Genomic DNA, 114,147 nt, shown 5'->3' with positions numbered 1-114,147 from the left:
ACCACGTGGGCGATGGGCTGCTCGGGGTCGTCCTGATAGGCGAAACCGCGAGCAAAGATCACATCTGTGGTCACCCGGTAGCACTGGGCAAAACCGTAGACATCTTTATGCGGCTCGGCGGCGTGCATGTAGTCGATGCGCAGGTCGAGTGTCGGGCAAACTTCGAACTCGGGCAGCACGCAGAGGGTGGACATGCCGCAGGCCGTATCCATCAGCGAGGTCAGCGCCCCGCCATGAATCACGCCGGTTTGCGGGTTGCCAACAATTTGAGGACTGTACGGCAGGATGACCGTTAGTCCATCAGCGCTGGCGCTGTGAACCCGCAGCCCAAGTACCTGACAATGTCGCAGCGCCGATAGAAATCGTGTAGCGCGCTCAAAAACGGGGTTTTCGGCCATTTTTATAAAACTCTTTTTAGTGTTCAGGCAACGCACTAGGCGTTTTTAGTGGTCCCGTCGAAATATTCTTATATATCTGTATGAACTGAGGAACTTAACGCTATGGGCTGTGCTCTTAAGGCCAAGTAGATATTTTCCATAAGGAGAAACACCCCATGCGTAAGACTTTAGCTGTTGCCTTGATGTTGACCGCTTCCCTCGGTCTCGCAGCCTGCGATAAAAAATCCGAGGACAAAGCTCAAGATGCTGCCAAACATGCTGAGCAAGCTCAGCAAGACATGAGCAAAGCTCAGGATAAAGTGAACGACGCTGCGAAAGAAAACGCCGAAGCCGCCAAAGCTCAGGCTGAATCGGATGCAGCAGCAGCAAAAGAAGCACCTAAAAACTAAAACGGTTTTTAGCGTGATAAAGAAAACCCGCCAAGTGCGGGTTTTCTTTTGCCTATTTTTTTGTTTGCAACGCAGGCGTTACAGCAAAATAGTTTTAAAAGTCGGACTAATCATCAGCAGCAACGAACACACTAGCCCGACGAACCATACCAGGCTCCGCTGCCAGGCCAGATCAACCCAATAGCACAGCAAATAAATGATTCGCGTAATCACGAAGATGATTGCCAGCAAGTCGATCAGCCACCCCGCCGTCTGCGTGGTGTGAGCCATCAACACCCCCACCGCGAACAGAATGAACGCCTCAAAACAGTTTTGATGAGCCGCCAACGCACGAGCACCAAAGCCTGTCAGTTGCGCCTGTTGCTGACGTGGCAAGTGGTTGTCGTAACCACCCTGGTCATTCATCGCCTTGGCCACGGGAATTTTTGCCACAAAAATCAGCAAGGCACTGATAAACACACACCAGAACGGAATACTCATCAAACAGCCTCTTTAATCGCCTCGGGCAATGGCGCCTCTGTAGGTGTATAGACCATCACGTCGAGAACGTCGGAATGAAACTCCCGGCGATACAACACCAGCACCACGCCGGCACTCATCAACATGAACAACCACGGGCTGACGAACCAGGCCAGCATGGTCATGCCGAAGTAGTAGGAGCGCAGTCCGAAGTTGAACTGGTTGGCGGCCAGGGAAATGACGCGGGCCGCCCGGGCAGCAAAGGCTTTGCGCTCTTGTTCGGAAACGTGACGCTCACCGACCATAGGCGCCGAGCCCACCAGAATGGCCGCAAAGTTGTATTGACGCATGCACCAGCTGAACGTAAAGAACGCATAGACAAACACCAGCGCCAGGCACAGCAACTTGATTTCCGACATCCCCTGGGATGCCTGTTGCACCATCGGGATATCCGCCAACAACGACACCGCCCGTTCGGAGGCTCCGAGCACCGTGAGAATGCCCGCCAGGATAATCAGTGTGCTGGAGGCGAAGAACGAGGCGTTGCGCTCCAGGTTTCCGATCACGCTGGCGTCAGCGATGCGGTTGTCGCGCAACAGCATGCGGCGCATCCAGTCTTCGCGATAAAGGTGCAGCACGCTGGCCAGGCACGCGGTGTCGCGGCCCTTCCACGTCGCATAACGGGTGTAACCGCCCCAGCAGATGGCGAACCAGAGCGCGGCGAGGATGTGGATCATGTTGGCGTGGATGAACGACATGCAGGTCCTTGTGATGTAGATGCGGAGTACATAATTCCTGTGGGAGCGAGCCTGCTCGCGATGACGGATTTACATTCAACACATATGTTGACTGATCTACCGCTATCGCGAGCAGGCTCGCTCCCACATTAGGTCTTGGCACTGCTTCGACGTTAGCTCAAGGAAAAAGACACTGCACCACCTCCAAAAAAAATGCCCCGTATCGATTGATACGGGGCATTTCCATGTGTGCTCACAGCCCGCTTGTGGCGGGCCATGAAGCGGCTTAAGCCAGCGCTTCTTCGCGCTTGCCCAGCATGCGATCGCAAACTACCGCGACGACCAGGGTCATGACCGACGGCACCAGCCAGGCCAGGCCTTGCTCGCTCAGCGGCAGGTGGGACAACTGAGTCGGCATCCAGTCTGCCAGACCCGCGCCCTTGAGAGCGTCGATCAAACCGAAGATGAACGACACCAGCATCACCGGACCGACAATTCGGCCCTGCTCATGCCAGAAGTCCTTGCAGAAGCTCAGGGCGACCAGGGCAATGCACGGCGGGTAGATCGCGGTCAGCACCGGGATCGAGAACGCAATCAGCTTGGTGAGGCCCAGGTTGGACACCAGCAGGGAGAACGCGGCCAGGATGATGACCAATGTCTTGTAGGACAGCTGCAGCACACGACTGAAGTATTCGGCGCAGGCGCAGGTCAGACCCACCGCCGTCACCAGGCAGGCCAGGGAGATCAGCACCGCCAGAAAACCGCTGCCCAGAGAGCCGAAGGTGTGTTGCACGTAAGCGTGCAACACCGCCGCACCGTTGGTGGCACCGGCGGCCACTTCATGGCTGCCCGAACCGAGTCGGAACAGGCTGACGTAAACCAGCGCCAGGCCCACGCCGGCAATCAGCCCGGCGATGATCGCGTAACGGGTAATCAACACCGGCGACTCGACGCCACGGGAGCGGATAGCATTGACAATGACGATGCCAAATACCAGCGCGCCCAAGGTATCCATGGTCAGGTAGCCATTGATGAAGCCTTGGGAGAACGGTGCCGCCACGTATTCCGGGGTGGCCACGCCGATATCCCCGGCCGGCAATGCAAACGCGGCGATGCCGAGCGCGGCCAGGGCGATAATCTTCAGCGGTGCGAGGAAACGTCCGACGGTATCCAGCAGCCGGCCCGGGTACAGCGAGATGAAAAACACCACCAGGAAGTACACCGAGCTATAGAGGAACAGCGCCAGCGGGCTCTCGCCAGTGAGCGGCGCCAGGCCGACTTCGAATGACACCGTGGCAGTGCGCGGTGTCGCGAACAGCGGGCCGACAGCGAGGTAGCACGCGGCCGCCAGCAGGCCACCGGCGACTTTGCCGATCGGGCTGCTCAAGGCATCCATGGCGCCACCGACCTTGGCCAAGGCGACGACGGTGATCACCGGCAGACCGACCGCAGTGATCAGAAAGCCCAGCGCCGCCATCCAGACATTTGGACCGGACTGCAGACCGACGATAGGCGGGAAGATGATGTTGCCAGCCCCGACAAACAGGGCAAACGTCATAAAACCAAGTGCCAGGATGTCCTGGCCTTTCAACACTTTCATTAAGGAAATACCACACTACTGAATCGGAATTTAGAGAGGGATTTCCCTGAGGGGTGAGGGAAATGCTGTCGGTCCGTATAGGACTGACCCGTTTAGCGCGTAGCAACCTTGTGGGCCGCGGACGCAAAAATGGCTGCTAGCCTAACGAATTTGCCCGACAAACGCACTGTTAGGGTGCGATCTATCCGATACGCGACGTTTCCATGTCGCGTTTACATATCTAATTTACCTGCACAGCCCCTGTGGCGAGGGGATTTATCCCCGTTGGGTCGCGAAGCGCCCCCAAAATCACATGCAGTACATCAGGCTCACCGCATTGCTTGACTTGACGACTGCTGCGCAGCCGAACGGGGATAAATCCCCTCGCCACAAAGGCCCAGTACAAACTCCAGAAACGACAAAGGCCACCCGAAGGTGGCCTTTGTCTGGTGAAGCGTCAGATAAGCGCGAGGCTTACTTGATCGCCCAACCGGTCAGCTCGGACAAAGCCTTGCCGATGTCTGCCAGCGAACGCACGGTTTTAACGCCTGCGTCTTCCAGGGCAGCAAACTTCTCGTCTGCAGTGCCTTTGCCGCCAGAGATGATTGCGCCAGCATGGCCCATGCGCTTGCCCGCAGGGGCAGTCACACCAGCGATGTAGGAAACAACCGGCTTGGTCACGTGTGCCTTGATGTAGGCAGCCGCTTCTTCTTCAGCCGAACCGCCGATCTCACCGATCATCACGATCGCTTCGGTCTTCGGGTCTTCCTGGAACAGCTTCAGGATGTCGATGAAGTTCGAACCCGGGATCGGGTCACCGCCGATGCCGACGCAAGTCGACTGACCGAAACCGGCGTCAGTAGTCTGCTTGACAGCTTCGTAGGTCAGGGTGCCGGAACGGGAAACGATACCGACCTTGCCTGGCAAGTGAATGTGACCTGGCATGATGCCGATCTTGCATTCGCCTGGAGTGATCACGCCTGGGCAGTTAGGACCGATCAGGACTACGCCCAGTTCGTCGCACTTGACCTTGGCATCCAGCATGTCCAGGGTAGGAATGCCTTCAGTGATGCAAACGATCAGCTTGATGCCGCCGAAGGCTGCTTCCAGGATGGAGTCCTTGCAGAAAGGAGCTGGAACGTAGATCACGCTGGCGGTGGCGCCAGTGGCAGCTACAGCGTCTTTCACGGTGTTGAACACTGGCAGACCCAGGTGTTCGGTGCCGCCTTTGCCCGGAGTTACACCACCCACCATCTTGGTGCCGTACTCGATGGCTTGCTGGGTGTGGAAACTACCTTGCGAACCGGTAATACCCTGGCAGATAACTTTGGTGTCTTTATTGATCAGGACGCTCATTATTTGCCCTCCGCAGCTTTAACGACTTGTTGAGCAGCGTCGGTCAGGCTGGTAGCAGCGATGATGTTCAAACCGCTTTCTGCCAGTACTTTAGCGCCCAGCTCAGCGTTGTTGCCTTCAAGGCGCACAACAACCGGGATTTTCACGCCGACTTCTTTCACAGCGCCGATGATGCCTTCGGCAATCATGTCGCAACGAACGATGCCGCCGAAGATGTTGACCAATACTGCAGCGACGTTAGTGTCGGACAGGATGATCTTGAACGCTTCGGTAACGCGTTCTTTGGTAGCACCGCCGCCCACGTCGAGGAAGTTGGCTGGTTTGCCGCCATGCAGGTTGACGATGTCCATGGTACCCATGGCCAGGCCAGCACCGTTGACCATGCAACCGATGTTGCCTTCCAGCGCTACGTAGTTCAGTTCGAACTTGGCAGCGTGCGCTTCGCGCGGATCGTCTTGCGACGGATCGTGGAAAGTCTTCAGCTTAGGCTGACGGTACATGGCGTTGGCGTCGATGTTGATCTTGGCATCGAGGCAATGCAGATCGCCGTCAGCCTTGATCACCAGCGGGTTCACTTCCAGCAGAGCCAGGTCGTGATCCTTGAACAGCTTGGCCAGGCCTACGAAGATCTTGGCGAACTGAGCAACTTGCTTGCCTTCCAGACCCAGCTGGAATGCCAGCTCGCGACCCTGGAATGGCTGAGCGCCAACCAGTGGATCGATAGTGGCCTTGAGGATTTTCTCAGGGGTGTCGTGAGCGATTTTCTCGATGTCCACGCCACCTTCGGTGGAAGCCATGAACACGATGCGACGGCTCGAACGGTCAACGACAGCGCCCAGGTACAGCTCTTTAGCGATATCAGTGCACGACTCAACCAGGATCTTGGTGACTGGCTGACCATTGGCATCAGTCTGGTAAGTCACCAGACGCTTGCCCAACCACTGTTGAGCGAATGCTTTGGCGTCTTCTTTGCTGCGAACCAGCTTAACGCCGCCCGCTTTACCGCGACCACCTGCGTGAACCTGGGCTTTGACAACCCATTCGGTCCCGCCGATCTTGTCGCACGCTTCTGCTGCTGCTTCCGGGGTGTCTACGGCGAAACCCTGGGATACTGGCAGGCCGTATTCAGCGAACAGCTGCTTACCCTGATACTCGTGAAGATTCATGCTTATTACCGTCTTCGTTAGGTACTGCGCATTCGGTGCTGCACTTGTTCAAGTGCCGCACCACCTGTGACTGCTGCTTGCGTAGGTGTTCCGGATAACCGGTGAGACTACGCAAGGCTGCGTCCGGCGGACATTCCGCGGTGAGTCTTGCACGCAAGGCTCACGACGGGCCTTCCGCCGTGGTTTCTTATTGTCTTGTCTTAACGCTTCTTGCGGTTGGCAATGTGGATGGCGCCGCCATTCACAGCCAAAGCTGCTTCGTGCAAGGCTTCGGACAGGGTCGGATGGGAGAAAACCATCATGCCCAGGTCTTCAGCGCTGGTGCCGAATTCCATACCGATCGCGCCCTGCTGAACCAGTTCTGCAGCGCTCGGGCCAATCACGTGGACGCCCAATACGCGATCAGTCTTGGCATCAGCGATGACTTTCACGAAACCGCCGGTATCGTTGGCTGCCATGGCACGGCCACTGGCTGCGAACGGGAAGGTGCCAACGTTAACTTCAACGCCTTCAGCCTTCAAGGCCTGCTCGGTTTTGCCCACCCACGCGATTTCCGGGTGAGTATAAATAACAGACGGGATCAGGTCATAGTTGATTTGGGCTTTGTGGCCCTTGATGCGTTCAACCACCATGATGCCTTCTTCGGACGCCTTGTGCGCCAGCATCATGCCGCGAACCACGTCGCCGATCGCGTAAACGCCCGGCACGCTGGTAGCGCACTGGTCGTCAACGAAAACGAAGCCACGTTCGTCGATGTTCACACCGCTGTCAGCTGCCAGCAGCTCGGTGGTCACCGGACGGCGACCAACGGCAACGATCAGCTTGTCGAAGGTGATGTTCTGTTCGCCATTGGCATCGGTGTAGTTCACGACAACTTCGTTGCCGTTGACTTTGGAACCGGTGACGCGAGCGCCCAGCTTGATGTCCAGACCTTGTTTGGTCAGGGTCTTGTAGGCTTCTTTGGAAACGGCGTCGTCAGCCGCTGGCAGGAACTTCTCCAGCGCTTCCAGAACAACCACTTCGGAACCCAGACGCGACCACACCGAACCCAGTTCCAGACCGATCACGCCAGCGCCGATCACGCCCAGACGCTTAGGTACGGTTTGGAATTCCAGAGCGCCGGTCGAATCGACGATTACGTTCTGATCAACCGGAGCCGGTGGAATGTCGATCGGACGCGAGCCCGAAGCCAGAATCACGTTCTCGGCTTCGATGATTTCGACGCTGCCGTCTGGCTTAGTCAGCTCGACTTTCTTGCCGGCCAGCAGTTTGCCGTGGCCTTGCAGGGAAGTGACGCCGTTCGCCTTGAACAGGGTGGCAACGCCAGAGGTCAGGCCTTTGACGATGTTGGCTTTACGGCCAACCATTGCCGCCACGTCCATGGTCACGCCAGCGTGATTGATACCGTGGATCGCGAAGCCTTCTTTGGCTTCCTTGTACTTCCAGGAACTGTCCAGCAGCGCCTTGGATGGAATGCAGCCGACGTTCAGGCAAGTACCGCCGAGGGCCAGTTTGCCTTCCTTGTCGGTGTATTTCTCGATGCAGGCAGTGGAGAGGCCCAGTTGCGCTGCTTTGATGGCAGCCACGTAGCCGCCAGGGCCCGCGCCAATCACTACCACGTCGAATTTCTGAGTCATGTGTCATTCCTTCTCGAATCAAACCGGACGGCCCCTTTTGAGGACCGTCGTGGGACGAAGCTGGTCATTACAGGTAGGCCGCCCATCACTGGACGGCCCGTGCAACGAAATCAGATATCCAGCAGCAAACGAGCCGGGTCTTCCAGCAGGTTCTTGATGGTAACCAGGAAGGTCACAGCTTCTTTGCCATCGATCAGACGGTGATCGTAGGACAGAGCGAGGTACATCATCGGACGGATAACCACCTGACCGTTGATCGCCATAGGACGCTGCAGAATGTTGTGCATGCCCAGGATGGCCGCTTGCGGCGGGTTGACGATCGGAGTCGACATCATCGAACCGAAAGTACCACCGTTAGTGATGGTGAACGTACCGCCGGTCATCTCGTCCATCGACAGTTTGCCGTCACGAGCCTTCTTGCCGAAGGTGGCGATGCCGCCTTCGATTTCAGCCAGGCTCATCAGTTCGGCGTTACGCAGAACCGGAACAACCAGACCGCGGTCGCTGGAAACAGCAACACCGACGTCAGCGTAGCCGTGGTAAACGATGTCAGCACCGTCGATCGACGCGTTGACAGCCGGGAAGCGTTTCAGCGCTTCGGTGGCAGCCTTGACGAAGAACGACATGAAGCCCAGGCGCACGCCGTTGTGGGACTTCTCGAACAGGTCCTTGTACTTCGAACGCAGGGCCATGACTTCGGTCATGTCGACTTCGTTGAAAGTGGTCAGCATCGCCATGTTCGATTGAGCTTCAACCAGACGCTTGGCAACGGTGGCACGCACGCGGGTCATCGGTACGCGCTTCTCGATGCGATCGCCGGCAGCGAACACTGGAGCAGCAGCGGCAGGAGCAGCAGCCTTGGCAGGCGCGGCAGCCGGAGCGGCTTTCTTGGCAGCTACAGCGGCAACAACGTCTTCCTTGGTCACACGACCGCCTTTGCCAGTGCCGGCAACGGAAGCGATGTTGATACCGTTTTCTTCAGCCAGCTTGCGAGCAGCCGGTGCAGCAACAGGATCATCTTCGCCTTCAGCGGCTGGAGCAGCAGCTTGTGCAGCGGCCGGAGCGGCGGCAGCAGCTGGAGCGGCAGCAGCGCCGCCCGCTTCGATGGAACCCAGGACTTCGTCGGACAGAACGGTGTCGCCTTCGTTCTTGACGATAGCGCCCAGCACGCCATCAGCGGTGGCCAACACTTCCAATACGACTTTGTCAGTTTCGATGTCGACGATCAGGTCGTCGCGCTTGACGGCGTCGCCCGGCTTTTTGTGCCAGGTGGCAACGGTGCCATCGGCAACCGATTCCGGGAAAGTGGGGGCTTTGATTTCGATAGCCATTATCTGTGGGTCCTTAAATTCGGTTTCAGGTGCGCGAAGGCGTTAAACAGTAAAGGCGTCTTGCAGCAGTTTTTCCTGCTGCTCAGCGTGCATCGATGCATAACCACAAGCAGGTGCAGCAGAAGCATCACGACCGGCGTACTCGAGAAAGAGTGCTTTGTTGTGATTGCCAACGATGCGGCGCATGTGGTGTTGGCTGCAGTACCAGGCACCCTGGTTCATCGGCTCTTCCTGACACCAAACGATATGTTTGAGGTTGGTGTAAGGAGCCAGGACTTCGTTCAAGTCGTCCTCAGGGAATGGGTACAGCTGCTCGATACGCACGATGGCGATGTCATCACGACCTTCGGCACGGCGTTTTTCCAGCAGGTCGTAGTAGACCTTGCCGCTACACAGAACAACGCGCTCGACCTTTTTCGGGTCCAGGGTATCGATTTCCGGGATAACGGTCTGGAACGAACCTTCGGCCAGATCTTCCAGGGTCGAGATGGCCAGTTTGTGACGCAACAGCGACTTCGGAGTCAGAACGATCAACGGCTTGCGCAGCGGGCGAATCACCTGACGACGCAGCAAGTGGTAGATCTGAGCCGGCGTAGTCGGTACGGCAACCTGAATGTTGTGCTCGGCGCACAGTTGCAGGTAACGCTCCAGACGAGCCGAAGAGTGCTCCGGCCCCTGGCCTTCATAACCGTGCGGCAGCAGCATGGTCAGTCCGCAGAGACGGCCCCACTTGTGCTCGCCACTGGTGATGAACTGGTCGATAACCACTTGGGCACCGTTGGCGAAGTCGCCGAACTGGGCTTCCCAGATCACCAGCGCCTCAGGCGTGGTGGTCGAGTAACCGTATTCGAACGCCAGCACGGCTTCTTCGGACAGGAACGAATCGTACAGGTCGAAACGTGGCTGGCCCTTGTACAGGTTTTGCAGCGGGATGTAGGTACCCGCGTCTTTCTGATTGTGCAAGACAGCGTGACGGTGCGAGAACGTACCGCGACCGATGTCCTGACCCGTCATGCGAATCGGGTGACCTTCGAACGCCAGGGTCGCGTACGCCATGGTTTCGGCGTAACCCCAGTTGATCGGCAGGCCGCCGGCTTGCATTTTCTGACGGTCTTCGTAGATTTTCGAGACCTGGCGCTGAACCACGAAGCCTTCCGGAATCTCCAGCAGCTTGGCGGACAGTTCCTGCAAGGTTTTCAGATCGAAGCGAGTGTCGTGACGCGCGGTCCAGGCATGGCCCAGATACGGACGCCAGTCCACGAACAACTCTTTGTTCGGCTCTTTGACCAGGCTTTTTACAACATGCAGACCGTTGTCCAGCGCATTGCGGTATTCGTCGACTTTCGCCTGAACACGCTCCGCATCCAGCACACCGCCCTGAGTCAGACGATCGGCATACAGCTCACGGGTGGTGCGCTGTTTGGTGATCTGCTGATACATGATCGGTTGGGTGCCGCTTGGCTCGTCGGCCTCGTTGTGGCCACGACGACGGTAGCAGACCAGGTCGATCACCACGTCACGCTTGAACTGCATGCGGTAGTCGATGGCCAGCTGGGTCACGAACAACACAGCTTCCGGATCATCACCATTCACATGGAGGATCGGCGCCTGGATCATTTTCGCAACGTCGGTCGCGTACTCGGTGGAACGCGAGTCCAGCGGGTTGCTGATGGTGAAACCGACCTGGTTGTTGATCACGATGTGCACGGTGCCGCCGGTCTTGAAACCGCGGGTCTGCGACATCTGGAAGGTTTCCATGACCACACCCTGACCGGCGAATGCCGCGTCACCGTGGATGGAAATCGGCAGAACCTTCTCGCCGGTAGGGTCGTTACGACGATCCTGACGGGCGCGAACCGAACCTTCGACCACCGGGGAAACGATTTCCAGGTGGGACGGGTTGAACGCCATGGCCAGGTGAACTTCACCGCCAGTGGTCATCACGTTGGACGAGAAGCCCTGGTGATACTTGACGTCACCGGAACCCAGCTCGACCTTCTTCTTGCCTTCGAACTCGTCGAACAGCTCGCGCGGGTTCTTGCCGAAGGTGTTGACCAGCACGTTCAGACGACCACGGTGGGCCATGCCGATGACGATTTCCTTGGTGCCGTAGGAACCGGAACGCTGGATCAGCTCGTCGAGCATCGGAATCAGGCTTTCGCCGCCTTCCAGACCGAAACGCTTGGTACCCGGGTATTTGGTACCCAGGTATTTTTCCAGACCTTCGCCGGCGGTGACGCGCTCGAGCAGGTGGCTCTTGATGTCGGCAGAGTACGTCGGACGGCCGCGCACGCTTTCCAGACGCTGCTGGAACCACTGGCGCTGCTCGGAATCGGTGATGTGCGTAAATTCAGCGCCGATGGTGCGGCAATATGTCTGCTGCAACGCTTCGTGAATTTCGCGTAGGCTCGCCTCCTCTTTGCCGATGAACAGGTCGCCGGCACGGAAGGTCGTATCAAGATCGGCATTGGTCAAGCCGTAATGATTGATCGACAGGTCTGCAGGTGCAGGACGCTGCCACAGCCCCAGCGGGTCAAGCTGGGCTGCCTGGTGGCCACGCATACGGTAGGCCTGGATCAATCGCAGCACTTCAACTTGCTTCTTCTCGTGCTCACTGCTCACGCTGCCGGCGGAAACCGGTTGGGCGCGGCGCTGGTTCTTTGCCAGCAAGACGAAATGATCGCGAATTGTGGAGTGCGAAACATCGGTGGCAGTGTTGCCGTCAGCAGGCAACTTCTGGAAGTAGGTGCGCCACTCTTCTGGCACAGCGTTAGGGTCGTGCAGGTAGAGCTCGTAGAGCTCTTCCACATAGGCAGCGTTACTACCGGATAGGTAGGCGCTGTTCCACATGCGCTGCATCACGCTTTCTTGCATGCTTGGTCACCCTCGGTTAGGGGAACACCACCGGCGTCGACACCGAGCACGCTTGCAGAAGTCCGAATGCAGCGACTAAAACAAGCCACCTAGGATCACGCTGATAGTCCGGGTACCAGCCCGGATGCCCCTGCTTGTCTCATTTCTTCAAAATAAGAGCCGCAGCCTTATAAGCTGCTGCTCAGGTTAAGACTACGGCGCCGGTTGAAGCCTGCGCCGTAGCATTTACGGGTACAGCGGTCCTACGGGTACTGCTGAATCACACGCCGCTTTGCAGCAACATGTGACGTACGTGACCGATGGCCTTAGTCGGGTTCAGGCCTTTCGGGCAAACGTTGACGCAGTTCATGATCCCGCGGCAGCGGAATACGCTGAACGGGTCATCCAGCGAAGCCAGACGCTCGGCAGTCTTGGTGTCGCGGCTGTCTGCCAGGAAGCGATACGCTTGCAGCAGTGCAGCTGGACCCAGGAACTTGTCCGGGTTCCACCAGAAGGACGGGCAAGAGGTCGAGCAGCAAGCGCACAGGATGCACTCGTACAGACCGTCGAGCTTTTCACGCTCTTCAGGGGACTGCAGACGTTCGATGGCCGGAGCCGGCGTGTCGTTCTGCAGGTATGGCTTAACCTTCTCGTATTGCTTGTAGAAGATGCTCATATCGACTACCAGGTCACGGATTACCGGCAAACCTGGCAGAGGACGAACAATCAGCTTGTTACCTTTTACGACAGCGGACAGCGGCGTGACGCACGCCAGAGCGTTTTTGCCGTTGATGTTCATGCCGTCGGAACCGCAAACACCTTCACGGCAAGAGCGACGATAGGAGAAACCTTCGTCCTGCTCTTTGATCAGGGCCAGCACGTCCAGCACCATCAGGTCTTTACCACCGGTATCGACCGAAAATTCCTGCATGAACGGCGCAGCGTCCTGATCAGGGTTGTAGCGATAAACACTGACTTTCAACATGGCGGCCACCCTTAATAAGTCCGAATCTTAGGTTCAAAAGTCGGAACAGTCTTCGGCGAGAAGTTCACAGCACGCTTGGTTACGCGCTTGTCACCCGGGAAGTACAGGGTGTGGCACAGCCAGTTTTCGTCGTCGCGATCTTCGTAGTCTTCACGGGCGTGAGCGCCGCGGGACTCTTTGCGGATCTCTGCGGCGATGGCGGTAGCTTCGGCCACTTCCAGCAGGTTCTGCAATTCCAGTGCTTCGATACGAGCGGTGTTGAACGCCTGGCTCTTGTCGTTGATCTTGACGTTGGCGATACGGCCACGCAGATCAGCCAGCTGAGCAATACCCTTCTGCATGTATTCGCCGGTACGGAATACACCGAAGTAGTTCTGCATGCAGCTTTGCAGCTCTTTACGCAGGGTGGCGACGTCTTCGCCTTCGGTACGCGAGTTCAGGCCATCGAGACGTGCCAGGGCAGCGTCGATGTCGGACTGGCGAGCGCGGGTATAGTCGACGCCTTCTTTCAGGGTCTGTTCCAGGAACAGGCCGGCTGCACGACCGAATACCACCAGGTCGAGCAACGAGTTGCCACCCAGACGGTTGGCACCGTGAACCGATACGCAGGCCACTTCGCCTACTGCGAACAGGCCCGGGATGATCTGGTCAACGCCGTTTTCATCCTGAGTGATTGCCTGACCGTGAATGTTGGTCGGCACACCGCCCATCATATAGTGGCAGGTTGGAACGACCGGAATCGGCGACACGGCTGGATCGACGTGGGCGAAGGTCTTGGACAGTTCCATGATGCCTGGCAGACGGCTGTGCAGAACTTCTTCACCGAGGTGATCAAGTTTCAGCATTACGTGGTCGCCATCCGGACCGCAACCGTTGCCGGCGATGATTTCTTTAACCATCGAGCGAGCAACAACGTCACGACCAGCAAGGTCTTTGGCGTTCGGAGCATAACGCTCCATGAAACGCTCGCCGTGCTTGTTGATCAGGTAACCGCCTTCACCGCGGCAACCTTCAGTCACCAGTACACCGGCGCCGGCGATGCCGGTCGGGTGGAACTGCCACATTTCAATGTCTTGTACCGGCACGCCAGCACGCAGAGCCATGCCGACGCCGTCACCGGTATTGATCAGGGCATTGGTGGTGGACGAGTAGATACGACCTGCACCGCCAGTCGCCAGTACAGTGGCGTTAGCGCGAACGTAAGAAGTTTCGCCGGTTTCGATGCAGATGACGATCATGCCGACAAAGGCACCATCTTCGTTCTTTACCAGGTCGACACCGTAGTATTCGTTGAGGAATACAGTGCCGGCCTTCAGGTTGGCCTGGTACAGGGTGTGCAGCAGTGCGTGACCGGTACGGTCGGCAGCGGCGCACGTACGTGCAGCCTGGCCACCTTTACCGAAGTCTTTCGACTGACCGCCGAACGGACGCTGATAGATGCGACCTTGTTCGGTACGGGAGAACGGCAAGCCCATGTGCTCGAGTTCGAAGACCGCTTCCGGGCCTACGGAACACATGTATTCGATAGCGTCCTGGTCACCGATATAATCGGAACCCTTGACGGTGTCGTACATGTGCCAGCGCCAGTCATCATTCGGATCTGCCGAAGCGATGGCGCAGGTGATGCCACCCTGAGCGGATACAGTGTGCGAACGAGTCGGGAAAACCTTGGTAACTACGGCAGTCTTGTGACCGCCCTGTGCCAGCTGTAGAGCAGCACGCATACCAGCGCCGCCGCCGCCAATGATGATGGCGTCGAACGAAAGCGTATTAACTGTATTAGACATGAATCAGATACCCCAAAGAATCTGCACACCCCAGACGAAGAACGCGAACATCGCGACGCCGCATACCGCCTGGAAGAGGAAACGTACTGCAGTCGCGGACTTGCCCAGCGCCATTGGCGTCAGGTAGTCGGTCGCGATGGTCCACATGCCGACCCAGGCGTGAGCGCCGAGGGCAACGAGGGCCAGGAGACTGAAAATACGCATCCAGTTGCTTGCGAACAGTTCATGCCATTGGGCGTAGCCGATGCCAGGGTTGGCGACGACGTATCCGATCAGGAAGATGAAGTAAGCCGCGAGAACGACCGCCGACACACGCTGTGCCATCCAGTCATAGAGGCCCGAACGCGACAGGTTCGTGACGTTAGTTACCATATCCAAACTCCTGCCAGAACGATTACCACCACGGAAACGGCGATAACGATTTTCGAGCCCAGTTTGCCGCCCTCAAGCGACTCGCCGATGCCCATGTCCATCATCAAGTGGCGCACACCGGCAACCAGGTGATACAGCAAGGCGGACAGGATGCCCCATGTCACTAGCTTGGCTAGCGGACTGGTCAGACACGCTTTCACCTGACCGAAGCCTTCTTCCGAGTCGAGCGACTTGTCCAATGCATAAAGCATGATGGCCAGGCTGACAAAGAGGATGATTCCGGAGATTCGGTGAAGAATGGACGTGTAAGCAGTGACTGGGAGTTTGATGGTCCTTAGGTCTAGGTTTACAGGTCGTTGGCTATTCACGGCTTTTTTTCACACTGAAGAGCCCCTAACAATCAGGGCAAAGTTGTTGGGGAGTGCACTGGTCAGGTACCCACCACCCAGGGAGTGCGACCCCCAGTAAAGCAGGCCCAAAAGCCCCTGGCGGTCGGAGGCCGAGTATAGACAGTTAGGCTACTAATGACAACGCAATCGCCTTCCCCTAATAGCTCATTGCACAAGTCGTATAAAAGGCGTAAATGGCAGTCAATTTCGAGGAAAAAGTCCGGTTAAAGCCTTCTGGAGCAAGACTTTAGGCAAATTGACATTCGAATTTATCTCACTATAGTGGTGCGGGCCCTGCGTGGGGGGTCTGTCTGATGATTTCAAGCATAAATAGGAGGCCACATGGCTGACAAAAAAGCGCAGTTGATCATCGAGGGCGCAGCCCCCGTCGAGCTGCCCATTTTAACCGGCACCGTTGGTCCCGATGTTATCGATGTTCGGGGCCTGACGGCCACGGGCCGTTTCACCTTTGACCCTGGTTTCATGTCGACAGCTTCCTGCGAGTCGAAGATCACCTATATCGACGGCGACAACGGCATCCTGCTGCACCGCGGCTACCCGATCGAACAGCTGGCTGAAAAGTCGGACTACCTGGAAACCTGCTATCTGCTGCTCAACGGCGAATTGCCGACCGCAGAACAGAAGGCCCAGTTCGTCAGCACCGTGAAGAACCACACCATGGTTCACGAGCAGCTGAAGACGTTCTTCAACGGTTTCCGTCGCGACGCCCACCCGATGGCCGTCATGTGCGGTGTAGTCGGCGCCCTCTCGGCCTTCTACCACGACTCCCTGGACATCAATAACCCGCAGCATCGCGAAATCTCCGCGATCCGCCTGGTTGCCAAGATGCCGACCCTGGCAGCGATGGTTTACAAGTACTCGATGGGGCAACCCATGATGTACCCGCGCAACGACCTGACGTACGCGGAAAACTTCCTGCACATGATGTTCAACACCCCGTGCGAGATCAAACCGATCAGCCCGGTACTCGCCAACGCCATGGACAAGATCTTCATCCTCCATGCCGACCACGAGCAGAACGCATCGACTTCCACCGTACGCCTGGCCGGTTCTTCGGGTGCCAACCCGTTCGCCTGTATCGCCGCCGGCATCGCTGCACTGTGGGGCCCTGCCCACGGCGGCGCGAACGAAGCTGTTCTGACCATGCTCGATGAAATTGGCGATGTGTCGAACATCGACAAGTACATCGCCAAGGCCAAGGACAAGAATGATCCGTTCAAACTGATGGGCTTCGGTCACCGGGTTTACAAAAACCGCGACCCACGCGCAACCGTCATGAAGCAGACCTGCGACGAAGTGCTGAAAGAACTGGGCATCACCAACGATCCGCAACTCGAACTGGCCATGCGCCTGGAAGAGATCGCCCTGACCGACCCGTACTTCATCGAACGCTCGCTGTACCCGAACGTCGACTTCTACTCGGGGATCATCCTCAAGGCGATCGGCATTCCAACCAGCATGTTCACCGTGATCTTCGCTTTGGCGCGGACTGTCGGCTGGATCTCCCACTGGAAAGAAATGCTCTCCAGCCCGTACAAGATTGGCCGTCCGCGCCAGCTGTACACCGGCTACGAGTCGCGTGATATCACCAAGCTGGAAGACCGCAAATAAGACCTGTCTTGCGATAACGTCTTGAGTTGCACCGGGAACGGCCTCTATTTATATAGAGGCCGTTTTTGTTTGTGTGATGAACCTGTTCATTCCCACGCTCTGCGTGGGAATGCATCCCGTGACGCTCTGCGCCCCCCCCCCTGCGCAGGGCTCGAGCCTTGCGTCGACAGCGGAACGCGGAGCGTCCCCGGCGGCATTCCCACGCAAAGCGTGGGAACGATCAGTGCGTGAGCGCTTGAGGGCTGTTGATCTTTCTTTGGCTTTAGCTTTAGCTTTAGCTTTTGACTTTGATCTACCCGCCCCTTCACGCCCTGAGCCTCTCCGTAAACCCGCAGCTTCCTCCATCGGCGCCTCTATCAACGTTGATCCGCGCCGCGAAACAGCCTTCGCGAGTAAGCCAGCCACAGCCCCCACAGAGCCCGATCACCGCCCAACAAAAAAAGCCCCGATCTCTCGACCGGGGCATTTCTGTTTAACGCAGCTTATATAGGCAAACCTGAAGCCTTAGTGAGCAACCGCCCCACTCGCCCCCAAGCCCGTCTGCGAACGAACAAACTGCGGGTAGAACAGCGCCCGCTCATTGTCAGCCGCCTTGGACTTGTCAGTGATCGAGAAGAACCAGATCCCTACAAAGGCAATGATCATCGAGAACAGCGCCGGGTACTCATACGGGAAGATAGCCTTCTCGTGATGCAGGATCTGCACCCAGATGGTTGGCCCAAGGACCATCAAACCAACGGCACTGATCAGACCCAACCAGCCACCGATCATCGCACCGCGAGTGGTCAGCTTCTTCCAGTACATGGAAAGCAGCAGCACCGGGAAGTTACAGCTCGCCGCGATGGAGAACGCAAGGCCTACCATGAACGCGATGTTCTGGCTTTCGAACAGAATGCCCAGACCGATCGCCAGCACCGCCAAAGCGATAGTGGTGATTTTCGAGACTCGGATCTCGTCCTTCTCGTTAGCCTTGCCTTTCTTGATCACGCTGGCATACAGGTCGTGAGACACCGCCGAAGCACCGGCCAGGGTCAGACCGGCTACTACCGCCAGAATGGTTGCGAACGCTACCGCCGAGATGAAGCCCAGGAAAATACTGCCACCCACCGCGTTGGCCAGGTGCACCGCCGCCATGTTGTTGCCGCCCAACAGCGCGCCAGCCGCATCTTTAAAGGCCGGGTTGGTGCTGACCAGCAGGATCGCGCCGAAGCCGATGATGAAGGTCAGGATATAGAAGTAGCCAATGAAGCCGGTTGCATACAGCACGCTCTTGCGAGCTTCTTTTGCGTCGCTCACGGTGAAGAAGCGCATCAGGATGTGCGGCAGGCCAGCGGTACCGAACATCAGTGCCAGGCCAAGGGAGAACGCCGAGACCGGGTCTTTCACCAGACCGCCGGGGCTCATGATCGCTTCGCCTTTGGCGTGAACCTTGATCGCCTCGGAGAACAGCGTGTTGAAGTCGAAGTTGACGTGCTTCATCACCATCAGCGCCATGAACGAAGCGCCGGACAGCAACAGCACCGCCTTGATGATTTGCACCCAAGTGGTCGCCAGCATGCCGCCGAACAGCACGTACAGGCACATCAGGACACCGACCAGGATCACCGCTATGTGGTAATCCAGACCGAACAGCAACTGGATCAGCTTGCCGGCACCCACCATTTGCGCAATCAGGTAGAACGCCACCACCACCAGCGAACCGCAAGCGGACAGCGAGCGAATCTGGGTTTGCCCAAGGCGGTAGGACGCTACGTCGGCAAAGGTGTATTTACCCAGGTTACGCAGGCGCTCGGCGATCAGGAACAGAATGATCGGCCAGCCCACCAGGAAGCCGATCGAGTAGATCAGGCCGTCGTAGCCGGAGGTGAACACCAGAGCGGAAATACCCAGGAAGGACGCCGCGGACATGTAGTCACCGGCAATCGCCAGACCGTTCTGGAAACCGGTGATCTTGCCGCCGGCCGCATAGTAGTCGGCCGCCGAGTTGTTTTTCTTGGAGGCCCAGTAAGTGATATACAAAGTCGCGCCGACGAACGCCACAAACATCAGGATCGCGGCGACGTTAAGCGGTTGTTTTTGGACGGCGCCAGTCAGGGCGTCAGCCGCCCAGGCACCCGGTGCGAATGCTGCAACACTCAATAGAGCCAATAGACGCCGGATCATTGCTGAGCCTCCTTGAGAATCAGATTGTTCAGGTCGTCGAATTCGCCGTTGGCGCGTCGCACGTAGATCCCGGTCAGGACGAAGGCTGAGAGAATCAGCCCGACGCCGATCGGTATGCCCCACGTAATCGATGATTCAGGGCTGATTTTCGCGCCCAGAATGTGCGGCCCGTAAGCAATCAAAAGGATGAATCCGGAGTAAAGCCCAAGCATGATCGCCGAAAGAATCCAGGCGAACTTTTCTCGCTTACTAACCAGCTCCTTGAAGCGCGGGCTGTTTTGAATCGAGAGGTAAATGCTGTCGTTCATTGTTTTTATCCTCGCAGCACAGATGAAGTTGGAACGTTATCCACTCTATGCGGCTACGGAACTGATTCCAGACGACCTTAGTATTAGAACGACATGACGGTTTTTTTGCCCCTGTAGGAGCACGGCTTGCCGGCGATGGCAATCTTGAGCGCGCCATCGCCGGCAAGCCGTACTCCTACGGATATGCAAAGGGCCGCTTGGCAGTGATACCAAGCGGCCCTGTAAGGTGCTGACTAGACGCTTCAGCTCAAATCATTTGGTCCAATCTGCAACACGTTCCGGGTGTTTGGCTATCCAATCCTTGGCGGCGGCTTCAGGTTTGGCACCATCCTGAATCGCCAACATGACTTCGCCGATCTCGTCTTTCGACGCCCACTGGAAGTTCTTCAGGAACTTGGCAACTTCCGGAGCCTTGGTTGCCAGTTCTTTGCTGCCGATGTTGTTTACTGTTTCAGCCGCGCCATAAACGCCTTTCGGGTCATCCAGGAAGCGCAGTTTCCACTTGGCGAACATCCAGTGCGGCACCCAACCGGTGACGGCAATGGATTCGTTCTTCTTCTCGGCACGGGTCAGCTCGGCAATCATGCCGGCGCCGGAACTGGCCTTGAGGGTGTAGTTGTCCAGACCGTAATCCTTGATGGCCTGATCGGTTTTGAGCATCACGCCTGAACCGGCATCGATACCGACGATACGATTTTTGAAGCTGTCGTCGGTTTTCAGATCGGCAATAGACTTGGCCTTGACGTACTCTGGCACGATCAGGCCAATTCTCGCGTCCTTGAAGTTCGGACCGTAATCGACGACTTGATCTTTATTCTTGGTCCAGTATTCACCATGAGTCACCGGCAGCCACGCAGACATCATGGCATCGAGTTTGCCAGTGGCCACACCCTGCCACATGATCCCGGTGGCAACTGCTTGCAGTTTCACGTCATAACCGAGTTTCTGCCTGATCACTTCAGCGGCCACGTTGGTCGTGGCGACACTGTCCGACCAGCCGTCGACATAACCGATAGTCACTGCCTTGCCTTCGGCGCTGGCAACAGTAGAACTGATCGCCAGCACCAAAGCGGCACCTGCGCCCAAGAGTCGTCGCATCTTCATCGTTACTTCCCCGAAAGTGCTGCGCTCGACGGATGCCGAGTCGCGTCAACGTATTGTTATGGTGCACAGCGCCCCCATCACGCCCACCGCAAACTCGTCCGAACATCAGCGCGATTGATCTATGAGAGCACTGATGCGTCGATAATCAACCTCAAGACAATGGCGACCTTCTCTGCCAGCGACCTCAAGGCATCGAGAAACGACATCAGAACGCCATTAATCTAGACCACCGGAAGCCCGCCGGCCAATCCGTCCAAACTTTGCATGTCAAAAGTATGCAGGCCACCAAGCACGCGGCAAATGAAGGTAACATGCGCGGCTTTGCTCCCAGACGGCCTGACCATGCCCGCGACATCCCGCTTTCCTTTTTTTGCTTATCTATTCGCCTGCCTGTTGGGGCTTTTTGCCTTGGGTGGTTTCTGGTACGGCCTCGGCAAACCGGTGCTGCTGCCGGACGTGGCCAGCGCGACGCACAAGCTGCAATGCGCCTCCTATACCCCGTTCGACAAGGACCAATCGCCGTTCGATCAGCCGTTCAAGCTGCGCCCCGAGCGCATGGACGCCGACCTCGCGCTGCTGGCCAAAAGCTTCGAATGCATCCGTACCTATTCCATGACCGGCCTCGAGGCCGTGCCCGACCTGGCGCGCAAGCACGGGCTGAAACTGATGATCGGCGCCTGGGTCAACAGCAACCCGATTGACACCGTCAAGGAAGTCGATCTGCTGATCGCCTCGGCCAACGCCAACGCGGACGTGGTGACCTCGGTGATCGTCGGCAACGAAACCCTGTTGCGCAAGGAAATCACCGGCGCGCAGTTGGCCAAGCTCATTAACAAAGTCAAAAGCCAGGTCAAACAGCCTGTCACTTACGCCGACGTCTGGGAGTTCTGGCTCAAGCACCCGGAAATTGCCCCGGCGGTGGATTTCCTGACCATCCATTTGTTGCCTTACTGGGAAGATGACCCGTCGAATATCGACGCCGCCCTGCAGCATGTGGCCGAAGTACGTCAGGTGTTCGGCAACAAGTTCGCACCCAAGGACGTGATGATTGGCGAAACCGGCTGGCCCAGTGAAGGCCGTCAGCGTGAAACCGCCCTGCCAAGCCGGGTCAATGAAGCCAAGTTCATTCGCGCTTTTGTCATCATGGCCGAGCAGCAAGGCTGGCATTACAACCTGATCGAAGCCTTCGACCAGCCGTGGAAACGCGCCAGCGAAGGTGCCGTCGGTGGTTACTGGGGGCTGTTCGATGCCGATCGCCAGGACAAGGGCGTGCTGGCAGGTCCAGTGTCGAACGTACCGTACTGGACGCAGTGGCTGGCGGTCGGTGGCTTGATCTTCCTCGGCACGCTGATCCTCGGCGGCCGTGTGCGCAGCACTCGCGCAGCATTGGTTCTACCGCTGCTGGGTGCGCTGGCCGCTTGCTCGATCGGCGCCTGGGGCGACCTGGCCCGTGTCACCACGCGGTTTACCAGTGAATGGTTGTGGGTCGCTTTGCTGACGGCGTTGAATGTGTTGGTGCTGGCCCATGCGGCACTGACCCTGAGCGCTCGCACTGGCTGGCGTGAACGGGCATTCAATGCGCTGGAACGTCGGGCGGGCTGGTTGCTCGCTGTGGCCGGGTTTGCCGCTGCGGTGACGATGCTGGAACTGGTGTTCGATCCGCGTTATCGCAGCTTCCCGAGTGTCGCATTCATCCTGCCGGCACTGGTCTATCTGTGCCGACCGGTGAGCGTCCCGCGTCGGGAGATAGCCCTGCTGACCTTCATCATCGGTGCTGGCATTGCGCCGCAGCTGTATCGTGAAGGTTTGCAGAATCAGCAGGCCTGGGGTTGGGCACTGGTGAGTGTGTTGATGGTTGCAGCGTTGTGGCGCAGCTTGCGGGTTCGCAAAGGATAAATTTTCAGCGCCCGCCACGGCCTCATCGCGGGCAAGTCGGGTCGCCGCATCGCTCGCTCCTACAGATTTATGTCGGTCACAGCATTGATGAACGGCGAAATACTGTAGGAGCGAGCGATGCGGCGACCCGACTTGCCCGCGAAGACTGACTGTCAGGCGCTACGAGACGCTCGAACCAACCGCAACCCGGCAATCACCACCGCAAAAACAGCCAAAGTCGTGTTGTACAACGCCAACGCCGGAAACCCGAACACCAACGCCAGCACGGCCAACCACCACCCTGCCCGGCCCGGGAGCACAAAACCGATAACCGCTGCCGCCAATGCCACGAAGCCCAAGACGTTGAAGTGAATCATCAGGCCCAGGCTCGAACGAACCTGGCATTCCCAGCGGCTCGCTTCATCCACGCAGATGCCGACCCATTGAGCATCCTCCATAAAGCCATAACGCGCGCCATAACTGGCGGCCAGCCATAACGGCAGGAGAACGAGCAGAAGAATCACAGGCAGACGGCGGGACATGTAGCACTCCAGTAATCGAAAACGGCGGCCAGCTTAATCCTCCGCCAGCGGTAAGCAAACGCGTGCAAGAGATAATTAGTCACGAAATAGCTGCAAAGTGTATCGTCCAGCTACCATTACTCCGAATTTAGGCCTGATTGGTGCCGATCCATGGCACTTTGGCGCACACCCCGCGGTCATAGCCTGCGAACTTCATTCGGCACCTTTCTCTAAGGGATCTAGTCATGCTCCGTTCCTTGCGCTTCGCCGCCCTGTTTGGCGGCCTTATTTTGAGTGCGTCCGCACTGGCCGTCGATATCGACGCTGCCAGCTATGGCTACCCCTTGACCAACCCGTTCGAGGCGACCATCGCCACGACACCGCCGCACTTGCGTCCGGAGTTACCGCTGGACGATGACATCGATCAGGAAACCCGCAGCGTCACGTTACGCCCGGAGCGTGAATTCGATTTGCCGGACAACTTCTGGCCGGTGAAGAAACTCACCTACCGCATCGCCACACAAGATAAAGCTGCACCGCTGATCTTCCTGATCGCCGGCACCGGCGCGCGCTATGACAGTACCCATAACGAATACCTGAAGAAGCTCTACTACAAGGCCGGCTACCACGTGGTGCAACTGTCATCGCCCACCAGCTTCGACTTCATGAGTGCCGCCTCACGCTTCGCCACACCCGGCATCACCAAGGAAGACGCCGAAGACATGTACCGGGTGATGCAGGCCGTGCGCGCACAAAACCCGAATGTGAACGTTACCGATTACTACCTGACCGGCTACAGCCTGGGTGCATTGGACGCGGCATTTGTCGCACACCTGGATGAAACCCGCCGCAGCTTCAATTTCAAGAAAGTCTTGCTGCTCAACCCGCCGGTCAACCTCTACACCTCGATTACCAACCTGGACAAGCTGGTCCAGACCGAGGTCAAGGGCATCAACAACAGCACCACGTTCTATGAGCTGGTGCTGGACAAACTGACCCGCTACTTCCAGCAGAAAGGCTACATCGACCTCAACGATGCGCTGCTCTACGACTTCCAGCAGTCCAAGCAGCACCTGAGCAACGAACAGATGGCCATGCTGATCGGCACCTCGTTCCGCTTCTCGGCAGCCGACATTGCCTTCACCTCGGACCTGATCAACCGTCGCGGCCTGATCATTCCACAGAAATACCCGATCACCGAAGGCACCACCCTCACGCCGTTCCTCAAACGCGCGCTGCAGTGCGACTTCGACTGCTACATCACCGAACAGGTCATCCCGATGTGGCGCGCCCGCACCGACGGCGGCAGCCTGCTGCAACTGATCGACCAGGTCAGTTTGTATGCACTCAAGGACTACCTGCACGACAGCCCGAAAATCGCCGTCATGCACAACGCCGACGACGTGATTCTCGGCCCTGGCGACCTCGGCTTCCTGCGCAAGACCTTTGGCGATCGCTTGACCGTTTATCCACTGGGCGGCCATTGCGGCAACCTTAATTACCGCGTCAACAGCGACGCCATGCTGGAGTTCTTCCGTGGCTAAATATCTCCTGCTTATCGCAGCGCTACTCTGCGCAGGCGTCGCCAATGCCGACAACAGCAAAGCCAACGTACCGGTCGTGATTGACAGTGATGGCTTCAAGGAGCCGCTGAGCAAACTCAAATTCAACCCGGGGCTGGATCAGCGCGAGTTCGAACGCTCGACGCTCAACGCGCTGAACATCTATGACCCGCTGGAAGTGTGGAACCGCCGCGTCTACCACTTCAACTACCGCTTCGACCAATGGGTGTTCCTGCCAGTGGTCGATGGCTATCGCTACATCACACCGAGTTTCCTGCGCACCGGTGTCAGCAACTTCTTCAACAACCTCGGTGACGTGCCGAACCTGTTGAACAGCCTGCTGCAGTTCAAGGGTCAGCGCTCGATGGAAACCACTGCGCGCCTGCTCCTCAACACCACCGTCGGCATCGCCGGCCTGTGGGACCCGGCCACCGCCATGGGGCTGCCGCGCCAGAGCGAAGACTTCGGCCAGACGCTGGGCTTCTACGGTGTACCCAGCGGCGCCTACTTCGTGTTGCCGATCCTCGGCCCTTCGAACATCCGCGACACCGGCGGTCTGGTGGTGGACTTCAGTGCGGAATCGGCGATCAACTTCCTGAACGTCTCCGAGGTCAGCTCCAACCATCCTGAGGTCTTGCTACTGCGTAGCGTCGACAAGCGCTACCAGACCGGCTTCCGCTATGGCCAGCTGAACTCGCCGTTCGAGTACGAGAAAGTGCGCTACGTGTACACCGAGTCGCGCAAGTTGCAGATCGCCGAGTAACTCCATCGGCGACAAAAAAGGCCGTTCGATGCGAATCGAACGGCCTTTTTCATGCCCGATGGATCAGACACCACCCTCTCCTGTAGGAGCCGAGCTTGCTCGCGATGGCGGCGTAACAGCCGACATAGATGTCGAATGTTATGGCCTCATCGCGAGCAAGCTCAGCTCCTACAGGTTCAGCTTTTGACTACACGCCAGATTTTGCTCGCAGCCATGACGCCGGCCAACACCACCGCCCCCGCCACAATCCCCGCCACCGCATTCAGCAACGTCGGCACGACAAACCCGGCGCCGCCCGCCCCTGCGCTGACGCTTTCAATCCAGTGATGAACCACCGGCACGCCGTGGGTGAGAATTCCGCCACCCACCAGGAACATCGCCGCCGTGCCGATCACCGATAGACTTTTCATCATGTACGGAGCTGCACGCAGGATTCCGCCACCGATGCTTTTGGCGATCTGCCCAGGCTTCTGGGTCATCCACAAGCCGAGGTCGTCGAGTTTGACGATGCCGGCCACCAGGCCATACACGCCGACGGTCATGACGATGGCAATGCCCGAGAGGACGATGACTTGCTGGGTCAGCGGAGCATCTGCCACGGTGCCGAGGGTGATGGCGATGATTTCTGCCGAGAGAATGAAGTCGGTACGGATGGCGCCCTTGATCTTGTCTTTCTCGAACGCCACCAGATCGACCGCCGGATCAGCCACGGCCTCGACCAGTTCTGCATGCTCGGCCTGGTCTTCAGCCTTGCTGTGCAGGAATTTATGCGCCAGTTTTTCGAACCCTTCGAAACACAGGTAAGCGCCGCCGATCATCAATAATGGCGTGACCAGCCAGGGAATGAACGCGCTGATGGCCAACGCCGAGGGCACCAGGATCAGCTTGTTGAGAAACGAGCCCTTGGCCACCGCCCACACCACCGGGATTTCCCGCTCGGCACGCACGCCGGAAACCTGTTGGGCATTGAGCGCCAGATCGTCGCCGAGCACGCCGGCAGTCTTCTTGGCGGCCATTTTGGTCATCAACGCCACATCGTCGAGTACCGCGGCGATGTCGTCGATCAGCAACAGCAAACTGCTTCCTGCCATGAATCAGGTTTCCTTCTTGAATGGATGCCGCGCAGCATAACGCGGCCGGGTGCCCCACGGGGCATTCTTGAGCGCCGCGCGAGGCCGGTGCTACCATGCGCAACCGCCAGAACAGGCAAGGAACCCCCTGGTTTATGAGCACTATCCGCGAGCGCAACAAAGAACTGATCCTGCGTGCCGCCAGTGAAGAATTTGCCGACAAGGGCTTCGCTGCGACCAAAACCAGTGACATCGCAGCCAAGGCGGGATTGCCCAAGCCCAACGTCTACTACTACTTCAAATCCAAGGAAAACCTCTACCGCGAGGTCCTGGAAAGCATCATCGAACCGATTCTGCAGGCCTCGACACCGTTCAACGCCGATGGCGTGCCGAGTGAAGTGCTGAGCGGCTACATCCGCTCGAAAATCCGCATCTCCCGCGACCTGCCCTTCGCCTCCAAGGTGTTCGCCAGCGAAATCATGCACGGCGCGCCGCACCTGAGCGCTGATCTGGTTGAACGGCTCAACGGCCAGGCCAAGCACAACATCGACTGCATCCAGACCTGGATCGACCGCGGCCAGATCGCCCCGATCGACCCCAACCACCTGATGTTCAGCATCTGGGCCGCGACCCAGACCTATGCCGACTTCGACTGGCAGATTTCCGCAGTGACCGGAAAGGCCAAGCTCGACGAGGCCGACTATGAAGCGGCGGCGCAGACGATTATCCGGTTGGTGCTCAAGGGGTGTGAGCCTGATCGGTAGACCGCGGCGCCCCCATCGCCAGCAGGCTGGCTCCCACAGTGGATCTCTGACACTCAGATGATCCACTGTGGGAGCCAGCCTGCTGGCGATGGGGACGACTCGGTTTTTGGATCAAACCCAGATCGCATCCCACAGAGGATAGTCGCCAAGCCGCTCGACCAACCCGGCCCGCAACGGGTTAGCCACAACATACCGGGCAACCTTTACCAAGTCCTCTTCACGACGCAGCGCTCGATCATGAAAACCTCGCTGCCAAAGACTCACGCCACGACCGGTAGACAGATTCACTGCCTTGGTACTCAACGATTTGGTCCTTTGCATCAGTCCAGCCAGCGAGCCCTCCTGCAACTCAATCAGCCAATGAAAGTGATCGGGCATGACAACCCAGGCAAGTGAATGCGCCAATCCAAGATTCTGTGCATTTCGAAATTGATCGACGACCAGCCTGCCCAAGGTGAAATCCTTGAAAACGGGGGTCCGGTGAAGTGTGTTGGTGGTTAACAGATAGATTCGATTGGCTTCGGCATAGCGCCCGACTCGCAATCGGTATGCTGCAGGTAAATACGGCATTCCTTTGCCTCCCATGATCAGATCAGGAGAAGGCTAGCTCTATGGACTCAAGTGGATGGGGCAGACTGTTGGCTGGATGTGTCTGGTAGACAGCGATCGCGAGCAGGCTCACTCCTACAGGGGATTTGTTGTGTTCAGACATTTTGTGTCCAACCCCGATCCATGTAGGAGTGAGCCTGCTCGCGATAGCGGTTAATCAGTCACCGCAAATCAAGCAGTAACCCCAGCATCCGCCTGCAACCCCAACGCCTCAATCGCGTTGATCGCACATTGCTCATCAACATCAGAAAGATCACCGCTGATACCCACAGCCCCCAGCACATTCCCGTCCTGATCCCGAATCAATACACCGCCCGGTGCCGGCACAACGCTGCCCTGCCCCAGACTGTTCAAAGCGGCGATAAACGCCGGTCGTTGTTGCGCGTCCAGCGCCAGCAGGCGTGAGCCTTTGCCCAGGGCGATGGCGCCCCAGGCTTTGCCGATGGCGATCTGCGGGCGCAGCAGACTGGCGCCGTCTTCGCGCTGCAGGGTGACCAAATGCCCACCTGCATCCAGTACTGCGATGGTTAATGGAGCCGCCGAGATTGCACGCCCTGCGGAGATAGCCTGATTGGTCAGGTTGACTGCGACTTTCAAGGTTAAAGCGCTCATGGTGCCGTCCTCATTTTGTTATAGGGAAAGCTGCTGGACTGCGTTTTGTTCAGAAGTCCTATGCAACAAATAGAACACAATGAATTATTTTTTTGTATACAATAATTTTCGAAAAGCGCCACATGCGACGAAAAGCCACAGTAGAACGGGCTTCCGACGAATGAAACGGCCGCTTGAGAAAATGGATTGACCTGCGCCGTCCGCCGTGAATACACTCTGCGCAAAGCCACTTGTATACAATTACAAAACGTAAGAGGCACAAAACCATGAGCAAAATGAGAGCAATCGAAGCCGCCGTTCTGGTGATGCGCCGTGAAGGGGTTGATACCGCTTTTGGCATCCCCGGCGCCGCGATCAACCCGCTGTACTCCGCCTTGCAGAAGGTCGGTGGCATCGATCACGTCCTTGCTCGCCACGTTGAAGGCGCCTCGCACATGGCCGAGGGCTACACCCGCACGAAGGCCGGCAACATCGGCGTGTGCATCGGCACTTCGGGACCTGCCGGTACCGACATGGTCACCGGGCTCTACAGCGCCTCGGCCGACTCGATCCCGATTCTTTGCATTACCGGCCAGGCACCCCGCGCCCGTATGCACAAGGAAGACTTCCAGGCTGTCGACATCACCTCGATCGTCAAGCCAGTGACCAAGTGGGCAACCACCGTCATGGAACCGGGCCAGGTGCCTTACGCGTTCCAGAAAGCCTTCTACGAAATGCGCTCCGGCCGTCCAGGCCCGGTGCTGATCGACCTTCCGTTCGACGTGCAGATGGCTGAAATCGAATTCGACATCGACGCCTACGAACCACTGCCGCTGGCCAAGCCAACCGCTAACCGCGTGCAAATCGAGAAGGCGCTGGCCATGCTCGATCAGGCCGAGCGTCCGTTGCTGGTGGCCGGTGGCGGCATTATCAATGCCGACGCCAGCGAGTTGCTGGTGGAATTCGCCGAGCTGACCGGTATTCCGGTGATCCCGACCCTGATGGGCTGGGGCACCATTCCGGACGATCACCCGTTGATGGTCGGCATGGTTGGCTTGCAAACCTCGCACCGTTACGGCAACGCCACCCTGTTGAAATCCGACGTGGTGCTCGGCATCGGTAACCGTTGGGCCAACCGTCACACTGGTTCCGTGGACGTGTACACCGAAGGCCGCAAGTTCATTCACGTTGATATCGAAGGCACTCAGATCGGCCGCGTGTTCACCCCGGACCTGGGCATCGTTTCCGACGCCGCTGCCGCACTGACCGTGTTCATCGAAGTCGCTCGCGAATGGCAAGCCGCCGGCAAGCTGAAAAACCGCAGCGCCTGGCTGCAAGACTGCCAGCAGCGCAAATCCAGCCTGCAGCGCAAGACTCACTTCGACAACGTGCCGGTCAAGCCGCAACGCGTTTACGAAGAAATGAACCAGGTGTTTGGCAAAGACACGTGCTACGTCAGCACCATCGGTCTGTCGCAGATTGCCGGCGCGCAGTTCCTGCACGTCTACAAACCGCGTCACTGGATCAACTGCGGTCAGGCCGGTCCTCTGGGCTGGACCATTCCTGCAGCGCTGGGCGTGGTCAAGGCTGATCCGACCCGTAAAGTTGTGGCGCTGTCGGGCGACTATGACTTCCAGTTCATGATCGAAGAATTGGCGGTGGGCGCGCAGTTCAAGCTGCCGTACATCCACGTGGTGGTGAACAACTCGTACCTGGGGCTGATTCGTCAGGCTCAGCGCGGTTTCGACATGGACTACTGCGTGCAGCTGTCCTTCGACAACCTGAACGCTCCGGAACTCAACGGTTACGGTGTCGACCACGTCGCGGTCGCCGAAGGCCTGGGCTGCAAGGCGCTGCGTGTGTTCGAACCGAGCGAGATCCAACCTGCCCTGCGCCGGGCTCAGGAGCTGATCGAAGAGTTCAAGGTGCCGGTGATCGTCGAGATTATTCTGGAGCGTGTGACTAACATTTCCATGGGCACCGAGATCAACGCGGTCAACGAATTCGAAGACCTGGCGCTGGTCGGCAACGATGCGCCAACCGCGATTTCGTTGCTCGATTAACTGCTGATCGTTCCCAGTGTGGGAGCGAGCCTGCTCGCGAAGGCGGCTTCACATCCAACAAAGATGTTGGCTGACACACCGCTTTCGCGAGCAGGCTCGCTCCCACAAGGGACCTCACACTCATACGGGAGACCACCATGCCGCGTTTCGCAGCCAACCTGTCCATGCTGTTCACCGAGCAGGATTTTCTTGCCCGTTTTGAAGCTGCCGCCAAGGCCGGCTTCAGTGGTGTCGAATACCTGTTCCCTTACGACTTCAGCTCCGCCGAGATCAAAGCCAAGCTCGATGCCAATGGCTTGACCCAAGTGCTGTTCAACCTGCCAGCCGGTGATTGGGCCAAGGGCGAGCGCGGTATCGCGTGCCTGCCGGACCGGGTTGAAGAGTTCCGCGCCGGTGTCGACCTGGCGATTGCCTACGCGAAAGTGTTGGGCAACACCCAGGTCAATTGCCTGGCCGGTATTCGTCCACAAGGCATCGACGACGCCTCCGTGGAAAAAACCTTCGTCGCCAACCTCAAATACGCCGCCGACAAGCTGCAAGCGGCGGGCATCAAACTGGTGATGGAAGCGATCAACACCCGCGATATCCCGGGTTTCTACCTGAACAACACGGCGCAAGCCCTGTCGATTCGCGAACAGGTCGGCAGCGCCAACCTGTTCCTGCAATACGACATCTACCACATGCAAATCATGGAGGGTGACCTGGCCCGCACCATGGCCGCGCACCTGGGCGAGATCAACCACATCCAGTTGGCCGATAACCCGGGGCGTAACGAACCGGGCACCGGTGAAATCAACTACCGCTTCCTGTTCGAACACCTGGACCGTATCGGTTATCAGGGTTGGGTCGGTTGCGAATACAAGCCGCTGACCACCACCGAAGCAGGTTTGGGCTGGCTCAAAACCCATAACGCGATCTGACGCAGATCCCCTGTAGGAGCGAGCCTGCTCCGGGCGGCGTTCCGACGATGAGGCCAGCACATTCGACATTGATGTTGCCTGACATACCGCTATCGCGAGCAGGCTCACTCCTACAAAAAGCAACGCTCCCCTATTTGCTTGAAGCAGCAATAAAAACAAGAGGATTTTCTCATGGCTAAAATCGGATTTATCGGCACCGGCATCATGGGCCACCCAATGGCGTTGAACCTGCAGAAAGCCGGTCACAACCTGTTCCTGTCGGCGCACCACGACCCTGCGCCTGCTGACCTGATTGCCGGTGGCGCCGTCGCCCTGGCGAACCCGAAAGAAGTCGCGCAAGAAGCCGAATTCATCATCGTCATGGTCCCGGATACTCCGCAGGTCGAAGACGTGCTGTTCCGCGCCGACGGTGTTGCGGCCGGTGTCGGCAAAGGCAAAGTCGTGATCGACATGAGCTCGATCTCGCCAACCGCCACCAAAGCCTTCGCTGCCAAAATCAACGAAAAAGGCGCTCAGTACCTCGACGCGCCAGTGTCCGGTGGTGAAGTCGGCGCCAAGGCTGCGACCCTGAGCATCATGGTTGGCGGCGATGCCGATGCCTTCGAACGCGTTCTGCCGCTGTTCCAGGCGATGGGCAAGAACATCACCCTGGTGGGCGGCAACGGCGACGGTCAAACCGCCAAAGTGGCTAACCAGATCATCGTGGCGCTGAACATTCAGGCCGTGGCCGAAGCCCTGCTGTTTGCTTCGAAAAACGGTGCCGATCCAGCCAAGGTCCGTGAAGCGCTGATGGGCGGTTTCGCCTCCTCGAAGATCCTTGAAGTACACGGCGAGCGCATGATCAAAGGCACCTTCGACCCAGGTTTCCGCATCAGCCTGCACCAGAAGGACCTGAACCTGGCCCTGGCCGGCGCACGCGAACTGGGCATCAACCTGCCGAACACCGCCAACACCCAGCAAGTGTTCAGCACCTGCGCGGCCATCGGTGGCAGCAACTGGGACCACTCGGCGCTGATCAAGGGCCTGGAACACATGGCGAATTTCTCGATTCGCGATAAATAAGACCCGCACTACCGAGGGCCTGCCTGGCCCTCTGTAGGAGCAAGGCTTGCCCGCGATGGAATCGCCTCGGTGCAGCAGAAACACCACAGTGTCTGCATCGCGGGCAAGCCTTGCTCCTACAGGGGCCGTGCATGGCTCGATATCCCTAATAACAAGAAATCCGGGAGCCCGCCATGTCGGTCAATCCGCAACAATTCCTGCGCGAGCTGTTTGCCACAGCCATCGACGCGGCCCATCCGCAGCAAGTCCTCGAAGCCCATTTGCCCAAAGACCGCAGCGGTCGGGTGATCGTCATCGGTGCTGGCAAAGCCGCCGCGGCCATGGCCCAAGTGGTGGAGCGTTGCTGGCAGGGTGAAGTATCAGGTCTAGTGGTGACACGTTACGGTCACGGCGCCCCGTGTGAAAAAATCGAAGTGGTCGAAGCCGCTCACCCGGTGCCCGACGCTGCCGGTCTGGCGGTCGCCAAACGCGTGCTGGAACTGGTCAGCAATCTGACCGAAGACGACCGCGTGATCTTCCTGCTCTCGGGCGGTGGCTCTGCCCTGCTGGCGTTGCCCGCGGCCGGCATCACCCTGGCCGACAAGCAGTCGATCAACAAAGCCCTGCTCAAATCCGGCGCCACCATTGGCGAAATGAACTGCGTGCGCAAGCACCTCTCGGCGATCAAGGGCGGCCGTCTCGGCAAAGCCTGCTGGCCTGCCACTGTTTATACCTATGCGATTTCCGATGTGCCGGGCGACCTCGCCACGGTCATCGCCTCCGGCCCCACCGTGGCCGACCCGAGCACCTCGGCCGAAGCCCTGGCGATCCTCAAGCGCTACAACATCGAAGTCCCGCTCTCGGTGCGCAACTGGCTGCAGAGCCCGGAATCAGAGACGGTCAAACCCGGCGATCCGAGCCTGGCGCGCAGTCACTTCCAGCTGATCGCCCGCCCGCAGCAGTCGCTTGAAGCTGCTGCGGTGAAATGCCGTCAGGCCGGGTTCAGTCCACTGATCCTCGGCGACCTGGAAGGCGAATCCCGCGAAGTGGCCAAGGTTCATGCCGGTATCGCCCGTCAGGTCGTGCTGCACGGTCAGCCATTGGCGGCGCCTTGCGTGATCCTCTCGGGCGGCGAAACCACGGTCACCGTACGCGGCAACGGCCGTGGCGGACGCAACGCCGAATTCCTGCTGAGTCTGACCGACAGCCTCAAAGGTCTGCCCGGCGTCTACGCGCTGGCCGGCGACACCGATGGCATCGATGGCTCCGAAGACAACGCCGGCGCAATCATGACCCCGGACAGCTACGCCCGCGCCGCCGCCCTCGGCCTGAGCGCCAGCGACGAGTTGGACAACAACAATGGCTACGGCTATTTCGAAGCGCTGGACGCACTGATCGTCACTGAGCCGACCCGCACCAACGTCAACGACTTCCGTGCCATCCTGATTCTCGAGAGCCCTAAAAATGACGCCTGACAAGAAGGTTAAAATCCTCGCCACCCTCGGTCCTGCCACTAAAGGGATCGACGACATCCGTGAGCTGGTGCAGGCCGGGGTCAACATCTTTCGCCTGAACTTCAGCCATGGCGATCACGCCGACCACGCCCAGCGTTATCAGTGGATTCGCGAAGTCGAGCGCCAGCTGAATTATCCGCTGGGCATTCTGATGGACCTGCAAGGCCCGAAACTGCGGGTCGGCAAGTTCGCCGAAGGCAAGGTGCAACTGCATCGCGGTCAGGCTTTGCGCCTGGACCTTGACCCGACACCGGGTGATGAACGCCGGGTCAACCTGCCTCACCCGGAAATCATTGCCGCACTCGAACCGGGCATGGACCTGTTGCTGGACGACGGCAAGCTGCGTCTTCGCGTGGTCACCAAGTACTCCGACGCCATCGACACCACCGTGCTCAATGGCGGCGAGCTGTCGGATCGCAAAGGTGTGAACGTGCCGCAAGCGGTGCTGGAACTGAGCCCGCTGACCGCCAAGGACCGTCGCGATTTGAGCTTCGGTCTGGAGCTGGGTGTGGACTGGGTCGCGCTGTCGTTTGTGCAGCGTCCGGAAGACATTCGCGAGGCGCGCGAACTGATCGGCGACAAAGCGTTTTTGATGGCCAAGATCGAGAAGCCTTCGGCCGTGACGCAACTGCGCGAGATCGCCGAATTGAGTGACGCGATCATGGTTGCTCGCGGTGACTTGGGCGTGGAAGTGCCGGCCGAAAGCGTGCCGCAGATTCAGAAAAACATCATCACCATCTGCCGTCAGCTCGGCAAACCGGTGGTGGTGGCGACCCAGATGCTCGAGTCGATGCGCTTCTCCCCTGCCCCGACCCGTGCCGAGGTGACCGACGTGGCCAACGCCGTGGCCGAAGGCGCGGATGCGGTGATGTTGTCGGCGGAAACCGCGTCCGGCGAGTACCCGCTGGAAGCCGTGCAGATGATGAGCAAGATCATTCGTCAGGTGGAAAACGGCCCGGACTATCAGGCGCAACTCGACGTGAGCCGGCCGAAGGCTGAGGCGACTGTTTCTGATGCGATCAGCTGCGCGATTCGTCGCATCAGCAATGTGCTGCCGGTGGCGGTGCTGGTGAATTACAGCGAGTCCGGCACCTCGAGTTTGCGTGCGGCGCGGGAACGGCCGACGGTACCGATCCTCAACCTGACGCCGAACCTGCAAACCGCTCGCCGGTTGACGGTGGCGTGGGGCGTGCACTCGGTGGTCAATGATCGGCTGCGGCAGGTGGATGAAGTGTGCTCAACGGCGCTGGAGATTGCCCAGGCGCAGGGCATGGCCAAGCGTGGCGACACGTTATTGATCACGGCGGGTGTGCCGTTTGGGCAGCCGGGGTCGACTAACTCTCTGCGCATAGAGACGCTGATTTAGCGCCCATACCGGCCCCATCGCGAGCAAGCTCGGCTCCTACGGTTCGTGGAGGACCTGTAGGAGCCGAGCTTGCTCGCGATGCAGGCAACTCGGTCCCTTTGACACACAGATAAAAAATGCCTGCCAACCACTTCAACACCCACTGCCCCGACTGGGCCACTGCCCTGCTCAATGGCTTCAGCCAGATCTTTCTTCAGCGCCATCCGCTGTGCGGTCTGCTGTGCCTGTTGGCCATTCTTTTCACCGCGCCTGCCCTGCTCGGCGGTGCACTGCTGGGCGGTGTCGCCGGGTTGCTCACCGCGCAACGACGCGGCTACGCCAAGGCCGATCGGCAGGCCGGGCTCTTCAGTTACAACGGTGTTTTGCTCGGTTTGCTGCTGAGCCTTTATTTCCCGTGGTCAGCGATGTTGCCGCCGCTGATCATCGCCGCTGGCGGCCTGAGCGCGATGTTCACTCAACAGTGGCTCAAACGCGTCCGGGTCAGCCAATACCTGCCTGCCTACACCGCGCCCTTCGTGGGGCTGGGCTGGTTGCTGCTGTGCTTCGCCACGCCCTCGACAAATGCGCACTTGATCGAAATCAACACGCTGAACATGCTCGCCGCACCACTGAAAGGCCTCGGCCAGGTGATGTTCCTCGATCATCCGCTGGCCGGTGCGCTGATTGCCGTGGGTTTGCTGATCGCTGATCGCCGCGCATTCTGCTGGGCGTTGTTGGCGTCTGGGGCGGGCATGGGCTGGAGCATGCTGCATCACGACTTCTATACCGCATTGATCGGCCTCGGTGGCTATAACGCCGTACTCGCCGCCCTCGCCTTCAGCTCGCAGCGCCAGAAACCTTGGCTGCCGCTGCTCGGTATTGCATCAGCGCTGTTGCTGACGCCGGTGTTTGCCGCCATCGGTCTGCCAACGCTGACCGCGCCGTTCATCCTTTCCTGCTGGCTGATCCGCACGGTTGTTCAAATGCTCGGCAAGACCGCTGTCGCCCGTACGCCTTGCACTCTGGAGGAGAATCAACCTAGGCTTCGCTGATCATTGGTTCAGGCGTTTTCCATGGACAGCAGCAAAAACTGGCGTGAAGAGCTTTACGTCATGGTTTTCCAAAGCGACACCAAGGCCGGCCGGCGCTTCGACGGCATCCTGCTGTTGATCATCCTCGCCAGCATTGTGATCGTGATGCTCGACAGCATCGATTCCATTCACCAGAACTACGCCAACGTGCTGGCGTACATCGAGTGGGGCTTCACGGTCATCTTCGCCATCGAATACGGCCTGCGGCTGTACTGCTCACCCAAGCCGTTGCGCTATGCGTTCAGCTTTTATGGACTGGTGGATTTGCTGGCGATCGTGCCCGGTATCCTTGCGCTGTATTACGCCGATGCGCAGTACCTGCTGATCATCCGGATCATTCGGATGCTGCGAATTTTCCGCGTGCTCAAGCTGAGTCCGTATCTAAAGCAAGCCAACTATCTGATGTCCGCATTGCGCGGCAGCAAGCAGAAGATCGTGGTGTTTCTGGTCAGCGTCTGCACCCTGGTGACGGTGTTCGGTACGCTGATGTACGTGATCGAAGGCCCGGAGCACGGCTTCACCAGCATTCCCAAAGGGATCTATTGGGCTATCGTCACGCTGACCACCGTGGGCTTCGGCGACATCGTGCCTAAAACGCCGCTGGGTCAGGTGATTTCGTCACTGGTGATGATCACCGGTTACTCGATCATCGCCGTGCCGACGGGGATTTTTACCGCCGAACTGGCCAACGCGATGCGCGGCGAACAACTGCAACATGACTGCCCGGTGTGCAAGAAAAACAACCACGAGCATGGGGCGGCGTTCTGCTCACGGTGCGGGAATGCGTTGTTTAAGAAAATGGAATAAGCAAAGTACTTTTTAATCTTTAAAGGACTATGCGAGCCCCGTTATAGTCGCTGGCAAATTGCCTCACTTTTAAATAAAAACTTTACGAACAAGGAATGCGCAGTGAAAAAACTCTTTGGCGCCTCACTTCTGGCCGCTGGCCTGGCTCTGGCCAGCGTGGCTCAGGCCGCACCGACCCTGCTTAACGTTTCCTACGACGTGATGCGCGATTTCTACAAGGACTACAACACTGCCTTCCAGAAACACTGGCAAGCCGAGCACAACGAAAACATCACCCTGCAGATGTCCTTCGGCGGCTCCAGCAAACAGGCGCGTTCGGTGATCGATGGCCTGCCGGCTGACGTCATCACCATGAACATGGCCACCGACATCAACGCCCTGGCGGACAACGGCAAACTGGTCCCGGACAACTGGGTCACCCGCCTGCCGAACAACAGCGCGCCGTTCACCTCCGCCACCGTGTTCATCGTCCGCAAAGGCAACCCGAAAGCCCTGAAAGACTGGCCCGACCTGCTCAAGGACGGCGTGCAGGTGATCGTGCCAAACCCGAAAACGTCGGGTAACGGCCGCTACACCTACCTCTCGGCCTGGGGTTATGTGCTGAAAAACGGTGGCGACGAAAGCAAAGCCAAAGACTTCGTCGGCAAGCTGTTCAAACAAGCGCCGGTGCTGGATACCGGTGGCCGCGCCGCCACTACGACCTTCATGACCAACCAGATTGGTGATGTGCTGGTGACCTTCGAAAACGAAGCGGAAATGATTGCCCGTGAGTTTGGTCGTGATCAGTTCGAAGTCATTTACCCTAGCGTCTCCGCCGAAGCCGAGCCGCCAGTGTCGGTGGTCGACAAAACAGTCGACAAGAAAGGCACCCGCGCTGCTGCCGAGGAATACCTGAAGTACCTGTGGTCGCCGGAAGGTCAGGAAATTGCGGCGGCGAACTACCTGCGTCCGCGTGATCCGGCGGTGCTGGCCAAATACACCGACCGCTTCCCGAAAGTGGATTTCCTGTCGGTAGAGAAGACCTTTGGTGACTGGCGGACTGTGCAGAAGACCCACTTCAATGATGGTGGGGTTTTTGATCAGATCTACAGCGGTCAGTAATTCCTGAGCCCCACGAAAAAGGCGACCTGAGAAGGTCGCCTTTTTTGTGGTCGAACACAAAACTCGTGTTCGCTGAAGATCCCCTGTGGGAGTGAGCCCGCTCGCGATGACATTTATCCATTCGATAAATGTGTTGCCTGACACGCCGCTATCGCGAGCAGGCTCGCTCCCACAGGGTTTGCGCCAAGCAGTTACATCGGCGGTGTCACGCTGTCCTTGCGCGCCGAAATCGACTGAGCCATCAGCATCTCAACGGCACTTTTACACGTGAAGAGAGAACATAAGCACGCTATCGAACAGGATGTAGGTGAATGTATCATCGGACCTCAATATTTTGACGCAAGGTTTCTCGATGGACATCACACGCGTCCGTCACTCATTCCGCAACGGAATGATTGCTATCACTCCAAACCCTCTTCTGCCCATCCGATAGCCCTTTAGCCTGCGCGCATTCTCTTTTGCTCAGCGAGACCCGTTATGAACCCAGCGACCCAGGTGCCCCACGGCACCGCAACAATGACCCGAGGCATGGTGTTGCTATTCGCCTTCTGCTGCGGTGCCATCGTTGCCAACATTTACTACGCCCAACCGATCATCGGCCTGATCGCACCTGACATCGGCCTGACCAGCACCATGGCCAGCCTGATCGTTTCACTGACCCAGATCGGTTACGCGCTGGGTCTGTTCTTCCTGGTGCCACTGGGTGATCTGCTGGAAAACCGCCGCTTGATGATCATCACCACGGTGGTGGCGATTGCCAGTCTGTTGGGCGCTGCGTTCACCGACCAGCCAAACGTGTTTTTGCTGATCTCGTTGCTGGTGGGATTCAGTTCGGTGTCGGTGCAGATCCTGATCCCACTGGCCGCGCATCTGGCACCGGAAGAGTCTCGCGGGCGTGTGGTCGGCGGCATCATGGGCGGTTTGCTGCTGGGGATTCTGTTGGCGCGGCCGGTGTCCAGCGTGGTGGCTGACCACTTCGGCTGGCGCGCGATGTTTGTGATTGCGGCGGTGTTGATGGCGGCGATCAGCGTCGTGCTAGCGCTGACGATTCCCAAGCGCCAACCTGATCACAGTGCGTCTTACGGTCAATTGTTGGGTTCCCTGTGGACTCTGTTACTTCAACAACCGGTATTGCGTCAGCGCGCGTTTTATCAGGGGTGCATGTTCGCCACCTTCAGCCTGTTCTGGACCGCCGTGCCGCTGGAACTGGCGCGCAATCATGGCTTGTCGCAAACCCAGATCGCAATCTTCGCTCTGGTTGGGGCCATCGGCGCCATCGCCGCACCCATCGCCGGTCGACTGGCCGATGCCGGCCACACTCGCATTGCTTCACTGCTGGCCCTTTTGTTCGCCAGCCTGAGCTTCCTGCCGGCGTTCATCCATCCGGTCTACAGCGTCATCGGCCTCGCGGTCACCGGCGTGGTACTCGACTTCTGCGTGCAGATGAACATGGTGCTCGGCCAACGCGCGGTCTACGCCCTCGACGCCAAAAGCCGCAGCCGCCTGAATGCGTTGTACATGACCAGCATTTTTATCGGCGGCGCGTTTGGCTCCTCGGTGGCCAGTGCGGTGTATGAACACGGTGGCTGGTTGTGGATCGTGATTGTGGGTAGCGCATTTCCGCTGTTGGCGTTGTTGCGGTTCTTGAGTGTTTCAGAAAAGCGTTCGTTGGCGACGGCATAGTCCACCAATAGCTTCGCGGGCAAGGGTCAGGCGCCCGCGAAGGCGATGGTCTCGATTTCACTCAGTGCCGCACCAATTTCTCCATCGCCGCATCTGCCAGAAATGAAGAGCGGCTTTTGACATTGTGCTCACGCACATAACGATCGATACGCTGGATCACGTAGCCGGGCAGCGTCACATTGACCTTCTCGGTTTTGCCCATGTACGGCGCGATGTCCAGCTCAAGCATTCCCCAGCCCATGTCGGCAAAGTCCGGATTGCCACGGTGGGCGGCAGCAGACGTAGGCATGGGAATCGACTCCCCGTCAGCCGCAATCTCCTGAAGCATGATGTGGGCAATCTCGACCGCCGCGTTGTAGGCGTCTTCAAACGTATCCCCGGCCGTTACGGCGCCTGGAATATCGGGGATCTGAATACCGATGGCGGTGCTCTCGTCGCCCCACTCGATACAGATTGGATATTGCATTATGGATCTCCTGCGTAACTGGCTCCCGGGCAATGCAACCCGGCTCGCCTCCTGATGCTTTTGACCGTCCCGATCGGCAAATCCTTTTTCGGATGAGGGACGGGTATCGTGTACGGGTTGTATCGGTGTTTGAAGAGGTGATGGCTGCCGGTAATCCGATCCAGTATCCAGCCGGCCTCCTCCAACTCCTTGATCAATAGCCTGCTCTGCACCACTCGCCTCCTTGCTCAGGCCCAAACAAAAGTAACCCTAGAGTTATCTTTACTCAAGCACAAAAATCCGGAACGCGACGCTCGGTTGTTTTACAGAGTGTGATTGCGGGCCGCAGCATTCTTCCCAAGAATGGATGCTTTCGCTCAGCCTGATCCGTTACGCCGAGGTCAACCCGGATTACACTCTGCGTCCTGAGCCTGACGCGATGCTGGATGCGATTCGCGGCTGAACCGATCAAATGTCGCCTGAGCCGCGGCATGTTCTTTCAAGGAGTGAGCAATGACCCGACGTACGTTTCTCATCACCGGCGCCAGCAAAGGCATTGGCCGCGCGGTAGCCGAACACCTGGACCGCATGGGTCATCGGGTGGTCGGCATTGCCCGATCGCCCGACCTGAGCTTTCCCGGCATTCTGTTTCCGCTGGATCTGAGCGACAGGGCACTGACTCAGGAAGTGCTGGCGGAGCTGGCCAGGACTTATGAGTTCGACGGACTGGTGAACAACGTCGGGCTGGTTCGCCCCCAGGTGCTGGGGGAAATCGACCTCGACACGTTCGACGACGTGATGCGGGTCAACCTGCATTCGGCCTTGCAGGCGACTCAGGCACTGCTGCCGAATATGCGCGCCAAGGCCTGGGGTCGGGTGGTGAACATCTCCAGCCTGACCGTGCTGGGTATCACGCAGCGCACCGCTTACGCGGCGGCCAAAGCGGCGCTGATTAGCTTCACGCGATCCTGGGCGCTGGAACTGGCGCAAACCGGCGTAACAGTAAACGCCGTGGCCCCGGGCCCGACCGAAACCGAACTGTTTCGCGCCAACAACCCGCCGGGCAGCGAAGGTGAAGCGCGTTATCTGGCTGGCGTGCCGATGGGCCGTTTGGGGCAGCCGCAGGAGATCGCCGCGGCGATTGCGTTTTTGTTGTCCGAGCAGAGCGGGTTTATCACCGGGCAAACCTTGTTTGTCGACGGCGGGGCTTCGATAGGCAAAGCGGCGTTCTAACCAACAACACCCATCCCCTTGTGGGAGCGAGCCTGCTCGCGATGGCGGACCGTCAGTCACATTAATGTTGGATGTGCCGCCATCATCGCGAGCAGGCTCGCTCCCACAATTTGATCTCCACAAGGACTCAAAATGGACCGCCTCGCCGCAATGGAAACCTTCGTCTACGTGGTGGAAACCGGCTCGTTTTCCGCCGCCGCCCGGCGCCTGAATATCGGTCAACCCGCCGTCTCGAAAGCCATCGCGCATTCCGCGTCAACGCCGCCGAAGGTCTGCGTGCAGCCGTGCTCGCCCATCAAGGGCTGACCATGGCGTCCGAATGGATGTTTGCACCGGAATTGGCTAACGGTGCGGTCAGAGAAGTGATGAAGGATTGGACGTTGCCGAATCAGGACCTTTGGGCAGTGTTTCCCACGGGCAGAATGGCCAGTGCGAAGGCTCGGGCGTTTGTGGAATATGTGCAGGGGTTGTTGGCGAAAGAGATCTGATGTTTCGATTATTTCGTTTATTGCGATTTTCGATTAATTCGAATAGCCTGCCAACTTCGATTATTCAGAATATTGGAAACCGCCATGTCGCCTGTAATCCACCCGCCGATTACCTTGCCTATGGAGCGCGAAGTACAAGCTGCCATCGAGGGGCAGCGCGCCTTGGCGGCCTATCTTACGACTCAATTCGAAACTCAGCACATCCAGATTTTCGACGAGCAGAATGAAGCTCACACTGTCGAACTGCCCACCTCAGCCCTCAAGTTGCTGGTCGACATTCTGGCTGAGCTAGCAGCGGGCAACGCCGTCAAAGTGGTCCCGGTTCACGCGGAATTGACCACTCAGGAAGCCGCCGACCTGCTTAACGTCTCACGCCCACACCTGATCAAGCTGCTTGAATCCGGCGACTTGTCCTACCACAAAACCGGCAAGCACCGACGTGTGCGCTTTGCCGATTTGATGGACTATAAAAACCGGCGCGACACTGCCAGCGAGCAAGCAATGAAGCTTCTCGCCGAGCAGGCACAAGTGTTAAGGACAGGATACGAGTGAGGCAATCCTCTTTTACCGCTGTATATGACGCATGTGTTCTGTACCCCGCGCCCCTGAGAGATTTTCTGATGTGGCTCGCGCTTTCCGGACGTTTCAGAGCGAAATGGTCTTTGGAGATACACAACGAATGGAAACGCAATCTCCTAAAAAACCGTCCGGATCTAACCGCCGAGCAACTGGATCGCACGTCCGAGCTGATGGATCAGGCCTTACCCGACGCTTGTGTCACTGGATACGAAGTCCTGATTGAAGGGCTGACGCTGCCAGATATCGATGATCGACATGTGCTGGCAGCCGCCATTCGCTGCAACGCCAGCGTCATCGTCACGTTCAATCAGAAAGACTTCCCCGATAAAGCATTGGGCCCTTTCGGTATCGAGGCTCAGCATCCTGACGAGTTCGTCGACAACCTCTTCAACCTCGACCCGGCGGCAGTGGTCGCGGCGGCGCAACGCCAACGCAAGCAATTGAAAATGCCACCGATGAACGTCAGCAGCTATCTTGATCTTCTATTGCGCCAAGGCCTGGTTCAGTCGAGCAAGGCATTGTGCGAATACCGCGCCATTCTATAAACGACTTTCTCAGACTTCCAAAAGCAAAACGGCGATCCAAGGATCGCCGTTTCTGTTTACTGCCCGAATTGCCGTCCCAACCCGCCCGGCACGCCTTGGATATCAGTTTCTTCCCAAGGCCCGTTCGGGCTGATCGACCGGCTCCAGCCGTTATTCCAGCGGTAGTACGTGCGCTGGCGGTAGAAAGTGTTGGTCTGATCATCGAGAACGTACACGCCGAGCTTGGCATCCCAATGGCTGTTGCCACCCGGCGGCGGCGCGAAGCTGGCGGAGGTGCGTGGCAGCGGTTTGGCGGGCTTGGCCGGAATGCTCGGTTTGCTCGGAGTCGGTGTCGGGGACGGCGTCGGACGCGGCTGCGACGGCGGGATCGGTGGCAGCCGTTCAGGCTGCTGCGGTTGGACCACGCAAGCGCTTAACCCCAAAACCATACTGAGCAGGGTGATACGAGCGATGGCGGTCATAGTGGCGTGTCCTGTCATTTGTCCGGGCTGTCGATGGTCAGTGTTTGCTGCGCAGTGGTGCTGCTGGCCAGAGGCTGGCTGCGACCGATCCATTCGCCGTCAGTCGGTTTGCCGGCGCGGGAGATGCGTGCAACCAGTTGGACTTCAGGGAAGTTCGACAGTTTCAACTGAGGCATCATTGCGTCGGCGTCGCCCAGCTCAACGGTCGCCGGCAAGTCGGCCACGGTCAGCCGTTTGGCGGCCAATGGCGCAGGAGGCCCTGCGGTGGCGCGGGCGAAAATGAATACGCTGTCGCCCGGCTGGACCTTGGCTTTCAGCTCTGGCGCCAGATCCACGCGCACCTTGAGCAATGCCGCAACTTTGGCAGCGGGCGCCTGGGTCACCTTGCCGCCGCTGGCTTCGAGTTTCTCAGTGGCCCGAGTGATGCCGCCTTGCAGCGCGGCGCGGGAACTGTCCTCCGGTGGCAGTTGCACCAGCAGGCGATTCCAGTAGTCGATGGCGTCCTGATAACGCTGGCTTTCAAAGGCAGCAATACCGAGCAAGCCAAGGCTGGTGACTTCTTTCGGATCGGCTTTGAGTGCTTCGTCGGTCAGGGCCTGAACCTTGTCCGACCACTTCTTGCCATCGGCGAAATACTGGGCCTGCGCCCATTGACCCAACAGTTCCGGCTGACGACCGGCCAGGTTCACCGTGCGTTCGAAGATCTTCGCCGCATCGCCAGGGCGATCCTGAGCCATGTACGTGCGACCGAGGAAATACAGACCTTCAGCCGAATCCGGCTGAGCCGCGACCGCACGCTCCAGACGACGAGTCATCTCTTCCATCGACTGCGGCGCCTGGGAGAATTCGCGGGTCAGTTCGACCTTGTCGCTCGCCCCAAATTGCAGATACAGGCCGAGGCCCAACACCGGCACCAGAATCGCCGCCAGCAACGGCCACGGCTTGCCCAGGCGGGACACGCGTGGCGCCTCGACGCCTTCAGTGTCGGCGAGCAATTCACGGGCAGCTTCGGCGCGACCGGTGTCCATTTGCGTGGCGTCGAGAACGCCCTCTTCCTGCTGAGTCTGCAACTCAGCCACGCGTTCCTGATACAGCGCGACGTTCAGGGCCGTACGATCCTCTTCAAGCTGGGCGCGACGGCCACGCAGAACGGGAATCAGCAGAAAACTCAGGGCAACCAGAAGTAGCAGACCTGCAGCGAGCCAGAAATCAATCATTCTTGGTTTTATCCAACAGGTGGTCGAGGCGCTCACGCTCCTCGGCGGAAAGCTCATCCTTGGTGTCGGCGCGTTGCACGCGACGACGGCGGACGATCACGGCGATGATCACAAAACCGCCCAGCAACAGACCGGCAGGGCCGAACCAGAGCACAGCAGTCTTGGCGTTCAGAGCGGGTTTGTAGCGGACAAAATCACCGTAGCGGTCGACCATGAAGTCGATGATCTGCTGGTTGTCCTTGCCCTCGCCGAGCATGCGAAAAATCTCTTTGCGCAGGTCGGCGGCGATCGGTGCGTTGGAATCGGCAATGTCCTGATTCTGGCACTTGGGGCAACGCAGCTCTTTGGTCAGCTCGCGAAAACGCTCGCGATCACCTTCTTTGGCGAACTCATAGGTGTCGATGGCCGCGTGCGCCACGCCGGCCATGCTCAAACCCAATACCGCGGCGGCTATCCAGCGCTTCATGGCTTGGCCTCATCAACCAGCGCCTGATACTTGGCGGCCAGTTTTTCGCGCCAGACCTGTTCATCAATCACGCCAACGAACTTGTCGCGGATGATGCCCTTGGCATCGATGAAGAAGGTTTCCGGAGCGCCGTACACACCCAGGTTCAAACCCAAAGTGCCTGCGTCGTCACGGATGTCCAGCTGATACGGATTGTGGAATTCCGCCAGCCACTTCAAGGCATCAGCGTTGACGTCCTTGTAGTTGATGCCGTAAATCACCACGCCCTGTTTGGCCAGTTTATTCAGCACCGGGTGCTCGACCCGGCAGGAAATGCACCACGTGCCCCAGACGTTTACCAATGCCGGTTTACCCAGAATGTCCGCCCTGGTCAGGGTCTTGTCGCCCTGCACGGCCGGCAGGGAAAACTCCGGGAACGGCTTGTTGATCATCGCCGAGGGCAACTCCGCCGGGTTCAGGAACAGACCGCGATAAAGGAAAACAGCCACCACCAGGAAAATCACCAGGGGCAACAGCATCAACCAACGTCTCATGCCGTGGCTCCCGTCATGCCCAGTGCTTCACGCACGCGGCTGTTCACCTTGACCCGGTAACGCCGATCGAATGCCGCGAGCAACCCGCCCAAACCGGTGAGCAGACCACCGAACCAGATCCAGCGCACGAACGGTTTGACGTGGACGCGAACGGCCCAGGCGCCATCGCCCAATGGTTCACCGAGTGCGACGTAGAGGTCGCGGGTGAAACCGGCGTCGATTCCGGCTTCGGTCATCACCGAATTCTGCACGGTGTAGAGGCGTTTTTCCGGGTGCAGCACGCTGACTTCCTTGCCGTTGCGGATCACCCGAACGGTGCCCTTGTCGGAGGTGAAGTTCGGCCCTTCGAAATGCTTGGCGCCTTCGAACACGAATTGGTAACCGCCCAGGTCCATAGACTCGCCCGGCGCCAGGCGCAAGTCGCGCTCGGCACTGTTCTGGCTCGACAGCACGACACCGAGGGCACACACGGCGATGCCGAGGTGAGCGACCTGCATGCCCCAATAACTGCGGGTCAGGGTCGGCAGGCCCTTGATCAGGCCTTTGTGGCGAGTCTTGTCGAAGATGTCACGCACACCGGCCAGCAACACCCAGGCCGCGAGCATGAACGTCGCAATCACTGCCCAATTGAAATCGCCATAAGCGACACCGGCGACCACGGCCAGCGCGGCGCTGCCGAGCAACACCGGGGTCAGCATGCTCAACAGCCATTTGACCGGGGTGTCTTTCCAGCGCACCAACATGCCGACCGCCATCACCATCATCAGCAAGGCCATCAACGGAATGAACAGTGCGTTGAAGTACGGCGGGCCGACCGACAGTTTGGCACCGGTCATCGCATCGAGAATCAGCGGATACAAGGTGCCGAGCAGGATCATCGAAGCGGCGACGACCAGCACCAGGTTGTTACCCAGCAGCAGGGTTTCCCGGGACCAGAGGTTGAAGCCGACGTGGCTCTTCACCACGGGAGCGCGCAGGGCAAACAGCGTTAGCGAGCCACCGACCACAAACAGCAGGAAGATCAGAATGAACACACCGCGCTCAGGGTCGGACGCAAAGGCGTGAACCGAGGTCAACACGCCGGAACGCACGAGGAAGGTCCCCAGCAAGCTCAACGAGAAGGCAGCGATGGCCAGCAACACGGTCCAGCTCTTGAACACACCACGTTTTTCCGTGACCGCCAACGAGTGAATCAGCGCCGTACCCACCAGCCATGGCATGAACGAGGCGTTTTCCACCGGGTCCCAGAACCACCAGCCGCCCCAGCCGAGTTCGTAGTACGCCCACCATGAACCGAGGGTGATGCCGATACCGAGGAAGGCCCAGGCGACGATGGTCCACGGACGGGACCAGCGAGCCCACGCCGCATCAAGACGACCGCCCAGCAGTGCTGCGATGGCGAACGCGAACGCCACGGAGAAACCGACATAGCCCATGTACAACATCGGCGGATGAACGATCAGGCCGATGTCTTGCAGCAAGGGATTGAGGTCACGACCGTCCGCAGGAATCTGCGGCAGGATCCGGGCGAAAGGGTTCGAGGTAAGGATCAGGAACAACAGGAAACCCGTGCTGATCATGCCCATCACCGCCAGCACGCGAGCCAGCATCACTTGCGGCAACTGCCGGGAGAACACCGACACCGCGAAGGTCCAGCCGCCGAGGATCAACGCCCAGAGCAGCAACGACCCTTCGTGAGCGCCCCACACCGCGCTGAACTTGTAGTACCACGGCAACGCGCTGTTGGAGTTGCTGGCAACGTAGGCGACGGAGAAATCGTCGGCCATGAAGGCGTAAGTCAGGCAACCGAAGGCGAACAGCAGAAACGTGAATTGCCCCCAAGCCGCTGGTTGAGCGAGGCTCATCCACAAGCGGTCACCGCGCCAGGCACCGAACAACGGCACCACGGCCTGAACCAGCGCAAAACACAGCGCCAGAATCATGGCCAGGTGGCCGAGTTCAGGAATATAAAGTCCGGACGTCATCGATCAACCCTCCTTCGCGGGCGTTGGAGCAGATTGACCGCTGTCTTTCAAAGCCTTGGTCACTTCTGGCGGCATGTACTTCTCATCGTGCTTGGCCAGCACTTCGTCGGCCACCACCACGCCGTCGGCATTGAGCTTGCCCAGGGCAACGATGCCCTGCCCTTCGCGGAACAGGTCCGGAAGGATGCCGCGGTAGCTGATGGTCACGGATTTATTGAAGTCGGTGACGATGAATTTCACGTCCAGCGAATCGCCGGAGCGTTGCAGCGTACCTTTCTCGACCATGCCGCCAGCGCGGATCCGCGTGTCTTGCGGGGCTTCGCCGTTGGCGATCTGGGTCGGGCTGTAAAACAGATTGATGTTCTGCTGCAGTGCGCTCAGGGCAAGGCCGACGGCAGCGCCGACACCGACCAGGATCGCGAGAATGATGATAAGACGCTTTTTGCGCAGCGGATTCACTTGCCGTTCTCCCGGCGCAGACGACGCGCCTCTTGTTGCAGATACCGCTTGCGGGCCAGGATCGGCGCCGCCACGTTGAGGGCCAGCACCGCCAGGCTAATGCCATAGGCTGACCAGACATACAGGCCGTGATGGCCCATGGCGAGAAAGTCGCCGAATGAAGCGAAACTCATCGAGCGACCTCCAGACTGTTCTGCACTTCGGCCTTGACCCAACTGGCGCGGGCTTCGCGCTTGAGCACTTCAAGGCGCATGCGCAGCAGCAACACCGCGCCGAAGAAACAGTAGAAACCCAGCACCGTCAGCAGCAGTGGCAGCCACATCTCGGCGGGCATTGCCGGTTTTTCGGTGAGGGTGAACGTCGCGCCCTGGTGCAGGGTGTTCCACCACTCCACCGAATATTTGATGATCGGGATATTGATCACCCCGACAATCGCCAATACCGCGCAGGCCTTGGCGGCACTGTCACGATTGCTGATCGCATTGCCCAGCGCAATAAGACCGAAGTACAGAAACAGCAGAATAAGCATGGACGTAAGTCGTGCATCCCAGACCCACCACGAACCCCAGGTCGGTTTGCCCCAGATCGCGCCGGTGACTAACGCCACGGCGGTCATCCAGGCACCGATGGGCGCCGCGCATTGCAGGGCGACGTCGGCCAGTTTCATCTTCCACACCAGACCGACAATGCCGCACACAGCCAGCATCACGTAGATGGACTGGGCCAGCATGGCGGCCGGAACGTGGATATAAATGATGCGAAAGCTGTTGCCTTGCTGGTAGTCCGGCGGCGCGAAGGCCAGGCCCCACACTACACCAACGCTGATCAGCAGCAACGCCGCGACGCTCAGCCATGGCAGCAGTTTACCGCTGATGCCGTAAAACCATTTGGGCGAGCCGAGCTTATGAAACCAAGTCCAGTTCATTACTGTTTCCATCACGGTTGCTGCTCGCCATCATGAGCAGCCAGGGCCTTTACTGGTTAAAAAACAACCAGACCTCATTATTCGCCGACGCTGATCTTCAGGCCAGCAGCTATTGCAAAAGGTGTAAGGGTTATCGCCAGGGCGGTCAGGCTACCAAGCCACAGGAGATAACCGGTCGCCGGCATGCCCTGCAATGCCGCCTGCAAGGCGCCACTGCCAAGAATCAACACCGGGATGTACAACGGCAGAATCAGCAGCGCCAGCAACAGACCGCCACGCTTCAATCCCACCGTCAGGGCTGCGCCCACCGCACCGAGCAGGCTCAGCACCGGTGTACCCAGCAACAACGAAAGCAGCAACACCGGCAGACAGGCGGTTGGCAAACCGAGCATCAATGCCAGCAATGGAGCGAGCAAAACCAATGCCAGGCCAGAGAAGGACCAGTGTGCCAGTACCTTGGCCAAAACCAGAAGAGGCAGGGGGTGCGACGAAAGGACCCACTGTTCAAGCGATCCGTCTTCGAAATCACTGCGGAAAAGCCCGTCCAGCGAGAGCAAAACCGATAAAAGGGCCGCTACCCAGACCAGCCCCGGAGACAAGGTTTGCAACAATTGAGACTCGGGTCCGACCGCTAACGGGAACAGGGAAACGACAATCGCGAAGAACACCAGCGGATTGGCCAACTCCGCCGGACGGCGGAACAACAATCGGGCTTCACGGGCGACCAACAGGCCGAAAACACTCATACGGCCCAGTTCCCCAGATCAATGTCGCGATAGCCGGCCGGCATCCGGGTCAGCGTGTGGTGAGTGGTCAGGACCACCATGCCACCGCGCTCGCAGTGTGCGGCCAGGTGTTCTTCGAGTTGCGCCACGCCTTGTTTGTCGAGCGCGGTGAACGGCTCATCGAGGATCCATAACGGCGGGCTTTCCAGGTACAACCGCGCCAACGCGACCCGGCGTTGCTGCCCGGCAGACAGCGTGTGGCAGGGAACATCCTCGAAACCGCGCAGTCCGACAGCCGTCAGCGCCTGCCAGATCGCTTCATGGGAGGCCGGTTGATGCAAGGCGCACAGCCAGCTCAAGTTCTCTTCCGGGGTCAGCAAATCCTTGATCCCGGCGGCATGGCCGATCCACAGCAGGTTGCGCGCCAGCTCAAAGCGTTGTTCGTTCAATGGCTGGCCGTTGAGCAGCACCTGACCGGCAGTCGGCTGCATCAGACCGCAAAGCAGACGTAAAAGGCTGGTTTTGCCACTGCCGTTGGGGCCACTGATTTGCAACATTTCGCCACTGGCCAGTCTCAATTCGAGATTTTCGAAGAGCAGCCGAAGGTCTCGCTCACAGGCGAGGGCAACGGTTTGCAGGACAGGACTGGTCAAGAGATCACGGGCCTTTTAGGTTCAAGTCGGCAGTGGAGCGGCCGTTAAAGATATGCAGGATAAATGCATTGGCGGCCCGTTCTAAGGAGCTGGATCAAGTATTTGAAATGTTTTCAGCGCCCCGGATACAACGGGGCGGCATTATACATGCCATGCCCCAACAGGGCGTGTTGACGTTAAATGATGGTCGCGCCGCTACCCCGGAAGGCGCAAGACTAGGCGTGAGAAGCGAAGTTTGGTATTCCAAGTATGTAACGAGTAACTACGTATTGCGCCTTCCGGGGTAGCGGCCCTTCGGGTTGGCGTTGTGAGCGAGCCATGCTGCGTTGCAAGACTTGGTAAGGAAACGACCCTTACCAGCGTCTTGCGCCTTGCCTGGCCCGCTCACAACGCCAACGCGATCCATCATTTAACGTCAACACGCCCTGTTCAAGAGGGCAATTTCCTCAGGTTGTGACCGCGTATGACAGGCGAAATGAACATCCTCCCGCTGCCGCAAACCACGCCCGCGACTTCGCGACCGCTGGTGGTGAGTGGCGACCTGCTGAAGTTACTGACGCCGATGGAGGGCCTGATCACTGCGGGCCAGACTGCCAAGGCCGAAGTGCTGTCGCTCAAGCAGGCGGATCAGACCTTTCAATTGTTGCTCAAGGTCACCCTCGACAGCGGCCGTCAGACCACGGTCCAGGCCACCAGCAGCCAACCGCTGCCTCAGGGCACCAGCCTGGCGATCAGCCAGCCGTCGGCGGGTAATCTGGCCGTCACCGTGCAACAGGCCATCGCCTCCAGCGTCGCCACTCTCACTCGTATCGACACGGCGCAACTGCCCGTCGGCACGCTGCTGCAAGGCAAAGTGCTGACCTCTCAGGTGTTGCCGCAGGTGCCGGGCCAGCCGACGGTGTTTCGCTCGATGGTGAGTCTGCTCAACACCGCGTTGAGCGGCAGCACCCTGAGCATCGACAGCCCGACGCCGCTGCGCATCGGCACCTTGCTGAGCGCGCTGGTGCAGGACACCCAGACGCTGAAGTTCGTGCCATTGAGCAGCCGCCAGGAGCAATTGGCCGTAACCCAACAACTGGTCAGTCAACAGAGCCGCCAGGGTTCGTTGGATGGCCTGCTCAAACTCCTGCAAAACCTGCCGTCCCAGAATCAGACGTCCAGTGATCTGCGAGCCGCGGTCGACAAGTTGCTCGCCGGCCTGCCCGATATTCAACAACTCAGCACACCAAAGGGACTGGCCCAGGCGCTGGCCAATAGCGGCCTGTTCCTTGAAGCCAAACTGCTCAGCGGTCAGAACCCGACACTGGCCCCGGACATGAAAGGCGATCTGCTCAAGTTGATCGCACAACTGACGCCCGGCCTGCCGGCCAACACCAATCTCAACGCGATCATTGCCGCCAACACACTGGCCCAGGCCATGCCGAACTTCGTGCGCAGCGCCCTCGGCATGCTCGGTCAGGTCAGCGCCAAACCGCAGCCAACCAGCTTCCCGCTACCCGAGCGCCTACTAAAGAGCATGGACGGCGAAGGCGATCTCGAGCACTTGCTGCGTTTGGCAGCAGCGGCAGTTTCGCGCCTGCAAAGCCATCAACTGTCGAGCCTGGAACAGACCGGCGTGACTGACGACGGTCGGTTGATGAGCACCTGGCAGCTGGAGATCCCAATGCGCAATCTGCAGGACATCGTGCCGTTGCAAGTCAAGTTCCAGCGCGAAGAAGCGCCCGAGAAAGAACAGCAGAACGAACGCCGCGACGAGCGCGAACCCAAACAACAATTGTGGCGAGTGGACCTGGCGTTCGACATGGAGCCCTTGGGCCCGTTGCAGATTCAGGCACAACTGATCAAAGGCAGCCTGTCCAGCCAGCTATGGGCCGAACGCCCGTACACCGCCAGCCTGATCGAAAGTCATCTGGCCGAACTGCGCCAGCGCCTGCTGGCGTCCGGCCTGAATGTCGGCGATCTCGATTGCCATCTCGGCACACCGCCACAAGGCCCTCAAACCCGTCTCGAACAACGCTGGGTCGACGAAACCGCATGAAAAACCCCAACACTCCGCGCCAGGCCATCGCCCTCAAGTACGACGGCAACCACGCCCCTACCCTCACGGCCAAAGGTGACGAAGCACTGGCCGAAGCCATTCTGAAGATTGCCCGCGATTATGAAGTGCCGATCTACGAAAACGCCGAGCTGGTGAAACTGCTGGCGCGGATGGAATTGGGGGAGAGTATTCCGGAGGAGTTGTATCGCACGATTGCCGAGATCATTGCGTTTGCGTGGAATTTGAAGGGCAAGTTCCCCAAAGGGCAAGATCCGGATGCGCCGATGGTCGAGAAAGATATTACTGATCGCGGGGATGATTACTAAGCAGGTGGCTCGCTTTGCATACAGCCACTGTCTTGTTTACCGTTCGTCGCCACTGTCAAATGTGACAGTAGCCAGTTTCCTTGCTGTCGTTGCCTGATATGAACGGCAGCGTCTAACTATCTCTTCCCGACGCTTCCTTAACGCAGGAGCGTCTCATGATCCCAACCTCTTCACACATCAATGACCCCGACAACGAAAACGGTTTGTTGCGCCTCTGGCCACCAAGGATTCCAGCGTTAATCACTCCGATAGATGGGGACGAGGGCTACCATGGCGGCATTGGCGCTGCTGCCTTGAATGCCGATCTCTTGGCCATCGTTGAGCCGTGGCTCGAGATAGAACTGGGTGACAAGTGCCTTTTCTTCTGGGATGACGACGTCTCCCCTATCGAAACGCAGTTCATCGACACGCCGGAGAAGCTTGAAGAAAAACTCTACTTCAACATCCCGGTAAAACAGATCCAGGACGGTAGCGCCTTTCCAGTGTTTTTTCGGGTCATACGTTCCGGCGGTAACCGCTCTGACTCAGACAAGCTCAATGTGCTGGTCAAACGAACGCTACCAGGCGGCGTCCTCGACAAGCCCGAGCCACTCGGTCACCCCGGGCTGCGTTACACCCTGATCCCGGACATCAAGGATGGAGTCGATAGGGAAATGGCTAGAAATGGCATAGCCATGCGTATCGAGCCCTATCAGCACATCACCGTGTTCGACCGCATCGTCGCGCGATGGGGTAATGAAGAACAGGTGATCCATTATCCGGTCACACCTGAGCAAATCAGCGATCCGCAAAACCATCCGATTCTGATCATGTTCGATGAACAATTGATCAAGCGTGCGGGTGATGGTAAGCATTTGATCACTTATCAGGTAATCGACCGTTGTGGGAACCGTCCACATGCCTATGCCCCTTGGGCAGTTGCCACTGACGTCAGCGTCAATGTGAATCGCATACCGGCACCGACCGTGACAGGCGAACGAGGGGGAGTGCTGGATCCCGCTTACGTATCCAACATTCAGGTTGTCGCTTCTGGTATCGGGCTGGCCGCTGGCGACAGTGTACGAGCTCACTGGCAAGGGCGGATAGAGCGCGAGACGGCACCCAAGACCTACTCAGGAAGCGGAACGCTAGAGTTTCCGATACCGCTCACCTGGGCCAATGAAAGCGACCAGAGCTCTGTCAGTGTCACCCTGCGCGTGGTACGTGCGGGCGAAAAACCTGTTGCCGAGTCTAAATCCTTCATGATCAAAACCACGATCAGCCTGAAGCCCCCCAAGGTTCTGGAAGCCTACGGTGCGCAGGGCGATCGTTTGAAAATGTCCGATATCTATGAGGCGAGACACGTCACGGTTCAGGTTCAACAATATGTCGGGATGGCGATCGGGCAAACCATACGGGTTCGCTGGGCCTCTGCGCGAAATATCTATGACAGCGTAATCACCACCGTGGCGGCTGTCGGCTCAATGGAGTTCCTCATTCCACGCATGGAATGTGTGGACTCCATTGGCAGTAAGGTTCCCGTCGGTTTCACCGTACGTACCTATCCCGACGGTCCCCTGCATCGTTCTGTTCCTCTGTCACTGGCGGTGGACGCTCAAGCATTTGTCCTGCCCCCTCCACGAATTACCCCGGACCACACCACAGTCACTGTCCGTTATCCGGCAATGGCCAGCGGATACCACGCGCGCGTCCGCCTGGGTGGAGTCATTACTCGCAAGACGGAGTGGCAAGACATGAAAACCGGTGTTACCGCAGAGTTTTCGATCCCGGCAAGCTGGATAGAAAAAAACAGATTCTTGTTGATCAACTACAGCGTCAATCGACCCGGCATAGACGAGCAGAGCCAGTTCTCTCAAGTATTAAGAGTAGAACTATAACCAGTACCGCCCATTGACTACGCACTTGTTTTTCCGAAGGAGCTAAAGACATGCCCACTGAACTGAAAACATTTAATCTTGTCGCACCCAAGGTTCTTGAGGCCTACGGCGCTGACGGAAAGCGCTTGAACTTCAACGACGTCTATAACAGCACCCACGTCAATGTCCAGGTGCCACATTACGTGGGCATGCTCAATGGACATACCGTGAGGGTACGTTGGACAAATGGTCGCTATAAATATGATACCGAGACATTGACCGTCGGCACCCCTGGCCCTCTGAACTTCAAAATCCCTCGACTTGAAATGATCGATTCGATTGGCGTCCTTGGGACGGGCAACTACTGCGTCCGCCTAAACCCAGGTGCGCCGCTGATTATTTCGAAATCACTGTCATTAAATGTTGACAAGCAAGCATTCGACCTCACTGAACCCAAACTTTCCGCTGACGGAAAGAAGGTGACAGTAAAATTTTTGAACATGACGCCCGGCTACACTGTCAGGGTCAGGTGGCACGGCGTGGTAGTACGGGACACCGAAAGCCAGCCAATTCAGAACAGCTCATCAATGGCCTTTGATATTCCAGCAAACTGGATAACGGAGAATGCAGGGAACCCCCCCGTATTAATCAACTACAGCGTTCACCATTCAGGATCGAACGATAACTTGATGTTTTCTCGTTTGCTGCGCATAAGCTTTTGAATAACCGCTGACAATAGCAAAAGGCACAGAGTGCAGATTGAGTGCATTCTGTTCCTTTACATTTCGTCGAGATAAAGCCCTCTCTGCCACAACAAACTGCTGCCAACTCAAATTCCAGAACTTGACACAGCCTGATCAGCCTCATGATAGCTAAAACTGAAAACTCCACCAGTGATCGTCACACGAATCACCGGCAGGTAATCGGTTGTCTGGGCAAAATAGTCACGCTGCATAAACTTGGCCCCCTCCGCCCCCGCAGGAGACTCAACATATATAAATGCTTCCAATGGCAATTTTTTTGGAATACCCACGCTCCACGCCGCCACTATCACTTCATTTGGATAATTCAAGTCCCCTGCATTATTAAAGTTATCTCGAGCTTTCAAAAAAATCGAGAACTGCTCTTTTTCCGGGCCCAGAGAACACTGGTGACCTTGCCTGTTCGTGTGAGAGTGATAGTGCTCTTTCCATTTGGCCAATGTATCCACACCTATCCCCAGACAAGATTCACCCGCATTAGGAAAAAAAGAATGATGCCCGCATGATTTCACTCGCATGTCTGTTGCGCCATCAAAAGGAAAGGCGCAGCGTACAGGCGTGGGATACGAGCCAATCTTTGCAATTGCATCAAAGCTCTTAAACACGAATCCGTTGACCTCGGCTCTATAAAGCCGGGCCATTTTCACATCCCGCCGCAAGTACGAGAAAGGTACACCATTTCTGGAAATAGCGACCGGACTCGGATCCCAGGCATGATAATTGGTCGTCGCCTTAGTTACGCGTATCAATACACCGCTGCAAAAATAAGCTGCGTTGCCAGCGCACTCATTGGCCACATTTGAATACCGCGAGTTTAATTGATCCGCCACGACCTGCCCGTACACCTGATCCGATGCAAAAAAGCTAAAAACATTCTTGTCGACAGCTGCCAAATCTAACTTAACAATAGGAACATTCAATGATGTTGCCAAGTAATACGCACGCTGAAACTTCTGAGCATCCGCCAGTTTTCCAGGCGCCGACGCCTCATAAAACACCGCTTCAATAGGCAATTTTTCCGGCTTGCTTTCATCCCAGGTTCCAACTAATACTTCCATCGGTTTAGCCGTCCACGCTGGATTGACGAGTCTATGCGCTTCGAAGCTGGCCTTGAACTGCGTCGCCACAACCGTACTCAACGAACACTGATTCCTTGGCAACGAGCTGTGTTCTGTAAAGTTCTTCAGCCAGGCATTCGCAGTCGTGGCCGGAACAGCCAACTTCGCACAGTTGGCAAGGTCCGCGTTCAGTTGCCCGACCTTGGGTGCAAAACCGCATCCATGGTCTGCGCGCACATCCAGTGACTCAGTCGGAAAAGGAAAGATACAGCGCAGGTTCAGCGCCTTACCAGCTGCCAAGGCTGACGTCTGGTCCTTTAAGATGAAGCCGCTTTTCCTGTTGCCGTTCAGCGTCGTACTTCCAACATCGGAGCGAATATACGTAAATGCCACCGAGCCCAGTTTCGTAGCAGCCGAACCATAATCCCAAAACTTGAAAGAAGTGCTGTAGTCAACGGCCCGGAGCAATACACCGGAACAATAATAAGCCGGCGTGCCATTCGAACACTGTGTAACGCCACTCGTGTACTTGCTGTTCAGATCAGTAACCAGGGCCTGGCCAGACATGGCTTGAACGTGTGTAACGCAACAAAACATTAAAACAATCAGCGTTCTCATCTGGACAGTTCCGCTTGAGATAGAAATTAATCTCAAGTCTCTGCTGCCCCGAGCCCCCACTTCTACTGTCAGAAATAACAGTGTCGACGAACGGTTCTCCGGATGATCTGACGTTGCTTGAAAATTTTAGTAAACCGATAGGAAAAGTTTAAGTCAGCACCCAATGCAAAAGATCGCAGCCTCATTGCACTCGACAGCTCCTACAGGCTGTATGCCATCCCATGTAGGAGCTGTCGAGTGCAATGAGGCTGCGATCTTTTGATCTTCTCAGTTCTTGTGCAACTTACTCATCAACTCCGCCTCAGCCTGGGTCAAGCCGCAGGACTGAGTCAGTTCATCGACGCTAGCGCCCATACCGACCAGTTTTGCCGCTTGGGCAAACGACAGGCTCGACGGATCGCGCTGTTCCAACTGAGCCAGTTTGTCCGGCAACGGGCCAACTACCGCGCGCAGTTCGTGCAGGTCTTCACCCATGCGCACGTTGCCGCTCTGGTAGTCCTCGACGCGCTTGGCCAGGTCCTTGATGCGCTGATCGCGCAGCGCATCGCCCTGGGCCTGTTGCGCGGCGATCAGTCGTTGGCCTCGTATATACGCCAGAAACATCGCCAGCGTGCCTGCCCAGAAGAGGAACAGGACAATGACTGCTACCTCAAGAATCAATCAGATGTTCTCCAGATCCGACCATTCTTCTTCGCTCATCATCTTGTCCAGCTCGACCAGGATCAGCAGTTCGTTGTTCTTGTTGCACACGCCTTGAATGAACTTGGCGGATTCTTCGTTACCGACGTTCGGCGCGGTTTCGATTTCCGACTGACGCAGGTAAACCACTTCCGCGACGCTGTCGACCATGATCCCGACGACTTGCTTGTCGGCTTCGATGATGACGATACGGGTGTTGTCGCTGATTTCGGCATTCATCAGGCCAAAGCGCTGACGGGTGTCGATCACGGTGACCACGTTACCGCGCAGGTTGATGATGCCCAGCACGTAGCTCGGGGCACCCGGGACCGGGGCGATTTCGGTATAACGCAGGACTTCCTGAACGCGCATCACGTTGATGCCGTAGGTTTCATTGTCCAGTTTGAAGGTTACCCATTGCAGGATCGGATCTTCAGAACCTTTTGCATTCGTCGCTTGATTACTCATACCCTGACCCCTCGAAAAACCGCTTCTGGCGGTGTGTGTTCTGTTGGCGGCATTCAACAATGCCGTCGCATGCTTGTTATGTCGGCAGCTATGTCGGTTTGTGTAGCGGCTTGATGCCGCCCATGTGCTTTGCCCCGCCGCTGGCGATCAACTCGGCCAGGGCGGAAACGTCCAGCAGCGCACACATGTGCTCAATCACCGTGCCAGCGAGCCATGGCCGCTGACCTCGATGACTTCTCCATTTGATTTCGTTCGGGTCCAGGCGCAACGAGCGGCTGACCTGATGCACCGCCAGCCCCCACTCGTAGCCCTGAACCGAAATAACGTATTGCAGGCCCTGGCGGAAATCGTCGCGGTAACGGTCGGGCATGACCCAACGAGCAGTGTCCAATACTTTCAGGTTGCCGGCCTGACTCGGCAGAATCCCGAGGAACCATTCCGGCTGACCGAACAGCGGTGTCAGCTCGTGACCGGCCAAAGAATAAATCGAGCCCAGGCACACCAGCGGCACCGCCAGGGTCAGCCCGGCGACATCGAACAACAGGCATTCGAATGGCTCGGCGGCCCAGGACGGGCGACCATCGATTTCCACGGGTGGTGGCGTGTTGCTCGGTGGCAGGTGGACTTCGACCACCGGCGGCACCAAGGCTTGCAGCAGGGGGGCGATGGTCGATACCGGTGCGAGAACCGGCACCGGTGCTTCGATCACAGCTACCGGTGCTTTCACCACGGGCGCTGCTACCGGTGCGGCAACCAAGGCGGGTTTCTGCGCATCGCGAGCCTGCTCTTCGAGCACCGCTGCCTGGAACTCGTCCAGCGCAGCTTCAACTTCGACCGCTTCAACAACCTCAACGATTTCAACCAGCGCTTCGATTTCCGGCGGCAACTCTTCAGTCGCCTCCATCAGCAAGCTGTCCAGATAGGACTGGAGTGCGAGTTGCGGGCGCGAGGTGATTTTTACCGGGCGGTTCATGCGCATGCCCTTGTAGGAGCGAGGCTTGCCCGCGAAGAACGATGACACGATTCAACTGTAAATACCGCGGCGCCTGCTTCGCGGGCAAGCCTCGCTCCTACAGGTACAGGGATTGAGTTCATCTCACGCCACCTGCGGGACAAGTTGTGCTGCCAGCAGGTGCTTGAGCAGTGCGCGGTACGCGAGAACACCACGGCTCTTGCCGTCGAACTGCGAAGGCGTCACCCCTGCCCGGCTGGCATCGCGCAAGCGGGTATCGACCGGGATGTAGCCCTGCCAGATTTCTTCCGGGTACTTGTCGCGCAACACCCGCAGCGTGCCGAGGGACGCCTGCGTGCGGCGGTCGAACAGGGTCGGCACGATGCTGAACGGCAGCGCCTGTTTACGCGAACGGTTGATCATCGCCAGGGTATTGACCATGCGCTCCAGGCCTTTGACCGCCAGGTGTTCAGTCTGCACCGGAATCACCAATTGCTGACTCGCCGCCAAGGCATTGACCATCAGCACGCCGAGCAACGGCGGGCTGTCGATCACGGCGTAGTCGAAGTCCTGCCAAAGTTGCGCCAGGCTCTTGGCAATCACCAGGCCCAAGCCACTCTGACCCGGCGACTGGCGCTCGAGGGTCGCGAGTGCGGTGCTCGACGGCAACAGGGAAATACTCTCGTGGCTGGTGGGTAACAGCAACTGCCCGGGCAGGCCTTGCGGCACGCTGCCCTTGTGCAGGAACAGGTCGTAGCTGCTGTGTTCCAGGCTGTCGGGGTCGTAACCGAAGTAGCTGGTCATGGAGCCGTGGGGGTCGAGATCGACCACGACCACACGCTTGCCCGCCTCGGCCAGCAAACCGGCTAAAGCGATAGAGGAAGTGGTTTTACCAACACCACCCTTTTGATTGGCGACTGCCCAGACTCTCATTCGGATTGTTCCTCCCGGTCGAAATGGTCGACCGAGGAAAAGCTCAACGTATTAATGCGGGTGACGGAGAATTGACGGCACTCTCTCGTCCCGGCGACTTGACCGGGGTCGGTGCAGTTTGTGTGCCAGCACGCTTCAACGCGGCATCAGGTTTCGCATTGGCGGTTCCGGTGCCCGTGAGGCTGCGGCGTACATCGAGATTTCGTGAGACCACCAGCACCACACGACGGTTACGCGCCCGGCCCTCGGCAGTGGCGTTGTTGGCCACTGGCTGGAACTCGCCGTACCCCACCGACGCCAGGCGACCGGGGTTCACACCCTGCATCGCCAGCATGCGCACGATGCTGGCTGAACGAGCCGAGGACAGCTCCCAGTTGGTCGGGTATTGCGCGGTGCGGATCGGTTGATCGTCAGTGAAGCCTTCGACGTGAATCGGGTTGTCGAACGGCTTCAGAATCGCGGCAACCTTGTCGATGATATTGAACGCGATATCGCTGGGCATGGCGTCGCCGCTGCCGAACAACAGGCTGGAATTGAGTTCGATCTCGACCCACAGCTCGTTGCCGCGAATGGTCATCTGGTTGGAGCTGATCAAGTCGCCGAACGCGGCGCTGATGTCGTCGGCGATGCTTTTGAGCGGATCGCTGGCACCCGCGATACCGGCGTCGACCTGCTCGGCGTCTTTAACCAGCGGCTTGGCCGGGGTCACGGTCTTCGGTCGCTCGTCGCCGATCGGGATCGGCTTGAGGGCGCGATCGGAATCGGTAAACACCCCGATCAGCGCCTCGGAAATGACCTTGTACTTGCCTTCGTTGATCGAAGAAATCGAATACATCACGACGAAGAAAGCGAACAGCAACGTAATGAAGTCGGCGTACGAAACCAGCCAACGTTCATGGTTTACATGTTCTTCAGGTTGCCGGCGACGAGCCATAGTCCATTACCCCCATCAATCCATGAAGCCCTGAAGCTTCAACTCAATAGAGCGAGGGTTTTCACCTTCGGCGATCGACAGAATGCCTTCCAACAACATTTCGCGATAACGCGACTGCCGCATAGCGACGGACTTGAGTTTGGCGGCAATCGGCAGCAGCACCAGGTTGGCACTGGCCACGCCGTAGATGGTCGCGACGAAGGCCACGGCAATGCCGCTACCCAGTTGCGATGGATCGGCGAGGTTGCCCATCACGTGGATCAGGCCCATCACCGCACCGATGATGCCGATGGTCGGCGCGTAGCCGCCCATGCTTTCGAAGACTTTGGCGGCTTCGATGTCGCGGCTTTCCTGGGTGTAGAAATCCACTTCCAGGATGCTGCGAATCGCTTCCGGCTCGGCGCCGTCCACCAACAGTTGAAGGCCTTTGCGCGAGTAATTGTCAGGTTCGGCGTCGGCCACCCCTTCCAGACCGAGCAGGCCTTCCTTGCGTGCGGTCAGGCTCCAGTTGACAACGCGATCGACGCCACCGGCGAGGTCGATGCGTGGAGGGAACAGGATCCAGGCCAGAATCTGCATGGCGCGTTTGAAGGCGCTCATCGGTGACTGCAGCAGCGCCGCACCGACGGTTCCGCCGATAACGATCAACGCCGCCGGGCCGTTGGCCAGGGCGCCGAGGTGGCCGCCTTCAAGGTAGTTGCCGCCAATGATGGCGACGAACGCCATGATGATCCCGATGAGGCTCAAAACATCCATCAGATACAAGCCTCGACCAGATGCTTGCCAATATCGTCCAGGCTGTACACCGCGTCGGCGAGTTCGGCTTTGACGATGGCCATCGGCATGCCGTAGATCACGCAGCTGGCTTCATCCTGAGCCCAGATTGCACTGCCGCCCTGTTTGAGCAGACGCGCGCCTTCACGACCGTCGGCGCCCATGCCGGTCAATACGACCGCCAGAACTTTGTCGCCGTAAGACTTGGCAGCGGAACCGAAGGTGATGTCCACGCACGGCTTGTAGTTCAGACGTTCGTCGCCCGGGAGGATTTTCACCGCGCCCCGGCCGTCGATCATCATTTGCTTGCCACCCGGCGCCAGCAACGCCAGGCCCGGACGCAGGATGTCGCCATCCTCGGCTTCCTTGACGCTGATGCGGCAGAGCTTGTCCAGACGCTCGGCAAAGGCCTTGGTAAAAGCGGCCGGCATGTGCTGGATCAATACGATCGGTGCAGGGAAATTGGCCGGTAATTGGGTCAGAACCCGCTGCAGGGCAACCGGGCCGCCCGTGGACGTACCGATGGCAACCAGTTTGTAGGCTTTGCGTTTCGGCGTTGGCGATGACGAGGCTGGCGCGTGCGTACGCGCCGGAATCGGAGCCGGTGCCGGACGCGCAGGCGCGCTGCTGCCATAGCTGCTGACGCTCGAAGGTGCAGGCGTCGGGGCGGGTGCGGCGACAGGTGCCGGAGCGCTGTAGGTGTTGGCGCGACGGTTACTGCGCGAAATGCTGAGAATCTTCTCGCACAGCAGTTGCTTGACCTTCTCCGGGTTACGGGAGATGTCTTCGAAATTCTTCGGCAGGAAATCCACCGCGCCGGCGTCCAGCGCGTCGAGGGTTACCCGAGCGCCTTCGTGGGTCAGCGAGGAGAACATCAACACCGGGGTCGGGCAGCGCTGCATGATGTGCCGCACCGCCGTGATGCCATCCATCATCGGCATCTCGTAGTCCATGGTGATCACGTCTGGTTTGAGGGCCAGCGCCTGATCAATCGCCTCTTTGCCGTTGGTCGCCGTGCCGACGACCTGGATGTTCGGATCCGCTGAAAGAATTTCCGAGACGCGGCGGCGGAAAAACCCCGAATCGTCCACCACCAGGACTTTAACTGCCATAAACACTCCGTTAGACGGAGCGAGGCTCAGTCGCCCCGCTCCACCAGAATCAAATACGCCGTGCGGCGTAACGCTTGAGCATGCTCGGAACATCGAGAATCAGCGCAATGCGGCCGTCACCGGTGATGGTGGCGCCGGACATGCCCGGGGTTCCCTGGAGCATTTTGCCCAATGGCTTGATGACCACTTCTTCCTGGCCTACCAGTTGATCGACGACGAAGCCGATCCGCTGAGTGCCCACCGAAAGGATCACCACATGGCCTTCGCGCTGCTCTTCATGAGCGGCGGAGGCGACCAGCCAGCGCTTGAGGTAGAACAATGGCAGCGCCTTGTCCCGCACGATCACCACTTCCTGGCCGTCCACCACGTTGGTGCGCGACAGGTCGAGGTGGAAGATCTCGTTGACGTTCACCAGCGGGAACGCAAACGCCTGGTTGCCCAGCATGACCATCAGCGTCGGCATGATCGCCAGGGTCAACGGGACCTTGATGACGATCTTCGAGCCCTTGCCCTTGGTCGAGTAGATATTGATGGTGCCGTTGAGCTGGGCGATTTTGGTTTTCACCACGTCCATGCCCACGCCGCGTCCGGAGACGTCGGAAATTTCGGTCTTGGTCGAGAAACCCGGCGCGAAGATCAGGTTGAAGCAATCGGATTCGCTGAGGCGATCCGCTGCATCCTTGTCCATCAAGCCTTTCTTCACGGCAATGCCGCGCAGAACATCGGCGTCCATGCCCTTGCCGTCATCGGAGATGGACAGCAGGATGTGGTCGCCTTCCTGTTCAGCGGACAGGATCACCTTGCCGCTGCGAGGCTTGCCCATCGCTTCGCGCTCAGCCGGCTCTTCGATACCGTGGTCGACCGAGTTGCGCACCAAGTGGACCAGCGGGTCGGCCAGGGCCTCGACGAGGTTCTTGTCGAGGTCGGTTTCTTCGCCGACCAGTTCCAGGTTGATTTCTTTCTTGAGCTGGCGAGCCAGGTCGCGAACCAGACGCGGGAAGCGCCCGAAGACCTTCTTGATCGGTTGCATCCGGGTCTTCATGACCGCGGTTTGCAGGTCGGCCGTGACCACGTCGAGGTTCGACACAGCCTTGGACATGGCTTCGTCGCCGCTGTTGAGGCCCAGACGGACCAAGCGGTTACGCACCAGTACCAACTCGCCGACCATGTTCATGATTTCGTCGAGACGCGCGGTATCGACCCGCACGGTGGTTTCGGCTTCGCTGGCCGGTTTTTCCGGTGGCGGCGCGGCTGGGGCACGGGCCGGAGCCGGTGCAGCAGCGGCAGGCTTCGGCGCTTCGGCTTTAGGCTCGGGCGCTTTGGCGACGGGTTTTGCAGCCGGTGCTGGCGCCTTGGCGACAGGAGCAGAAACCACTGCGCCAGTGCCAACCTCGGTGAACTTGCCTTTGCCGTGCAATTCGTCGAGCAGTGATTCGAACTCGTGATCTGAGATCAGATCGCCGCCAGCGGCTTTAGCGGTTGGAGCAGCCGGGGCCGGGACCGCAGCAATGGCCGATTCCAGCGCATCAACGGCAAAGTTGCCCTTGCCGTGCAACTGATCGAGCAGTGCTTCGAACTCGTCGTCGGTGATATCGGAGCTGTCGCCTGCCACTTTCGGGGCAGCCGGCGCGGCTGGCGCCGGGGCTACCGCATCGACGGCGAACTGGCCTTTACCGTGCAGTTGATCGAGCAACGACTCGAACTCGGCATCGGTGATTTCGTCGCTGGTCGGCGCGTTGCTGCTGGGCGCTGGCAAAGCTGCCGGGGCTTCTGCCTGAGCCTTGACGGCGTTCAGCGAGTCCAGCAGTTGTTCAAATTCGTTATCGGTGATGTCACCCGATTCGCTCTCGGCGGCAGGTTCGTCCACCACCTCGGCGACCGGTGCCGTTTCATCGGCGGTTTGCGGCTCGGCCAGACGGGCCAGAGCTGCCAGCAATTCAGGCGTGGCAGCCGTGATCGGGCTGCGCTCGCGGACCTCGGTAAACATGCCGTTCACCGCATCCAGCGCTTCGAGAACCACGTCCATCAGTTCCGAGTCGACGCGACGTTCACCCTTGCGCAGGATGTCGAACACGTTCTCGGCGATGTGACAGCACTCCACCAGCTCGTTGAGCTGGAGGAAGCCGGCGCCTCCTTTTACAGTGTGAAAACCGCGAAAAATTGCATTGAGCAAGTCCGCATCATCCGGTCGGCTTTCAAGCTCGACCAGCTGTTCGGACAGTTGCTCTAGAATCTCGCCGGCCTCAACCAGGAAATCCTGAAGGATCTCTTCATCGGCGCCGAAGCTCATTAAGGGGGTGCTCCTAAAGGTCTAAAAACCTAAAAACCTAAAATCCAAGACTGGATAGCAAATCGTCCACATCGTCCTGACCGGACACAACGTCTTCTCTTTTATCGGCATGAATCTGCGGACCTTCACCCTGAGATAGATGTTTTTGCGGATCTTTTTCTGCAAGCATCGCTTCACGGTCATGTTCGATGCCCGCAAAGCGGTCCACCTGACTGGCCATAAGCACGAGCTTGAGCAGGTTGCTTTCGACTTCGGTGACCAATTGGGTCACACGCTTGATCACCTGACCGGTGAGGTCCTGGTAATCCTGAGCGAGCAGAATGTCGTTGAGATTGCTCGACACCACGCGATTGTCTTCGCTGCTGCGTGTCAGGAAACCGTCGACTCGCCGGGCCAGCTCGCGGAACTCTTCAGCCCCGACTTCGCGACGCATGAACCGACCCCAGTCGGTGCTCAAGGCCTGGGCTTCGTTGCTCAGGCCGTTGACCAGCGGCGTGGCGTTTTCCACCAGGTCCATGGTGCGGTTGGCAGCGGCCTCGGTCAGCTTGACCACATAACCCAGACGCTCGGTGGCATCCGTGATCTGCGAGACTTCCTCGGCTTGCGGCATGTTCGGGTCAATCTGGAAATTGACGATCGCGCTATGCAGCTCGCGAGTGAGCTTGCCCACTTCCTGATACAGGCCACGGTCACGGGTCTGATTGAGCTCATGGATCAGTTGCACAGCGTCGCCGAACCTGCCTTTTTCAAGGCTTTCGACCAGTTCGACCGCGTGTTTTTTCAGAGTCGATTCGAAATCGCCCTGTGAAGACTCGTTATGCTCCATAGCTCCCCCCGTGGCGCAGTGGCTTCGCACATCAACCGATGCGTTCGAAGATCTTTTCAATCTTGTCTTTCAACGCCTGGGCCGTGAAGGGCTTGACCACATAGCCGTTAACACCGGCCTGGGCAGCCTCGATAATTTGCTCGCGCTTGGCTTCGGCCGTGACCATCAACACCGGAAGGTGCTTGAGTTTTTCATCGGCACGCACGTGGCGCAGCAGGTCGATACCGGTCATGCCGGGCATGTTCCAGTCTGTTACCAGAAAGTCGATGCTGCCGCTGTTGAGAACCGGAATGGCAGTAGTGCCATCGTCGGCCTCGACCGTGTTGGTGAACCCAAGGTCACGCAACAGGTTTTTAATGATCCGCCGCATCGTTGAGAAGTCATCAACGATGAGGATTTTCATGTTCTTGTCCAATTCGACCTCCAAGCAGTCTTAAACGCGCCCAGCACCTGGACGCGCCATTTCAATCAATCCGGCAAAGCACTCAATGACTGTCTGGAGCACAGCAGATCGGGGCCGGTACGGTTCAACACCCCACCCGCCGCGTTCGCAGTGTCCCCACACTGCCTTCAGCGCGCTCGCCACTCCCCCAAACGCCCCCGCAAACGGGCCGCGCACTGGCTGTGTAACTGGCTGACCCGAGATTCGCTGACCCCCAGGACCTCACCGATTTCCTTGAGATTCAACTCTTCGTCGTAGTACAGCGCCAACACCAGTCGCTCACGCTCCGGCAAATTGGCAATCGCGTCCGCCAGCGCTGCCTGGAAGCGTTCATCTTCCAGATCGCGTGACGGCTCCAGATGAGCACTGGCGCCATCCTCGTGCAGCCCTTCGTGTTCGCCGTCCTGCAACAGATCGTCGAAACTGAATAAGCGGCTGCCCAGGGTGTCGTTCAAAATCCCGTAATAATCGTCGAGACTCAATTGGAGTTCGGCCGCAACCTCGTGATCTTTAGCGTCACGGCCGGTTTTAGCTTCAATCGAACGAATTGCGTCGCTGACCATCCGGGTATTGCGGTGGACCGAACGTGGCGCCCAGTCCCCCTTGCGTACTTCATCGAGCATCGCGCCGCGGATTCGAATGCCCGCGTACGTCTCGAAACTCGCGCCTTTGCTGGCGTCGTATTTGGTCGACACTTCAAGCAGGCCGATCATCCCGGCCTGGATCAGGTCTTCGACCTGGACACTGGCCGGCAGACGCGCCAGCAAGTGGTAGGCAATGCGTTTAACCAGTGGCGCGTAACGCTCGATCAGCTCGTACTGCGCGTCACGTGCCGACTTCTTGTAGAGGTTGTAGCCACTGGATGTCATAGCACCGGTCCTGCGGTTTGTTGCACGAGGCGCTCGACGAAAAACTCCAGGTGCCCACGCGGGTTGGCAGGCAGCGGCCAGGTATCGACCTTCTGTGCAATGGCCTTGAACGCCAGTGAGCACTTGGACCGCGGGAAGGCTTCGTAGACGGCGCGCTGCTTCTGCACGGCCTTGCGCACGCTTTCGTCGTAAGGCACCGCGCCGACGTATTGTAAGGCGACGTCAAGGAAGCGATCCGTGACCTTGGTCAACTTGGCGAACAGGTTGCGACCTTCCTGTGGGCTCTGGGCCATGTTGGCCAGGACGCGGAAGCGGTTCATGCCGTAATCGCGGTTCAGCAGTTTGATCAGTGCGTAGGCATCGGTGATCGAGGTCGGTTCGTCGCAGACCACCAGCAAGACCTCCTGCGCTGCGCGAACGAAACTGACAACCGAGTCACCAATGCCCGCAGCGGTGTCGATCACCAGCACGTCGAGGTTGTCGCCGATATCGCTGAACGCCTGGATCAGGCCGGCGTGTTGCGCCGGGCTTAAATGAACCATGCTCTGTGTGCCGGACGCGGCCGGGACGATGCGGATGCCGCCAGGGCCTTGCAACAGTACGTCGCGCAGCTCGCAGCGGCCTTCGATCACGTCGGCCAAAGTACGTTTGGGTGTCAGTCCCAGCAGGACGTCGACGTTCGCCAGCCCCAGATCAGCGTCCAGCAGCATGACGCGCCGGCCGAGCTCCGCTAGAGCCAGGGACAAGTTCACTGACACGTTAGTCTTCCCGACGCCACCTTTGCCGCCGGTCACCGCGATCACCTGTACGGGATGCATGCTGCCCATGAATTTTCTTTACCTTGTCTTACTTAGACGGAGGCCACATTACTGGCTGCGCGTTCACGAACTGAACAATGCATGGCAGACCATCGATGTAGGTACAAAAACTGTTCATTAATACCTCAGCCGACCTGCTTGGTCGGGCTGTGGTAAATATCAGCGAACATGTCAGCCATGGCTTCTTCGCTGGGTTCTTCTTGCATTTGCACGCTGACGGCGCGACTGACCAACTGATGACGACGCGGTAGATGCAAATCATCCGGAATCCGCGGGCCATCGGTCAGGTAAGCCACCGGCAATTCATGACTGATGGCCAGGCTCAACACCTCGCCCAGACTTGCCGTTTCATCCAGTTTAGTCAGGATGCAGCCAGCGAGCCCACAACGCTTGTAACTGTGATAAGCGGCCGTTAGAACCTGTTTCTGGCTGGTGGTTGCCAACACCAGATAATTTTTCGATTTGATGCCACGACCGGCCAGGCTTTCGAGCTGCATGCGCAGTGCCGGATCGCTGGCCTGAAGGCCCGCGGTATCGATCAGCACCACGCGTTTGCGCAGCAAAGGCTCCAGCGCCTGAACCAGCGATTGGCCCGGATCGACATGCGTCACCGACACATTGAGGATCCGGCCCAAGGTCTTGAGTTGTTCCTGAGCACCAATACGGTAGCTGTCCATGCTGACCAGCGCGATATTCTGCGCGCCGTACTTGAGCACATAGCGGGCCGCGAGTTTGGCCAGCGTGGTGGTCTTGCCCATGCCGGCAGGGCCGACCATGGCAATCACGCCGCCCTCTTCCAGAGGCTCGACTTCCGGTGTGACGATCATCCGCGCCAGGTGTGCCAGCAACATGCGCCAGGCCTGACGAGGTTCTTCAATATCGGTAATCAGCGCGAGCAAATCGCGCGACAACGGGCCGGACAGACCGATGCGTTGCAGGCGACGCCAAAGGTTGGCCTGGGCCGGACGGCTGCCTTGCAGCTGATTCCAGGCCAGGGAGCCGAGTTGCACTTCCATCAGTTCGCGCAGACTGTTGAGTTCGAAACGCATCGAGTCGAACGCCCGCGGGTCGACGCCGCCGGTGGCAGGTGCCGCGGCCGGTGCAGGACGACGGGGTTCGGCGTAGGTCGGCTCGACCAGCGGCTCGGCGGCGGTCAGTGGCAGGCCGGCGAACAACTGGCGATTGGTGGACTTGTCGCTCTCGCCATCGCTGCGCAGGCTCAGTTCGGCCTGGGCGGTGACGATCCGCGATTGGGTCTTGCGCAGCTCGTCTTCGAGTTCCATGTTCGGAACGCGCGGAGCCAGCGCCGATAACTTGTAATCCAGGGCGGCCGTCAGCTCGACACCACCGGCGATCCGACGGTTGCCAATGATGGCGGCATCAGCGCCCAGCTCATCACGAACCAGCTTCATGGCCTGACGCATATCGGCGGCGAAAAAACGCTTAACTTGCATGAACCACTACCTCAGCCGTTGGGCCCTACTGTCGCAACGATGGTCACTTGCTTGTTGTCAGGAATTTCCTGGTAAGCCAACACATGCAAACCCGGGACTGCCAATCGGCCGAATCGCGACAGCATCGCGCGAACCGGACCGGCTACCAGCAGAATCACCGGTTGACCTTGCATTTCCTGACGCTGCGCCGCATCGATCAACGAGCGCTGCAGTTTCTCAGCCATGCTTGGCTCCAGCAGAACGCCCTCTTCCGAGCCTTGTCCTGCCTTCTGAAGACTATTGAGCAATATTTGTTCCAACCTTGGCTCCAGGGTGATCACTGGCAGCTCGGAGTCAGTGCCTACAATGCTTTGGACGATTGCGCGGGATACGCCGACGCGCACCGCGGCCACCAGCGCGGCAGTATCTTGACTCTTGCTGGCATTGTTCGCGATGGCTTCGGCAATGCTGCGAATGTCCCGCACTGGCACCTGTTCGGCCAGCAACGCCTGCAATACTTTGAGCAGCTGCGACAGAGACACCACACCCGGCACCAGTTCTTCGGCCAGTTTTGGTGAGCTTTTGGCCAACAATTGCATGAGTTGCTGCACTTCTTCGTGACCGATCAATTCGCTCGAGTGCTTGTACAGAATTTGGTTCAAGTGGGTTGCCACTACCGTACTGGCATCGACCACGGTGTAACCGAGGGATTGTGCCTGAGCTCGCTGGCTGACTTCGATCCAGACCGCCTCCAGACCGAAAGCCGGATCTTTGGCGGTAATGCCGTTGAGCGTACCGTAGACCTGCCCCGGGTTGATCGCCAGTTCGCGGTCCGGGTAAATCTCCGCTTCGGCGAGGATCACCCCCATCAGGGTCAGGCGATAGGCACTCGGTGCCAGGTCGAGGTTGTCACGGATATGCACGGTCGGCATCAGGAAACCCAGATCCTGGGAGAGCTTCTTGCGCACACCCTTGATCCGCGCCAGCAACTGACCACCCTGATTGCGGTCCACCAGCGGAATCAGCCGGTAGCCGACTTCCAGGCCGATCATGTCGATCGGAGTGACGTCATCCCAGCCAAGCTCCTTGGCTTCCTGAGCGCGAGCCGGCGACGGCAACAGCTCCTGCTGACGCTTGACCTCCTGCAAAGCTTGAACCTTGACCACGTTCTGCTTCTTCCAGAACAGGTACGCGCCGCCGGCCGCCAGGGCCGCCATGCTGAGAAAGGAGAAGTGCGGCATGCCGGGCACCAGGCCCATGACCGCCATAATACCCGCCGCCACTGCCAACGCTTTCGGCGAGGCGAACATCTGGCGATTGATCTGTTTGCCCATGTCTTCCGAGCCGGACGCACGAGTCACCATGATCGCTGCGGCGGTCGACAACAGCAGTGATGGCAATTGCGCCACCAAACCGTCACCGATGGTCAACAAGGCGTACACCCGACCGGCATCGCCGAAGGTCATGCCGTGCTGGAAGATGCCGACCGCCATGCCGCCGATCAGGTTGATGAACAGAATCAGCAGGCCGGCAATGGCGTCACCGCGAACGAACTTGCTGGCGCCGTCCATGGAACCGTAGAACTCCGCCTCTTGGGCGACTTCCGAACGACGGGCCTTGGCCTGAGCCTGATCGATCAGACCAGCGTTGAGGTCGGCGTCGATCGCCATTTGTTTACCGGGCATCGCATCGAGGGTGAAACGCGCGCTCACCTCGGAAATCCGTCCGGCGCCCTTGGTCACCACGACAAAGTTGATGATCATCAAAATCGCGAACACCACGATACCGACCACGTAGTTACCGCCGATCACCACCTCGCCGAAGGCCTGGATCACCTTACCGGCGGCGGCATGACCGTCCTGGCCGTGGAGCATCACCACGCGCGTGGAGGCCACGTTCAGCGCCAGTCGCAGCAACGTCGCCACCAGCAGAATGGTCGGAAACACCGCGAAATCCAGCGGTCGCAACGCGTAAACACAAACCAGCAACACCACGATCGACAAGGCAATGTTGAACGTGAAGAACACGTCCAGCAGGAACGGCGGGATCGGCAACATCATCATCGCCAGCATGACCAGCAGCAACAACGGCACACCCAGATTGCCTCGACTTAAGTCGGCAACGTTTGTGCGAGCACTGTTGAGTAACTGAGAGCGATCCACCGGTATTCCCCGTTCCTTGAAGCAAACTTTTTGACGCCGAAAGCAGGCGCAGAGCCGCTACTGCAAGAAGCCTTCCAACTTTTGCCGAGGCGGGGAATAGAGGGTTTGGCAGGGGATTTTGTGGCGCTTGAACCGGCCTCATCGCGGGCAAGCCCGGCTCCTACAGGTTTTGCGTCGTGATCGAAATCGCGCATGAAACCAAACCTGTAGGAGCCGGGCTTGCCCGCGATGGCGTCAGCACGACAGCACAGAACTCAGGAATCACGCCGCAAATCCGGCGGGATCGGCAGGTCGTCCTTGAGCGGATCCGGGCGTTTGCCCTTGCCCGCGCGGTGCTGGCGAATCTGGTAGACGTAAGCGAGCACCTGGGCGACGGCAAGGTAAAGCCCGCCGGGAATTTCCTGATCAAGTTCGGTGGAGTAGTAAATCGAACGCGCCAGTGCCGGCGACTCAAGTAGCAGCACTTCGTTGGCCACAGCGATTTCACGGATCTTCAAGGCCAGGAAGTCGTTGCCCTTGGCGACCAGCATCGGCGCCCCACCCTTGTCCGGATCGTACTTGAGCGCTACGGCGTAGTGAGTCGGGTTGGTGATGACCACATCGGCGTCAGGGATCGCCGCCATCATCCGGCGCTGGGACATTTCGCGCTGCAGCTGACGGATCCGTTGTTTAACCTCTGGCTTCCCTTCCTGATCCTTATGCTCGTCACGCACTTCCTGCTTGGTCATCTTCAATTTCTTGATGCTTTCCCAGAGCTGTATCGGCACGTCCACAGCGGCGATGATGATCAGCCCGCAGGCCATCCACAGAGTGCTCCAGCCGACCACTTGCAGGCTGTGAATGATCGCCATGTCCAAGGGTTCATGGGCGATGCGCAGCAGGTCATCGATGTCCGAGGACAACACCGCCAGGGCCACGAACAACACGATGAAAAATTTTGCGAGGGCCTTGAGCAGTTCCGCTATGGCCTTGGACGAGAACATGCGCTTGAGGCCGGCGCCGGGGTTCATTCGGCTGAACTTGGGCGCCATGGAACCCGCTGCGAACAGCCAGCCGCCCAGAGAAACCGGCCCGATCAATGCCGCCAGCAGCAAGGTGATCATCACTGGCTGAATCGCGACGAGGGCAATTTGCCCCGAGTGCAGCAGGTAAGTACCCATGGAACGCTGATCCAGAATCACTTCCCGCGAGAGCGAGAAGTTCATGCGCATCAGCTCCATCAACTCCTGAGCCAGGGCTCCGCCGAAAATCAGCAACCCACCGGCGCCGGCAAGCATGACGGCCAGGGTATTGAGCTCCTTGGAGCGCGCGATCTCGCCCTTCTCGCGAGAGTCCTTCTTGCGCTTCTCGGTGGGGTCTTCTGTTTTGTCCTGACCGCTTTCGCTCTCAGCCATGACTCAGCGCGCCCGTGCCAGTTCGCGTAACAACTGCAAGGCCTCGGAGGCCAGCGGTTGATACTGATTGATAATGTCCGCCAGCCCGACCCAGACGATGAATAGCCCAAGCACCAGCGTCAGCGGGAAGCCGATAGAAAAGATGTTCAGCTGCGGCGCAGCCCGGGTCATCACACCAAAGGCAATGTTGACCACCAGCAACGCAGTGATCGCCGGCAACACCAGCAACAGCGCGGCACCAAGGACCCAGCCGAGCTTGCCGGCCAGCTCCCAGAAATGATTGACCATCAACCCGCTGCCGACCGGCAGCGTGGTGAAGCTTTCGGTGAGGACTTCGAACACCACCAGATGGCCGTTCATGGACAGGAACAACAGCGTCACCAGCATGGTGAAGAACTGCCCGATCACCGCCACCGAAACGCCGTTGGTAGGGTCGACCATCGAAGCAAAGCCCATGCCCATCTGAATCGAGACGATCTGCCCGGCGACCACAAAGGCCTGGAAGAACAGCTGCAAGGAGAAACCCAGCACCGCACCGACAAGAATCTGCTCGGCAATCAACAGCAGCCCGCTCAAGTCCAGCGCATTGACTGGCGGCATCGGCGGCAGGCCGGGAGCGATGACCAACGTAATCGCCAGGGCGAAATAAAGGCGCACTCGCGTGGGCACCAGGCTCGTGCCGAAAACCGGCATGACCATCAGCAAGGCACCGATGCGAAACAGCGGCAGCATGAACGTCGCGACCCAGGTACTGATCTGGGTATCGGTCAGCTGGAGCAGCGACATGGGTTAGCCGATGACCTGAGGAATGCTGCCGTACAACTGCAGGATGTATTCCATGAAGGTCTGCACCAGCCACGGACCGGCAACAATCAGCGTCACCAGCATCACCAGCAGGCGCGGCAGGAAGCTCAGGGTCTGTTCGTTGATCTGCGTAGCGGCCTGGAACATCGCCACCAACAGACCCACGAGCAAACTCGGAATCACCAGCACGGCAACCATCATGGTGGTCAGCCACAATGCTTCCCGGAAGATGTCGACCGCAACTTCCGGCGTCATGGCGAGACACCGCCGAAGCTGCTCGCCAGCGTACCGATAATCAACGCCCAGCCATCCACCAGCACGAACAGCATGATCTTGAACGGCAGGGAAATGATCAGCGGCGAGAGCATCATCATGCCCATCGCCATCAGGACACTGGCCACAACCAGGTCGATGATCAGGAACGGAATGAAGATCATGAAGCCAATCTGGAACGCGGTTTTCAGCTCGGAGGTGACGAACGCGGGAACCAGAATCGTCAGCGGTGCCTGATCCGGCGACGCGATATCAGTGCGTTTGGACAAACGCATGAACAACTCCAGATCGCTGGTGCGAGTCTGGGCCAGCATGAAATCCTTGATCGGCACCTGCGCCTTGGCCACGGCGTCTTGAGCGGTGAGTTTCTCCGCCAGATACGGCTGCAAGGCATCCTGATTAACCCGGTCGAATACCGGCGCCATGATGAACAGGGTCAGAAACAGCGCCATGCCCGTGAGGATCTGGTTCGACGGCGTTTGTTGCAGGCCGAGGGCCTGACGCAGGATCGAGAAGACGATGATGATCCGGGTGAAACTGGTCATCAGCATGACGAACGCCGGGATAAAACTCAGCGCAGTCATGATCAGCAGGATTTGCAGGCTGACCGAATACTCCTGAGCGCCGTCGGCGTTGGTACCCAGGGTAATCGCCGGGATCGACAACGGATCGGCGGCGAACGCCAGCGGCGCGGCCAGCATCAGGGCCAGCGTCAAGATGATGCGTAGCGCACCCATTACTTCTTATCCTTATGATCCTTGCCCATCAGCTCCATCAGGCGCAGGGCAAACTCGGGGGTCGCTTTTTCAGTACTGCTGGGCACTTGCACCGGCTCCTTGAGCACGTGCAACGCGGTGATGGTGCCGGGGCTCAAGCCAAGCAGAATCTGCTCGTTGCCGACCTGCACCAGCATCAGACGGTCACGCGGGCCAAGCGCGCGGGAACCGATCAGCTCGATCACCTGCCCCTTGCCGGCCGGCCCGGCCTGTTGCACCCGACGCAGCAACCAGGCGAGGAAAAAGATCAACCCCAGAACCAGCAGCAAACCGAACACCAACTGCGTCAATTGCCCGGCCACACCGCTGCTGACCGCGGGTGCGGCGGCCGCAGTAGCGGTCGCTACCGGCTCGGCTGCCAGAACACTGAACGGCAACGCCAGCACAAACCCCAGAACCTTTTTCACTCAGCGCAACTTCTTGATGCGTTCGCTTGGGCTGATCACGTCGGTCAGGCGGATGCCGAACTTCTCGTTGACCACCACGACTTCACCGTGAGCGATGAGCGTGCCGTTGACCAGCACGTCCAGCGGCTCGCCGGCCAGGCGATCGAGCTCGATCACCGAACCCTGGTTAAGCTGCAGCAGGTTACGGATGTTGATATCAGTGCTGCCGACTTCCATGGAAATCGACACCGGGATATCGAGAATCACGTCCAGGTTCGGACCGTCGAGGGTGACCGGATCGTTATTTTTCGGCACGCTGCCGAACTCTTCCATCGGCAGACGGTTGGACGGCGAACTGGCGGCATCGGCGGCCAGCAACGCGTCGATGTCGTCCTGCCCGGCGTCGCCGGTTTCTTCCAGGGCCGCAGCCCATTCATCGGCCAGCGCCTGGTCGTCCTGGGTGTTCATGTCGTTAGCCATCAATTTGTCCTCGGCGGGCATCCATTCAGTCAGGAGCCGTCAGTTAAAAGCACAGGGGGTTTTGAGCGCCGTTCAGCGGCGCTCGATCGGCTCGATCACTTGCAACGCGAGGTTGCCTTTGTGCGAGCCCATCTTGACCTTGAACGCAGGCACGCCGTTGGCGCGCATGATCATCTCATCCGGCATCTCGACCGGGATAATGTCCCCCGGCTGCATGTGCAGAATGTCCCGCAGACGCAACTGGCGACGGGCAACCGTGGCACCGATCGGTACGTCAACGTCCAGCACGTCCTGGCGCAAGGCATTGATCCAGCGTTCGTCCTGATCGTCGAGGTCCGACTGGAAGCCGGCGTCGAGCATTTCACGCACTGGCTCAATCATCGAGTACGGCATGGTCACGTGCAGGTCACCGCCACCGCCATCGAGTTCGATGTGGAAGGTCGACACCACAATGGCTTCGCTCGGGCCAACGATATTGGCCATGGCCGGGTTCACTTCCGAGTTGATGTACTCGAAGTTCACTTCCATGATCGCCTGCCAGGCTTCCTTCAAATCGACGAAGGCCTGTTCCAGCACCATGCGCACCACACGCAGTTCCGTGGGGGTGAATTCACGCCCTTCGATCTTCGCGTGACGGCCGTCGCCGCCGAAGAAGTTGTCCACCAGTTTGAACACCAGCTTGGCGTCGAGGATGAACAACGCGGTGCCGCGCAACGGTTTGATCTTGACCAAGTTGAGGCTGGTCGGCACGTACAGCGAGTGCACGTATTCGCCGAACTTCATCACCTGCACGCCACCGACGGCAACGTCCGCCGAGCGGCGCAGCATGTTGAACATGCTGATGCGGGTGTATCGGGCGAAACGCTCGTTGATCATCTCCAGGGTCGGCATGCGTCCGCGGACGATGCGATCCTGGCTGGTCAGGTCGTAGCTTTTGACACTGCCGGGTTCAGCAGCGGTATCGGTCTGTACCAGACCATCGTCGACGCCATGCAACAGCGCATCGATCTCATCCTGGGACAGCAGGTCCTGCACGGCCATGTCGTGTTCCTACTGCAGTACGAAATTAGTGAAAAGCAACTGTTCGATGACCACTTTGCCGAGTTCTTTCTGCGCCACTTCCTGGACGCTGGCCGTGGCTTTCTGACGCAACATTTCCTGGCCGACCGGCGACGCCAGGGTGGCGAAGTCTTGCCCGGAGAACAGCATGACCAGGTTATTGCGGATGACCGGCATGTGAACTTTGAGCGCTTCCAGATCGGCCTGATTGCGGCCCTGCATGGTGATGCTCACTTGCATGTAGCGCTGACGACCGTTCTGGTTGTAGTTGGCTACGAAGGCCGGAGCCATGGGCTCGAAAATCGCTGGCTGTTTGCCGACCGGGGCGGCTTCAGCCGCGGCGGCAGGCTTGCTCTGGGCGCTGTGCATGAAGAACCAGGTCGCTCCCACGGACAAACCGATCGCCAGCAGCAGGGCCACCACGATCACAATGATCAGCTTGAGTTTGCCTTTGGTTGCGGGGTCTTTTACTGCTGCTTCGCTCTTCGCCATGCCAATAATCCGTCACTATTCGGGTTTTCACAGTCGCACGGCAAGGCAAGAGCAAGTGTTATGCCAGAAGTGTCTGAAGGGAGAGGGTGACGGCAATCTGAAGAACATCGCAAATCCACTGTGGGAGCGAGCCTGCTCGCGATAGCGATTGAACAGTCAATGAAGATATTGACTGTTCAGGCCTCATCGCGAGCAGGCTCGCTCCCACAGGGTTTAATACCTGATTTGATCAGGCGTAGTAGTCGACGGCGCTGGAGCCAATGACGCTGGTGGTGCTGGCCGCTACTTCGGCAGCTGTTGGCGCAAGCTCTTCGTCCATCGAATCGAGGCGACCACCGCTGGCGTTAGTGCGTCCGCCCTGGCCTTGACCTTGTTGAGACTGTTCCTGACCCTGACCTTGCCAGCCACGTGACTGGTCGGACACATTGACATCGACCTGACCCATGCCCTGCTGCGCAAACATGTCACGCAGGCGATGCATCTGCCCGTCAAGCGCTTCGCGAACGCTTGGATGAGCGCTCATGAACGTCACTTGGGTCTGCTGATCCGGAACCATGTTCACCCGAATGTCCAAGCGCCCCAATTCAGCCGGTTGCAATTGGATGTCGGCGGCCTTGAGATTGGCACTGGACAGGTACATGACCCGGTTCACGACTTCTTCGGTCCAGCCGCTCTGATGCATGGCGATCGGTTGATTCACCGGCAATGCGTTGGCGGTTTTCGGCGTGGCCGCCTGGGTCAGTGCCGCCAGACGGTTGGCGAAATCGTCGACCCGGGTATCGCTGCTCGCGGACTTCAGGTCCTTGAGACCGTCATCGATAAGGCCACCGAAGGCCTTGTCGCCGCCCTGGCCGGTGCTGTCCTTGTCGGCTTGCACATCGAGCATGCTCGCCATGCCGGCGGCGAAGGTCTGCGCTGAAGTTGACTCGCCATCGGCCTGGACCTGGACCGAGGTCGGTGGCGCTTTGGGTTGGGCCTGACTCGCAGCCGAAATATGGCCGCCCTGCTCCATCGCCATACGCACGGCGGGCAGTGCATCGAGAGGATCGGCTTCGGGATCGAAATCGGCGCCAGTGTTTGCAACGACCGGCGTCGTTGCCGCCGTCACAGCCACCTCGACCTGCAGTTGTGGGGTGACTACAACGGGCGGAGCTGCCGGTACCGGCGCTGGCACCGCAGGCTGTACTGCCTGCATCAACGCAGGATCCAGCGTCGGGTCAACGGGCGCGGCATCGGCAACCGGCGTCTGCGCAGCCTCCGCCCCGTCATCACTGGCGGCCTTGTCGTCACTCTGCGCCGGTTTATCGGCGGGCAAGGATTTGCCGCTATCGGCAACCGCCGGTTCCGGGGCGGCAGATTTGTCGTTGCTGACGTCCTTTTTATCGGGGCTGTCCGACGCTTTATCGCGTATCGGCTTGGCCGATCCATCACCCACCGCAGCCGGTTTGTTCCGGGCTTGATTGGCGTAGACCTGAGAGAAGCTGGATGCCTTTTCCCCAGGCTCAGCGGCCAGCGCCGGTGTATTGGCGGAAGCGGTTTGAGTCTTGGCCTGCGCGGCGGCCTGAAGAAGCATATTGGGGGTAACGGGCATGGACGGTCTCCGCTGCACTGGGATCGTAGGTACAGTTGACGGAGATTATTGCAAAGGTCGCGCCAGGTTTGAGTGACAGGCGCTAAAAGCGTCGAACGGTCTCATTGGCAGAGAGAGAACGCTAACGCTCGGCCTCATAGAGCGGCCGGACAAACGCAAATTCGTCATCAATTTCGCCCACCAGTTTTTCAATGCCAGCGAGGCTTTTCTGCTTGGCGCGTTGCTCCAGCTCATGGCACAACTCAGCCAGGCGAACGGCGCCCATGTTGCTGCTGCTGCCCTTGAAGCTATGGGCAGCATTCATGAGTTGCGCGGCATCTTCAGCGTTTCGCAAGACGCGCAAACGCTCTTCGGAATCGGCGAGAAAGGTATCCAGCAACGTCGGATACTCATCCTCCATGACCTCTTGCAACGCGTTGAGCACGTCGCGGTCCAGGTGTGTGTCAGCCACTTGCTCACTCCTTGATCAAGAATGCGTGGATTATGCCAGAGCCTCCCAGAAAAACTCCACGCGGGCACTTCGACCATCGTCGGACCAACTCGCATTGTGGCCCAGTTGACGGATCAGACTGACGCCACGCCCCGACAGACGGACGCCATCGACGGGCCGCTCCATCACCTGCGCGACATCGAAACCTTTGCCACTGTCTTCAACCCGAACAGTCAGGCACCCGCCCTCGCCCTTGGGGATCACCTGCAAATGCACCCGTACGAAGCCGTCCTGCAACGCGTCCAGGCGTGTATTGCGTTGTTGATAATAGCGGGTAAACCCCGAGGCATCGCGCTTGAGCGCCGAATCGAGCCCCAGCACTCCATGCTCCAGGGCATTGGAATACAGTTCGGCCAAAACACTGTAGAGCGCCCCGCTCTGAGCCCGCAGACCGTGGACCTCAAGCAGCAACTGCAGAAGATACGGCAGCGGATTGAAGCGTTTGAGCGTGGCGGCGCGAAATTCGAAACTCACTGACCAATCCAGCGGGCAGGACTGACCACTGTCGGAATACACCAGCGCTGGCGGGTTCAGTTGTGCGGCCTCCAGCAGACTGACCTCGACCATGCTCACGTCATCACGGGCCTCGCCGCGAAAGTCCCGCAACGCCTGCTCGATCTCTTCGAACAGCTCATCAGGCTGACGATTGGCCGCAAACACCTGTTCCAATCGCTCCACACCAAACAACTGTTCGTTGGCATCGCAGGTATCGATCACCCCGTCGGACAACAGGAAGACCCTATCCCCGACCGCCATCGGAAACACCTCGGTGCGGTCATCAAAGGATTGCGGGCTCAGCACGCCGAGCGGTAAATGCCGAGCCGCCAGCGGCGTTCGCTCACCACTGGCGATGCTGTGCAGATAACCGTCCGGCATCCCGCCGTTCCAGACCTCCACCGAACGTCGCTGAAAACTCAGGCACAGCAGCGTTGCACAACAGAACATGTCCACCGGCAGGATGCGCTTGAGCTTGGCGTTCATCTCGCGCAGGGTTTCGGACAGCCCGTAACCCTTGGCAGTCATGCCATAGAAAACTTCGGCCAAGGGCATGGCACCGACCGCGGCCGGCAAACCGTGACCGGTAAAATCGCCGAGCAGCACATGCATGTCGCCGGCCGGGGTGAACGCGGCCAGCAGCAGATCGCCGTTGAACAACGCATAAGGCGATTGCAGATAGCGGATATTGGGTGCATTCAGGCAGCCGGAGTGGGCCACCTTGTCGAACACGGCCTTGGCCACGCGCTGCTCGTTGAGCAGGTACTCGTGGTGCCTGGCGATCTGGTCGCGCTGTTGCAACACCGTGGCCTGCAACCGTCGCAAGCGGTCCATCGCCTTGATCTTGGCGGCGAGGATCACCTGGTTGTAGGGTTTTGCCAGAAAGTCGTCGCCCCCGGCCTCCAGACAGCGGGCCAGCGCTTCGCTTTCGGTCAGCGAGGTGAGGAAGATGATCGGCACCAGGGTTTCCCCGGCCAATACCTTGATCTGCCGCGCAGCCTCGAAACCGTCCATCACGGGCATCATCGCGTCCATGAGCACCAGTTGCGGTCGCTGCTGACGAAACGCTTCAACGGCTTCGGCACCGTTGGCGGCCGTCAGCACCTCATGCCCCTGGCGACGGACGATGGTCGACAGCAGCATGCGATCGGCCGCGCTGTCTTCGGCAATCAGGATCGTCAGCGGTTCGAACGGCGACTGCATGCCGTTCAACTGATGTCGAACAGTTTGTCGAAATTGGAGATGGCGAGGATCTTTTTCACGTCTGAACTGCTGTTAACGACGCGAACATCGGATTCGTCACCACCAGCGTGATCACGCAGCAAGAGCAACATGCCCAGTGCCGAACTATCGAGATAAGTGGCTTTCTTCAGGTCCACCACAATGGACTCGGGTTTATTGCTGAGTCGCTCGTAAGACTCGCGAAACTCCTGATGCCGACCGAAATCGAATCGCCCTTCGATCGAAATCGTCAGCTTTTTCCCATCCTGAGATACTTCTGTAACAACTGACATTGAACGGCTTCCTTGTCATTGGTGAACGTACGTGTACAAGGTTTAGCACTTGGCGAGGACAGGAGCAAGGCTGGAAAAGTTGTGCCGTGAGGGAAATCGCCTTCGCGGGCAAGCCATGCTCCTACAGGTTTTGTGTCGTTCACCCGTTCCGTGAACACCACTGAACCTGTAGGAGCATGGCTTGCCCGCGAAGAACGATAACGCGGTCTACCTGATTCAATACGGATCCTGACGCGGCAACCGCTGGGACAACTCATCCAGCAGCTTCTGCTCACGCCGGTCTTCCAGCCGCCGCGCCTCATCCATGTAGCGCAACACCAATTTGCGCAAGCCTTCGACCCGGGCAAACGCCTGCTGCCAGGATTCCCGCGCCTTGTTCAGGTTGTTTTGATGCCATACCAGGCTTTGTCGCTGCTGGTCGATGGCGGTACCCAGTTGCGCGAGGAAGCCTTGATAACCCAGCAGCCATTGGCCAGAAACGCCACTGCTGCCGCGCACGATCCACTGCTCTTGATAGTCGAGACGAAAGGCTTCGAGGTCGGCGAGTTTGCTTTCGGCCAGACGGACTTGACCTTGGAAGTGCCCGAGACGCAGGACCGCGGTTTTCTCGGCCTTTTCGGCCATTTCGACCACGGGGGCCAGGCGCGAGGCTCGGCTCTGGGCCATGGCCGGTTAGCCGCCGGCCGCGGGAGCGAAAATCGTGCCGAGATAGGCTTCGCTTTCGCCCAGGCTGATGCTGTCGTTCAAGCCCTGGCGCAGGTATTTCACCAACTGCGGTTGCAGGGAGATCGCCAGGTCGGTTTCCCGATCACCACCGGCCACATAGGCGCCTACGCTGATCAAGTCACGACTCTGCTGATAACGCGACCACAGTTGCTTGAAATACTGCGCGCGCATCATGTGTTCCGGCGTAACCACCGACGGCATGACCCGGCTGATGGACGCTTCGATATCGATGGCCGGGTAATGACCTTCCTCGGCCAGGCGCCGGGACAGCACGATGTGCCCGTCGAGCACGCCTCGCGCGGCGTCGGCAATCGGGTCCTGCTGGTCATCGCCTTCGGACAAAACGGTGTAGAACGCGGTGATCGAACCACCGCCCTTCTCGGCATTACCGGCCCGCTCCACCAGTTTCGGCAGTTTGGCGAACACCGATGGCGGGTAACCCTTGGTCGCTGGCGGCTCGCCGATGGCCAGGGCGATTTCCCGCTGGGCCTGGGCGAAACGGGTCAGCGAGTCCATGAGCAACAGGACGTTCTTGCCCTTGTCGCGGAAATACTCGGCGATTCGCGTGCAGTACATCGCAGCCCGCAGACGCATCAGCGGTGCATCGTCCGCCGGGGACGCCACCACGACCGAACGCTTGAGGCCTTCTTCGCCGAGGATGTGCTCGATGAATTCTTTAACTTCACGACCCCGTTCACCGATCAGCCCGACGACGATGATGTCGGCCTCGGTGAATCGGGTCATCATGCCCAGCAGCACACTCTTGCCCACGCCCGTACCGGCGAACAGGCCTAAACGCTGACCGCGACCGACCGTCAACAAACCGTTGATGCTGCGAATGCCCACGTCCAGCGGCTCGCTGATCGGTTCACGTTTGAGCGGGTTGATGGTCGGGCCATCCATCGGCACCCAATCTTCGGCCTTCATCCCGCCCTTGCCGTCCAGCGCGCGACCGGCGCCATCGAGCACCCGTCCGAGCATGCTCATGCCCATCGGCAGACGGCCGGTATCAGCCAGAGGAACCACACGGGCACCGGGAGCGATGCCGGCAACGCTGCCGACCGGCATCAGAAACACTTTGCTGCCGGAGAAGCCCATGACTTCGGCTTCGACCTGCACCGGGTGATAACTGTCGTCATTGATGACCATGCAGCGGCTGCCCATGGCGGCGCGCAAGCCCTCGGCTTCGAGGGTCAGGCCGACCATGCGCAGCAAGCGGCCTTCAAGGATCGGCGCGCCTTCCAGCTCCGTGGCCTCGGCGTAGCTGCCGAGGCGCTTGGCGAAGCTGGTGCGATCAAGGCGCATCGGGAACGTCCGGTTCGGGTTCGACCGCCGCGACCGCTGGCTTGTCGCTGATCGGCAGTTCCAGGCTCAGATCCGGTTCGGCCGGGTGCAAGACCTGTTCGTGCAACTGATCGAACAGCTTGTCCATGACCCGCGCAACGCGGGTTTCGACCGTGGCGTCGATACGGCTGTGTTCAGTCTCGACCCGGCAACCGCCGGGCAACAATGCCTCGTCCTCGACGATGCGCCAGGTTTCTTCATGGCGCTCGCGCAGGGCTTTGACCTGTTCGAAATCTTGCGGATTGATGTACAGGCGCACATTGACCACGCCCAGCGGCAAGAGCTTGAGGGCCTCGCGCATGACGTGTTCGATCTGCGTCGAGTCGATGGCCAGTTCGCGCTGAATCACCTGTTTGGTGATGTGCTGCACCAGGTCGACCAAGGACTTTTCGATCAAGGTGTCCTGCTCGGCGATAGGCTCGAACAGATGGCCCATCAGTTGCTCCAGAGCGGAAATCTTGGCGGCGAGGGCCACCTCGGCTTCCTGACGGACCTTGAGCGTGGTGCTGTGGAAACCTTCTTTTTCGCCCGTAGCGAAGCCTTCGTTGTAGGCCTCCTGGCGAATGCTTTCGAGTTCTTCGAGGGTCAGTGGCTGGACTTCATCCAGTGGCACTTCTTCCATTTCCGGCGGCTCGGGCTCAGGTTCCGGCTCGGGTTCCGGCACGAACGGATCGAAACTGGGCAGCGACCAGACGTCGAAACCACCGACGTCCTTGCCACGGATCAGGTCTGTGTTGGACTCATCATGTTTGGACGACATAGTGACCTTAGATCATCTCTTCGCCGCCCTTCCCGCCGAGAACGATTTCTCCGGCTTCGGCCATACGGCGGGCAATGGTGAGGATTTCTTTCTGCGCGGTTTCCACGTCGCTGACGCGCACCGGGCCTTTGGCTTCGAGGTCGTCGCGCAACAGTTCGGCCGCCCGTTTGGACATGTTCTTGAAGATCTTCTCTTTGACGCCTTCGTCCGAACCCTTGAGGGCCAGCACCAGCACGTCGGAAGACACTTCGCGCAGCAGCGCCTGAATGCCGCGATCGTCGACATCGGACAGGTTGTTGAACACGAACATGAGGTCTTCGATCTGACCGGACAGGTCTTCGTCGACTTCGCGAATCGAGTCCATCAGCTGACCTTCGATCGAGCTGTCGAGGAAGTTCATGATATCCGCCGCGCGCTTGATGCCACCCAGGGTGGTGCGCGAGGCATTCGAGTTGCCGGAGAACTGCTTCTCGAGAATCTGGTTGAGTTCTTTCAGGGCCGCCGGCTGCACAGTGTTCAGCGAGGAAACCCGCAGAATAATGTCCAGACGCACCTTGTGGTCGAAGTTACCCAGCACTTCGCCCGCCTGGTCCGGATCGAGATACGCCACCACAATCGCCTGGATCTGCGGGTGCTCGTAACGGATCACGTCGGCGACGGCGCGCGGTTCCATCCACTTCAGGCTGTCGAGGCCACTGGTGTTGCCGCCCAGCAGGATCCGGTCGATCAGGCCGTTGGCCTTGTCTTCGCCCAGGGCCTGCGTGAGCATTTTGCGCACGTAGTCATCGGAGCCGACACCCAGGCTGGTCTGGTCGCCGACGATGTCGACGAACTCGCTCATCACTTGCTCGACCTGCTCGCGGTGCACGTTACCCATCTGGGCCATGGCTACACCCACACGCTGGACCTCTTTGGGCCCCATGTGGCGCAGCACCTGGGCGGCGTCGGTCGAACCCAGGGACAGCAGCAGAATCGCGGCTTTGTCGACCTTGGACAGTTTGGCGGCAACGGCTCGGTTATCACTCATCTGCGTTAATCCACTCTTTCACGACCTGGGCCACGCGACCCGGATCTTCTGCCACCAGACTCTTGATTGCGTTCAACTGTGCGTCATAGCCTTCACTCGGGCTCGGCAGCAGAATGCTGGTCGGGCCACCGAGACTGACACGGTCGTTGGCCAGTTCGCCGTCCAGGCCACCCATGCCACCCAACTCGACGTCACTGCCCAAGCCTGCAAACTGCTTGTCTTTGCCGCCACCGGTGATGTTGTTGAGCACCGGACGCAGCACACCGAATACCAGCACCAGGATGAACAACACACCCAGCACTTGCTTGACGATGTCCCAGAACCACGGCTGGGAGTAGAACGGAATTTCGGCAATCACTTCACCGCGCTCGGCGGAGAACGGCATGTTGATCACGCTGACGCTGTCGCCACGGCTGGCGTCGAAACCGACGGCATCCTGTACCAGGCGAGTGAAGCGCGCCAATTCATCGGCGGTCCACGGCGCACGAGTGGTTTCACCGTTGGCCGCATTGATCTTGACCTGGTCATCCACCACCACCGACACCGAGAGCCGATTCAAACGGCCCTGCTGTTGTTTGGTGTGGCTGATGGAACGGTCGAGTTCGAAGTTCTTGGTGGATTGTTGACGCTTGTCCGCCGGGTACGGTGCAAGCATAGGCTGGCCAGTGGCCGGGTCCATGATTTGCTGACCGTTGGCATCCAGCAGTGGCTGGCCTGGCTGCACCATGCCGGCCGACGCGGTGGCGCCACCGGTGGTTTGCGGCGCGGAAGCCGGCGCGGGTGGCTGGTTGCTCAGGGCACCCGGCACACCTTGCGGGCCATTGCTGGCGGTACGTTGTTCGTTGACCGACTGTTCGCTGCGCAACGCCGGTTGGTCCGGGTTGAACTGCTCGGAGGTCGACTCGACGGCACTGAAATCCACATCGGCCGAGACTTCGGCTTTATAGCGATCATTGCCCAGCACCGGTTGCAGAATGTTGTGCACACGCTGGGTCAGCATGCTTTCCATGCGACGGCTGTAATCGAATTGCTTGCCGGCCATGGTCAGTTCGGAGTTTTCCGCCTGATCCGACAGCAGGTTGCCCTTCTGGTCGACCACGGTGATCTGCGACTTGCTCAGTTCGGGGACGCTGGTCGCCACCAGATTGATGATGGCGACGACTTGGCCTGGCTCCAGCGAGCGACCGGAATAGAGTTCAACCAGAACAGAAGCGCTAGGCTTGCGTTCGTCACGCACGAACACCGAGCTTTTCGGAATCGCCAGGTGCACACGGGCACCCTTGACGTTATTCAGGCTCGAGATGGTCCGGGCCAGTTCGCCTTCGAGGCCGCGACGATAACGGGTCGCTTCCATGAACTGGCTGGTACCCAGCCCCTGCTCCTTGTCGAGGATCTCGAAACCAATGTTGCCGTCGCTGGGAGTGACACCAGCGCCCGCGAGTTTGATTCGCGCACGGGACAGGTCATCGGCCTTGACCAGCAAGGCACCGGAGTTCGGTTCAACGGTATAGGGAATGTCGGCTGCGGCCAGGGTATCCATGACCTGTTTGGCATCCATACCGGCAAGACTGCCGTACAGAGGCCGGTAGTCCGGCTGCTGGGACCACAACACCACGGCAAAGCCAATCGCCACGCTCGCAGCCAGGCCGACCAACAGGCCTACCTGACGCAACATGGTCATCTCGGAGAGGTTTTCCAGGAAGGACAACCCGAACAGCGGCGGCTTGCCGTCTATTGGAGTGGCCTTGGCCGGAACATTATCGGCGACTGCTTCTGCCATGACTCAATTCGTCCTTAAACCGGCATCTGCATGATGTCTTGATATGCCTGAACCAGCTTGTTGCGTACTTGGGTCAACGCTTGAAAAGACACGCTGGCCTTCTGCGAGGAAATCATCACGTCCGTCAGGTCGACGCCGCTCTTGCCGATCTCGAACGCACTGGCCAACTGACTGGACGCCTGTTGGGTGTCGTTCACTTTATTGACGGCCTGACCGAGCATGTCGGAAAAGCTGCTGCCACCCATTTCAGGAACAGCGGCAGTCGATTTCGACGCAGACATGGCATCCATTTGCATGGAGCGCATGTCCAACATCAATCGATTGAATTCAATACCTTGGCTCATGGTTTCTCTCTTTGACGAGCTACGTCTTTGGCGACCCGCGATTTTTTTGACACTCACTCGGCGGGTAGTGAGGTGTTAGCAACAAGGGTGCCAGCTCCGTGGTCGCTCCAAACAAAAGCCCATCGATCCATGATTCACCACAAAACCATGGTGGGAGCGAGCCTGCTCGCGAAGGCGGCGTATCAGGTACATAAATGTCGACTGACACACCCTCATCGCGAGCAGGCTCGCTCCCACCTTTAGATCGGCGTTACTTCCGTCAACTTTCAGGTGGCGAACAAATAAGCTTCCACGTCCATTCCGGCGTCTCGCATCTGCGCCAGTTTGTAACGCAGGGTGCGCGGACTGATGCCCAAACGCTCGGCGGCCTCTTTGCGACGGCCGCGCTCGGAGCGCAAGGTGTCGATGATCATCTGGAATTCACGGCGACGCAGGTCATCACCCAGCGCCCCGGCCGACTCGGATTCGACCTCCACGGTTCGCACGGACGTTGGCGCCAAGGCTGGCAACGGCGCACAGGCGACCGGCCCGGCCAGACAGAAATCCTCAGGTTGTATCAAACCGCCCTGCTGCAGGATCAGCGCCCGCTGAATCGCGTTATCCAGCTCACGCACATTACCCGGCCACGGATAACCGATCAGGCACGCCTGAGCCTCGGGCGACAGTCTTGCCGCGGCATGCTTCATTTTATTGACGTACTTGGCCAGAAGACGCTCGGCCAATGGCAGGATGTCGGCGGTACGTTCGCGCAACGGACGCCAGGCCAGCGGAAACACCGACAGGCGATAGTAAAGGTCTTCACGAAAACGTCCCGCTGCCACCTCACCCGCCAGGTCACGGTTGGTGGTTGCCACGACTCGAATATCCAGCGTGATCGGCTTGCGTGCGCCGACTCGCTCAACTTCGCGCTCCTGCAAAACTCGCAGCAACTTGGCCTGGAGCCCGAGGGGCATTTCGGAGATTTCATCGAGCAGGATCGTGCCGCCATCAGCTTGCTCGAACTTGCCGGCCTGCGCCGCGATGGCGCCGGTGAACGAACCCTTTTCGTGACCGAACAACGTGGCTTCGAGCATGTTGTCGGGGATGGCTGCGCAGTTGATCGCAATGAATGGCTGACTGGCACGATGGGAGTGCTGATGGATGTACCGCGCCAGCACTTCTTTGCCGGTCCCGGACTCGCCGGAGATCAACACCGTGGAGTCACTGCGCGCAACCCGTGCGGCCAGCTCCAGCAATTGCGCACTGGCCGGCTCAAACGCTACAGGCCCCTCGCCCTCGGTCGCACCGAGATTGCCCAGCGCATGACGCGCCACCAGATCGAGCAATGCCTTGGGCTCGAACGGTTTGACCAGGTAATCCGCCGCGCCTTGGCGCATCGCATCGACTGCCCGCTCCACGGCGCCGTGAGCGGTCATCAGCAACACCGGCAACTGCGGCTGACGAGTGCGCAGTAATCCCAGCAGCTGATGACCGTCCATGCCCGGCATGTTGACGTCACTCAGCACCAGGTTGAACGCCTCATTACCGACCGCCGCCAGCGCTTCTTCTGCCGAGCCTACCGCCGTGTAGTCATGCCCCGCGAGCAGCAGCGTATCCGCCAGTGCTTCGCGTAGCGCGCGGTCATCCTCGACCAGTAAAACCTTGATTGCCATGTCCTTCACTCCGCTCCCTGAGCGTGGGGCTTTTCACCGGAAAAAAGCGGCAGGATGACCTGCGCGCAAGTGCCGCGACCCAGCCGCGAGCGCAGCTGCAATTCTCCCTGATGGGCACGCGCCACTGCCTTGACCACGGTCAGGCCAAGGCCGGTCCCGGTGGTTTTAGTGGTAAAAAACGGCTCGCCGAGTCGTGCCAGCACTTTCGTATCGATGCCGCTACCGCTGTCGCTGACCGCTACACGCAGGTTGTTGTCACGGGTATATAGGTGGACCTTCAAGCGAACGTCACCGGCACTGGCCTGGATGGCGTTCTCGATCAGGTTAAGGATCGCCCCAACCAGGGTGTCGCGATTGCACAGCAATTCACCTGCGTGACTGTCGCACTGCCAGCGAATCGGCAGGTCCTGCACATGGGTCAGTGCTGCCGCCTGCAGCGACTGCATCAGCACTTTGGGCGTGACGCGATCAGTCAGCGGCAGCTCGCCGCGCGCAAACACCAGCATGTCGCGAACCTGATGCTCCAACTCATGCAGACGCTCTTTCAGGCGTCCGGCAAAACGTTGCTGGGTCTCGACCGGCAACGCTTGCTCAGTCAAATGACTGGCGTAGAGCAAGGCGGCAGACAAAGGGGTACGAATCTGATGAGCCAGCGAAGCGACCATTCGGCCGAGGGAGGAGAGTCGTTCGTGGCGAGCCAACTGATCTTGCAGATGACGGGTTTCGGTCAGGTCATTGAGTAACACCAACTGACCAGGCTCGGCATCCAGCGAGCGAGTGGAGATCGATAAACGCCGACCGTCCTTGAGCGAGATTTCGTGACCGTCGTCTTCACGGGGCGCAAAGCAGCGTGCAATGACATGACGCCACAGCTCGCCTTCGAGGGGCAGACCGAGCAGTTCGCAGGCTGCGGGGTTGGCTTCGCGCACGATGCCTTGGGCGTCGATGACGATAACGCCGCCGGGCAACAGATCGAGGAGGTTTTGCAGCCGGTTGGCCAGGCGTTCTTTTTCCGCCAGCTCCTGCATGCGCTGAGCACTGACCACCGCCAGCTCACCCTTGAGCTCGGTGACCCGGGCTTCGAGCATGCTGTAGGAATCGGTCAATTGGCTCGACATCTGGTTGAACAGTGCAAACGCCTGCTCAAGACCAAGCCGGCTCGCCTGCTCTACGGACGACGGTTGTCCCGAAGCGTCAGGGACAGGAGACATCTGGGCGGCTTGGGGCATCGTGCTCTCTCGCTTGGCTGACCGTCAGTTAAACGGAACGTTGCGAGGGATGTAGCAATACCCGTGCCTAAAAAAAACCGCCTACAAATGAAGGACTTGAAAAACAGGCGTCAATCATCTGCCTGTTCATCACCGTCACGACGACTCATACCGTACTTGCGCATCTTTTCCACCAGTGTGGTGCGACGAATGCGCAGGCGTTCGGCGGCGCGCGCAACGATGCCATTGGCATCATCCAGCGCCTGCTGAATCAGCCCTTGTTCCAGACCACCGAGGTAGTCCTTCAGGTCCAGGCCTTCCGGCGGCAGCATGGCACCGGCCGAGAAATCCGGGGTATGACCGTTGATGGCTACGCGCTCTTCAAGATCGCTGCGAAAGCTGTCGACCAGTTGCTCGTCTTCGTCATCGACATAGCGGAATTTCTTCGGCAACTCGACCACGCCGATCACCCCGTACGGGTGCATGATCGCCATGCGCTCCACCAGGTTGGCGAGTTCGCGGACGTTGCCCGGCCAGCCGTGGCGGCACAGCGACATGATCGCCGCGGAATTGAAACGAATCGAGCCGCGCTTCTCGTGCTCCATGCGCGAGATCAACTCGTTCATCAGCAGTGGAATATCTTCGACACGCTCGCGCAGTGGCGCCATTTCGATCGGGAACACGTTCAGGCGGTAGTACAAGTCTTCGCGGAAAGTGCCGACCTCGATCATGCTTTCGAGATTCTTGTGGGTCGCCGCAATAATCCGCACATCGACGCTTTGGGTCTTGTTGCTGCCCACGCGCTCGAAGGTGCGTTCCTGCAATACGCGCAGCAACTTGACCTGCATCGGCAACGGCATGTCACCGATTTCATCGAGGAACAGCGTGCCGCCATTGGCCAGTTCGAAACGCCCGGCGCGGCTGGTGATTGCCCCGGTGAAGGCGCCCTTCTCGTGGCCAAACAGTTCGCTTTCCAGCAACTCGGCCGGGATCGCCCCGCAGTTGACCGGTACGAACGGCGCGTCACGACGCTTGGAGTGATAGTGCAGGTTGCGCGCGACCACTTCCTTGCCGGTCCCGGACTCACCGAGAATCAGCACACTGGCATCGGTGTCGGCGACTTGCTGCATCATCTGACGGACGTGTTGAATCGCCCGGCTAGTGCCGACAAGACTGCGGAAAAGATTGGGTTCACGGTGACGACCGCGCTCGCGGGCCTGGTCGTACATCTCGCGATAGACCTGGGCACGGTGCAGGGAGTCGAGCAATTTGCTGTAGCTGGGCGGCATTTCGAGGGTCGAAAGCACTCGGCGACGCTGGTCTTCTGGCAAGTCAACGGAAGAATTATCGCCCATTAACAAAACCGGAAGGAACTCATCCCAGGTTGAGAGTGTCTTTAACAAGCCCACGAGTGCGCCAGGAGCATTGACCGTCCCGATGAGGACGCAGATTACTTCACGACTTGATGACAATGAGCCGACAGCCTGCTGCCAGTCATGGCTACCGCAGGGTAAATTTTCTTCGCCAAGAAAATTTAAAATCACCGCCAGGTCGCGGCGGCGGACGCTATCGTCATCAATCAGCAGAATTTTGGTTTCACGCCACATGCAATAGCAACTTCCCTAGTCAAACTCGGATGCCCAAAGAGGGGCAAGCTGGACGCTCGCAGACACCTTATGCCTGTAGACGCCTAGAATACGGAAACAGCCACTAGTTAAGTCAAAAATAGATGCACAGTCAAATTTATGGCGCACTTAAATTTCGATTAACTGACGTTTAGTCAACCAAACAGATGGTAAACCTTTGCCGCACGCTGCGCTTGGGTGACTTGCGACATTTCTTCGACTATCGCCTGACGCTCGCCCATGGTCGCCGTCAATAATTCCTTGTACACCTCCAACAGCCCTTCCAGATTGGTTCGGAGCGCTTCTTCGTCGATCGGCGCCTCGCTGAGAGCGTCGTCAACGCATTCACGACAGGTCGCGTCCAGCTCGCCAATCGCGTCCCAATTGCGCGCAGCCAAAGCGTCGACCAAGGCTTCACGGGTTTCTTCAATGCGGTGCAGTGCATGACTCATGACGTCATCCTCGGCCGTCAGGCCTGGTGATTGGCGATTGCATCCCACCCGCTCTTCAGGGTTTCGAGCAAGCCGGAAACTTCATCGATGATTGCCGTGTCGTTATCGCGATTGGCTTCCATCAGGCGGTTCGCCATGTAGGCATACAAACTGTCGAGTTGCTGCACCGACGCCGGGTCTTCGGTCTTCTCCGGGTTAAGCCCGTCGCGCAGCCCGATGACGATGTCCACCGCCTTGCCCAGCATCAATCCCTTGAGAGCGATATCCCCACGCTCCAGCGCCCCTTTGGCCTGAGACATACGGTCAAGCCCGCCTTCCATCAGCATCTGCACCAGACGATGAGGATTGGCTTCAGAGATCTGAGCGTGGGAATTGACCTTCTGATATTGGCGAAGGGCTCTCATGGGGTTCATGTTTCTACCTCGTGACAAACAACAACTGAAAATGGGGTTGCTCTGACCATTGTGTCGACTGGTCGACTCAAAACTTTAACCCGACCCCGTCACCAAAGAAAAAACCCAGGCGCTGTGATGACCGCAGGACTGGGTTTTTTATGCCTGATCCGGATCAGTCGGACTTCGGATTGTTCAGTGCGTTGAGCGTGGTCATGATGCTGCTGCTCTGCGCCCGCAGCTTGGCTACCAGGGAGTCCATGGCGTTGTACTTGTTGGACAGACTGGTTTGTAGGAGCGTCATGCGCTCATCCAGAGTGTCCTGCTGCTTTTTCAAGTCTGTCAGGCTATCGGTTAACGTCTTGGAACGCTCCGCCAATGTCCCCGTTTTCGCTGTGGCGTAACTGTCCGTGGCAGTTGTCATGCGCGCCAGAATACCGGTTTTACCGTTGAACATACTGCTGATGTCCGCCGCATTGGTGGCCACCGCCTTGTCCCACTTCTTGTCGTCGATGCTCAGCAGGCCAGTGTCCGAAGCAGTGCTGATACCGAACTGCGCCAATGACTTCAAGGTGCCCGTACCGGACAACGCATTCAATTCATTACGAATCGAGGTCATCAGCGTGCGCATCGACGAATCGCCTGTCAGGGCGCCCGCAGTCGGCGTTCCATCTGCCCCTATCGTGACTTTGGTTTCCGCACTGATCGCGCGCACCAGAGCATTATAGGTGTCGACAAAGCCTTTTACCCCAGACTTCAGGGCTGGCGCGCTAGTACTCACAGCGATGGTGGTCGGTGTTGGTTGGGTAGCGTTAGCCGCCGTTGGTGAGACCGATAACAACTTGATATTCACACCGCTGATCGCGTCAGTAATGGAGTTGCTCTTGGACTCCATCTCAATACTGCCGTCGATGGTGTACTTGGCGTTCTTTGGCACATTGACGACCGTTGAACCGGTATTGATACCCGAGTTTCCCGACATGGTCAGGTCCGACCCCACACCCATCGTGGTAGAGGTCAACACCAATCGCGACCCAGTGGCGTCGGTTAGGATGTTAGCACTCAGCCCGGACGTGGAAAATTGCAAGTTGATCGAGTCACGCACTTCCTGCAGCGTCGCGCCGGGCGGCACGCTGAGATCGTATTTTTTGCCCGACTGTGAAATCGTTAATGTAGTGGGTGTCGAACCGCTATTGACTACCGACGAAGCCCCCCCGGCAAAAGTCCTCGTGGACAGTTTTGATGCGGTTGCCAACTGGGTGACCAGCAATGAATAGGTGCCATTGGAAGCCCCACTACCCGTCGTGATGGTGGCAACTTTTTCATCCGAGGATGAACTGGCCAAACCACTGAAGCTGCTGTCTGTACCCATGGAAGTCAGCGCACCGCGAAAGGCAGCCAGCGCCGCTTGAATTTTCCCGATCGACGACAGCGAGGTGGTTGCTCTGAGCGTCTGGGTGTTGATCTGTGCTTGCTTGGGCGCTTTTTCTGCGTCAACCAAGGACTTCACAATCGCCTGGGTATCAATATTCGAACCAATACCGCTAACCGTTGAACCCGCCATCATCTTTCTCCTTTTCCAGTGGCTGCCGCTTTCTTGACGAAGTGCGCCTCAAGCGCCGACAGCAACAAAATTCATGCCAGATCAGGCTTTGTCGTCAAACAACAAGCTGCTGGCTTGGCTCAGGCTCTGCGCCAGTTTTAAAGCAGTTTCAGACGGAATTTGGCGAATCACATCACCGCTATCGGTGGCAATGACTTTAACCACAACCCGACCGGTTGAATCATCAATGGAAAAATCCAGCTTGCGCTGACTTGCCTGAACGAACTCGCGAATATCGGTTACTGCTTTTTCCAACTCGTCACGCTTGGGTTCAGTCGCAGCCTTCGCAATCGGTTCGACCTTCAATTTGCTGGCCGGGTCGACAGGTGCAGGCGAGCTTTGGGGCGCAACCGCCGGATAAGACAGGTTCAATTTGACGCTCATGTCCATGTCCAAATCTCCTCATTACGAAAAAAACGAAAGGGCGCGTAAACGCGCCCTTCCGTCAATGACCAAGCGCCGTTATTACTGAAGCAGCTTCAGTACAGCGGATGGCAGTTGGTTCGCTTGCGACAGGATCGCAGTCGAAGCCGATTGCAGAGTTTGTTGCTTGGTCAGCTCGGCAGTTTCAGCAGCGAAGTCCACGTCTTGTACGGTGCTGCGAGCAGCGGTGGAGTTCTTCTGGATGTTCTGCAGGTTGTCGGCAGTGGTGGTCAGACGGTTTTGGGTAGCACCCAGGCCCGAACGAACGCCGTCGATGGTGCCGATAGCCTTGTCGATTACAGCCAAAGCGTTTTGTGCGTTGTCGATGTTAGTAACGTCAGTCTGAGAGATAGTCTTCTTTGCAGAAGAGACGGTAGCGGAACCGAACACAGCGGATACGCCAGTAGTAGCATCGCTCAGGGAGTAGCCTTTGGCGGAATCCAGCTGAACTGCGCCGTTGACTACGATGGCAGCAGCACCCAAGGCGGTAGCACCAGCGAACGCACCAGCACCGTTTTTGGCGCTAACGGTGATAGCAGCTTGAGCGGCAGCGTCAGCAGCCGAGAAGGACAGGTTTTCACCCGTATCGGATTTAACCGATAGGCTGGAGTTAACCGAGTCGTAGTTAACGCTGATACCCAGTTTGGCCGCGTTGGACTTCAGCTGATCAGCCAGGCTCGCGAGGTCGGTAACACCAACAAAGTCAACAGTACCGCTGGAACCAACAGCCAGCTTGAAGTTCGACGGGCCAGCACCGGTAACACCCAGCTTGACTTCAGTGCTTGCGGTGGCAGTCAAACCGCCGATGGAGCCGTTCAGTTTGCTGGCAATGTCTTTTGCCGAAGCACCGCCCAGATAGCCTACAGTCGCGGTCTGGCCATTACCGGTGACGGTCATGGATCCTGCTGCCAAACCTGTGGCGCTCGGTACAATTGCGGAACTTTTGACTTGCTGCGAACCAATCTGGTTAGCCGCTACGTTTTCCAGGCTAACGTTGATGGTTTCGTTGGCGTTGGCGCCAACTTGAATAGCCTTGGTACCGAACGAACCGTCCAGCAGCTTCTGGCCGCCGAAAGTAGTGGTTTGCGAGATACGGGTCAATTCAGAAGTCAGAGCCTGGTATTCGTCGTTGTTCGACTTACGGTCATCAGCGCTCAGGGAGCCGGTAGCCGAGGACAGAGCCAGGGTACGCATTTTTTGCAGGATGTCGGTCGAAGCCTGCATCGCGCCTTCAGCGGTTTGAGCGATGGAGATACCGTCGTTCACGTTCTTGACCGCTTGGCCCAGGCCGTTGATTTGGCTGGTCAGGCGGTTAGCGATCTGCAGGCCGGCAGCGTCGTCTTTGGCGCTGTTGATACGCAGGCCGGAAGACAGGCGCTGCATGGAAGTGGCCAGGGCGCCGCCGGCTTTGTTCAGGTTGCCCTGAGTAGTGATCGATGCGATGTTGGTGTTTACGGTTAAAGCCATGACGAAATCCTCGTTGGATGGATACTGCGGCTTCCGGCCCTGGCAACCGCCGGGTGTGGCCTAGAGAACCTACGTAATAGTTATCGTCGTGAAGAGGCTTTGCTTGAGGGGTTTTTTTGAAATTTTTAGTGGCAGGGTGCCAGCCCTTTATTTTCAAGGCTTTACAGCCAGAATATCGGCGTCAGAAAAATGCAAAAACGCCCGGTAACTTTCGTTACCGGGCGTTTTTTTTGTGTCGACTGCTACGTGTAAACCATCAACCGCGATAGAGAATCGCCGAGCCCCACGACAGTCCTACGCCAAAACCACTGATAGCTACACGGGTCCACTTGGAATCGAACACATGGTTCTGTAACAGCAGTGGAATACTCGAAGACACGGTATTACCGGTTTCGAGCATGTCCTTGATGAACTTCTCCGGCTCGCCTTCTTCGAAGCGCCTTGCCACGGCATCAACGATGGCCGCGCTGCCCTGGTGAATGCAGAAAGCGTCGATATCGTGCGCCTGCAAGTTGGACTCATCCAGCAGCTCGTGCAAATGGGCCGGGACTTTCAGCAAAGCGAAGTTGAAGACCTGGCGGCCGTTCATGAAGAACACGCCATCGGTGACCTTGAGGTGCGGCGCACCGGAACCGTCAGTGCCGAACTTCGATTTGCCGAGCTGCCAGACAGCGTTTTCGCCCATCCAGGTCGCGGTGGCGGCATCGCCGAACAGCATGGTGGTGTTGCGGTCTTCCGGGTCGACAATCTTCGAGTACGGATCAGCCGTCACCAGCAGGCCATTTTTCAGCCCCGTCGCTTCCATGAACCCCTTGAGGGCATAGATGCCGTAAACGTAACCGGAACAGCCCAGGGAGATATCAAAAGCGGCGACATGGGTTGGCAGACCCAGTTTGTCCTGAACGATAGCAGCGGTATGCGGCAGGCCCTCCTCGTCACCGTTCTGGGTGACGACGATCAGGCAATCGATGGATTCACGCTTGAGTTCGGGACTGGCGGCGAACAGCGCATTGACTGCTTCGACGCACAGATCCGAAGTTTCCTGATCGGCACCCTTGCGCGGCAAAAACGCCGAGCCGATCTTGCCAAGGATAAAGGTTTCGTCCTTGTCGAACTTTGCACCCTGGGCGTAGTTGTCAACCCCGGCTGCCGGCACATAACTCGCTATGTTTTTTATGCCAATCATTATGGCTTCCCAATAATAAACAGCTGAATATCGCCGCTCGCTGAATCGAGGGCGTCTACAGTCGGGGCTCAGCCCCCAGAGGAGGCAACGTCGGGACTCAAGGATCACCTTGAGCAGGCCCACCACCTTCACCGCCCGCAGACAGGATACAGTGAAGATGCGCGTTTTGACTGGCGGGTCACTCAGAGATCAGTGCTTTATTTCATTTTGTGACCCCAGCTCAGTCCGGACCTGCCTCGATCTTCTCAAAAAAAACGCAAAAAAAAAGCCAGCCCCTGATGACAGGGACTAGCCGCGAGCGGTCAAGACCGACTCAAAGCTTGTTGAAGAGGCCCAGCTGGGAAATCTTCGAGAACGCCAGTTGCGCCGCCTGCAGCATGGTTTGTTGCAAGGTCAGGCGAGTCAGCACTTCCGCCGGATCGGCGTTCTCGATCAAACTCTGTGTGGAGTTGTTGATCAGGCTGGTGCTCTGAATCTGATCGCGCTGCATGTCCATGACATTACCGCGGGCACCAATCGCGCCGCGAGCCAGGTCGACCTGGTTCTTGGCATTGCCCAGGTTGGCGATGGATGCAGCCACGACACTGTCCAGATTACGCTGTGCCGCCGGGTTACCCTGGGTCGGTGTTTCGAGCGCTTGACGCAGCTGACTGACAGTGTCGAGCACGTTCTGGGTTTGATGGGTATTGACCGACACATCGAACTGGTCGCCGTTCGCTGGCGCGCCACTGAGAGAAAAGCTGACACCGGCGGCCGTAGCAACGCCAGCAGCCACGGTGCCGGTAGTGACCGCCACACTGCCACTGGTCAACGGACGGGCGTACAGCTCGAAAGTCGCCGGACTGGTGAATTTCAGCACCGCCCCCCCCTCAGGGAAAAAGCTTTTGTAGTCTGCAACGTTGGTCACCGAGGTCTGGCTGACCACTGTCGGCGACGCATTTCCCAGAGCACGGGTGCTGACAAAGCTGTCCGGTTTGGCCGACAACTGGAAACTATGAGTGGCGATCACCGCATCGGCGTTGGCCGGCGTATCGCCCGCCTGGAATGTGACATCCAAGGCAAAGGTCACGCCGCGAAAATTGATGTCGGAACCACCCTTGGCATTAGGGTCGAACGTGCCACCCCCACTCGCCTCGGCAGTTACGTCATTGCCCAGCGTGTCCGTGATCACGAACTGGGTGCTGCTGGTGAATGACAGGGTGTAAGGCTGGCCGTTGCGGAAACCGGTATCAAACGCCGGGCCGGAATTCACCAGGCCAGGAGACAGCGCCACGCGGCCGTCATCGACAGCCGGAGTTGTCATGTTAGTCGAGCTGCGACTGGCATTGATTGCCTGCTGGAAGACGTCCCAACCGGTATCGTTGAGCCCCAGTGACATCGAGTCTCCGATCTTGAGTTGCAACTGGGTCTGGTCACCCTGATAGCTGTAGGTGCCGTCGCTATTGCGTGCAAAAGGTGGAGTGTTGTTGCTGGCCCCGGAAAAGATGTACTTGCCGTTGGCATCCTTGCTGTTCATCAAGTTCAGCAGCTGTTCTTCAGCCTGAGCAACTTCTGCCCCGATGGATTTTCGATCGTCGTCGTTCAACGACGCACCACCGGCTCGCACCGTCAGTTCGCTGACTTTTTGTAGTACGTCGTTGATGCTGTTCAGCACACTTTCTTCTTGAGCCTGGGCCGTGTTCAACGCGTTAATGTTGTTGGAGTACTGGCCCATCATGGCAATTTGCTGATCGAGCTGCAGCAGACGCGCCGCGCCCACCGGATCATCCGACGCGGTAGTCAGCTTCAATCCGCTGCTGGCCTGCTCGGCCGTTTTCATCACGTTGTTCAGGTTGCGCTGATAGTTGGCAGCCGTCGTCGCATAATACTGTGCAGTAGAAATACGCATGTTCTACGGCTCCTTAAAGGGCATTGATCAGAGTGCTGAAGATTTCCTGCGCAGTCTTGATGATCTGCGAAGAGGCCGAATAGTACTGCTGGTATTTGATCAGGTTACCGGTCTCTTCATCGAGGTCGACACCGGACAGCGAATCGCGAGAATCCCGGGCCTGGGTAAGGATGGCTCCAGTGGCAGTGGCATCCATTTGCCCCTGTTTGGTCATGGAGCCGACTGACGAGACCAGACCACCGTAGGCATCGGTGAAACTCACGCCCGGGCTGGTGGCGTTGGCGCCGACCGTGGCCTTGGTCTGCAGACTGAGCAGCGCCTGGGCGTTACGATTGTCAGTACTGCCGGGCGCCGTCATCGAGATATTGAAACTGTCGTCCTTGGCGGGGCTGCCGCTGACGGTCATCGCGACCTTGAAGGTTTTCGCAGCGCCCCCGGCGTCCGTGTAAGGCACCGAAATACTCAGATCGTTATTCTGACCAGGCACGATGCTGCCGGTCCCGATGCTGGTGCCCTTGGCATCGAACACCTCATAAGCGGTGCTGCTGGTCATGAGCAGGCGAACCGGCATCGCCGCCTTGACCGCCGTCTGTACTTCCAGGCGCTGCACCGGATCGTAGATATCCAGGGCAGTACTCAACGTTGGCTGGCTGACAGCACCGGTGCCGTCATTGCCCGAGGCCTTGGTGGATGTCAGCGGAGCGGCTGTGGCCAAGGTCTTGGCGTCAGTCATGACGGTGGCCATGTCCGCCGCGGAACTGCGTGTCGGGGTAATTTTGAAGGTATCGCCAGCGTTCACCGGGCCAGCGTTGAGGCTCAGGCTGAAGCCGTCGATGACCGGTGCCGGGGTAGCGCCCAGCGTGAAGCTGCCCATGTCGGAGTTGTCCGACAGACGACGCACGCTATAGCCCGTGGCGCTGGTGAAGGTCACCTGGTAATCGCTGGCCGCCAACTTGCTGGTGTCTTTGATGGTGACGTTGAGGTTGCCGGACGCCGGGTTGTTGTTGCCATTGGCGATACTGCGCTGGCTGATGGCCTTTAGACTATTGATGTCGTTAAACAACGCCGAGCCGAAATTGCCGTTCTGATCCAGCCCCTGCCCCAACTGTTTGTTGACCTGATCGGCCACCACCATGGCGATGCGACCCAGGCCGTTGACGGCTGGCGTCAGAACGTCATCGCGGTAACGCAACAGGCCGCCCATCTCGCCGCCGCTGACCCGGGAAGTGATATCAATCGTCGAACTACCGCGATCCATGATGATCGAGGACCGGGTAGGGTCATTCTTGTCAGCCTCAACGCGCAACGTATTGGCCGTATCACCGATGACCAGCGGCTGACCGCTGCCCAGATAAATATCCAGCCTGCCGTTGGTTTCGGTGACCTGCGTGCCCACCAGCTCGGAGAGCTGGCGAACGGTCTCGTTGCGCTGGTCCAGCAGGTCGTTGGGCATGCCGCCCGAACTACTGACCTCGCTGATTTTCTTGTTGTAGGCCGCAACAGTCGCCGCCAGCTTATTGACCTGATCAGCCATCGAGCCCAACTGATCGTTGATGTACGCGCCTTGCTGATTCAATTGCTGGGAGATGGCATTGAAGCGACTGCTCAACCCTTGTGCATTGGTCAACAACGCTTGACGTGCAGCGCTGTCATTGGAGTTGGCGGACAGCGTTTGCAACGACGAGAAGAACGATTGCAGCGTTTTGGTAATACCGGTGCCACTATCGGATAACAGCTTGTCCACTTGCGTGGCTTGCCCCAGATACGCTTGCGCATCGCTATTGAGCGAAGTGGTGGTCTGCAACTGGGCGTCGAGGTAACTGTTGTACACCCGACGTACATCGGCCAGGGTCGTGCCGGTACCGATGTAGACATTGCCGAACTGCTGCGAGGCTTTGGTGCCCTGCACGGTCTGCTGACGCGAGTAACCCGCGGTATCGACGTTGGCGATGTTATTGCCGGTAGTCAGCAATGAGGAATGGCCAGCAGCCAGCCCCGACATCCCGATATTGAGCAAACTCATGGTTCAGACCTTATAGCTTATGCCTATAGAGGCGTGGTGGTAGCGCCCGCCGCAGCGTAGTTCTGGTAACTCGTCATCTGCTTGGCAATCTGCGAAATCTTGCTTGCGTAGTCCGGGTCGGTTGCGTAACCGGCCTTTTGCAACTCGCGTACAAACTGTTCTGGGTTATCGGCCGACTTCACAACATCTTGATAGCGATTGTTGGTTTGCAGCAGCGTCACAAGGTCATGGAAGCTGTCCTTGTAAGAGTCATAGGAACGGAACTGAGCCGTCTCCTTGACCATCTCGCCATTCCTGAATTCGCTGGTAATTGCCCGCGCCGATTCGCCCTTCCAACTGCTGCTGGCCTTGATGCCGAACAGGTTGTGACTACTGCTGCCATCCTGGGCGCGCATGACCGATTTGCCCCAACCGGTTTCCAGGGCGGCCTGCGCCACCAGATAACGCGGATCGACACCAATGCGTTCGGCGGCCTCTTTGGCCATCGGCAGCATGGTGTTGACGAATTCGTCGGCGGAACTGAACGCTTTCTTCGCCGGTGCCAGCGGTATTTGCGCCATGGCACGACCATAAACCTGCAGGCGCCCGCTGGATGTCGTATCCGTTTGCGCAGCCAGCCAATCGCCGTTGTACAGGGGGCCGGCACCGGTCTTGGTGTTCTGCGGTATCTGGATGTTGTTCTGCGCCGTCGCGGCGGTCGCGGCAGTGGTCGATGCCGACGGCACCAGCCCTGCGAGCAAGCGGTCGGCCAGTTTCGGCGGCAGCGCCAGACGTCGCTGATTGATCAGCGCCATGTCATTGCGATGAGCGCCCTCGCCCGTACTGACCGACGACTTCACCGAGCGCGAAGCCCACAACGGACGCTCGCCATTGAGGCGCGACAGCGGCCCGTTGGTGGCGACCGTACCGGCGGCAATCGGGGTTTCCACGGCGGCTTTCGCGGCCGCTTGCTTGGCGGCTGACGCGGCAGCGGCCTCGCCTGGGGCCAGCGGTTTGTTCTTCGACATCTGACGCATCAGCACGTCAGCCAGACCAATACCGCCACCTTCACGGGACATGGAAACGGCCAACTGCTGGTCGTACATTTCCTGGTATTGCTTGGCTGCCGGCGTGTTGAGCGGATTGTCCTGGCCCAGCGCGTCGGTGGCCGAGCGCATGGACTTGAGCATTTCACCGAGGAACAGCGACTCGAATTCCTGCGCCACCTTGCGCATGTTCGCGTCACTGTCCTTGTCGCCGACCTTGAGCTGGTTCAAGCGATTGAGATCCGAATAGGAACCCGAATCGTTGCTGTTGACCCCCAATCCGCCCTTGCGCATATCCATGGTCGCCGTCCTCAGATCACGATCAGGTCGGCTTGCAACGCGCCGGCCTGTTTCAGTGCTTCGAGGATCGCCATCAAGTCACCCGGCGCCGCGCCGACCTGGTTCACCGCACGCACGATTTCGTCGAGGGTGGTACCCGGACCGAACTTGAACATCGGCTTGGCTTCCTGCTGGGCATTGACCCGCGAGCGCGGCACGACCGCCGTCTGCCCATTGGACAGAGGGCCGGGCTGGCTGACGATCGGGTCTTCGGTAATGGTCACGGTCAGGCTGCCGTGGGTCACGGCGGCCGGGGAAACCTTGACGTTCTGGCCGATCACGATGGTGCCGGTCCGCGAGTTGATGATGACTTTCGCCACCGCCTGACCCGGGTCGACTTCAAGGTTCTCGATGATCGACAAATAGTCGACGCGCTGACTCGGATCGAGTGGCGCACTGACGCGAATCGAGCCGCCGTCGATGGCCTGGGCGACGCCAGGGCCGAGCATATTGTTGATTTTGTCGACGATGCGCTTGGCCGTGGTGAAGTCCGAACGATTGAGGTTCAGGGTCAGGCTGTTGCCCTGGTTGAAACCGCTCGGCACCGAACGTTCAACCGACGCACCGCCCGGGATACGACCGGCCGACGGAACGTTGACAGTGATCTTCGAACCGTCGCGACCTTCGGCATCAAAACCGCCGACCACCAGGTTGCCCTGAGCGACCGCATAGACATTGCCGTCGATCCCCTTGAGCGGCGTCAGCAGCAAGGTGCCGCCGCGCAGACTCTTGGAGTTACCGATGGACGATACGGTGATGTCGACCTGTTGCCCTGGCTTGGCGAACGCCGGCAAATCAGCACTGATCGACACCGCCGCGACGTTCTTCAACTGCACGTTGCCCGAACCCGGCGGCACCTTGATGCCGAACTGCGAGAGCATGTTGTTGAAGGTCTGCAAGGTGAACGGGGTTTGCGTCGTCTGGTCGCCGGTACCGTTAAGCCCGACCACCAGGCCGTAGCCGATCAATTGGTTGGACCGCACGCCGGAAATACTGGCGATATCCTTCAGCCGCTCGGCTTGAGCGTTGAACGCTGCGGATAGCATCAGGGCGGCCACCATCAGGTGTTTAAGATTCAACGTAGCCACCTAGAAAGGGAACAGCGGGCTGAGGAAGAAACGGTCGAACCAGCCTGGCTGACTCGCATCGGCAAATGCACCGGTGCCCGAATAGGTGATGCGCGCATCGGCGACGCGGGTCGACGACACAGTGTTATCGGTGGCGATGTCATCGGATCGAACCATACCGGCAATCCGCACCAGCTCATCGCCGGTGTTGAGGGTCAGCCACTTCTCGCCGCGCACGGCGATGATGCCGTTGGGCAACACATCAGCGACGGTCACGGTGATCGAACCGGTCAGGCTGTTGCTCTGGCCGGATTTGCTGTCGCCCTTGGTGGCGCGGTCACCTTCGTAACCGACGTCCAGACTCAGGCTACCGCTGCCCACTGGATCACTGGTGCTCAGGCCGCCACCGAAAAACGAGCTCAGGCCGATGTCGGTCTTGCTGTTCTTGCCAATTTGCGAGTTGGCGTTTTTGCTGGCCTGGGTGCGTTCGTTCAGGGTGATGGTGATGATGTCACCGACCCGGAACGCCTTGCGGTCGCTGTACAGGTTCTGTTCGAAACCGGCCTGGTAGATCGAGCCGTTATTGGCGGCAGCCGGCAATGGCGTGCGCGGCAACACCGGGGCGTAGTAAGGGTCATTGGGCTTGGGCGGCGGGGCAACGCAGCCCGCGAGCACGACGGCCGCACTCAGTGCCAGAACAGATACAAAGCGATTCATGACCCTACCTCACGGTGTTGCAGGCGACCTCATGGTCGCCTCATAGACTTGATTACAGATTCTGCGTTACGAACGAGAGCATCTGGTCGGCGGTGGAGATCACCTTGGAGTTCATCTCGTAAGCGCGCTGAGTGGTGATCATGTTGACCATCTCTTCAACGGTGCTGACGTTCGAGGTTTCCAGGGTGTTCTGCAGCGTGGTGCCGAAACCGGCCAGGCCCGGGGTGCCGACTTGCGGCGCGCCGCTGGCCGCGGTTTCCAGGAACAGGTTGTTGCCCACGGCTTGCAGACCGGCCGGGTTGATGAAGTCGGCGGTTTGCAGGTTGCCGATCACCTGGGAGGCCGGGTTGCCGGTAACGGTGATGGACACGGTGCCGTCGCGACCGACCGTGAAGGTCTGGGCATCGTTCGGGATGACAATGGCCGGTTCCAGGGCGAAGCCGCTGGCGTTCACGATCTGACCGTTGGAGTCCAGGTGGAACGTACCGTCACGGGTGTAGGACGTCGTGCCGTCCGGTTGCAGAATCTGGAAGAAACCGCGACCGTCGATGGCCATATCCAACGGCTGCTCGGTGGTTTGCAGGCTGCCGGCGGTGAAGTTTTTCTGGGTGCCGACAATGCGCACACCGGTACCCAATTGCAGACCCGACGGCAGTTCACTGTCTTGGGTCGACTGGGCGCCTGGCTGGCGTTTGATCTGGTACAGCAGGTCCTGGAACTCGGCGCGGTCACGTTTGAAACCCGTGGTCGACACGTTGGCCAGGTTGTTGGAAATGGTCGTCAGGTTGGTGTCCTGGGCGGACAGACCTGTTTTGGCAACCCATAGAGCCGGAAGCATTCGATTCTCCTCGTGCGCCTGTTTTACGGCGCGACGTTCTGATAATTAGCTGATCTGCAAGACCCGAGCCATGGCCTGGTCGTCTTCTTTGGCGGTGTTCATCATCTTGATGTGCAGTTCGAACTGCTTGGCCAGGGCCAGCACCGAGGTCATCTCTTCCACGGCGTTGACGTTGCTCGACTCAAGAAAACCGGACACCAGTTTGACGTCGGCATCGGCCTGCGCCGGCTTGCCGTCCTTGGTGTGGATCGAACCGTCCAGGCCTTTGGTCATGTTCTTGAAGTCAGGATTAACCAGCTTGATGCGGTCGACTTCCGCCATCACACGAGGACCTTCGCCCATCGCACGAATGCTGATGGTGCCGTCCTCGCCCACTTCGATTTGCTGCTCGGGCGGCACGGCAATCGGCCCGCCATTGCCCATCACCGGCATACCGTTGCCGGCCCGCAGCACGCCCAGGGCGTCGACGTTCAGGCTGCCGGTGCGCACGTAGCTTTCGCCGCCGTCAGGGTTCTGCACGGCGATCCAGCCATTGCCTTGCACCGCGACATCGAGGTCGCGACCGGTTTCCACCAATGCGCCAGGGGAGAAGTCGGTGGCCGGACGTTCGGACAAGGCAAACGCACGCGCCGGAAAGCTGTCACCGAACACCGGCATCGAACGCGCCTGCTCCAGGTCTTTCTGGAAACCGTTGGTGGAGATGTTCGCCAGGTTGTTCGCATGAGCCTTCTGCGCCAGTGCATTCTGGCTGGCGCCGGTCATTGCCACATAAAGGTACTTGTCCACACTCTTTCCTCTGCATGCCGGACGTTTGCCGTCCACCGCTGTACTGCTGAGCCATAAGCAATTTGCAGACCAACTTTTTTCTGGCGGCGCAGGGCCCGGCATACAGAGGACTTGGGGGATAGCGAGGGAAAATTTGAGATGTGTGGAAGTCGAAAAACCGGCGGTGTTATGCCGCTAGGCGGCAATCCCGTTTTTTGAAGTTGATGGAGAACCTGTGGCGAGGGGGTTTATCCCCGTTCGGCTGCGCAGCAGTCGCAAAACCTGTTTGCGTGGTAATGCTGAAAAAAAAGCGGGGGCGGCTTCGCCACCCAACGGGGATAAATCCCCTCGCCACAAAGGCGCTCCCCACCACAGTGTTGCTGTTAGCTTTGTGGGTCTTTGCCGACTTCGTACTCACGCAACTTATTGGCAATGGTCGTATGCGAAACCCCCAGCCGCTTACCCAGCTGTCGACTGCTCGGGTGCTCGGAATACAAACGCTCCAGCACCGCTTTCTCAAAGCGCCCAACAATCTCGTCCAACCCGCCCTCAAGCGAGAAATCGCCAAGCGGCTGACGCACGCCGTAGTCCGGCAGGCGAATATGTTCGGCCTTGACGGTCCCGCCCTCGCACAAGGACACCGCCTGGAACAACACGTTTTCCAGTTGCCGGACGTTGCCCGGCCAGTGGTAGTGACTGAGCCGCTCCATCGCCGCAGGCGCCAGTTTCGGCAGCGGGCAACCGATCTGTCGACTGGCCTGATCGAGGAAGTGTTCCACCAGCGGCGTCAAACCATCCAGGCATTCGCGCAGTGGCGGGATGTGCAGTGAAAGCACGTTCAAACGGTGATACAAATCCTGACGAAATTCGCCTCGTGCGCACAATTCCGAGAGGTCGACCTGCGTCGCGCAGATCACGCGTACATCCAGATAAACCTCTTCATCGCTGCCCACACGACGAAAGCAACCGTCCTGCAGGAAACGCAGCAATTTCACCTGTAGGCGCGGGCTCATTTCCCCGACGCCATCGAGAAACAGCGTACCGCCCGACGTCAGCTCCAGCAGACCGAGTTTGCCTTCAGCCCGCGCCCCTTCGAAAGCGCCGGGGCCGTAGCCGAACAGCTCCGTCTCAGCCATGGATTCCGGCAGACCGGCGCAGTTGAGCGCCATCAACGGTGACTGCCCCCGCGGACTGGCCAAGTGGCAGGCGCGCGCCAACAACTCTTTACCCGTACCGGTTTCACCTTCTATTAATAGCGGCGCATCCAGCGGCGCCATGCGTCGTGCTTCGCGCACCACCGCGGCCATCACCTTCGAGCTTTGGAAAATACTGTCGAAACCGCGCAGCTCCTGCTTGCGCACGTTATAGATGCGCTCACCGACCCGGTCGGCGCGATGTAAGGTGAGCACTGCGCCGGCCATGGCTTCGCTGTCGTCATGTTCCGATTGCAGTGGTGCGATGTCGGCGAGAAACACGTCACCTTTTACCTTCACCCGCAAGCCGTTGATCCGCGACTTGTTGGCGCGCACCAGTTCCGGCAAGTCGAAATCCTCGGCGTAACGCGACAGCGGAATCCCCGGCACCTCGTCCACCCGCACGCCGAGCAACTGCGCCGCCGCACGGTTGGCCGCGACGATCGAACCGCCCATGTCGATCGACAGCACCGGAAACTCCAAGGCGCCGAGCAAGGCATTGAGCTCCATGTGCCGACGTTCGCTGGGCATCAGCCCTACACGCTTGACGCCGAACACCCCGGCAATGGATTCGAATTTCGGACGCAACGCCTGGAACTGAATGTTGATCAGGTTCGGGCAATGCAGATAGATGGCATTGCCATGCTCACCGCCGACCTCGCCGCGAGCGACGTTGATCCCGTACTCCACCAGCAGGTTGAGAATGTCGCGCAGGATACCGATGCGGTTCTGGCAGTGGACTTTGATACGCATATAAAGGCCCGAAACAGGAGAGATCGAGGGCCCGGGCAGAGATTTTTCTGCGCAAGCACCAACTTAGTCGTCAAGATTATGTGACACCTGCACACCATTTCAAACCCGCAAATCTCAATCCCTGCGCCATAGCCGTCGATCCGTAACGAATACTTTACAAAAAACGACGATTTTTCCTACACACAGCACGGCTCACGTGCTGCAACACTGCATTTCTTGAGGTATTTCTAGGTCCATAGCAGGACATAACAAGAACGAAATCCCCTAGCAGGAGAGCAGCATGAAGCAGACGCAATACGTGGCTCGCGAGCCCGATGCGCAAGGTTTTATCGACTACCCCGCCGAAGAACACGCGGTGTGGAACACGCTGATTACTCGCCAACTGAAAGTGATCGAGGGTCGTGCGTGCCAGGAATACCTGGACGGTATCGAAAAACTCGGTCTGCCCCACGACCGCATTCCGCAACTCGGTGAGATCAACAAAGTCCTCGGTGAAACCACCGGGTGGCAGGTTGCCCGGGTACCCGCACTGATCCCCTTCCAGACCTTTTTCGAATTGCTCGCCAACAAGCAGTTTCCGGTAGCGACGTTTATTCGTACCCGCGAAGAGCTGGATTACCTGCAAGAGCCGGACATTTTCCACGAGATCTTTGGCCACTGCCCGCTACTGACCAACCCTTGGTTCGCTGAATTCACCCACACCTACGGCAAACTCGGCCTACAGGCTACCAAGGAAGAACGCGTGTACCTCGCGCGCTTGTACTGGATGACCATCGAGTTCGGCATGGTCGATACAGCCGAAGGCCTGCGCATTTACGGCGGCGGCATTCTTTCTTCTCCAAAAGAAACCGTTTACTGCCTGTCGGACGAACCTGAGCATCAGACCTTCGATCCGCTGGAATGCATGCGCACGCCGTATCGCATCGACATCCTGCAACCGCTGTACTTTGTCCTGCCGAACCTCAAGCGCCTGTTCGACCTCGCCCACGAAGACATCATGGGCATGGTCAAGCAAGGCATGCAGTTGGGCTTGCGCGCACCAAAATTTCCGCCAAAGGCTGCGTGATCCGCAGCTTTTAGAATCAAGTGAGCCTGTCAGGAACCGACGCTTTGGTTTAGCGTGGTGAATTGACGGCCGAATTCCAATAATTCGATTTCAGGAACCCATCATGTCCACATTGAACCAAGCCCATTGCGAAGCCTGCCGCGCCGATGCCCCTCAGGTCAGCGACGAAGAACTGCCGGTACTGATCAAGCAGATTCCTGACTGGAACATTGAAGTGCGCGACAGCGTGATGCAGCTGGAAAAAGTTTTCCTGTTCAAGAATTTCAAGCACGCACTGGCGTTCACCAACGCCGTCGGTGAAATCTCCGAGGCTGAAGGTCACCACCCAGGCCTGCTCACCGAGTGGGGCAAAGTCACCGTGACCTGGTGGAGCCATTCCATCAAAGGCCTGCATCGCAACGACTTCATCATGGCCGCGCGCACTGACGAAGTGGCCAAGGACGCCGAGGGCCGCAAATAATGCATTTCGACGCCATCGGTCGAGTACCCGGCGACCCGATTCTCGGCCTGATGGAGGCCTATGCGCAGGACCCCAACCCGCGCAAATTCGACCTCGGAGTGGGCGTCTATAAAGATGCCCAGGGCCTGACACCGATTCCCCAGGCCGTGAAGCTCGCCGAGCAGCGCCTGGTGGATCGTCAGACCACCAAGACCTACATCGGTGGTCACGGTGAACCGGCGTTCGGCAAGGCCATCGTTGAATTGGTGCTGGGGGCCGATTCCCCGCTGATCACCGAACAACGGGCCGGTGCAACGCAAACGCCGGGCGGCACCGGCGCGCTGCGCTTGAGCGCGGACTTCATCGCCCAATGCCTTCCGGGCCGTGGCGTATGGCTGAGCAACCCGACCTGGCCGATCCACGAAACCATTTTCGCGGCGGCAGGGGTCAAGGTCAGTCATTACCCGTACGTCGGCAGCGATAACCGCCTCGACGTCGAAGCGATGCTCGCGGTACTCAATGAAGCGCCGATGGGCGATGTGGTGCTGCTGCACGCCTGCTGCCACAACCCGACCGGGTTCGATCTGTCCCATGACGATTGGCGCCGAGTGCTGGACGTGGTGCGCAGTCGCGATTTGGTGCCGCTGATTGATTTCGCCTACCAAGGCTTCGGCGACGGCCTGGAACAGGATGCCTGGTCGACGCGGTTGTTCGCTGCCGCGTTGCCGGAAGTACTGATCACCAGTTCCTGCTCGAAGAACTTCGGCCTGTACCGCGACCGCACCGGCGCGCTGATTGTCTGCGCGAAAACCGCTGACAAGCTGGTGGACATCCGCAGCCAACTGGCCAACATCGCCCGCAACCTGTGGTCGACACCGCCAGATCACGGCGCTGCGGTGGTAGCGACCATCCTCGGTGATCCAGAGCTGAAAAGCCTCTGGGCCGACGAAGTGGAAGCCATGCGTTTGCGTATCGCCCAACTGCGCAGCGGTTTGGTTGAAGCGCTGGAACCTCATGGTTTGCGCGAGCGCTTTGCGCACATCGGCGTGCAGCGCGGGATGTTTTCCTATACCGGTTTGTCGCCGGACCAGGTCAAACACCTGCGTGATCATCACAGCGTTTACATGGTCGGTACTGGCCGGGCGAACGTAGCGGGGATCGATGCGACGCGTCTGGATCTGCTGGCTGAAGCAATCGCCGAAGTCTGCAAGTAACCATCAAACCCTGCACAGCCCCCCCCTGTGGGAGCGAGCCTGTTCGCGAATGCGGAGTTTCAGTCGACATCATCATTGACTGATCCACCGCTATCGCGAGCAGGCTCGCTCCCACATTTGTTTTAAGTCGCTCTCTCTTCCAGACCTGTCTAGACAATCCCATCCGTCGCAACAATTGGATATAAAAGTCCGATTGTCATTTTTACTGCTGTATCCTGCCCAAGCTTTTTAAAAGCGCGGATCTACCAGATCTATCAACAGACTTTGCGAGGAGCGCGATATGCACGAGATCCCTAATCTCCCCTTCCCAAGCCTGCACGAAACTGAGCAGACGCCCACGCAACAAGCCGGTGCCCAACAGCCCGAGCCAAAAGAAGCCACTGAACGCCGCAAGGCCGACAGCGCAGACTGATTCACCTGCAATGCCAGACCGTGTGGAAAGCGCTAACATGCGCTTTCCACACCGCCTGAACCCTTGAGCCCCATCATGACCGACGATTTCACTCCTCCTTTTGATGAAGCGCTGCAGGCCAGCGTTCTGATCGGCACCACCGAGAAGATGATTGATATCTGGAATCGCCTGTCCCCCGAGAAGCGCGCCGCGCTGCTCGCCCGTTTCGGCAGTGAAGAAAACGCCCTCGCCGCCCTGGTCACCACGCACCTGGTCGCTCCCGCTAAACCCTGATTCATCCCGTCCGGTAAATAGTTTTACTTTTTCCACGACCCGCAGCCGCTCGCGCCGCTATCATAAGCAGCCTATCTATCCTGCTTTCCCGTGGATCTTTACCCATGTCTGAAAACCAGCGCCCCCTGGCGGTCACGCTGCAAGTCGTTTCCATCGTCCTGTTCACCTTCATCGGCTACCTGAATATCGGCATTCCCCTGGCCGTGTTGCCAGGCTACGTCCACAGCGATCTGGGCTTCGGCGCAGTCATTGCCGGTCTGGTGATCAGCGTGCAATACCTGGCCACCCTGCTCAGCCGTCCGTATGCCGGGAAAATCATCGACAACAAGGGCAGCAAACTCGCCGTGATGTACGGCCTCGCCGGCTGCGGTTTGAGCGGCGTGTTCATGCTGATTTCGGCCTGGACCCAGAGCCTGCCGACCTTGAGCCTGATCAGCCTGTTGATCGGCCGTCTGGTGCTCGGCAGTGCGGAAAGCCTGGTGGGTTCCGGCTCAATCGGCTGGGGCATCGGCCGGGTCGGCGCGGCAAATACCGCCAAGGTCATTTCCTGGAATGGCATCGCCAGTTATGGCGCGCTGGCGGTCGGCGCACCGCTGGGCGTGCTGCTGGTGAATCAGCTGGGCTTGTGGAGCATGGGCGTGAGCATCGTGTTGCTGGGCGTCCTCGGCCTGCTGCTGGCCTGGCCGAAAACCGCCGCGCCGATTGTCGTCGGTGAACGTTTGCCGTTCATGCATGTGCTGGGGCGCGTGCTGCCACATGGGTGCGGCCTGGCGCTGGGCTCCATCGGTTTCGGCACTATCGCGACTTTCATCACGTTGTATTACGCCACGCAGCATTGGGACAACGCGGTGCTGTGCTTGAGTTTGTTCGGTGCCAGTTTCATCGGTGCGCGACTGCTGTTCGGCAATCTGATCAACCGCCTCGGCGGCTTTCGCGTGGCGATTGCCTGCCTGTCGGTGGAAACGCTGGGGCTGTTGCTGCTATGGCTTGCGCCGGATGCTCATTGGGCACTGGCCGGTGCGGCGCTGAGCGGGTTTGGTTTCTCGCTGGTATTTCCGGCACTGGGGGTGGAAGCGGTCAATCTGGTGCCGGCCTCCAGTCGTGGCGCGGCAGTCGGGGCTTATTCGTTGTTCATCGATTTGTCTCTGGGGATTACCGGGCCACTCGCGGGTGCGATTGCCGCCGGTTTCGGCTTTGCCTCGATTTTTCTGTTCGCCGCGGTTGCCGCGTTGAGCGGTCTGGCACTGAGTGTTTACCTGTACCGGCAGGCGCCGAAGCATCTCAATGAAAAGTACCGGGAAGAGCGCCAAGCCCGCTAAAAGTCGACCTTGCCGCGCCCGGCCTTGATGCTGCCGCGCTTGGTCTTGGATTCGAGCCGACGCTTCTTCGAACCGAGGGTTGGTTTGGTCGGACGACGCTTCTTTTCGACCTTGGTGGCACTGAGGATCAACTCGGTCAGCCGCTCCAGCGCATCCGCGCGATTGGCTTCCTGCGTGCGGTATTGCTGGGCCTTGATGATCAACACCCCTTCGCTGGTGATGCGACTGTCGCGCAGCGCCAGCAGCCGTTCCTTGTAGAACTCGGGCAACGACGAGGCCGGAATGTCGAAACGCAGATGCACCGCGCTCGAAACCTTGTTGACGTTCTGCCCACCGGCGCCCTGGGCACGAATGGCGGTCAACTCGATCTCGGCATCCGGCAGATGCACGTTGTTGGAAATCACCAGCATGGAAAAGCGTCCGTATTCAGAACGCGCAGGATACCGCGAATGAACTGAAAGAATGCGGTCCCTGTGGGAGTGAGCCTGCTCGCGATAGCGGTGTGTCAGGCAACCAGGATGTTGACTGACACACCGCTATCGCGAGCAGGCTCACTCCTACGAGGTGCTTGTATGAACCCTGAAAACAACAAACCCGACACATGGCCGGGTTTGTTGTTTCTGCGCTTTGCAACTTACTTGGCAGCGGAACCCGCAGCCGGCAGCGCATGCCGGTCACGACGCTTGTTCTTGATGCCGTAGCAAATCCACATGAACGCGACCCACACCGGAATCGCATACACCGAGATCTGGATGCCCGGGATCAGCAGCATGACGCCCAGAATGAACACCACGAACGCCAGGCAAACATAGTTGCCGTACGGGTACCACAGGGCCTTGAACAGCGGCGTCTGCTTGGTCTTGTTCATGTGCTGGCGGAACTTGAAGTGCGAGAAGCTGATCATCGCCCAGTTGATCACCAGGGTGGCAACCACCAGCGACATCAACAGTTCCAGCGCGTTTTGCGGGACCAGGTAGTTCAGCAATACGGCGATCAATGTCACCGCCGCCGACGCAAGGATCGAACGCACTGGCACGCCGCGCTTG

The 114,147-nt window shown here is 58.7% G+C and carries 113 protein-coding genes and 1 pseudogene (2 of these 114 only partly in view); 30 read left to right on the top strand and 84 right to left on the bottom strand.

What is annotated here, in order from left to right; translation table 11 throughout:
* On the bottom strand, positions 1-398 hold the 5' portion of the coding sequence (locus ACYZUA_RS10820; RefSeq protein WP_283183616.1) for a PaaI family thioesterase. It extends 79 nt beyond the left edge of the window; the window shows 398 of its 477 coding nt (coding positions 1-398); the start codon lies at positions 396-398; its stop codon lies beyond the left edge, outside the window.
* Between the two features lie 155 nt (positions 399-553).
* Here ACYZUA_RS10820 and ACYZUA_RS10815 point away from each other — a divergent pair, with 155 nt between their 5' ends.
* Positions 554-787: a hypothetical protein gene (locus ACYZUA_RS10815; RefSeq protein WP_283183615.1), complete on the top strand. Its 234-nt coding sequence runs from the start codon at positions 554-556 to the stop codon at positions 785-787.
* A gap of 78 nt (positions 788-865) precedes the next feature.
* Here the strand turns inward: ACYZUA_RS10815 and ACYZUA_RS10810 are convergent, their stop codons facing one another.
* The 12 genes from ACYZUA_RS10810 to sdhC all read right to left on the bottom strand — a co-directional run bounded on the left by ACYZUA_RS10810 (position 866) and on the right by sdhC (position 15,417).
* On the bottom strand, positions 866-1,267 hold the full coding sequence (locus ACYZUA_RS10810; protein ID WP_283183614.1) for an MAPEG family protein: 402 nt from the start codon (positions 1,265-1,267) through the stop codon (positions 866-868).
* Positions 1,267-2,004 carry a DUF599 domain-containing protein gene (locus tag ACYZUA_RS10805; RefSeq protein WP_461963079.1) on the bottom strand — a complete coding sequence of 246 codons (738 nt, stop codon included), beginning with the start codon at positions 2,002-2,004 and terminating at the stop codon, positions 1,267-1,269. Before ACYZUA_RS10805 ends, ACYZUA_RS10810 begins: the two co-directional genes overlap by 1 nt.
* A 265-nt stretch (positions 2,005-2,269) precedes the next feature.
* Entirely contained in the window at positions 2,270-3,583 is a 1,314-nt protein-coding gene (gene brnQ / locus ACYZUA_RS10800) for a branched-chain amino acid transport system II carrier protein (RefSeq protein ID WP_461963078.1), read from the bottom strand.
* 453 nt (positions 3,584-4,036) lie between these two features.
* Complete coding sequence (gene sucD / locus ACYZUA_RS10795; protein ID WP_008148605.1) at positions 4,037-4,918, bottom strand: succinate--CoA ligase subunit alpha; 882 nt, start codon at positions 4,916-4,918, stop codon at positions 4,037-4,039.
* Positions 4,918-6,084 carry an ADP-forming succinate--CoA ligase subunit beta gene (sucC, locus tag ACYZUA_RS10790; RefSeq protein ID WP_008148602.1) on the bottom strand — a complete coding sequence of 389 codons (1,167 nt, stop codon included), beginning with the start codon at positions 6,082-6,084 and terminating at the stop codon, positions 4,918-4,920. The genes sucD and sucC overlap by 1 nt, the downstream gene beginning before the upstream one ends.
* Before the next feature lie 200 nt (positions 6,085-6,284).
* On the bottom strand, positions 6,285-7,721 hold the full coding sequence (gene lpdA, locus ACYZUA_RS10785; protein ID WP_461963077.1) for a dihydrolipoyl dehydrogenase: 1,437 nt from the start codon (positions 7,719-7,721) through the stop codon (positions 6,285-6,287).
* 110 nt (positions 7,722-7,831) lie between these two features.
* Complete coding sequence (gene odhB, locus ACYZUA_RS10780) at positions 7,832-9,052, bottom strand: 2-oxoglutarate dehydrogenase complex dihydrolipoyllysine-residue succinyltransferase (protein ID WP_010456848.1); 1,221 nt, start codon at positions 9,050-9,052, stop codon at positions 7,832-7,834.
* A 42-nt stretch (positions 9,053-9,094) separates the two neighbouring features.
* Positions 9,095-11,926 (bottom strand): 2-oxoglutarate dehydrogenase E1 component, encoded by a 2,832-nt coding sequence (locus ACYZUA_RS10775; protein ID WP_461963076.1) that lies wholly within the window; start codon positions 11,924-11,926, stop codon positions 9,095-9,097.
* Between the two features lie 259 nt (positions 11,927-12,185).
* The gene (locus tag ACYZUA_RS10770) at positions 12,186-12,890 is read right to left on the bottom strand and encodes a succinate dehydrogenase iron-sulfur subunit (RefSeq protein ID WP_461963075.1); all 705 of its coding nucleotides are present in this window, start codon (positions 12,888-12,890) and stop codon (positions 12,186-12,188) included.
* Between the two features lie 11 nt (positions 12,891-12,901).
* Entirely contained in the window at positions 12,902-14,677 is a 1,776-nt protein-coding gene (sdhA, locus tag ACYZUA_RS10765; protein WP_095130074.1) for a succinate dehydrogenase flavoprotein subunit, read from the bottom strand.
* A gap of 3 nt (positions 14,678-14,680) precedes the next feature.
* Positions 14,681-15,049 (bottom strand): succinate dehydrogenase, hydrophobic membrane anchor protein, encoded by a 369-nt coding sequence (sdhD, locus tag ACYZUA_RS10760; protein WP_461963073.1) that lies wholly within the window; start codon positions 15,047-15,049, stop codon positions 14,681-14,683.
* A complete protein-coding gene (gene sdhC, locus ACYZUA_RS10755; RefSeq protein WP_033053500.1) occupies positions 15,043-15,417 on the bottom strand; it encodes a succinate dehydrogenase, cytochrome b556 subunit in 375 nt (124 codons plus the stop codon). Before sdhC ends, sdhD begins: the two co-directional genes overlap by 7 nt.
* A 363-nt stretch (positions 15,418-15,780) precedes the next feature.
* Here sdhC and gltA point away from each other — a divergent pair, with 363 nt between their 5' ends.
* Positions 15,781-17,070, top strand: a complete 1,290-nt coding sequence (gltA, locus tag ACYZUA_RS10750; protein ID WP_008148584.1) for a citrate synthase — start codon at positions 15,781-15,783, stop codon at positions 17,068-17,070.
* 504 nt (positions 17,071-17,574) lie between these two features.
* On the opposite strand, the gene ACYZUA_RS10745 is transcribed toward gltA, so the two are convergent.
* From ACYZUA_RS10745 to ACYZUA_RS10735, 3 genes are all read right to left on the bottom strand, one after another.
* Entirely contained in the window at positions 17,575-19,233 is a 1,659-nt protein-coding gene (locus ACYZUA_RS10745) for a cation acetate symporter (protein ID WP_461963072.1), read from the bottom strand.
* Positions 19,230-19,541 (bottom strand): DUF485 domain-containing protein, encoded by a 312-nt coding sequence (locus ACYZUA_RS10740; RefSeq protein WP_461963071.1) that lies wholly within the window; start codon positions 19,539-19,541, stop codon positions 19,230-19,232. Before ACYZUA_RS10740 ends, ACYZUA_RS10745 begins: the two co-directional genes overlap by 4 nt.
* Positions 19,542-19,793: 252 nt before the next feature.
* Positions 19,794-20,645 carry a glycine betaine ABC transporter substrate-binding protein gene (locus ACYZUA_RS10735; RefSeq protein ID WP_461963070.1) on the bottom strand — a complete coding sequence of 284 codons (852 nt, stop codon included), beginning with the start codon at positions 20,643-20,645 and terminating at the stop codon, positions 19,794-19,796.
* 300 nt (positions 20,646-20,945) lie between these two features.
* Here ACYZUA_RS10735 and ACYZUA_RS10730 point away from each other — a divergent pair, with 300 nt between their 5' ends.
* A complete protein-coding gene (locus ACYZUA_RS10730; protein ID WP_461963069.1) occupies positions 20,946-22,541 on the top strand; it encodes a glycoside hydrolase family 17 protein in 1,596 nt (531 codons plus the stop codon).
* A 152-nt stretch (positions 22,542-22,693) separates the two neighbouring features.
* On the opposite strand, the gene ACYZUA_RS10725 is transcribed toward ACYZUA_RS10730, so the two are convergent.
* A complete protein-coding gene (locus tag ACYZUA_RS10725) occupies positions 22,694-23,062 on the bottom strand; it encodes a hypothetical protein (RefSeq protein ID WP_461963068.1) in 369 nt (122 codons plus the stop codon).
* 224 nt (positions 23,063-23,286) lie between these two features.
* Here ACYZUA_RS10725 and ACYZUA_RS10720 point away from each other — a divergent pair, with 224 nt between their 5' ends.
* Both ACYZUA_RS10720 and ACYZUA_RS10715 read left to right on the top strand, forming a co-directional pair.
* Positions 23,287-24,585: a serine/threonine protein kinase gene (locus tag ACYZUA_RS10720; protein ID WP_461963067.1), complete on the top strand. Its 1,299-nt coding sequence runs from the start codon at positions 23,287-23,289 to the stop codon at positions 24,583-24,585.
* Entirely contained in the window at positions 24,578-25,366 is a 789-nt protein-coding gene (locus ACYZUA_RS10715) for an MlaA family lipoprotein (protein WP_461963066.1), read from the top strand. Before ACYZUA_RS10720 ends, ACYZUA_RS10715 begins: the two co-directional genes overlap by 8 nt.
* Positions 25,367-25,542: 176 nt before the next feature.
* Here ACYZUA_RS10715 and ACYZUA_RS10710 read toward each other — a convergent pair whose 3' ends face one another.
* The gene (locus ACYZUA_RS10710) at positions 25,543-26,457 is read right to left on the bottom strand and encodes a DUF808 domain-containing protein (protein ID WP_461963065.1); all 915 of its coding nucleotides are present in this window, start codon (positions 26,455-26,457) and stop codon (positions 25,543-25,545) included.
* Between the two features lie 134 nt (positions 26,458-26,591).
* Between ACYZUA_RS10710 and ACYZUA_RS10705 the strand changes: the two genes are divergently transcribed.
* On the top strand, positions 26,592-27,200 hold the full coding sequence (locus tag ACYZUA_RS10705; protein ID WP_046054318.1) for a TetR/AcrR family transcriptional regulator: 609 nt from the start codon (positions 26,592-26,594) through the stop codon (positions 27,198-27,200).
* Between the two features lie 111 nt (positions 27,201-27,311).
* Here ACYZUA_RS10705 and ACYZUA_RS10700 read toward each other — a convergent pair whose 3' ends face one another.
* Together ACYZUA_RS10700 and ACYZUA_RS10695 are read right to left on the bottom strand one after the other, a co-directional pair.
* Positions 27,312-27,770: an REP-associated tyrosine transposase gene (locus ACYZUA_RS10700; RefSeq protein WP_461963064.1), complete on the bottom strand. Its 459-nt coding sequence runs from the start codon at positions 27,768-27,770 to the stop codon at positions 27,312-27,314.
* A 210-nt stretch (positions 27,771-27,980) separates the two neighbouring features.
* Positions 27,981-28,421 (bottom strand): GlcG/HbpS family heme-binding protein, encoded by a 441-nt coding sequence (locus tag ACYZUA_RS10695; RefSeq protein WP_056742051.1) that lies wholly within the window; start codon positions 28,419-28,421, stop codon positions 27,981-27,983.
* Positions 28,422-28,687: 266 nt separating this feature from the next.
* Here ACYZUA_RS10695 and gcl point away from each other — a divergent pair, with 266 nt between their 5' ends.
* The 9 genes from gcl (at position 28,688) to ACYZUA_RS10650 (ending at position 39,965) form a co-directional block, all read left to right on the top strand.
* Positions 28,688-30,463: a glyoxylate carboligase gene (gcl, locus tag ACYZUA_RS10690; protein ID WP_461963063.1), complete on the top strand. Its 1,776-nt coding sequence runs from the start codon at positions 28,688-28,690 to the stop codon at positions 30,461-30,463.
* A gap of 137 nt (positions 30,464-30,600) precedes the next feature.
* Complete coding sequence (gene hyi, locus ACYZUA_RS10685; protein WP_415770565.1) at positions 30,601-31,383, top strand: hydroxypyruvate isomerase; 783 nt, start codon at positions 30,601-30,603, stop codon at positions 31,381-31,383.
* 171 nt (positions 31,384-31,554) lie between these two features.
* Positions 31,555-32,445: a 2-hydroxy-3-oxopropionate reductase gene (locus tag ACYZUA_RS10680; RefSeq protein ID WP_461963062.1), complete on the top strand. Its 891-nt coding sequence runs from the start codon at positions 31,555-31,557 to the stop codon at positions 32,443-32,445.
* A 173-nt stretch (positions 32,446-32,618) separates the two neighbouring features.
* Positions 32,619-33,899 carry a glycerate kinase type-2 family protein gene (locus ACYZUA_RS10675; protein WP_461963061.1) on the top strand — a complete coding sequence of 427 codons (1,281 nt, stop codon included), beginning with the start codon at positions 32,619-32,621 and terminating at the stop codon, positions 33,897-33,899.
* Positions 33,889-35,304 (top strand): pyruvate kinase, encoded by a 1,416-nt coding sequence (gene pyk / locus ACYZUA_RS10670; protein WP_461963060.1) that lies wholly within the window; start codon positions 33,889-33,891, stop codon positions 35,302-35,304. Before ACYZUA_RS10675 ends, pyk begins: the two co-directional genes overlap by 11 nt.
* A gap of 116 nt (positions 35,305-35,420) precedes the next feature.
* On the top strand, positions 35,421-36,335 hold the full coding sequence (locus ACYZUA_RS10665; RefSeq protein WP_461963059.1) for an urea transporter: 915 nt from the start codon (positions 35,421-35,423) through the stop codon (positions 36,333-36,335).
* 21 nt (positions 36,336-36,356) lie between these two features.
* Positions 36,357-37,181: an ion transporter gene (locus ACYZUA_RS10660; RefSeq protein WP_461963058.1), complete on the top strand. Its 825-nt coding sequence runs from the start codon at positions 36,357-36,359 to the stop codon at positions 37,179-37,181.
* 102 nt (positions 37,182-37,283) lie between these two features.
* Entirely contained in the window at positions 37,284-38,282 is a 999-nt protein-coding gene (locus ACYZUA_RS10655) for a sulfate ABC transporter substrate-binding protein (protein ID WP_461963057.1), read from the top strand.
* 477 nt (positions 38,283-38,759) lie between these two features.
* Positions 38,760-39,965 (top strand): MFS transporter, encoded by a 1,206-nt coding sequence (locus ACYZUA_RS10650; RefSeq protein ID WP_461963056.1) that lies wholly within the window; start codon positions 38,760-38,762, stop codon positions 39,963-39,965.
* Between the two features lie 61 nt (positions 39,966-40,026).
* Here ACYZUA_RS10650 and ACYZUA_RS10645 read toward each other — a convergent pair whose 3' ends face one another.
* Both ACYZUA_RS10645 and ACYZUA_RS10640 read right to left on the bottom strand, forming a co-directional pair.
* Positions 40,027-40,431 (bottom strand): type II toxin-antitoxin system HicB family antitoxin, encoded by a 405-nt coding sequence (locus ACYZUA_RS10645; RefSeq protein ID WP_150655126.1) that lies wholly within the window; start codon positions 40,429-40,431, stop codon positions 40,027-40,029.
* Positions 40,431-40,643 carry a type II toxin-antitoxin system HicA family toxin gene (locus ACYZUA_RS10640; RefSeq protein WP_461963054.1) on the bottom strand — a complete coding sequence of 71 codons (213 nt, stop codon included), beginning with the start codon at positions 40,641-40,643 and terminating at the stop codon, positions 40,431-40,433. The genes ACYZUA_RS10645 and ACYZUA_RS10640 overlap by 1 nt, the downstream gene beginning before the upstream one ends.
* Positions 40,644-40,923: 280 nt before the next feature.
* On the opposite strand from ACYZUA_RS10640, the gene ACYZUA_RS10635 reads away from it, so the two are divergent.
* From ACYZUA_RS10635 to ACYZUA_RS10615, 5 genes and pseudogenes are all read left to right on the top strand, one after another.
* Positions 40,924-41,643, top strand: coding sequence for an SDR family oxidoreductase (locus ACYZUA_RS10635; RefSeq protein WP_461963053.1), 720 nt, complete (start codon positions 40,924-40,926; stop codon positions 41,641-41,643).
* Between the two features lie 132 nt (positions 41,644-41,775).
* Positions 41,776-41,949, top strand: coding sequence for a helix-turn-helix domain-containing protein (locus tag ACYZUA_RS10630; RefSeq protein ID WP_461963051.1), 174 nt, complete (start codon positions 41,776-41,778; stop codon positions 41,947-41,949).
* Positions 41,895-42,131: pseudogene (locus ACYZUA_RS10625) on the top strand (LysR substrate-binding domain-containing protein); the annotation flags it as partial. The gene ACYZUA_RS10630 and the pseudogene ACYZUA_RS10625, both read left to right, overlap by 55 nt.
* Positions 42,132-42,215: 84 nt before the next feature.
* Entirely contained in the window at positions 42,216-42,683 is a 468-nt protein-coding gene (locus ACYZUA_RS10620) for a helix-turn-helix domain-containing protein (RefSeq protein ID WP_461963050.1), read from the top strand.
* Entirely contained in the window at positions 42,680-43,255 is a 576-nt protein-coding gene (locus ACYZUA_RS10615; RefSeq protein WP_461963049.1) for a PIN domain-containing protein, read from the top strand. The genes ACYZUA_RS10620 and ACYZUA_RS10615 overlap by 4 nt, the downstream gene beginning before the upstream one ends.
* Before the next feature lie 56 nt (positions 43,256-43,311).
* Here the strand turns inward: ACYZUA_RS10615 and ACYZUA_RS10610 are convergent, their stop codons facing one another.
* From ACYZUA_RS10610 to ccmA, 10 genes are all read right to left on the bottom strand, one after another.
* Positions 43,312-43,716, bottom strand: coding sequence for a hypothetical protein (locus ACYZUA_RS10610; RefSeq protein WP_461963048.1), 405 nt, complete (start codon positions 43,714-43,716; stop codon positions 43,312-43,314).
* 14 nt (positions 43,717-43,730) lie between these two features.
* Positions 43,731-44,933: a c-type cytochrome biogenesis protein CcmI gene (ccmI, locus tag ACYZUA_RS10605; RefSeq protein WP_461963047.1), complete on the bottom strand. Its 1,203-nt coding sequence runs from the start codon at positions 44,931-44,933 to the stop codon at positions 43,731-43,733.
* Positions 44,926-45,399, bottom strand: coding sequence for a cytochrome c-type biogenesis protein (locus tag ACYZUA_RS10600; protein ID WP_008145552.1), 474 nt, complete (start codon positions 45,397-45,399; stop codon positions 44,926-44,928). The genes ccmI and ACYZUA_RS10600 overlap by 8 nt, the downstream gene beginning before the upstream one ends.
* Entirely contained in the window at positions 45,396-45,932 is a 537-nt protein-coding gene (locus ACYZUA_RS10595; RefSeq protein WP_461963046.1) for a DsbE family thiol:disulfide interchange protein, read from the bottom strand. Before ACYZUA_RS10595 ends, ACYZUA_RS10600 begins: the two co-directional genes overlap by 4 nt.
* Entirely contained in the window at positions 45,929-47,917 is a 1,989-nt protein-coding gene (locus tag ACYZUA_RS10590) for a heme lyase CcmF/NrfE family subunit (RefSeq protein WP_461963044.1), read from the bottom strand. The genes ACYZUA_RS10595 and ACYZUA_RS10590 overlap by 4 nt, the downstream gene beginning before the upstream one ends.
* A gap of 3 nt (positions 47,918-47,920) precedes the next feature.
* Positions 47,921-48,376 carry a cytochrome c maturation protein CcmE gene (gene ccmE, locus ACYZUA_RS10585; protein ID WP_461963043.1) on the bottom strand — a complete coding sequence of 152 codons (456 nt, stop codon included), beginning with the start codon at positions 48,374-48,376 and terminating at the stop codon, positions 47,921-47,923.
* Positions 48,373-48,549 (bottom strand): heme exporter protein CcmD, encoded by a 177-nt coding sequence (ccmD, locus tag ACYZUA_RS10580; RefSeq protein WP_007894243.1) that lies wholly within the window; start codon positions 48,547-48,549, stop codon positions 48,373-48,375. The genes ccmE and ccmD overlap by 4 nt, the downstream gene beginning before the upstream one ends.
* Positions 48,546-49,301, bottom strand: coding sequence for a heme ABC transporter permease (locus ACYZUA_RS10575; RefSeq protein WP_461963042.1), 756 nt, complete (start codon positions 49,299-49,301; stop codon positions 48,546-48,548). The genes ccmD and ACYZUA_RS10575 overlap by 4 nt, the downstream gene beginning before the upstream one ends.
* Positions 49,302-49,378: 77 nt before the next feature.
* On the bottom strand, positions 49,379-50,047 hold the full coding sequence (gene ccmB, locus ACYZUA_RS10570) for a heme exporter protein CcmB (RefSeq protein ID WP_008155797.1): 669 nt from the start codon (positions 50,045-50,047) through the stop codon (positions 49,379-49,381).
* A complete protein-coding gene (gene ccmA / locus ACYZUA_RS10565; protein WP_007894233.1) occupies positions 50,044-50,679 on the bottom strand; it encodes a cytochrome c biogenesis heme-transporting ATPase CcmA in 636 nt (211 codons plus the stop codon). Before ccmA ends, ccmB begins: the two co-directional genes overlap by 4 nt.
* A gap of 463 nt (positions 50,680-51,142) precedes the next feature.
* Between ccmA and fliK the strand changes: the two genes are divergently transcribed.
* From fliK to ACYZUA_RS10545, 4 genes are all read left to right on the top strand, one after another.
* Entirely contained in the window at positions 51,143-52,717 is a 1,575-nt protein-coding gene (gene fliK, locus ACYZUA_RS10560) for a flagellar hook-length control protein FliK (protein WP_461963041.1), read from the top strand.
* On the top strand, positions 52,714-53,043 hold the full coding sequence (locus ACYZUA_RS10555; protein ID WP_461963040.1) for an EscU/YscU/HrcU family type III secretion system export apparatus switch protein: 330 nt from the start codon (positions 52,714-52,716) through the stop codon (positions 53,041-53,043). The genes fliK and ACYZUA_RS10555 overlap by 4 nt, the downstream gene beginning before the upstream one ends.
* 155 nt (positions 53,044-53,198) lie before the next feature.
* The gene (locus tag ACYZUA_RS10550; RefSeq protein WP_461963039.1) at positions 53,199-54,920 is read left to right on the top strand and encodes a hypothetical protein; all 1,722 of its coding nucleotides are present in this window, start codon (positions 53,199-53,201) and stop codon (positions 54,918-54,920) included.
* Positions 54,921-54,970: 50 nt separating this feature from the next.
* The gene (locus ACYZUA_RS10545) at positions 54,971-55,621 is read left to right on the top strand and encodes a hypothetical protein (RefSeq protein ID WP_461963038.1); all 651 of its coding nucleotides are present in this window, start codon (positions 54,971-54,973) and stop codon (positions 55,619-55,621) included.
* 107 nt (positions 55,622-55,728) lie between these two features.
* Here ACYZUA_RS10545 and ACYZUA_RS10540 read toward each other — a convergent pair whose 3' ends face one another.
* The 50 genes from ACYZUA_RS10540 to ACYZUA_RS10295 form a co-directional block, all read right to left on the bottom strand.
* Positions 55,729-57,336 carry a hypothetical protein gene (locus ACYZUA_RS10540; protein ID WP_461963037.1) on the bottom strand — a complete coding sequence of 536 codons (1,608 nt, stop codon included), beginning with the start codon at positions 57,334-57,336 and terminating at the stop codon, positions 55,729-55,731.
* A gap of 267 nt (positions 57,337-57,603) precedes the next feature.
* Positions 57,604-57,996, bottom strand: coding sequence for a DUF2802 domain-containing protein (locus ACYZUA_RS10535; protein ID WP_056742068.1), 393 nt, complete (start codon positions 57,994-57,996; stop codon positions 57,604-57,606).
* The gene (locus ACYZUA_RS10530; RefSeq protein ID WP_008155806.1) at positions 57,997-58,482 is read right to left on the bottom strand and encodes a chemotaxis protein CheW; all 486 of its coding nucleotides are present in this window, start codon (positions 58,480-58,482) and stop codon (positions 57,997-57,999) included.
* 88 nt (positions 58,483-58,570) lie between these two features.
* Positions 58,571-59,455, bottom strand: a complete 885-nt coding sequence (locus ACYZUA_RS10525; RefSeq protein ID WP_461963935.1) for a CheW domain-containing protein — start codon at positions 59,453-59,455, stop codon at positions 58,571-58,573.
* Between the two features lie 123 nt (positions 59,456-59,578).
* Entirely contained in the window at positions 59,579-60,367 is a 789-nt protein-coding gene (locus ACYZUA_RS10520; protein WP_046046365.1) for a ParA family protein, read from the bottom strand.
* Between the two features lie 43 nt (positions 60,368-60,410).
* A complete protein-coding gene (gene motD, locus ACYZUA_RS10515) occupies positions 60,411-61,301 on the bottom strand; it encodes a flagellar motor protein MotD (RefSeq protein ID WP_008155811.1) in 891 nt (296 codons plus the stop codon).
* 15 nt (positions 61,302-61,316) lie between these two features.
* Positions 61,317-62,057, bottom strand: coding sequence for a flagellar motor protein (locus ACYZUA_RS10510; protein WP_095127762.1), 741 nt, complete (start codon positions 62,055-62,057; stop codon positions 61,317-61,319).
* Positions 62,057-63,187, bottom strand: a complete 1,131-nt coding sequence (locus ACYZUA_RS10505) for a protein-glutamate methylesterase/protein-glutamine glutaminase (RefSeq protein ID WP_461963036.1) — start codon at positions 63,185-63,187, stop codon at positions 62,057-62,059. The genes ACYZUA_RS10510 and ACYZUA_RS10505 overlap by 1 nt, the downstream gene beginning before the upstream one ends.
* Before the next feature lie 49 nt (positions 63,188-63,236).
* On the bottom strand, positions 63,237-65,477 hold the full coding sequence (locus tag ACYZUA_RS10500) for a chemotaxis protein CheA (protein WP_461963035.1): 2,241 nt from the start codon (positions 65,475-65,477) through the stop codon (positions 63,237-63,239).
* Positions 65,478-65,514: 37 nt separating this feature from the next.
* The gene (locus ACYZUA_RS10495) at positions 65,515-66,303 is read right to left on the bottom strand and encodes a protein phosphatase CheZ (RefSeq protein WP_074874578.1); all 789 of its coding nucleotides are present in this window, start codon (positions 66,301-66,303) and stop codon (positions 65,515-65,517) included.
* Positions 66,304-66,334: 31 nt separating this feature from the next.
* A complete protein-coding gene (locus tag ACYZUA_RS10490; protein ID WP_024012118.1) occupies positions 66,335-66,706 on the bottom strand; it encodes a chemotaxis response regulator CheY in 372 nt (123 codons plus the stop codon).
* Between the two features lie 167 nt (positions 66,707-66,873).
* On the bottom strand, positions 66,874-67,614 hold the full coding sequence (fliA, locus tag ACYZUA_RS10485) for an RNA polymerase sigma factor FliA (RefSeq protein WP_415765170.1): 741 nt from the start codon (positions 67,612-67,614) through the stop codon (positions 66,874-66,876).
* On the bottom strand, positions 67,611-68,441 hold the full coding sequence (gene fleN, locus ACYZUA_RS10480; protein WP_008001746.1) for a flagellar synthesis regulator FleN: 831 nt from the start codon (positions 68,439-68,441) through the stop codon (positions 67,611-67,613). Before fleN ends, fliA begins: the two co-directional genes overlap by 4 nt.
* Before the next feature lie 116 nt (positions 68,442-68,557).
* Positions 68,558-69,886 (bottom strand): flagellar biosynthesis protein FlhF, encoded by a 1,329-nt coding sequence (gene flhF / locus ACYZUA_RS10475; RefSeq protein WP_461963034.1) that lies wholly within the window; start codon positions 69,884-69,886, stop codon positions 68,558-68,560.
* An 11-nt stretch (positions 69,887-69,897) separates the two neighbouring features.
* Positions 69,898-72,027, bottom strand: a complete 2,130-nt coding sequence (gene flhA, locus ACYZUA_RS10470; protein WP_461963033.1) for a flagellar biosynthesis protein FlhA — start codon at positions 72,025-72,027, stop codon at positions 69,898-69,900.
* 254 nt (positions 72,028-72,281) lie between these two features.
* Positions 72,282-73,421, bottom strand: coding sequence for a flagellar biosynthesis protein FlhB (flhB, locus tag ACYZUA_RS10465; protein ID WP_461963032.1), 1,140 nt, complete (start codon positions 73,419-73,421; stop codon positions 72,282-72,284).
* Between the two features lie 3 nt (positions 73,422-73,424).
* Positions 73,425-74,207: a flagellar biosynthetic protein FliR gene (gene fliR, locus ACYZUA_RS10460; protein WP_095127767.1), complete on the bottom strand. Its 783-nt coding sequence runs from the start codon at positions 74,205-74,207 to the stop codon at positions 73,425-73,427.
* 3 nt (positions 74,208-74,210) lie between these two features.
* Positions 74,211-74,480, bottom strand: a complete 270-nt coding sequence (gene fliQ, locus ACYZUA_RS10455; protein ID WP_007948918.1) for a flagellar biosynthesis protein FliQ — start codon at positions 74,478-74,480, stop codon at positions 74,211-74,213.
* Positions 74,477-75,235: a flagellar type III secretion system pore protein FliP gene (fliP, locus tag ACYZUA_RS10450; RefSeq protein WP_458512090.1), complete on the bottom strand. Its 759-nt coding sequence runs from the start codon at positions 75,233-75,235 to the stop codon at positions 74,477-74,479. The genes fliQ and fliP overlap by 4 nt, the downstream gene beginning before the upstream one ends.
* Complete coding sequence (fliO, locus tag ACYZUA_RS10445; RefSeq protein ID WP_461963031.1) at positions 75,235-75,681, bottom strand: flagellar biosynthetic protein FliO; 447 nt, start codon at positions 75,679-75,681, stop codon at positions 75,235-75,237. The genes fliP and fliO overlap by 1 nt, the downstream gene beginning before the upstream one ends.
* The gene (fliN, locus tag ACYZUA_RS10440) at positions 75,682-76,140 is read right to left on the bottom strand and encodes a flagellar motor switch protein FliN (RefSeq protein WP_008151080.1); all 459 of its coding nucleotides are present in this window, start codon (positions 76,138-76,140) and stop codon (positions 75,682-75,684) included.
* 72 nt (positions 76,141-76,212) lie between these two features.
* Positions 76,213-77,181 (bottom strand): flagellar motor switch protein FliM, encoded by a 969-nt coding sequence (gene fliM, locus ACYZUA_RS10435; protein ID WP_461963030.1) that lies wholly within the window; start codon positions 77,179-77,181, stop codon positions 76,213-76,215.
* Between the two features lie 9 nt (positions 77,182-77,190).
* Complete coding sequence (gene fliL, locus ACYZUA_RS10430) at positions 77,191-77,691, bottom strand: flagellar basal body-associated protein FliL (RefSeq protein WP_461963029.1); 501 nt, start codon at positions 77,689-77,691, stop codon at positions 77,191-77,193.
* A 229-nt stretch (positions 77,692-77,920) separates the two neighbouring features.
* The gene (locus ACYZUA_RS10425) at positions 77,921-79,282 is read right to left on the bottom strand and encodes a flagellar hook-length control protein FliK (protein ID WP_461963028.1); all 1,362 of its coding nucleotides are present in this window, start codon (positions 79,280-79,282) and stop codon (positions 77,921-77,923) included.
* A gap of 121 nt (positions 79,283-79,403) precedes the next feature.
* Positions 79,404-79,733 (bottom strand): Hpt domain-containing protein, encoded by a 330-nt coding sequence (locus ACYZUA_RS10420; protein ID WP_461963026.1) that lies wholly within the window; start codon positions 79,731-79,733, stop codon positions 79,404-79,406.
* A gap of 30 nt (positions 79,734-79,763) precedes the next feature.
* Positions 79,764-81,470: an ATP-binding SpoIIE family protein phosphatase gene (locus ACYZUA_RS10415; RefSeq protein ID WP_461963025.1), complete on the bottom strand. Its 1,707-nt coding sequence runs from the start codon at positions 81,468-81,470 to the stop codon at positions 79,764-79,766.
* A gap of 5 nt (positions 81,471-81,475) precedes the next feature.
* Positions 81,476-81,781, bottom strand: a complete 306-nt coding sequence (locus ACYZUA_RS10410; protein ID WP_461963024.1) for an STAS domain-containing protein — start codon at positions 81,779-81,781, stop codon at positions 81,476-81,478.
* 216 nt (positions 81,782-81,997) lie between these two features.
* Positions 81,998-82,447 (bottom strand): flagellar export protein FliJ, encoded by a 450-nt coding sequence (gene fliJ / locus ACYZUA_RS10405; protein ID WP_033055981.1) that lies wholly within the window; start codon positions 82,445-82,447, stop codon positions 81,998-82,000.
* 6 nt (positions 82,448-82,453) lie between these two features.
* A complete protein-coding gene (fliI, locus tag ACYZUA_RS10400) occupies positions 82,454-83,812 on the bottom strand; it encodes a flagellar protein export ATPase FliI (protein WP_046046383.1) in 1,359 nt (452 codons plus the stop codon).
* The gene (gene fliH, locus ACYZUA_RS10395) at positions 83,802-84,611 is read right to left on the bottom strand and encodes a flagellar assembly protein FliH (protein WP_461963023.1); all 810 of its coding nucleotides are present in this window, start codon (positions 84,609-84,611) and stop codon (positions 83,802-83,804) included. The genes fliI and fliH overlap by 11 nt, the downstream gene beginning before the upstream one ends.
* 7 nt (positions 84,612-84,618) lie before the next feature.
* Positions 84,619-85,638, bottom strand: a complete 1,020-nt coding sequence (fliG, locus tag ACYZUA_RS10390) for a flagellar motor switch protein FliG (RefSeq protein ID WP_007948903.1) — start codon at positions 85,636-85,638, stop codon at positions 84,619-84,621.
* On the bottom strand, positions 85,631-87,418 hold the full coding sequence (gene fliF, locus ACYZUA_RS10385) for a flagellar basal-body MS-ring/collar protein FliF (RefSeq protein WP_461963022.1): 1,788 nt from the start codon (positions 87,416-87,418) through the stop codon (positions 85,631-85,633). Before fliF ends, fliG begins: the two co-directional genes overlap by 8 nt.
* Positions 87,419-87,432: 14 nt before the next feature.
* Entirely contained in the window at positions 87,433-87,762 is a 330-nt protein-coding gene (gene fliE / locus ACYZUA_RS10380) for a flagellar hook-basal body complex protein FliE (protein ID WP_008151056.1), read from the bottom strand.
* Positions 87,763-88,028: 266 nt separating this feature from the next.
* Positions 88,029-89,414: a sigma-54-dependent response regulator transcription factor FleR gene (gene fleR / locus ACYZUA_RS10375; RefSeq protein WP_461963021.1), complete on the bottom strand. Its 1,386-nt coding sequence runs from the start codon at positions 89,412-89,414 to the stop codon at positions 88,029-88,031.
* A gap of 5 nt (positions 89,415-89,419) precedes the next feature.
* Positions 89,420-90,643: a sensor histidine kinase gene (locus tag ACYZUA_RS10370; protein ID WP_461963020.1), complete on the bottom strand. Its 1,224-nt coding sequence runs from the start codon at positions 90,641-90,643 to the stop codon at positions 89,420-89,422.
* Between the two features lie 110 nt (positions 90,644-90,753).
* Positions 90,754-92,229 (bottom strand): sigma-54 dependent transcriptional regulator, encoded by a 1,476-nt coding sequence (locus ACYZUA_RS10365; RefSeq protein WP_076030164.1) that lies wholly within the window; start codon positions 92,227-92,229, stop codon positions 90,754-90,756.
* Between the two features lie 173 nt (positions 92,230-92,402).
* Positions 92,403-92,699, bottom strand: coding sequence for a flagellar protein FliT (gene fliT / locus ACYZUA_RS10360; protein ID WP_461963018.1), 297 nt, complete (start codon positions 92,697-92,699; stop codon positions 92,403-92,405).
* Positions 92,700-92,716: 17 nt separating this feature from the next.
* Positions 92,717-93,112 carry a flagellar export chaperone FliS gene (gene fliS / locus ACYZUA_RS10355; RefSeq protein ID WP_461963017.1) on the bottom strand — a complete coding sequence of 132 codons (396 nt, stop codon included), beginning with the start codon at positions 93,110-93,112 and terminating at the stop codon, positions 92,717-92,719.
* 154 nt (positions 93,113-93,266) lie between these two features.
* Positions 93,267-94,655: a flagellar filament capping protein FliD gene (fliD, locus tag ACYZUA_RS10350; RefSeq protein ID WP_461963016.1), complete on the bottom strand. Its 1,389-nt coding sequence runs from the start codon at positions 94,653-94,655 to the stop codon at positions 93,267-93,269.
* A gap of 81 nt (positions 94,656-94,736) precedes the next feature.
* Positions 94,737-95,084: a flagellar protein FlaG gene (locus ACYZUA_RS10345; RefSeq protein ID WP_461963014.1), complete on the bottom strand. Its 348-nt coding sequence runs from the start codon at positions 95,082-95,084 to the stop codon at positions 94,737-94,739.
* Between the two features lie 75 nt (positions 95,085-95,159).
* On the bottom strand, positions 95,160-96,584 hold the full coding sequence (locus tag ACYZUA_RS10340) for a flagellin N-terminal helical domain-containing protein (RefSeq protein WP_461963013.1): 1,425 nt from the start codon (positions 96,582-96,584) through the stop codon (positions 95,160-95,162).
* A gap of 256 nt (positions 96,585-96,840) precedes the next feature.
* Complete coding sequence (locus ACYZUA_RS10335) at positions 96,841-97,770, bottom strand: ketoacyl-ACP synthase III (RefSeq protein WP_283183551.1); 930 nt, start codon at positions 97,768-97,770, stop codon at positions 96,841-96,843.
* 313 nt (positions 97,771-98,083) lie between these two features.
* The gene (locus ACYZUA_RS10330) at positions 98,084-99,658 is read right to left on the bottom strand and encodes a flagellar hook-associated protein 3 (protein ID WP_461963011.1); all 1,575 of its coding nucleotides are present in this window, start codon (positions 99,656-99,658) and stop codon (positions 98,084-98,086) included.
* 13 nt (positions 99,659-99,671) lie between these two features.
* Positions 99,672-101,681 carry a flagellar hook-associated protein FlgK gene (gene flgK, locus ACYZUA_RS10325; protein ID WP_461963010.1) on the bottom strand — a complete coding sequence of 670 codons (2,010 nt, stop codon included), beginning with the start codon at positions 101,679-101,681 and terminating at the stop codon, positions 99,672-99,674.
* 23 nt (positions 101,682-101,704) lie between these two features.
* Positions 101,705-103,006: a flagellar assembly peptidoglycan hydrolase FlgJ gene (flgJ, locus tag ACYZUA_RS10320; RefSeq protein WP_461963009.1), complete on the bottom strand. Its 1,302-nt coding sequence runs from the start codon at positions 103,004-103,006 to the stop codon at positions 101,705-101,707.
* 11 nt (positions 103,007-103,017) lie between these two features.
* Positions 103,018-104,106: a flagellar basal body P-ring protein FlgI gene (locus ACYZUA_RS10315; RefSeq protein WP_046056003.1), complete on the bottom strand. Its 1,089-nt coding sequence runs from the start codon at positions 104,104-104,106 to the stop codon at positions 103,018-103,020.
* Between the two features lie 27 nt (positions 104,107-104,133).
* Complete coding sequence (flgH, locus tag ACYZUA_RS10310; RefSeq protein WP_461963008.1) at positions 104,134-104,829, bottom strand: flagellar basal body L-ring protein FlgH; 696 nt, start codon at positions 104,827-104,829, stop codon at positions 104,134-104,136.
* 52 nt (positions 104,830-104,881) lie between these two features.
* Positions 104,882-105,667, bottom strand: a complete 786-nt coding sequence (flgG, locus tag ACYZUA_RS10305) for a flagellar basal-body rod protein FlgG (RefSeq protein WP_059407583.1) — start codon at positions 105,665-105,667, stop codon at positions 104,882-104,884.
* 45 nt (positions 105,668-105,712) lie between these two features.
* A complete protein-coding gene (locus tag ACYZUA_RS10300; RefSeq protein WP_056742140.1) occupies positions 105,713-106,453 on the bottom strand; it encodes a flagellar basal body rod protein FlgF in 741 nt (246 codons plus the stop codon).
* A gap of 362 nt (positions 106,454-106,815) precedes the next feature.
* Entirely contained in the window at positions 106,816-108,378 is a 1,563-nt protein-coding gene (locus ACYZUA_RS10295; protein ID WP_461963006.1) for a sigma-54-dependent transcriptional regulator, read from the bottom strand.
* A gap of 280 nt (positions 108,379-108,658) precedes the next feature.
* On the opposite strand from ACYZUA_RS10295, the gene phhA reads away from it, so the two are divergent.
* The 6 genes from phhA to ACYZUA_RS10265 all read left to right on the top strand — a co-directional run bounded on the left by phhA (position 108,659) and on the right by ACYZUA_RS10265 (position 113,101).
* Entirely contained in the window at positions 108,659-109,444 is a 786-nt protein-coding gene (gene phhA, locus ACYZUA_RS10290; RefSeq protein ID WP_461963004.1) for a phenylalanine 4-monooxygenase, read from the top strand.
* Between the two features lie 103 nt (positions 109,445-109,547).
* Positions 109,548-109,904: a 4a-hydroxytetrahydrobiopterin dehydratase gene (locus ACYZUA_RS10285; RefSeq protein WP_008030478.1), complete on the top strand. Its 357-nt coding sequence runs from the start codon at positions 109,548-109,550 to the stop codon at positions 109,902-109,904.
* On the top strand, positions 109,904-111,097 hold the full coding sequence (locus ACYZUA_RS10280) for an amino acid aminotransferase (protein ID WP_461963003.1): 1,194 nt from the start codon (positions 109,904-109,906) through the stop codon (positions 111,095-111,097). Before ACYZUA_RS10285 ends, ACYZUA_RS10280 begins: the two co-directional genes overlap by 1 nt.
* Positions 111,098-111,377: 280 nt before the next feature.
* Positions 111,378-111,509, top strand: coding sequence for a hypothetical protein (locus ACYZUA_RS10275; RefSeq protein ID WP_461963002.1), 132 nt, complete (start codon positions 111,378-111,380; stop codon positions 111,507-111,509).
* Between the two features lie 75 nt (positions 111,510-111,584).
* Complete coding sequence (locus ACYZUA_RS10270; protein WP_461963001.1) at positions 111,585-111,782, top strand: hypothetical protein; 198 nt, start codon at positions 111,585-111,587, stop codon at positions 111,780-111,782.
* A 104-nt stretch (positions 111,783-111,886) separates the two neighbouring features.
* Positions 111,887-113,101 carry an MFS transporter gene (locus ACYZUA_RS10265; RefSeq protein WP_461963000.1) on the top strand — a complete coding sequence of 405 codons (1,215 nt, stop codon included), beginning with the start codon at positions 111,887-111,889 and terminating at the stop codon, positions 113,099-113,101.
* Here the strand turns inward: ACYZUA_RS10265 and arfB are convergent.
* Entirely contained in the window at positions 113,098-113,511 is a 414-nt protein-coding gene (gene arfB / locus ACYZUA_RS10260; protein ID WP_008010994.1) for an alternative ribosome rescue aminoacyl-tRNA hydrolase ArfB, read from the bottom strand. The two genes, ACYZUA_RS10265 and arfB, sit on opposite strands and share 4 nt — an antisense overlap.
* 224 nt (positions 113,512-113,735) lie before the next feature.
* A protein-coding gene (locus tag ACYZUA_RS10255) for an amino acid permease (protein WP_461962999.1) crosses the window boundary here: on the bottom strand, positions 113,736-114,147 show its final stretch. 1,010 nt of this gene lie beyond the right edge of the window; only the last 412 of its 1,422 coding nucleotides appear in the window; its start codon lies beyond the right edge, outside the window; its stop codon occupies positions 113,736-113,738.

The sequence above is a fragment of the Pseudomonas sp. LS2P72 genome, assembly GCF_054897865.1.
The sequence above is the reverse complement of the archived record's forward strand: the minus strand, read 5'-3'. Positions and strand labels throughout refer to the sequence as shown.

Excerpts from the sequence above, each read along its gene's own strand:
- ACYZUA_RS10815 (WP_283183615.1), top strand. The coding sequence starts at position 554 with ATGCGTAAGACTTTAGCTGTTGCCTTGATGTTGACCGCTTCCCTCGGT.
- ACYZUA_RS10810 (WP_283183614.1), bottom strand. The coding sequence starts at position 1,267 with ATGAGTATTCCGTTCTGGTGTGTGTTTATCAGTGCCTTGCTGATTTTT.
- ACYZUA_RS10805 (WP_461963079.1), bottom strand. The coding sequence starts at position 2,004 with ATGTCGTTCATCCACGCCAACATGATCCACATCCTCGCCGCGCTCTGG.
- brnQ (WP_461963078.1), bottom strand. The coding sequence starts at position 3,583 with ATGAAAGTGTTGAAAGGCCAGGACATCCTGGCACTTGGTTTTATGACG.
- sucD (WP_008148605.1), bottom strand. The coding sequence starts at position 4,918 with ATGAGCGTCCTGATCAATAAAGACACCAAAGTTATCTGCCAGGGTATT.
- sucC (WP_008148602.1), bottom strand. The coding sequence starts at position 6,084 with ATGAATCTTCACGAGTATCAGGGTAAGCAGCTGTTCGCTGAATACGGC.
- lpdA (WP_461963077.1), bottom strand. The coding sequence starts at position 7,721 with ATGACTCAGAAATTCGACGTGGTAGTGATTGGCGCGGGCCCTGGCGGC.
- odhB (WP_010456848.1), bottom strand. The coding sequence starts at position 9,052 with ATGGCTATCGAAATCAAAGCCCCCACTTTCCCGGAATCGGTTGCCGAT.
- ACYZUA_RS10775 (WP_461963076.1), bottom strand. The coding sequence starts at position 11,926 with ATGCAAGAAAGCGTGATGCAGCGCATGTGGAACAGCGCCTACCTATCC.
- ACYZUA_RS10770 (WP_461963075.1), bottom strand. The coding sequence starts at position 12,890 with ATGTTGAAAGTCAGTGTTTATCGCTACAACCCTGATCAGGACGCTGCG.
- sdhA (WP_095130074.1), bottom strand. The coding sequence starts at position 14,677 with ATGTCTAATACAGTTAATACGCTTTCGTTCGACGCCATCATCATTGGC.
- sdhD (WP_461963073.1), bottom strand. The coding sequence starts at position 15,049 with ATGGTAACTAACGTCACGAACCTGTCGCGTTCGGGCCTCTATGACTGG.
- gltA (WP_008148584.1), top strand. The coding sequence starts at position 15,781 with ATGGCTGACAAAAAAGCGCAGTTGATCATCGAGGGCGCAGCCCCCGTC.
- ACYZUA_RS10745 (WP_461963072.1), bottom strand. The coding sequence starts at position 19,233 with ATGATCCGGCGTCTATTGGCTCTATTGAGTGTTGCAGCATTCGCACCG.
- ACYZUA_RS10740 (WP_461963071.1), bottom strand. The coding sequence starts at position 19,541 with ATGAACGACAGCATTTACCTCTCGATTCAAAACAGCCCGCGCTTCAAG.
- ACYZUA_RS10735 (WP_461963070.1), bottom strand. The coding sequence starts at position 20,645 with ATGAAGATGCGACGACTCTTGGGCGCAGGTGCCGCTTTGGTGCTGGCG.
- ACYZUA_RS10730 (WP_461963069.1), top strand. The coding sequence starts at position 20,946 with ATGAAGGTAACATGCGCGGCTTTGCTCCCAGACGGCCTGACCATGCCC.
- ACYZUA_RS10725 (WP_461963068.1), bottom strand. The coding sequence starts at position 23,062 with ATGTCCCGCCGTCTGCCTGTGATTCTTCTGCTCGTTCTCCTGCCGTTA.
- ACYZUA_RS10720 (WP_461963067.1), top strand. The coding sequence starts at position 23,287 with ATGCTCCGTTCCTTGCGCTTCGCCGCCCTGTTTGGCGGCCTTATTTTG.
- ACYZUA_RS10710 (WP_461963065.1), bottom strand. The coding sequence starts at position 26,457 with ATGGCAGGAAGCAGTTTGCTGTTGCTGATCGACGACATCGCCGCGGTA.
- ACYZUA_RS10705 (WP_046054318.1), top strand. The coding sequence starts at position 26,592 with ATGAGCACTATCCGCGAGCGCAACAAAGAACTGATCCTGCGTGCCGCC.
- ACYZUA_RS10700 (WP_461963064.1), bottom strand. The coding sequence starts at position 27,770 with ATGCCGTATTTACCTGCAGCATACCGATTGCGAGTCGGGCGCTATGCC.
- ACYZUA_RS10695 (WP_056742051.1), bottom strand. The coding sequence starts at position 28,421 with ATGAGCGCTTTAACCTTGAAAGTCGCAGTCAACCTGACCAATCAGGCT.
- gcl (WP_461963063.1), top strand. The coding sequence starts at position 28,688 with ATGAGCAAAATGAGAGCAATCGAAGCCGCCGTTCTGGTGATGCGCCGT.
- hyi (WP_415770565.1), top strand. The coding sequence starts at position 30,601 with ATGCCGCGTTTCGCAGCCAACCTGTCCATGCTGTTCACCGAGCAGGAT.
- ACYZUA_RS10680 (WP_461963062.1), top strand. The coding sequence starts at position 31,555 with ATGGCTAAAATCGGATTTATCGGCACCGGCATCATGGGCCACCCAATG.
- ACYZUA_RS10675 (WP_461963061.1), top strand. The coding sequence starts at position 32,619 with ATGTCGGTCAATCCGCAACAATTCCTGCGCGAGCTGTTTGCCACAGCC.
- pyk (WP_461963060.1), top strand. The coding sequence starts at position 33,889 with ATGACGCCTGACAAGAAGGTTAAAATCCTCGCCACCCTCGGTCCTGCC.
- ACYZUA_RS10665 (WP_461963059.1), top strand. The coding sequence starts at position 35,421 with ATGCCTGCCAACCACTTCAACACCCACTGCCCCGACTGGGCCACTGCC.
- ACYZUA_RS10660 (WP_461963058.1), top strand. The coding sequence starts at position 36,357 with ATGGACAGCAGCAAAAACTGGCGTGAAGAGCTTTACGTCATGGTTTTC.
- ACYZUA_RS10650 (WP_461963056.1), top strand. The coding sequence starts at position 38,760 with ATGAACCCAGCGACCCAGGTGCCCCACGGCACCGCAACAATGACCCGA.
- ACYZUA_RS10645 (WP_150655126.1), bottom strand. The coding sequence starts at position 40,431 with ATGCAATATCCAATCTGTATCGAGTGGGGCGACGAGAGCACCGCCATC.
- ACYZUA_RS10635 (WP_461963053.1), top strand. The coding sequence starts at position 40,924 with ATGACCCGACGTACGTTTCTCATCACCGGCGCCAGCAAAGGCATTGGC.
- ACYZUA_RS10630 (WP_461963051.1), top strand. The coding sequence starts at position 41,776 with ATGGACCGCCTCGCCGCAATGGAAACCTTCGTCTACGTGGTGGAAACC.
- ACYZUA_RS10620 (WP_461963050.1), top strand. The coding sequence starts at position 42,216 with ATGTCGCCTGTAATCCACCCGCCGATTACCTTGCCTATGGAGCGCGAA.
- ACYZUA_RS10610 (WP_461963048.1), bottom strand. The coding sequence starts at position 43,716 with ATGACCGCCATCGCTCGTATCACCCTGCTCAGTATGGTTTTGGGGTTA.
- ccmI (WP_461963047.1), bottom strand. The coding sequence starts at position 44,933 with ATGATTGATTTCTGGCTCGCTGCAGGTCTGCTACTTCTGGTTGCCCTG.
- ACYZUA_RS10600 (WP_008145552.1), bottom strand. The coding sequence starts at position 45,399 with ATGAAGCGCTGGATAGCCGCCGCGGTATTGGGTTTGAGCATGGCCGGC.
- ACYZUA_RS10595 (WP_461963046.1), bottom strand. The coding sequence starts at position 45,932 with ATGAGACGTTGGTTGATGCTGTTGCCCCTGGTGATTTTCCTGGTGGTG.
- ACYZUA_RS10590 (WP_461963044.1), bottom strand. The coding sequence starts at position 47,917 with ATGACGTCCGGACTTTATATTCCTGAACTCGGCCACCTGGCCATGATT.
- ccmD (WP_007894243.1), bottom strand. The coding sequence starts at position 48,549 with ATGAGTTTCGCTTCATTCGGCGACTTTCTCGCCATGGGCCATCACGGC.
- ACYZUA_RS10575 (WP_461963042.1), bottom strand. The coding sequence starts at position 49,301 with ATGAACTGGACTTGGTTTCATAAGCTCGGCTCGCCCAAATGGTTTTAC.
- ccmB (WP_008155797.1), bottom strand. The coding sequence starts at position 50,047 with ATGAGTGTTTTCGGCCTGTTGGTCGCCCGTGAAGCCCGATTGTTGTTC.
- fliK (WP_461963041.1), top strand. The coding sequence starts at position 51,143 with ATGACAGGCGAAATGAACATCCTCCCGCTGCCGCAAACCACGCCCGCG.
- ACYZUA_RS10555 (WP_461963040.1), top strand. The coding sequence starts at position 52,714 with ATGAAAAACCCCAACACTCCGCGCCAGGCCATCGCCCTCAAGTACGAC.
- ACYZUA_RS10550 (WP_461963039.1), top strand. The coding sequence starts at position 53,199 with ATGATCCCAACCTCTTCACACATCAATGACCCCGACAACGAAAACGGT.
- ACYZUA_RS10545 (WP_461963038.1), top strand. The coding sequence starts at position 54,971 with ATGCCCACTGAACTGAAAACATTTAATCTTGTCGCACCCAAGGTTCTT.
- ACYZUA_RS10540 (WP_461963037.1), bottom strand. The coding sequence starts at position 57,336 with ATGAGAACGCTGATTGTTTTAATGTTTTGTTGCGTTACACACGTTCAA.
- ACYZUA_RS10530 (WP_008155806.1), bottom strand. The coding sequence starts at position 58,482 with ATGAGTAATCAAGCGACGAATGCAAAAGGTTCTGAAGATCCGATCCTG.
- ACYZUA_RS10525 (WP_461963935.1), bottom strand. The coding sequence starts at position 59,455 with ATGAACCGCCCGGTAAAAATCACCTCGCGCCCGCAACTCGCACTCCAG.
- ACYZUA_RS10520 (WP_046046365.1), bottom strand. The coding sequence starts at position 60,367 with ATGAGAGTCTGGGCAGTCGCCAATCAAAAGGGTGGTGTTGGTAAAACC.
- motD (WP_008155811.1), bottom strand. The coding sequence starts at position 61,301 with ATGGCTCGTCGCCGGCAACCTGAAGAACATGTAAACCATGAACGTTGG.
- ACYZUA_RS10510 (WP_095127762.1), bottom strand. The coding sequence starts at position 62,057 with ATGGATGTTTTGAGCCTCATCGGGATCATCATGGCGTTCGTCGCCATC.
- ACYZUA_RS10505 (WP_461963036.1), bottom strand. The coding sequence starts at position 63,187 with ATGGCAGTTAAAGTCCTGGTGGTGGACGATTCGGGGTTTTTCCGCCGC.
- ACYZUA_RS10500 (WP_461963035.1), bottom strand. The coding sequence starts at position 65,477 with ATGAGCTTCGGCGCCGATGAAGAGATCCTTCAGGATTTCCTGGTTGAG.
- ACYZUA_RS10495 (WP_074874578.1), bottom strand. The coding sequence starts at position 66,303 with ATGGAGCATAACGAGTCTTCACAGGGCGATTTCGAATCGACTCTGAAA.
- ACYZUA_RS10490 (WP_024012118.1), bottom strand. The coding sequence starts at position 66,706 with ATGAAAATCCTCATCGTTGATGACTTCTCAACGATGCGGCGGATCATT.
- fliA (WP_415765170.1), bottom strand. The coding sequence starts at position 67,614 with ATGACATCCAGTGGCTACAACCTCTACAAGAAGTCGGCACGTGACGCG.
- fleN (WP_008001746.1), bottom strand. The coding sequence starts at position 68,441 with ATGGGCAGCATGCATCCCGTACAGGTGATCGCGGTGACCGGCGGCAAA.
- flhF (WP_461963034.1), bottom strand. The coding sequence starts at position 69,886 with ATGCAAGTTAAGCGTTTTTTCGCCGCCGATATGCGTCAGGCCATGAAG.
- flhB (WP_461963032.1), bottom strand. The coding sequence starts at position 73,421 with ATGGCTGAGAGCGAAAGCGGTCAGGACAAAACAGAAGACCCCACCGAG.
- fliR (WP_095127767.1), bottom strand. The coding sequence starts at position 74,207 with ATGTCGCTGCTCCAGCTGACCGATACCCAGATCAGTACCTGGGTCGCG.
- fliQ (WP_007948918.1), bottom strand. The coding sequence starts at position 74,480 with ATGACGCCGGAAGTTGCGGTCGACATCTTCCGGGAAGCATTGTGGCTG.
- fliP (WP_458512090.1), bottom strand. The coding sequence starts at position 75,235 with ATGGGTGCGCTACGCATCATCTTGACGCTGGCCCTGATGCTGGCCGCG.
- fliN (WP_008151080.1), bottom strand. The coding sequence starts at position 76,140 with ATGGCTAACGACATGAACACCCAGGACGACCAGGCGCTGGCCGATGAA.
- fliM (WP_461963030.1), bottom strand. The coding sequence starts at position 77,181 with ATGGCCGTGCAGGACCTGCTGTCCCAGGATGAGATCGATGCGCTGTTG.
- fliL (WP_461963029.1), bottom strand. The coding sequence starts at position 77,691 with ATGGCGAAGAGCGAAGCAGCAGTAAAAGACCCCGCAACCAAAGGCAAA.
- ACYZUA_RS10425 (WP_461963028.1), bottom strand. The coding sequence starts at position 79,282 with ATGCCCGTTACCCCCAATATGCTTCTTCAGGCCGCCGCGCAGGCCAAG.
- ACYZUA_RS10415 (WP_461963025.1), bottom strand. The coding sequence starts at position 81,470 with ATGCAGTCGCCGTTCGAACCGCTGACGATCCTGATTGCCGAAGACAGC.
- ACYZUA_RS10410 (WP_461963024.1), bottom strand. The coding sequence starts at position 81,781 with ATGTCAGTTGTTACAGAAGTATCTCAGGATGGGAAAAAGCTGACGATT.
- fliJ (WP_033055981.1), bottom strand. The coding sequence starts at position 82,447 with ATGGCCCAGAGCCGAGCCTCGCGCCTGGCCCCCGTGGTCGAAATGGCC.
- fliI (WP_046046383.1), bottom strand. The coding sequence starts at position 83,812 with ATGCGCCTTGATCGCACCAGCTTCGCCAAGCGCCTCGGCAGCTACGCC.
- fliH (WP_461963023.1), bottom strand. The coding sequence starts at position 84,611 with ATGTCGTCCAAACATGATGAGTCCAACACAGACCTGATCCGTGGCAAG.
- fliG (WP_007948903.1), bottom strand. The coding sequence starts at position 85,638 with ATGAGTGATAACCGAGCCGTTGCCGCCAAACTGTCCAAGGTCGACAAA.
- fliF (WP_461963022.1), bottom strand. The coding sequence starts at position 87,418 with ATGGCAGAAGCAGTCGCCGATAATGTTCCGGCCAAGGCCACTCCAATA.
- fliE (WP_008151056.1), bottom strand. The coding sequence starts at position 87,762 with ATGAGCCAAGGTATTGAATTCAATCGATTGATGTTGGACATGCGCTCC.
- fleR (WP_461963021.1), bottom strand. The coding sequence starts at position 89,414 with ATGGCAATCAAGGTTTTACTGGTCGAGGATGACCGCGCGCTACGCGAA.
- ACYZUA_RS10370 (WP_461963020.1), bottom strand. The coding sequence starts at position 90,643 with ATGCCCCAAGCCGCCCAGATGTCTCCTGTCCCTGACGCTTCGGGACAA.
- ACYZUA_RS10365 (WP_076030164.1), bottom strand. The coding sequence starts at position 92,229 with ATGTGGCGTGAAACCAAAATTCTGCTGATTGATGACGATAGCGTCCGC.
- fliT (WP_461963018.1), bottom strand. The coding sequence starts at position 92,699 with ATGAGTCATGCACTGCACCGCATTGAAGAAACCCGTGAAGCCTTGGTC.
- fliS (WP_461963017.1), bottom strand. The coding sequence starts at position 93,112 with ATGAACCCCATGAGAGCCCTTCGCCAATATCAGAAGGTCAATTCCCAC.
- fliD (WP_461963016.1), bottom strand. The coding sequence starts at position 94,655 with ATGGCGGGTTCAACGGTTAGCGGTATTGGTTCGAATATTGATACCCAG.
- ACYZUA_RS10345 (WP_461963014.1), bottom strand. The coding sequence starts at position 95,084 with ATGGACATGAGCGTCAAATTGAACCTGTCTTATCCGGCGGTTGCGCCC.
- ACYZUA_RS10340 (WP_461963013.1), bottom strand. The coding sequence starts at position 96,584 with ATGGCTTTAACCGTAAACACCAACATCGCATCGATCACTACTCAGGGC.
- ACYZUA_RS10335 (WP_283183551.1), bottom strand. The coding sequence starts at position 97,770 with ATGATTGGCATAAAAAACATAGCGAGTTATGTGCCGGCAGCCGGGGTT.
- ACYZUA_RS10330 (WP_461963011.1), bottom strand. The coding sequence starts at position 99,658 with ATGCGTATTTCTACTGCACAGTATTATGCGACGACGGCTGCCAACTAT.
- flgK (WP_461963010.1), bottom strand. The coding sequence starts at position 101,681 with ATGAGTTTGCTCAATATCGGGATGTCGGGGCTGGCTGCTGGCCATTCC.
- flgJ (WP_461963009.1), bottom strand. The coding sequence starts at position 103,006 with ATGGATATGCGCAAGGGCGGATTGGGGGTCAACAGCAACGATTCGGGT.
- ACYZUA_RS10315 (WP_046056003.1), bottom strand. The coding sequence starts at position 104,106 with ATGGTGGCCGCCCTGATGCTATCCGCAGCGTTCAACGCTCAAGCCGAG.
- flgH (WP_461963008.1), bottom strand. The coding sequence starts at position 104,829 with ATGAATCGCTTTGTATCTGTTCTGGCACTGAGTGCGGCCGTCGTGCTC.
- flgG (WP_059407583.1), bottom strand. The coding sequence starts at position 105,667 with ATGCTTCCGGCTCTATGGGTTGCCAAAACAGGTCTGTCCGCCCAGGAC.
- ACYZUA_RS10295 (WP_461963006.1), bottom strand. The coding sequence starts at position 108,378 with ATGCGTATCAAAGTCCACTGCCAGAACCGCATCGGTATCCTGCGCGAC.
- phhA (WP_461963004.1), top strand. The coding sequence starts at position 108,659 with ATGAAGCAGACGCAATACGTGGCTCGCGAGCCCGATGCGCAAGGTTTT.
- ACYZUA_RS10285 (WP_008030478.1), top strand. The coding sequence starts at position 109,548 with ATGTCCACATTGAACCAAGCCCATTGCGAAGCCTGCCGCGCCGATGCC.
- ACYZUA_RS10280 (WP_461963003.1), top strand. The coding sequence starts at position 109,904 with ATGCATTTCGACGCCATCGGTCGAGTACCCGGCGACCCGATTCTCGGC.
- ACYZUA_RS10275 (WP_461963002.1), top strand. The coding sequence starts at position 111,378 with ATGCACGAGATCCCTAATCTCCCCTTCCCAAGCCTGCACGAAACTGAG.
- ACYZUA_RS10270 (WP_461963001.1), top strand. The coding sequence starts at position 111,585 with ATGACCGACGATTTCACTCCTCCTTTTGATGAAGCGCTGCAGGCCAGC.
- ACYZUA_RS10265 (WP_461963000.1), top strand. The coding sequence starts at position 111,887 with ATGTCTGAAAACCAGCGCCCCCTGGCGGTCACGCTGCAAGTCGTTTCC.
- arfB (WP_008010994.1), bottom strand. The coding sequence starts at position 113,511 with ATGCTGGTGATTTCCAACAACGTGCATCTGCCGGATGCCGAGATCGAG.